We start from the raw sequence: 115,343 nt of genomic DNA on the forward strand, positions 1-115,343 counted from the left end.
CATCCACAAATTTCACGGTGGCTTGGGCTGGACGTGGTTCTGTCATAGGTAAATTCTGGCTTTGAACCCGTTTTAGCCTATTATCCTCTCCCTAAAGTGACAAAAGAGCGATATTTTCCACAGAGCGCGATCGCTGCTATCTAACTATTTTTTTGTTTTTTGGAAAATTTATCTTAAATCATCCTATTGAATCTTCCCCGCTGTTTAGTTCGAGCTAAAGAAAAAGTTGTAGATTTTAGAGCGGACAAGACCCACAAAATGCGATTAGAGCTGGCATTGCTCCCCCTGCTACTACAGAAACATCATCATCTAGTTCATGTATTAAAAATCGAGCCGCTATTTCTATAGTCAGATATTTAGCACTTAGAAGCTCTAACTATAGAACTATGCTCAGACTCGACATCCCCTATAAGCTAACGAAGACATACAAAAGCTAGAAATCATTCAAAGCAAGAAGCTTCGGATGAATCACAAATAGGAGGCTTTCTAAGCCACAAACGGTGCATTTATTAGCATCTTGTGTTTTTGAAAGAGGAACTGACGCTGATGACAGCAAAATTTTTTAAGTCAAGTATCAAATCCCTGAGCATTCTTTCTGCGGTTGCCTCGCTCCCGCTACTCTTGAACGGGATGAGTGCAAACGCTGCCGGGATTAGTGCTTCTCAGATCAACCCTGAGATCGAAGAAATGCCCATTGATATGCACGGTGGCATCTATGAGCAGCCAACAAGACAAGCGCAGCTGATTCCCGATCCCACCGGGCGTAATGAAGGGCCAACTGTGCCCGCTGAAAACATAGCACCTGCAAAATTTAATCCCCTTGCCCGCTATTCTCCCTCACCCGCGCCGATGCTAAAAAGCGGTAGTCAGGGAGCAGTGGTGACAGAAGTTCAGACAGTATTAAAAGATCGAGGACTCTATAAAGGCGGAATTGACGGCGTGTATGGGTCGCAAACGCGCTCAGCCGTTATCGCCTTCCAGCAGTCGAGAAACTTAAGCCCGGATGGGATCGTTGGCCCTCGGACTTGGGAAGCGATGATTGCAGCTTAAAGCAGATACAGAACGATGGGCACGCTCCTGCTGGAGAGTGCCAATAAAAGAGAAAATGCTGAAAAAGTCAAGCAGCGAAACAAACAAAGGCTGCATAGGCAGCCTTTGTTGATTTCGCCCCAGGATGAGAGGCTGGGGGGAATTATCCAAGCCTTGGGAAACTTTACTGTCCCTTCTCGGTGAGGGAGATCGACAGCGTCAATAATTCCCCTCCAGCTCACTATTCGTTTGAGATTCAGAGGAACTGTCTTCGATAGACTGCTGAAGTTCATCTGCCTTTTGTCTTTCTATTAAAATGGCTTCTCGTTCAGATGCCCAGCGAGCGATCGCTCCTTGCGCTTCTCGATAAAGTGCCCGACCGTAGCGAATCCTAGAAGCCTTATTAATTGCCGCAGTGAGCCGCCCATCAGCCGCTAAAGCGTTCGCCTCGTTAAGAATCGGCGTATCTTCAGCGATTTGAATTTGCGTTACCCAATCGCTCAGCGATGCCTGTGCCTCAGAGTACAAAGCACGTCCAGGAGCGATTTTGGAGGCAGCTGCAACCGCCGCCTGGAGATTTCCCTGCTGAGCCAAACCTTTCGCTAAATCTAGGATCGGTCGGTCTTCCATCGTTTGGATAGCTTTAGTCCATTGGGCGATATAGGTTTGTGCCTCTATCCGCAAAGGCTGACCCAGCTTAATCCGGCTTCCCTCCTCAACCGCCGCCCTCAAACTTTCTAGAGTTCCCGGTGTTGCCAGCTGTTTGGATCGGGCAAGGGCGATTCGGTCTTGAATTTGTTGAATTTGCTTCCGCCAGTGGGCAATTTGAGTTTGGGCTTCGATGCGTCCAGGTCGTTTGGGCGCGATCGCTTGGGCTTGGCTAATCGCAAATTCAAATGCCAACGGTTGATCGAAGCTGGCTATTGTTTCGGCAAATTGCATTTGCAGCCGATCTTGTAAATTAGATTGCCAAAGCGCCTCGGTCACTCGTGCTTGCTGGCGAAGCGGACTTTTTGGGGAAATCTGACGCAGCGCCGCTTGCGCCTCTAGGAAGCTGAGGATTTTATTTTCCTGAGCAACTGCATAAGAACGACTCAGTTGAATCCAATCTTGAGCTTCCTTATAAACTGAAGTCTTCGGAGGAATCAGCTGGGCGGCGGTAATAGCACGGTCAAACTCTTCCTTCTCGAAATGCTCGGCAGTTATTTTTAGCAACTCCTGGCTCCAGAGATTGATTTCGGCTTTTGCCTTTGATTTGACATAGGTGTTGGGGTTCACCTTTCCTGCCAGGGCGATCGCTGGCGCGTATCCCTCAGGTGTCTTGGCTTCGGCAAATGTCTGCGCCTCTTCTAGCTGTTGCCAAGCTTTTTTTTCCTGACTCATCCGATCGATGAGTTTATCGAGTTGTTTTTGATCCCAGTAGCGGTTATCGAGACGAGACAAAGCTTGTATTTGCAATGAAGCTTCAAACCACTTTTGTTCTTTTAAAGTTGCTAAGAATTTTTTGGTAATCTCCTCACCCTTCCGCCAATCCCCTTGCCATTGTTTCATCGCTGCTTGCACCTCTGGATACAAGGGGCTAGAGGAGGGAACTTGGCGGGCAATGGCGATCGCTCCCTTTAAATCTCCTTGGTCAATTTTCTGACGGGCGATCGCCAAGAGCGATCGCGACCAGTCTTCCATCAGCCGAGTCGCTTCTGGATACACCGGGTTATCGGGGGACAAGCTCTTGACGAACTTCATTGCCTCCACCAGCTGCTCTAACTTGCCCGACTGAGCCGCCTGCTGGGCGCAAGTCAACCGATCCATTTCCGGAGCCAAAGGCGACATATTTTTACAGTTAACTTGGGGAGGAATCGTTGCCAGCAAGAAGAAAGCCGCGAGTGCCGTCCCACCCAACCCAAAGATAATACTTAGCCACAACAGCCACCACCGCGAAAATTTGTTTCGCCGTTTAAGCGGTGTCAGAGGCGGCTGCATCGCTGAGGCAGGGGCTTCAGTTTGCTCCGCATCCTCGTCCCGGAGCTTGGTGGCAGATGCGCTGGCATTCGAGACGACTCTAATTACCAGTTTGCGTCCCTGCCGTTGCCGCAATCGGTTTGCCGTGCGTACTTGAAATTCATGTAATTGTCTTTTCACTACCATCTCACTACCACTACCCTTGAGTCCTCGTTTTGCTGCTCCTGCTTGATGACATCGATCCGGAGCCGAATCGCCGTCAGCGTAAAGGGTCTAAAACTGATAATAAAAGCTTTAAGTTTGTAGGGGTAAAGCTTTTGTGAGTGAATTTAGAGATCGAGCTGATTTTTTGCACCCGTGCTTCGCTCTTACATAAGTTATCCTGAAATTCAACTCAATTAGGGATGATGAAAAACAGCTTCTACCCCATTCATCACGATTGGTCGGCACACCAGCCGCCTACACTCCCGATAACATGACTAATAAGTGGCATATTGAGTTATTTCCTAGAATTGAGGTGGGATGAGCCTTAGCATTCGGCATTGGCTGGCGGAACGCAACATTGAACTGGCAACCTTGAGGCACCCAGGCACTCAGATTGCCGGGATTGCCTTTCGCATTGTCCGGGATATGGAACTCAAGAGCCTGACACCTTTTGATATTAGTGTCTTAGCGGAAGTCTTAGAACTACCTTTGAGAGCAGCTTGGGAAGTGGCAGGCGTAGCTTCCCAACTTTGTGTGGGGTTGCTGCGTATCCTGAGTCAAAAAAAGCCCCTGAAGCGCAACGAAGGAACCTGGCTAACTTTCCAAATTGCTTACCTAAACGCCTTACAAGGAATTTTAGAACAAGAATCTCAACTGAGAAGACCGTGGTTGTCTCGTGCAGGCGTCCCAGGCGAGTCAGAAGACTTGTACGGGCAGGTCTGGGATGCGCCCCTTTCCGATCCCCAGTTGCAAGCCTTACTGAAAACTTTGCGTCCCGGACGCCTCACCGATAGTCAGGCAGAACAAGCGCTGAGTATGGTGGGCGACTCCTTTCTCGTGCAGCAGATGAACAGTACCGGCATTGCCTGGTTGATCGCCAATGGTGCCGAGGAAACAGAAGCCAAGTTAATCGCCCAACGCCTGGTTCATGGACTCCCAGGATATTTACTTGCCGCGATCGCTGAAAATGCCCTGCCGCTGGCACAACTACAGAAATTTGTCCAGCTAGGGAATTTATCAACTTGGCAGGATACTCCAGGCGCGGGAAACCCGGAGCGGAAGCGTTCTGGGTTCTCCACCACTTTGAATTTTGAGCCAAATCAAAACTCACACTTAAACACGCCACAATTTTCGCTGAACCTCGAACGAGAACGCTATCGAGCCAGCCTTCTACAATCTTTGAGCGAACCGTTACTGGCAGAACCTTTTGCCCTAAAGGATTTATACGTCCCCTTGAAGGGAGTGCTGCTCGAAGAAAGCTCCACCCGGTTAGAGACGAAAAATCCCAAGTCAGATCCGACCACGACACCGCTTGCCGCTAACGCCGTACCTGCGAAACCCGTGGATTTAATGGAGTGGGTCACGGCTCAGCTAAATGATACGACCAGCATTGCGGCGATCGAGAGTCTTCCGGGCACGGGCAAGACCAGTTTTTGCCAGATATTGGCATCAACCGTTGCTCAGGAGCTTTACCCTAGATGGATGCCAGCGTTTATCCGACTCAAGGACGCTACCTTGGGGCAAACTTTGGAGCAAACCCTGAACTCTGCCTTCCCTTGGGGCAGATTTACAGATGCAGATGGTTGGCTTTCACCAATGCATCCTCCTTGCTTGTTGATTCTGGATGGCTTGGATGAATTGCCCCGCTCAAGCCACGCAGGGCGTCATTACCATGCCTTCCTGAACCAGCTGATGCAGTTTCAAGGGGAAGCAATGGCGTCTTTTGAGGGCACGCCCCGCCACAAGATTATTCTGACCAGCCGGACAACTGGAAGAGAAGGAGAATATTTCGATCTTGCCTCTACTCTGATCCCTTTGCCTCACGATTTGCGGCGGCGGATTGCAATTCAGCCAATGGAACACGAGGAGTTCCGGGAGTGGTTCAAGCAGTGGTCGAAACTGCAATCGAAAGCGATCGCTCAAGGATATTTCGCCTTTGTCAAAGAAAGAGGCGGCTTTTCGACTCGTCCCGTCGGCACCCCAGGCGCTGCTAACGTACTCGCTGCCCTCGTCCGCAAGCCTTTGATGCTTTATCTACTGGGCATCTTGCATCGAGATGGACTGCTCAACGACACGATTTTTCACCTGACATTACCCCAAGCGAAGTTTGAAATTTACGACCGGATTTGCCGCTGGCTTTTGGCATACCCCGAAGCTGGCAGCGGTTCCATGCCTTTTGTGATTCGGGAAGGTCTGGCTCATGCTTACCGCAGCAATGATGCGATCGCTCATCTCCTGCAAAACCGACGCCCCCAAGACCTACGCCACCAGATGCAAGTGGCGGCACTGACCATTCTGCAAACAGGTCGCCATCAAGCCCCCCAATCCGCTGTAGAGGCGACCTTTACCAGAATGGTGACGGAGTCACAGAAACCGATAAACCCCCGCTTACAGCCGTCAGATGACACCCTGCCAGCCTTTTTCTTCCACACTCATCACTCAGCGATCGAGTTTTCTCACCGCAACCTGGGAGAATATCTCTGCGCTGAAGAAATTGCCGCTCAGATGCAAGCCCTCACCTTACCAGTCCAAGATACCTACGGTGAATTCACCTTTGCGATCCACTCGCCGATCAATGTAGCCCAGTATCTTTATCAATTACTGGGTTATGGCGTATTGTCAGTTGAAATCGAAGACATGGTAATTGAGCGACTGCGGCGGATTTTTGAGCGCAACCCGGCTCAGTTTAGCTTCAATGTTTTGTTTGAACGCCTCTATCGGTTTTACCGCACCTACTGTCGAGGTCGCTGGCTAGATGAAGGAATCGCCCACCAGTGTCATACCCAGTTGCAGGCGTTGCACAACCCCTTAAAAATCTTGCAAATCGATGCCGCCGTTGGGCTGAATGTCTTCTTGTTGCTCAGCGCGATCGCAAAGCAGATGCGCGAAGCACATCTCGGTCATCGGGCAACGCAGATTTCTTTCTGGCCTTGCGGCAACCCCGACCTGCCATCTGAATTTGACGCCGAAGCACTGCTGACTTTAATCGGTCGCACTGTTGTCCTATCTCCCACCGCCTTTTGGCAGAGGGCGCGGCACAGCCTCAGTCAATTACAGCTACGCTCTGCCTGTTTGAATCATGCTCTGTTAGCAGAGGCTAACCTCTGGCAAACCAATCTGTTAGCGGCTGAGTTAGCAGGAGCCAATTTAGCAGGTGCCAACCTCCAGCAAGCCAATTTGTCCTGGGCGAATCTCTCCGGTGCTGACTTATCAGGAGCCAATCTTGCTGGAGCAAGGCTTGAAGGGGCAAACTTGACAGGCGCTAACCTGCAAAGAACCAATCTTACGTTAGCGAACATCACTCATGCTTGTCTGTTTCAAGCCCAGTTAGATGATCAGAACCACTACTTTGCCCGGAAAAATGGTGCCCTATTTTCCTTGGAAGAGTTCCAGGCATACATTCAAAGATTACCCCGTCTCAAACAGGCTGGAAGCGCTCAGGACAAAGGCAGTGCAGATTCTGAACCTACAGTGTTTCTGATAGAAAGTGCCGAAGGAGAACCGATGTTGCCGGAAGAACCTATGGAGGATGAAGACGATGAAACGGTGATTGCAGAAACTTCTTCTACCCTAGGGGAACCCTTAGCATTCCAAGAAGCTCCGAAGGTAGATTCCCAATACGATGATGAGACGGCGCTAGTAGAAAACCCTCAACGAAGCAACTAGCTGTTGAGGGTGTTAAAAACTCTAGAACCGTATGAAGTATTCGTTAGGTTTCGCTAACGCCCAATCCCACTTACTAGCGCTAGTGGGTCTATTTGTAAATGTTAGGTAAAGGAAATTTGGAGCAGCGATTTAATCTCCAGTTTTCCCACCCTCAGTTAGCCCACTTAATCAAACTAGACAGCCTGCTACAAGCGTTTTTCACTAAACTTTAATCAGCCTGTAGTTACGCAAAATTTTCCGTCCCTACAAACGGTTTAAAAAATTATTGATATAGCAGCAATCGGTGTTAAAAAGTGGATTCTACCGTCTACTGATTACCCGTTCTCCGCTTGAGACCCAGATTCCGGTAATTTGTACCCGTAGAAGTTAATGCAATATTCACTAATCCGAACCCCTGTTTGTTGTTCAATTTCTTTAAGCAGGGTTTCAGGCAGTTCTACATAAACATCTAAAATCTGATTGGTATCCAGACAGTTTACGTGGCTGTGAGCGTCGCTGATATTGCCGTACAAACGGCCATCCGCACGCTCAATACACTCAATAATGCCTTGAACCGATAGCGCTTCTAAATTTTGATACACGGATGTATGACCGATGTCCTTACCTTGGTGGTTCAAGCGGTCATAAATTTCTCGCGCCGACAGGTGTTCTTTCGCTTGCCACAGCAATTCCAGAATGAAGCGGCGTTGACGGCTCACGCGCATACCCAGCGCTTGACAACGATTTAAGGCATCCTCTAACGAGCGAATAGGTTTAACCGCTGCCGCTTCTTTTTGCATACTTTAGACTTTGACACGCTTGCCTGCTAATCCAAACTCATTTCCACTTTAACCTAGCTATTCTCGGAATGTCCACCGTCCCAATATTCTAGGACAGCACTATCGAGTGCACCCGGTTAATTGATTCTATTGTTGCAGTAAATTTTCTTCTAGAAGGCGGGCGATCATGGCGGTTCTAGAAGTGACACCTAACTTGCCAAAAATCCGGCGTAAATAGGTAGCAACTGTCCAATGAGTGATGCCTAATTGATTTCCAATGCACTTGTTGGGAAGACCCTGTGCGACCAATCGGGCAATCCGCTGTTCTTGGGGGCTGAGGCTAATCCCGCGTTCTGACTTGGGGCGACAACGCACCAGATAATAGTGGGTTCCGTCAACATCAGATTCAAAGATTACTTCATCCACCGTCTGCTCAGATTTTTGAATCCCTTTGGATGGACTAACAGAATCAACTTGTTCTACAAGGTGCTTGAGCATTTCTTGGGGGATCATTGCCTCTCCTTGTTCTTTGGTTTTCATTTAACGATCAAAACTCGTAATTTCACGCAAAGTATCAGGAGTAGATGCCCGATCTTTATCAAATCTTCACAAAGCCTTGTGGAAAATACTTACTTCCTGACATAGTGTTGCTACAGGAAAATTGAGATGGATTTCGGAGATGGATGAATCCCCCAGATTTTTTGCTGAATGCATCGTATCCGCTCTATGCTGAAAAACCTGGAAGCGAAGCCTCAAGTTGCCTGTATTGTAAAGATTGCAAACCTGTACGCCGTATGGTTGCTGAAAGAATATAAGACTAAAGTGCGATTAAGTGAGATTAAGTGCGATCGCGCTGAGAGAATATCGCCAAACAAAATGTCTGTTAACGCAGTTATAACAGCGGGGATAACAAAAAGCTAACGACATCTTACAGCTAAAGCTCCTTTCTACCCTGGTCAGAAAGGGAAATGACGGTGGAAAAGCTATCAAGGGACATCAGGCGAATTGCCGCTAGCCCGACACAAAGCGTGGGACAACTAATTTAGAGCTGGGACTGACGTGACGGAGCAAGGCTGCAACAATGTAGAGAGAAGCCAGCGCTAGCCAGCGCTATTGTCGGCATTCAAAGTGTGTCACCTTAACAATGGTTCAATGACGACAGCAATCGCGCTCAATTCTGACTTAATTCAAACTCTGGATCTGTCGCCGGTGCAGTCGGCGATCGAAAAGTTGCTCCAAGAGGGAGCGATCGCATCCTCGGAACAGCAACTGCGTTTTGAGATTGACTATCCCCGCGAACCGGAAGATCCACGAGAACTCTCCGAAATCCCAGAAGTCCGTCTATGGTTTATTCGCTTAGATGCCCAATATCCCTGGATGCCCTTTCTGCTGGATTGGAAATCCGGTGAACTCGCCCGCTACACTGCTATGCTCGTGCCACACCAGTTCAATCGGACAGAAGGGATTGAGTACAATCCCGAAGCCCTAGAGATTTTTGTGATGCAAAAAATCTTTGTCTTGACACAATGGATGAAGCAGATGGGAATCCCCAGCACCTCTCGTGTAAAGTCAATGGCTAAAATGCTGGGCTATGAGCTGGATGATGCCTTCTTTGAGTTAATCGGCTGATATAGCCGTCCTAAATGCTTTGTAAAGGCGAGATACCCGACTTCTCCAAAAAGTCGGGTATCTAAACCACTGGTATCTCACAACTAACATGGGATTACTATTGCTATAGATACATAGATAGCAGATCAGCCTAGCTCCTAACTCCTCAGCCGTCTTTCACTCACTCCTCAGCCCTCAGTCCTAAACTCCTAACTCCTCAGCCGTCTTTCACTCACTCCTCAGCCCTCAGTCCTCAGTCCTAACTCCTAACTCCTAACTCCTAACTCCTCAGCCCTCAGTCCTCAGTCCTAACTCCTTTTTAAAGATAGCCTTCCAGCGTTTCAGGTTAAAATCAATTGCGGAAGACTCTAAAACATTGGGAGAGGTTCCGTTGCCTACACTTGGCGTCAATATCGATCACATTGCCACCATTCGGCAGGCACGACGGACAGTAGAACCAGATCCGGTGGCAGCAGCGGTGCTGGCAGAACTTGCCGGTGCCGATGGGATCACGGTGCATCTGCGGGAAGACCGGCGGCATATTCAAGACCGGGATGTGCGATTACTGCGGCAGACAGTGCGGACTCATTTAAATTTGGAGATGGCACCCACCGAAGAAATGGTCGCGATCGCTCTCGACATCAGACCCGATTACGTCACTCTCGTGCCCGAAAAACGCGAAGAAGTGACGACAGAAGGCGGATTGGATGTTTCCAGTCAAATCGACCGAATTGGGGAAATGGTGACAAAGTTGCAAGACGCCGGAATCCCCGTCAGCTTGTTCATCGACGCCGATCCCGGTCAGATTATGGCAGCTGCGATTATTAAGGCGAAGTTCATTGAACTGCACACGGGTTGCTATGCCGAAGCAGCAGATGAAACCAGTCGAGAGAAGGAATTAGCCGTGTTAGCCAAAGGATGCGAGCAAGCGCGTGCTGCTGGCATCCGGATCAACGCCGGTCACGGTCTTACCTACTGGAACGTTTACCCTGTTGCTTGCCTTGAAGGGATGGAAGAACTCAATATTGGTCATACCATTATTAGTCGGGCAGCTCTTGTCGGAATAGAACGAGCCGTTCGAGAGATGAAACAAGCAATGTTCGGTCATTGGTAACAACTGAAGTGTCATGAGTCATGAGTCCTTAGTCACTCGCTAATGACTCATCATCGATTGCTAACAACCCATTACCCATTAACAACCTATTAAGATGCAAAATTACTACTACGTTCTGGCTAGCCAACGCTTTTTACTTGAAGAAGAACCCTTGGATGAAGTCCTCAAAGAGCGTACCCGTAACTACCACGAACAAGAAAAAGAAATTGATTTTTGGCTAGTCAAGCAACCGGCATTTTTAGAGGCACCGGAAATGGCAGCAATTAAGTCTCAGTGCCCTCAACCTTCTGTGGCAGTCATTTCTACGAATTCCCAATTTATTACCTGGTTAAAGCTGCGGTTAGAGTTTGTGCTGAGCGGGGAATTTCAGGCACCTTCCCAAAGTATCCCTAATCCAGTTGCTTCCCTCGCATCCGTTTCCTGAGAAGGCAAAAGTAAACAGTTAAAAATTAAGAAGAAAAGCAAAAAGGAAAAACTGAAAACATGAAAAAAATCTTTCTTTTGCCTTTTGCCTTTTTTCTTTTGCCGAGTGCAGTTGCCTCTGCTCAATCGTCGCCTCCCACTTGTCAGCCGCCTCCCCAAGGCGAGTATTTGGTATTAGTGGGAAGCCAAACGAGGGAAAGTCAAGAGCAAATTCAACGAACGTTGCCTAACAACACAAGTACGTCAACTTGTAAATATCTTGAAGATACGATGACGCGGATTGGTGGCTTCAGGAGCGTGGAAGATGCCAACGGTTGGGCACGTTATCTGAATGAGATTGTTGGGCTATCGGCTTTCGTTCTCCGACCTCCAGAGGCACCGGCAAATCCAAATGCACCCACCTATAAACCGCAGGCACTCGGTGCTGGTTATGCGGTGTTGGTGGATTATTCAAGCAAACCGGAAGTAGCGGCTCAAGTACGGCAGATGTTGGGTCGCGATGTTGGCTTGGTTTCCTATGTCCAACGTCCTTATTTACTGGCGGTTCACACAACCAATTCAAATGAGGCAAATTCGGCTTTGAGAAGATTGAGCGATCGCGGTTTTTTGGTAATGCTAGTCGATAGCCGCCGAGTGACACTGCTCAGGTCATCAGTGGTGAGTAAATAGCCAATCGTTGCGAGCGGTCATTAGTCCTGGTCACTCGCTAATCACTAATGACCAATCGCTAATACGCTGGCCCTGCTAAGCAGGAGACAGCGATGCCGAGTGCTGAACCGACAATCACCTGAAACGGCGTATGTCCCAGTAACTCCTTGAGACGGTCTTCGTTAAACTTGTGATGTTCTTGAAATAGCTCATCGATAATTTGGTTCAGGATGCGAGCTTGCTTACCCGCAGCCTGACGGACGCCAGCGGCATCGTACATGACGATAACGGCAAAAATGGTGGCTAGCGCAAATTCAATACTGTCCCATCCCACCGTTTGTCCAATGCCGGTTGCCAGCGCTGTTACCAATGCTGAATGAGCGCTTGGCATCCCGCCAGTGGTGACTAAGACGCGCACATTCACCTTGCCATGTTGGGCTAAGTCGATGATCAGCTTGGATGCTTGAGCAATTAAACAAGCTACGGTCGCAACCAGTAGCACATGGTTTTCTAGGATGTGGGCAAAGTCCTGCATTTTGTTTTGCGTTGGGTAAAAGCGAGCAGCATGGTTCGTATGAGCGTTAAGGAGTGAGGGGTCGAGAACTCAGGATGGAATAAACGGATCATCCTGCTTATTTTCTAGTGAGTGCGAGTAGTAATGAAATCTGCGATCGCAATCAGGGGATTAGCTTTTTCTCCAAAGGTTGCCAGTTCTCCTTTGGCGGCGTCAATCAGTTGCTGAGCCTTAACTTTTGATTCCTCAAGTCCCCAAAGTCGCGGGTAAGTTGCCTTTTGGGCTTGAATGTCCTTCCCAGCAGTTTTCCCCAACTCCTCCTGAGTCGCCGTGATATCCAAAATGTCATCCACAATCTGAAACGCCAACCCAATATTTTGGGCGTAGCGAGACATCCGTTGCAAGGTTTCCATTTCTGCTCCCGCTAAAATCGCGCCGCAGACCACACAAGCTTCTAGTAGCGCCCCTGTTTTGTGGGTATGAATGAAAGTGAGCGTTTCTTCCTGAATATCCGGCTTTCCTTCAGATTCCAAGTCAACGACTTGACCGCCCACCAAGCCCGCAGCACCAACTGCTTTGGCTAACTGAGCAATTACCTGCAACACTCGCGCTGCCGGTACATTCTGGGTATTTGAAGCAATGAACTCAAAGGCGTATGTCAGTAGACCATCCCCCGCCAGAATGGCAATATCTTCACCATAAACCTTATGGTTGGTCAATTTGCCCCGCCGGTAGTCGTCGTTATCCATCGCCGGTAAGTCATCGTGAATCAAGGACATGGTATGAACCATCTCCAAGGCGCAAGCAGTGGGCATCGCCATTTCTAGGGTGCCTCCAGCCAGTTCGCAGCTGGCAAGGCAAAGAATCGGACGCAGGCGCTTACCTCCAGCCAAAAGCGAGTAGCGCATCGCCTCATAAATTTTCTCTGGATACGTGACTGGGAGGGAACTATCCAAAGCTGCTTCTACCAGAGCTTGTTGTTGAGTCAGGTAGGTTGAAAGGTCAAAGGTCGCTGATTCACCTTTGGGAGCATGAAGGTCATCTGTCGCTAACATCCCGTGATTCCTTGTAGCACAGTCGTTTCCGTAACAATTTTACGGGGCTTTGGGTCACAAAAAGTTACGAATTATGAGCGATCGGTGTTGAGTGATGGAATTCGTCCAGAATCCTTACGCCTCAAACCGTCTTCATTCAATCAAAACTAGAGATAGCGCTGGCTGTAGCTCCAGACTGTATTTTGCAGCAGCATGGCGACGGTCATCGCGCCAACCCCGCCGGGAACTGGGGTGATAAACTTTGCGACCTTTTTGACGGAATCGAAGTGGACATCTCCCACTAAACGAGAATTACCGGCGTCGTCGGTGACGCGATTGATGCCAACATCAATGACGACCGCGCCAGGTTTGACCATCTCGGCGGTAATCAGCGCTGGACGCCCCACGGCTGCCAACAGAATATCAGCGCTGCGGGTAATGGCTGGGAGATCGTGCGATCGCGAATGGGCGATGGTAACGGTGGCATCTGCGTCTAAGAGCATCAAAGCCAACGGCTTGCCCACGAGGATACTTCGCCCTACGACTACTGCCTGTTTTCCCTTCACATCAATCTGGTATTCCTGCAACAGGCGCATGACTCCGGCTGGCGTGCAGCTGCGTAAACCAGCTTCAGAGCGCACCAGCCGCCCCAAGTTCAGGGGGTGTAGTCCATCGGCATCTTTATGTGGATCGATTTGATGCAGCAGGGAAACAGCATCCAAGTGGTTAGGTAGGGGCAGTTGAACGAGAATTCCATCAACTCGCTCATCCTGATTCAGGTTTTGAATGACTTGCTCTAGTTCTGAAGCGGTCGTTTCCGTCGGGAAATGGGAACCATAGGAGGCAATCCCAACTTTGGCACAGGCGCGTTCTTTATTCCGCACGTAGGCAGCGCTGGCTGGATTATCGCCAACCATCAGCACTGCGAGTCCCGGCGGGCGTCCCGCCGTGGCTTGTATTTGCTGAATTTGCTCTTGTAGCTGTCCGTAAATTCGTTCAGCGAGGGCTTTACCGTCTAATAGTTGGGCGATTGATTCGTCCATTGTGGTGTCAGGAATGTGGGCAGGAATTCGTTCTTTGGGGATGAAACAGAGCGCATCTGTCATAGGATAGTTTCGCAGATTTCCCACCCTTACTGCCAAAGGATAATGAGAGAAAAGGAACGCGATCGCGTTTTTCCGTTTGCCTTGTAGCTGCATCGCAGGGCGATTTCCTTCGACTTGTTTGCATTTAATCTTATTTGAGGCAATCCTGCCCGACTGTAAATCTTTGGAAGATTCACTATATTTGTACCAGTCAGAGCCATCTGGATAGGGATAAGTATTAATACCGAAATAGTGAGAAACTTGAGATTTCCCCGATGCAAGATATGAGGTCAGTCAAAATCCGGGTATTGCAATTCAGCACCACCACGCTACTTTTGGGTGGGTTGTTCGGCTGCGGTCATGTGGCTCAGTCTGGATTGGGTCTGTTTAACAACCGCAGTGTCCCGATCACCAGTATTAGCGATCTTCAACAGAGTTATGAGGGCAACCCAACGGTTTATCTGGAAGGCAAGGTAGCATCTCAAGCGCCTTTTGTGGGAAGCGGCGCTTATGAATTGCGAGATGCGACGGGAAAAATATGGGTTTTCACCAGCCAGAGTCTCCCCGATAGAGGAGATGAAGTTCTAATCAAGGGGAAAGTACAGTATCAAAGCATTCCCTTCGCAGGGAAAGATTTAGGAGAAGTTTTTCTTCAGCAGCAGGAACAGCTAGAGCGGAAGCCAGCGAAAAAGGGAGTACCTTTACTACCGGAAGGAAGCTATGAACAATAAACCAATTGTTGAGGTAGCGATCGCCATCCTCTATCGCCACGGCAAATTTCTCCTCCAGCTGCGCGACAACATCCCCGGTATTCTCTACCCCGGACACTGGGCATTTTTTGGCGGGCACCTCGAACCAGGAGAAACCCCAGAAGAAGCCATCAAGCGGGAACTGCTGGAGGAAATCGGCTATACACCGCCCGCGTTATCATTATTTGGCTATTATCCCGATACCTACGTTCTTCGCCATGTCTATCAGGCACCCCTTCCCGTGGAACTTAACCAGCTAGTGCTAGGAGAAGGTTGGGATATGGATTTATTAACGCCTGAAGAAATTCAACGCGGCGAGGGTTACTCTGAAAAAGCTAGGCAAGTACGACCGTTAGGCACTCCTCACCAAAAAATTTTACTGGATTTTATGGACAAGTTTCCTCAATTGACTGTGTAGCCAGAAGCATAACTTTTTAGTTGTTATGAATCCCGATTTCAAAACCTCAACATGATGCAATCAGCAAACAAATTACCGCGATGGGTCGTTTTAGGATTGGCATTTCCCCTCGCCGTTCTCAATGGTTGGCTATTGCTGCTCGTGTTGCAATATTTTCAACCTCTAGTTAGCGTTTTTGTTGCCGCACTCCTGCTGGCTTTTGTATTAGATTACCCTATCCGTTTTTTACAGCAACAAGGAGTTAAACGGAACAATGCGGTCGTCGCTGTTTCCCTAGTGGCGTTGCTAATTTTGGTAGGTTTGGGACTTACCTTAGTTCCGATCATTTGGCAACAGCTCAACGAACTAGCTAATATATTGCCTAGTTGGATTGATTCGGGGAGGCAACAACTCCAAGCTTTTCAAATTTGGGCTGAAACTCAGCAACTTCCGATTAATTTAGGCGGAATCGTTACTCAACTAACAGACCGATTATCCAGTCAGCTTCAAAACGTAACGGGTAGAATTCTTAATTTTGCCTTTGATACGATTGGCACTGCTGTCAATGTTCTGCTAACAGTGGTTCTAACTTTCTATCTAATATTAAATGGAGATCGTCTCTGGGACGGAATTTTTAAGTGGTTTCCGGCTAGCTTTAGTTCCCAAGTAAGGCAAGCTCTCCGCGAAGATTTCCATAATTATTTTATCGGTCAGGCGACGTTCGCTGCTTGGAGCGGATGTGTGATCACGCTGGCATTTCTGGCTTTGCGAGTGCCGTTAGGATTATTGTTTGGAATTGCAATTGGTTTTTTGGCTCTTTTTCCCTTTGGTGCCGGAATCGGTATCAGCATTGTTAGTCTGCTAGTAGCATTACAAAATTTTTGGCTAGGGGTGGAAGTGTTCGCTGTAGCTGCCGCTATCGATCAAATCAATGCTAATTTCATCGCGCCTCGCATTTTAGGTGGTTTTACTGGCTTAAATCCTGTTTGGATTTTGCTTTCGCTGTTGATAGGCGCGAAGCTGGGAGGGCTATTGGGGTTATTAATTGCCGTACCTTTAGCAAGCTTCATCAAAAGTACCGCAGATAGCTTGCGCGATGGCAAATGGAACGAGATAGAGGAGATTGAATCTGACTCTACACCCTTAAATGTTTCGCCCGTCATAGCGTCTAAGAACTTAGCGAGCGATGCCGGGAGTTGATGACTGTTTTAATTGGTACAAATGCCCCTTGAGAAGGCAAGACTAATAAATGTTTCTTGAAGCAACGCCGATAGTTTGGCACAACGGAAAGTTAGTTGAACGGGAAAATGCTGCGCCTTCTATTGCTAGCCATTCTCTGCATTTAGGGATCGGCGTTTTTGATGGGATCATGGCTTATTGGAATCGCGATCGCTATTACATTCATCGCTTAGATGCACATCTAGATCGCCTTCGCAATGGTTCTACACATATTGGTTTGGGTTTTTCTTGGTCGAACGAAGACCTGAAAGCAGGTATTTCGGCACTTTTAGAGGCAGTTCCGGCAACAAATTACTATATCCGACCGATTGTTTATCGCTCGGTGCCTCAACTGAACTTTAACGATACAATGCCGGTCGATGTGACCATCTTGGCAGTGACGATTCCTCGCGATGTTGATAAATCTTTGACTTGCCACATCTCCCCTTATGAACGGGTTTCTGGTAACGCAATTCCAGTGGCGTGGAAACTCTGTGGAACTTATGTAAACAGTTATTTAGCTCGTCGTGCTGCTGAAGTAGCTGGATTTAATGATGCGATTTTGCTTGACCAACAAGGCAGAATTACTGAAGCGGCGGTAGCTAACCTTTTTTTCCTGCAAAAGCATACAGTGATTACGCCTGCGCTGACTGCGAATATTTTCCCTGGTATCACCCGCGCCACACTGCTTGATATTGCAGGGGAATTAGGAATTGAAGTGGTTGAACGGGATGTGCGACCAGAGGAATTAGGGAATTTTGACGGAGCTTTTCTGGCTGCGACGATGATGGAGTTGAAGCCATTAGCAAGTATTCATCCTTATGAATATGATTCGGCAAATCATCCTCTATTTCGACGCTTCTTGAAGGAATTTCGCGAAATTACGCACCAGTAGGAACGATTTTTAGCATCTCGCAAACTTCCTTTTGTGGAGACACGATTAATTACGCCGCTACATCCCCTGGCGGGTGAAGACGTTCAGTACAAGATTTCAGGTTAACAAACTGCAAACAACGGCAAGAGATACCTGCGGTAAAGTCATTAAAGACCTTGGCGTAGCACTGACTTTCCATGAACGTTCCTGACTCGGCATCTACCCCGACCGAACCCAAAATCCGTAACGCTGACTCTCGACTGGTGGATCGCAGCAAGCTGAGTAAGATGTACCACCATTATGTAGAAGTGAAGGATAAGTATCCTCATGCACTGCTGCTGTACCGGGTGGGAGACTTCTTTGAAACCTTTTTTCAGGATGCGATCGCTGTATCGAGAGAACTCGAACTCGTCCTCACCAGCAAGCAAGCGGGAGAAATTGGTCGGGTGCCGATGACGGGAGTGCCGCACCATGCTTGGGAACGCTACACGACTCAGCTGGTGGAGAAGGGGTATGCGGTGGTGATCTGCGATCAGGTAGAAGACTCTGCCGATACTGACCCTGGAAAGCTCGTGAAGCGGGAAGTGACGCGGATTCTCACCCCCGGTACATTGCTGGAAGAAGGGATGCTGAATGCGCGTCGCAATAATTACTTGGCGGCGGTGGTTCTTGCCGGGAATCATTGGGGTTTAGCTTATGCAGATATTTCTACTGGGGAATTTCTCACGACCCAATCGAGCGAATTAGAGCATTTGACGCAAGAATTGATGCGTTTGCAGCCTTCTGAGGTTTTGGTGCCGACGAATGCGCCAGATTTGGGCAGTTTGCTGCGACCGGGGGAGACTTCCGAGCATTTGCCGAGTTGTTTACCGCCATCTTTTTGTTATGCGTTGCGATCGCAAACTCCTTTTACGGCGGGTGAATCGAGACATCGACTATTGCAGCGGTTTAAAGTGCGAAGTCTAGAAGGACTCGGTTGCGAACACCTCCCCCTTGCCGTCCGCGCGGCGGGTGGTTTGCTGGAATATCTGGAAGACACCCAGAAAGAAAACCCCGTCCCTCTCCAGTTCCTCCGCACCTACACCCTCAGCGATTATCTAATTCTCGACCACCAAACCCGCCGCAATCTAGAAATTACGCAAACGGTGCGGGATGGCACCTTTCACGGTTCCCTGCTTTGGGCATTGGATAGAACTAGCACGGCAATGGGGGGACGTGCCTTGCGGCGGTGGTTGCTGCAACCGCTACTGGATCTCAAAGGCATTGCAGCGCGGCAAGATACGATTCAAGAATTAGTCGAAAATAGTTTTCTGCGGCAAGATTTGCGCCAATTGTTGCGGCAAATTTACGATTTAGAACGGCTAACGGGTCGCGCTGGTTCCGGCACGGCAAATGCGAAGGATTTAGTTGCTTTAGCGGATTCTCTGGCAAAATTGCCGGAATTAGCAGAACTGGTGGCGGATGCTTGCTCTCCGTTTATGAGAGCTTTGCAGAAGGTGCCGCCGGAATTGGAACAGCTGGCAAAGAAACTCAGCGCCCATTTGGTAGACGCGCCTCCCATCCATATCAAGGAAGGCGGTTTGATTCGCCCCAATGTGAATGTTCAGTTGGATGAAATGCGAAGTCTTGCCCAAGAGGATCAGCAATGGGTGGCGAATCTGGAGGTGACGGAGAAGGCGCGAACCGGAATTTCCACGCTGAAGGTGGGCTTTAATAAGACATTCGGCTACTACATCAGCATCTCTCGCACGAAAGCCGACCAAGTTCCCGATAACTACATCCGCAAGCAAACGCTGACGAATGAGGAACGCTACATTACTCCGGAGTTGAAGGAGAGAGAAGCGCGGATTTTGACGGCACGGGATGACTTAAATCGCCTGGAATATGAGATTTTTACTTCTTTAAGAGAAGAAGTGGGGCAATACGCAGAACAAATTCGCACGATTTCTCGTGCGGTGGCGGCGGCTGATGTGTTGTGTGGTTTGGCTGAGGTGGCGGTTTATCAGGGTTATTGCTGCCCTCAGATGGTGGAAGGTCGGGAAATTCGGATTAGTGATGGGCGTCATCCGGTGGTTGAGCAGTCTTTGCCACCTGGGTTTTTTGTGCCGAATTCGACTGGGTTGGGGAGGGGGGAGTTAACCCCACCCCAGCCCTCCCCGCAAGCGGAGAGGGAGAACCTCACCCCGCTTGCGGGGGGAATCAGGGGGGTAGAAGAAAGACCGGATTTAATTATTTTGACGGGTCCGAATGCGAGTGGGAAGAGTTGTTATTTGCGGCAGGTGGGGTTAATTCAGTTGATGGCACAAATTGGTAGTTTTGTGCCAGCTAGGGCGGCGACTTTGGGAATATGCGATCGCGTTTTTACCCGTGTTGGTGCTGTAGATGATTTGGCGACGGGTCAATCTACTTTTATGGTGGAGATGAACGAGACGGCGAATATTCTCAATCACGCAACGGCGAAGTCTCTGGTTCTGTTAGATGAGATTGGTCGGGGGACGGCTACGTTTGATGGTCTTTCGATTGCTTGGGCGGTGGCGGAGTATCTTGCCAGTGAAATTCGCTCGCGGACGATTTTTGCCACTCATTACCACGAATTGAACGAACTTGCTTCAATTTTGCCGAATGTGGCAAATTACCAGGTGACGGTGAAGGAGTTACCCGACCAAATTATCTTTTTGCATCAGGTGCAACCGGGAGGCGCTGACCGTTCCTATGGCATCGAAGCAGGGCGGCTAGCAGGTTTACCCGCACCCGTGATTCAACGCGCCAAGCAGGTGATGAGCCAAATTGAAAAGCATAGCAAAATTGCTATCGGGCTGCGCCAAGGTGGGCAGGTAGAGGAATCATCTACCTTCTAGAGAGGAAAATGCATACTTCTGTCTTTTTGGCAAGATTATTTTCCTCATACTCAGTCCACTTGATAAATAATCAAGCGGGACTAAAATCAGTAAATCTTTATACAAAATTGCTAACAATTCAGTAGTTTCTGGGTTTCATTTAGGCACCTAGAGGGCGCACATTAGTATTAGGGATCGGGCACCGTAGTTCTACTAAAAAAAGATTAATTAGGGAACTTATTTGCAGGGTGTTAGTGTCTGAATTCCTATCAACCAGTACGCATTAGCACTTTTCGTAGCAACTATAAACGAGTTAGCGTTCCGAAAGGTGGCATCTCCAAAAGGAGATTCGCAGCATTAACGAGAAGGCTCGCTTCAGGAATTAGGGAAAAGCAATCTGCAAGTCAATTCATACTTAATTTGCCGGAACCTTTAATTTTTTCCGGAAATTGTAAGCATCTGGGTGCATATTCTACCAATACAATTAATGCCCTTTGTAATAACAGCACCCCTGTCAATGTTTGCTATGGAAGAAGTTACTACCCCTGCCTCTCCCACAGAAACTATCGCTCAAAAGGCTAGCCAGCTAAGCCTAATTGTTCAGGCTTTGGTGTTGACGGGCATTTTATCTTTGACCGCTACACTAACGCTCCCCAATCGCAAAGTTACGATTTCAAATCCTCGTTCTGGGGTTAGTTTATTAACATCGGTTCAGAATGCGGTTTTGCAGGACGTGTCTCAACATTCAGGGTTGCCAAAGGCGGCGCTAAATATTGTCCAAACTCAACCGCAAACTTGGTCTGATGACTGCTTAGATATTAATAACTTGGAGGTGCTTTGCACCGAGATGCAAGTTCCTGGCTGGCAAGTCACGGTAGGGAATGGGCAACGCCGCTGGATTTATCGCACAAATGCATCTGGCTCGATGGTGAAGCTGGCTCAAGGCGTCACACCCAATCAATAGAGCGGAAAGTAGGGAAGGTTACTGGCGATCGCTATCGAACGTATATAATTCGTGCATCTAGTTTCAGCGATCGCAATGCGTAATAGATACTTTTCGCACTGGATTGGTCGGGAAATGACCCCGCTAAAATGTAATTTCCTAAATTTGACTTGGCGATCAATGCATCGGGTACGCACTGACGCACTTGTTCCAGCGTGGCTTCACTTCCGGAGGGAACCACGACCACATAGTGATATTTAGGCAGGCGTCCCAGAACGATTAAATTCCCTTCCTGACGAGTATTAAAACCGGGTCTTTGCGATATATTCAGCAGCTCGGAACAGGGCGATGCTTTCACGCTTGACGCTTGCAAATTCCAAATAATCCAACTAACCGCAGCTAATATAATCAACTTACTGATTCTAGGAAAAGTTTGAAAATTAGCTGTTAGTTTGTTGTCAGCGATTGGTTGTGTAAAAGTGGGTTTAATCAAGATATCTGCTAATCGCGAGTAGATGCACAAATCCTCTTCAAACGGTGAAGTTAAAAGAAATTTCACGCTGGGTGTGCCGCTTTAGGCTGAAATATTCAGTGGAGGTGCGATCGCTTCCGCTGGATCTGCCAAGTTGACCTTCTCTCCCTGGATGCAGTAAATAATTGTTGCCTGTTCTCGTCCCCGCAGTTGAATGGCGCGGACAGCAGGCCCGTGATAGCGATCGCTTGCATAAGCAAATGTACTGCCACTGACAATCATTTGGTAGGGGTTGTGAATTTTTACTTCTTTATTCATCGGTTCCAGTCTGGCGGCAACATTGACGGTATCCCCCAAGACTGAATAATTCAGGCGTCGGGAACCTCCCACACTTCCGGCAACCACTGGACCTGTGTGAATGCCAATCCCTATCTCAATCGTAGGCTTGTTAGCGTTGTGGAAGCGCTGGTTGAGCTTTTTGAGTCGTTCCTGCATCGCAATTCCTGCCGCGATCGCATTTAGGGCGTCCTGTTGAATTTCTTCCGGCGTGGTGTGCGAAAACGGAATCCCGAAAACCGCCATAATTGCATCCCCAATATATTTGTCGATCACACCACCACGATCCATGATGCAATCTGTCATGGCGTCTAGGAACAGGTTCAGCCACTCGATTAATTCCCCCGGCGGTAGTTTCTCGGAAATACTGGTAAAACCCCGGATATCGGCAAATAAAACCGTGACCATCATTTCTTGGGCTTGCAGCTTCCCTTTGTGGAAGATTTCGTCTTTCCGGTGCCAAATGAGGTCAGCCATTTCTGGCGCAACGTGCTTGGCAAACAAACTCATCAGTTGTTGCTTTTCATATTGTTCTCGCAGCTGAACGCCGATCCCAGCAGCGATCGCGGTTCCCACAGGTGCGACGATGGGCAACCACCAGCCATCGTCGATGAAGGCACTCAGGGCAAAGATTACCCAACCACTCGGTAACAAAATAGCGATCGCCATTCGCGCCCACACTCCCTGTTTTAACAACAGCCAGCTAGTAATCGGGGCAATCCCCAACAACAAGAGCATTACTGTTGTTTTAGGCAGCGTGTGCAGCAGCTTGTCGTTCAGCAAGTTATCAATTAACGCCGCATGGAGATAAACTCCAGCCGTAGGAGGATTTTGATTGTAAGGCGATCGCAAGCGATCGATAGCGGTTGCCGTGACACCGACTAAAACAAACTTGTTGGCGAAGGCTTTCGCGTCAACTTTGCCTTCCATGATTGAGGCATAAGAATAGGTGGAGACATTTTGGGTTGGCCCAGGCCAGTTAATCCAGACATCTTTACGCCTCTGAACCTCAGCCAGATGAGGCAGGGATACCGCCTCTGGTGCCTCTAGCAGCATTGCTAAACCGAGAGCGGGTTTGGTGCCAAAAAAGAGGGCTGCCTGTCGGCTAATGCCGTCTGCGTCGGGATTGTGCCAAATTTGACCTTCCCCAAGTGCCGCTTTTTTTAATTCGGGTAATATTTCCAGAGGTTGCCCTCGATTGTCCCAAGCCGTTGCCAAGATGACATTGCCAGATTTAGCGATCGCTTTGGCAAATTTCTCATCCCCTTGGCCTGGATCGACGAACAACACATCGAAACCAATGACTGCTGGAGAGGCTGGTTCTAGCTTCTGCAACAATTGGGCATAGCGATCGCGCGACCAAGGAAATTTCCCGTATTTCTTTAAACTCGCATCGTCAATCGCAATCACCGCGACCCGACGATCCCAATTCGTCTGCGGTAAGATACTGGCGCTACGAGCTTGAAACAGCGCACTGTATACAAGCCGTTCCAGGGGTTGCCATGCCCCTATCTGCCATAACCCGACAGACAATAAACCGACCATTGCGCCCGGAACGATTGATTGACTGCTAGAAATAAAACGCTGATTTTTTTTAAACCAATTTTTGATTAACACGTTGATTCCATCAAAAACATCAACCATCGCGATCGCTTGCCTGGAAACATACGGACTTTTCCCAAGCGTTCCGCACGCTCACCGGATGGTAAATGCCCCTGATGGAATACTGAATTTATCGCGATTCTCTATTCTTGGATGCAGTCCAGTTGAACCCCGCCCCTGTCCTTACCCTTGAACGAGGCTACCGTGTATACACAAGTCTTCTTGAACTTGCAAGTCCCGTTTTGATCCCCCCAACCCCCCTTGAAAAGGGGGGCGAATTAAGTCAAAGTCCCCCTTTTTAAGGGGGATTTAGGGGGATCAATCAACGTTTTGCCAATTAATCAAAGATGTGTATACACCGTAGGGGTTGGGGGTGAGGTTACGAGTGTGTATATATGCACTAAGAGTGAGAACTGCTACAAGCTTGATTCAGACAAAACGCGATCGCATCACGAGATACGCGATCGCGTCACAGTATTGGCGCTTTCAAGTTCTTTGACGACTTCTCCAGTAACTCATGCCCTTGAGAATTTTTACCTCACTCGTGCGGAGGATTTTGCCAATTGATTCGCGTTCCCAAGCTCAGATTGAGAACGCGAATTCGTGGGTTGCTGCCTCGTCTTTTCCGACTAAAAAGGAGAGGAAAAGGCTATCCGATAAAAATTATTGATTCACAGGATTCTCCGATGTCCCCGCACTATTCGGAATTTCCAATTCATAAACTTGTTGATTGCCCAAGGGATTCCGCACGACTAATCTCAGCTGCCGATTAGACGGGATTGGCACCACCGTATCGAGTTGTCCCTCGCCTCCCGTATCCACAATCTGATTATTCACTAACACTAAATTGATTGGGTCTACCGTTCCAGTGACTCTAACTTGACCATCACCTGTCACCGAGAGAACCTGTAATTTCAGTCTCGTGTCACCTGTTGTCACCTTGGGAATCGTTGGAGCCTGTCCCGGAACAATTAAAGCAGAATACCCCGGCTCTACCAACACAGTTTTCCCTCGCGCACTAAAGGCTACTTTGCCTCGGATAGTTGAAAGCCCAGTTTTCCCATTGGAACCGACGGTGACGCCAAATTCTGTGCCTCTCGTCCCAGCAACGCCCCCAGGCGTCTCCACTTCAAAGCTAGAGTTAGGGTTAGTAAAAGGTCGTACTTTGGCGCTGACCTGTCCCTTATCCATATAAAGGCGCGTTTGTTTGCTACCATCCTTACTTGTCTTTAAAGTCTTGACTTGCACGTTGGTGTTTTCGGAAACCTGAACCGTACCGATGCCATCTTCCATCGCTAAAACAGCACTGGCGTCGAAGTTGGTGCTGAGACTACCGGATGCCTGCAAGCGATCGCCAACTTTCACTGGCTTTCCTTGAGTTGTTACCGTACCGTTCGTTTCTTTGACTTCTATCGAGCGTGGACTAACCGCAGCTCGAACACTTTCGGAGATAAACGATAAGGAAGTAAGGACTAAGCTACCGGCTAACAGGGATAATCCTAGTAGGGTGACTGGAAAAACAGGGAACTTCATAGAGAATCGGGAGCCATAACGGGTGAACGCAAAGACGATTTAAGGACTACTGAAAGAAAAAAAGGTTTCTACAGCAACTTTGGTATGATTCTTCGCTTGCAACAATTTCAAATCAGGATTCTGACAGCTTCTCGCCGTTCCTGGCGGCAGTTTTTTTTGAGTTGCCTCTTGACACTGGTTGTTTCTTTCAGCTGCCTGCTGGGGACGCCATCAGCTTTAGCGGGTATCAACGACGACAACTTTGACGGGAATGTTTTTCTCCTCTATGGCGGCAATGCCTCGCTGGTTCCCCCGCGAGTGGCATTGGCAGATTCTCTTAAAGGAGGTAAACCGGCATTGTTGGTGTTCTACGTGGACGACAGTAGCGATTGCAAGCAACACGCAATCGTCGTTTCGCAGCTTCAAGCTTTTTATGGTCGAGCCGCTGATTTCATCCCCATCGACGTAGATTCGATTCCAGTACAATCCAACTTTACACCTACGGAACCGGGCTACTACTACGAAGGCCTCGTCCCCCAAACAGTCTTGCTAAACCAGAAGGGCGAAGTTGTCCTCAACCAAAAGGGTACGGTGGCGTTTGAGAAAGTAGACGATGTTTTCCGTGAAGTGTTTAACTTGTTACCTCGCTCAGAATCGGTGGAGCTGAAGCGGCGACTCGTGAATGAGTTTAATACGGAGTTAGCGAAGTAAGTGGAGTTTTGTGGGTGGAGAATCTTGACTGTTTCAATTTCCGACAGGCGCGATCGCTCAACTCACAAGACAAAATCCTTGACAAATTTAGCAAAGTGTTCGTTTGCTCTCACTTCTTCAGTTTCTTCAGTAGCAAAAAACTCGATTCCTGCTCAAAAGGGGTGATTCAAAGTTTTGTGCAAATACTAAACTTCTATCTTGAGCTGTAATCTAAATCATATTAAATCTCTAGCTATAGATTGAGTTAGGTGCTGTTTTGAACCAATAACCTGAGTATCAAATAGCAGCAATCTTAACCATGAATTCTTCGATTTTTTCTCAAGCCTGTCTTTTACCGTCTGCAATCATTGACTTATCTGCCAAAGTTGCTGAATCAGGTCAGATAACAATTACAGACCGTTGCGTACTCAGAACAGCACTGCTTGAAAATTCTCTCAGCGAAGATGAACAACTTTTGCTGAACCGAATGCTTTATGCGGTTCGTCGGGGACGTCTGGCGCTGGTTAATGAATTTTAGCTTCTGAATGTAAATCTTGATTATTCGGTACCTTTTTTAATCGTAATTACTGCGACTCTCTCTGAAATTATTGACTTTTGAAAAAGAAAATTATTCCTTATCTCCATTGGTCTATTCGCTACCAAGTAGTAGGAATTAAAAATCGACGATTGCACTAATGATTAGGGTCATCTACTACCATAAGCCGGTCTTTGGTAGCACCTGTTAGCGAGTTGTTCGCGACTTTGGCGACCAATTTGACCATTCACTAGAGGCAAAGACTTTTGCGGGTAGTTCATTCAGTACCTCGGCTGGAGCATCTACCTGATACAGGTCAATACAGCAGCCGCACCCTTCGTTATTGGACAAATATCGGATCTTGCCTTTCCACTTCTTAATCCATTCCTTAACTAACTCTTGTTCGGGTGTTTTGGCATTAACACAAATGCTGGCTTTCGGCATTGAGATTTTCTCCAGTCAGAGGAATAGATAATACTGAACTGATAAAGTTTTGAGAAGTAAAAGTTCTACACAAAATCGGTCGTTATTTTTTGCTGTTTCATTGGGTCTGCCTTTATCTAGCAATCCTAAATGATTTCTGAATGAGAGATCCCCGACTTCGAGAGAGAAATCGGGGATCTAAACCGTTGGAATTTAACAGAAGGATTACTATCTGCTAACCGGATGCGATCGCTCTCATCTGGCTGTCGTTCCTTGTCCAGTTGAAAAGCTCGCCTTTTCCCAATTTTAGGGTTAGTAGCGGGAACAAAATTAGACGATTTGCGATCGTATTTATTTATCTAGCTTAATCCGGTATCCGCGCGATCGCTATGCTAGAGATTTTCCAGTTGTCTTAAGGCGGTTCTCTGAACTCGACCTTGGCTTGTTTCGAGGAAAATTTCTCTGGCGAAATTTAACCGATCTCACCCAATTGGGTTATTCCATCGTAGGAAGTTGAGACCCGGAAAATAGAGCGAATATATGCCACAAAGAAAAATATTCTCTGACTTTTAAATTTCCTTGAGGGGAAAATTATGAAAATTGGAATGCACACCACAGCACGCTCTCTCAGATCTGCTGCTACGGTTACTGTATTATCTGCACTGATAATTGCTCCAGTCGTCCTATCAGCAAATCCTGCGGCTGCTGAGCCTGACAGAGGACGGAGGGAGCAAACCTGTTTTTTGGGGATTTGTTGGGATCGAGGAGAGTCGTCAAGGCAAGACGATTATGACCGAGATGATGACTATCGACGCGATCGCCGTAACGACGATTATGACTATCGACGCGATCGCCGGAATGACGATTATGACTATCGACGCGATCGCCGTAACGACGATTATGACTATCGACGCGATCGCCGGGATGGCAGTTACGACTATCGCCGCAATCGGTCAAACGTTTCCAATAACATTAATAGAATTTATCGAAATGTGTTAGGTCGAAATGCCGATAGTCCTGGACTGAGGATGTATCGACAACGGGTAGAATCCGGTTGGTCACTGGAGAAAGTCCGTCGTGACATTGCTGACAGTTCAGAAGCAGAACAAGCGATTAACCGACTTTATCAAAATGAGCTAGGTCGTAATGCCGATCGTGAAGGACTGAGAACGTATAAAAGACGTTTAGCAGATGGTTGGTCGATCGATCGAGTCCGTCAGGATATTTCTAGGAGTAGAGAAGCCAGATCGAGAAGAGGTCAATAAACTTTTCTCTTTGCTGTAAGTTTCCATTTAAAGGCGCACCCACAGGTGCGCCTTTAGACAAGCGAGAAATTATGCTGATGATTACCTACATGGGTTGCAGTTGACAAAGTAATAAGCCAAACCACTGATTCGGATCGCTCCAAATTTGGAGTGTTTTTAAGCCTCTTGTCTGAAGTTCCTGTTGCAGGGCGTCGAGGTTAAATTTGCGGGAAATTTCCGTCAGGATAGTCTCGCCGCTTTCAAATTCAATCGTTAAATTGAGGTCGTTAAGTGTGACAGTTTGCGATCGCATACTCCGCAGATGCATCTCAATCTGATGTTCGGATTCGTTATAAAACGCCCAATGTTCAAACTGAGAAGGGTCAAAATTGCCATCAAAGCGGCGATTCAGGTGGTGCAGAATATTCAGATTAAACGCCGCAGTCACGCCTTGGCTATCGTTATAGGCTGCATTCAACAAATGTTTTGGTTTTTGCCGATCTATCCCTAGTAAGAAATACTCACCCACTTCCAGAGCCTCGGCAATTTGGGTGAAGAAGCGATCGCATTCTTGGGGATTTAAATTACCCAAGGTGCTACCCAAAAAACAGATCGTTCGACTAGGCAATTGCGTCGGTGCTAGTCGTGTCAATGCTAATTCATAAGTACTGGCTAAAGCGTGAACCTGGAGGGAGGGATAATCAACTAGCAATTCCCTGGCACTACTTTCTAAAATGCCAGCACTCACGTCAATAGGCAGATAGCGCAGTGGGTAGCCCATTTCTTGGTAGGCATCTAGCAGAATCCGGGTTTTTGTTGAGCTGCCACTTCCCAGTTCTACCAGTTCGCTTTCCCCCGTCAACTGAGCAATTTCACCCGCGCACTTTTGTAAAATGGCTGTTTCTGTGCGCGTTAGATAATATTCTGGTAATTCACAAATTTGCTCAAATAGTTGGGAGCCTTTGTCATCGTAGAAATAGCGCGGCGTCAGAGATTTGGGAGTCTCACTTAAACCCTTAACAACATCAGTTCCGTCAATTTCTTGATTTTGTAACTGTGCCGTGGCGCTGAGTAGATGCTCTATCTGCAAGCGTTTTTCTATCGTAGATTGGGAAGCAGTTTTACCGCTTGCAGTTTTAGAAATTGTCATTTATCCTCCGTTTGTGTGGGCGCGAACAGCCGAATCATTGCGGCATCCGCTTTTACGCGATCGCGAGGGTCAAAATAGTTGGCTATAACCGTCAGCTAGTGAAACACAAAGCTATATTGAATAAAATCATGCCTGAGCTAGATGTATTTAGACTCAGGCTACTTGTTATACATTTTCCTGATAAATCGGCAGCTTATTTCAGTAAATAAAAAATCGGGCTGTGTTGATACATGATTGAAACGCCATGTACCACTATTTCTTAGCTCCTAATTTATCGGGGGTTGGGGGAATCGAGTCAAGCAAATTCGGTCAGATTCCCCTAGCTCCCATCAATTAGAGGGAGAAATACCGATTGGATGCAGTACGGTTTAACCCCACCCAGCTCTTCCCCATTTACCCAGAGAAGTTCAATATTCTCCCCTCTCCGTTCACTGAGAGGGGCTGGGGGTGAGGTTCCGAGTGTGTCTATTGCACTTGAATGAAAACCGCTATAGATATAGCTACTTCGCACAGCGAAATCCAGACAAAATCTGACGGACGCTCGGATAATACCAGTTGCGGAAGCTAGAGCGCAAAGCGGCGGGACGAGTCGCCCAGCTACCACCTCTCAATACCTGATGCTCTCCATCAAAATAAGTCTTGGAATAACCAACGTAAGGGTAACTGACAAAACCGTCATAGCCATCAAAGCAGGTAGAAGTCCACTCCCAAACATTGCCGAGCATATCGTAGCAACCATAGGCACTCTGCCCAGAGGGATAAGCATCTACGGGTGTTGTTTGCCCTGCCAAGTTATCGTGGTTACATCGCTCTAGATATGGCTCCGCCTCGCCCCAGGGATATGTGCGGCGACACAGTGCGATCGCATCCCAACTGGCTGCTTTTTCCCACTCTGCCTCGGTTGGCAGTCGCTTCCCCACAAATCGGGCATACGCTTGTGCCTCGTACCCGGAAACGCCGCAGACTGGATGATTATCCCAAGCTGTGTCAGGTGCCCAGTATAGCGGCTGATTCACGGGATTTTCTTGCAGCCATTTCCACCCAGCTTCTGTCCACCATCGGGCATTTTGATATCCTCCCGCTTCCATAAACGCCCGGTACTGTCCGCAAGTGACGGGATAACGGTCAATCCAGTAGGTATCCAAGTAAACTCGGTGAACTGGACGCTCGTTGTCTAAAGCTTCGATGGACTCGTTGCCCATCTCGAACTCACCCGCCGCAATTTCAACCATCTCCTCTAAGATGGGGTGATTGCACGTTTCCGGTAGGTTAGCACGACTTCCTACGTGAAATTGGGCGTCTCGACGCTGTAATTGCAGCACGAAGGAGATAGTTTCACTATGCTGGCTCTCATGCTGAATTAACCAGCGCCAAAGGCGTTCTTGCTCATCTAAAGGTGCAACTTCCAGGTAATCGAATACCTGTTCTCTAACTGTGTGCAGATAGCAGCGAATTTCAGTGAGCAGGGGTAAATAAACCCGTTGCATTTTGGGTAAGCCATCCGCCGCAAATAAGCGTTGATAACCAGCGATCGCATTTTGTCCCCCCTTAGAAACGGGAAGTTCTAGCGTTTTACCCGCAGTACGAACCAGCAGCCACAAAGCCTCGGTGTAAGCAATGTGCCCTAAATGCCAGCCAATCGGGCTAAAGTCGGGATGCACTTGACGACAGAAGGTGTCATAGTTAATGCCTTCAAACAGTGCTAAAGTACCGGCACGGCAGCGCTGCATCGATTGTTTGATTTGTTGCCGCCGCTCATCAAGGGTACTCGCTCTGGCTACTTCAGAGTTGATGGATTTGAACTTCAAGGTCTTCTCCCACACTAATCATGCTTTGTTCGGGGAACCCGATCCAGTTGCCAGTAAACAATGGTTCAGATGCGATCGCTACTGCTTCTGGAAAGATAGGATCGTCCCGCAGCCAATACAGTGAGGGAACATTTGTTCCCTGAGCAAAGCGCGAGGCAACCATCCGATGTCCATCTGTGACAATTATGTTGGCAGAGATTGGTGTGTGGTAAGCATCCGCTAACTCGGTTAAAGTCATCAACGTTTTGTACAGTGCTTTTTCCAAGCTCATCCCAGGGTTAGATGCCAATTCATTCAGGAATAAGGCAAACATATGCTCGGAGTCTGTCGTGCCGTCAATAGATTGGTAAATTTCATCGCTCAGTCGGCTCCGAATCGGTTTATACAGTGTCTTGCGAAAGTTTTTGATCGCACCATTGTGTGTGAACAAGAGACGCTCGGAACGAAACGGCTGGCAGTTACTCAAATCTACTGACTGACCAGTAGTAGCGCTGCGAACATTGGCAAGGACGCATCCCGACTCAATATAACGGCTGAGGTTGGAGACATTCGTATCACCCCAAATGGGCAGCAAATTTTTGTAGATAAAGGGGTCGGTCTCTTTTTGGGCGTGATACCAGCCAATTCCAAAACCATCGGCACTAACGACACCAGAGGTCATCTCGCGGGGTTCATAGCTTTGGACAATCAGCGAGTGTTCCGGTTTGGACAAAAGGCAGTCCAGTAGAATAGGCGAACCGAGGTAGCCAAGTATACGGCACATTTTCTAGGGTTTGCTCCTACATTAATGGTTGAGATTAAGCTCCAAACCTTAAAAAAGGCTGAGATTTGGGGTGAATTGGCGATAGGAAATTGCTGAGAAACCGATGAGTTTGACGTTCGTTAGATGAACGTCGTTCCACATGAAAAGCTTATTTTTGTTGAACCATCAGTCGTCCAAGAGAATCCGCAGCCAAAAGTAGCAACTTATACTGCAAATGCAAGAGCGATCGCTTTCATATTTTTGACAATACTTCATATTGTAGACACGCCATCTTTGGCTATGGCAGCGTAGAGGAGAATACCAGTCCAAAGGGGGAGCAATAATTGTCAGAGAGTTTAGCCTTTAACCCCAATCTGATTTTGCCCGTTGGAACCCAGATAGTGACTCGTGTTGAGATTCAAGATGCTGCGGGTGAAATTGCGCGATCGCGCGGCACCGTCGGCGTTATTATCAAATCACCCATTGACAACTCCCACGCCTATCGCGTCCAGTTTCCAGACGGGGGAGAGGCGTCTCTACGGCGCTCAGAACTCACCATCCACTCATCTTGGCAACAAGAAGGTCTGCAACTACCAGGAGCCGTTCTTGCCGATTTTGACCTTTACGAGTGTGTCATTTACCGCTGTATCGTCGGTTCAAGAGCCTACGGTTTAGATAATGCCAACTCTGATATTGACCGACGCGGCATTTACTTACCACCCGCCAATATTCAGTGGTCGCTCTACGGGATTCCGGAGCAGTTGGAAAATAAAGAAAACGAGGAGTGCTACTGGGAACTCCAGAAATTTTTGACCTTGGCACTCAAAGCAAATCCGAATGTCTTAGAGTGCCTCTACACACCAGGTGTAGAAACGGTGATGCCCCTGGCTGAAGAATTATTAGGAATTCGGTCTATTTTTCTCTCTCAGTTAGTTTACCAGACATATAACGGATATGTGATGTCACAGTTCAAAAAACTTGAACAAGATATCCGTACAAAGGGGGAATTTAAATGGAAGCACGCGATGCATTTAATCCGCCTGTTGTTGTCGGGCATCACCGTGCTGCAAGAGGGTTTTGTCCCAGTTCGCGTCGAAGAACACCGACAACAACTGCTGGCTATCCGCAACGGGGAGATGCCTTGGGAGGAAGTTAACGCTTGGCGGCTAAGCTTGCATCGCCAGTTTGATGACGCTTTCGCCACAACATCGCTGCCAGAACGTCCGGATTATGAAAAGGCAAATGCTTTTTTGATTAAAGCACGTCGAAGTATGGTTTAGAAATTGAATTTCAAAGATGTTAAAGACGTCAAAAAAAAAGAGGAAATTCAGATGATACCTAATGCAGTGATGGTAATTTTTCCCTATCGTCATGAAGACTATTGGGTATTTGACTATGAACCAGCCGGACTTATCCGCGAACCCTTTGTCAGCGGGATGCCTGCAATCATTGACAGTCTGGTTCAAGATATTCCCAATGCTGCTCAAGGTTTTAAACTCTTGTTTTCTCCAATCGCTTTTTCAGAGTATCAGGCAGAACTGGTTTGGGTGAGAGAACAGTACGGCGGTAACTGGTATCGCTGGGAAGCCAAAAATTTAGAAGGCTGGCTAAGTCCAGCATTGTTTAAATATTTCCCTGTAACGCTACATAAAATCTATTGCAAGGCTGAACCAATGTCTAACGCAATGATGGTGATTTTCCCCTATCGCTACGAACACACTTGGGTGTTTGATGATGAGCGAGTCGGACTTGTCCGAGAGCCATTTGTCAGCGGGATTCCTGAGATGATCGATCTTCTGGTTAAAGAGATTCCCAATGCTGAGAAAGGTTTTAAGCTTTTGTTTTCAGGAAACCCATTTCCCGGATATCAGGCGGAACTAACTTTGGTAAGAGAAGAGTATGGTGGCAATTGGTATCGCTGGGAGTTAAATAACAAGGAAGGATGGTTATGTCCCGCCTTGTTTAAATACTTCAATGAAGCACCGAGGAAACTCTACTGCAAAGCAGAAAAGCTACGCGATTAAGCGAATGGGTAATCGAAAAGAGGTTCCTGGGAAGATAGCAACGAAGAATGAATCATTAGTAGGTTGGATTGAACGACAGTGAAGTCCAACTAATGCTTAGGAGTGTTGGGTTTCGTTCCGCAATCCAGCCTAAACTAACTTTTTACAACCTTCCTCCTTGTAAAAGACTTTACTTGATGACACATTGCACATCCTTTCTCAATGCGATCGCTCTTTCTTCTGTCAATCCTGAAACCTTAACTCAGCTAAAAAACACCCTTAAACCACGATTTGAGTAGTTTAAGGGTGTATTTACCCGGATTTTGTAGCAGTTGATTCATACTATAAGCTTACTTCTTAACTATCGGCAATACCCATTAATAAATTATGGTAATAGCACAGCCGCTACTCCCAGTCATTTCTGAGCAACCCTATCCGCTTTTGTTCGCAACAATCAGCGGCGCACATCTGTATGGCTTTCCATCTCCCGATTCTGATTATGACTTGCGCGGGTCACACATTCTGCCAGTGTCGGAGGTGGTTGGATTAGAGATTGGGCGTGAAACGATTGAAATTTCAGAAGTACGGGACAAGCTGGAAATTGACCTTGTAACTCACGATGTCAAAAAGTTCTTTTCGCTACTTCTTAAAAAGAACGGTTATGTATTAGAGCAGCTATATTCACCGCTAATTCTCCACACGACGCCAGAACATGAAGAATTAAAAGAGATTGCCAAAGGTTGCATCACCCGCCACCATTCTCACCATTATCTCGGCTTTGCAAATACGCAATGGCGGCTTTTTGAGAAAGAAAATCCGCATCGTGTTAAGCCGTTACTTTATGTTTATCGAGTGCTATTAACTGGCATTCATTTAATGCGAACGGGTGTTATAGAAGCTAATTTGGTTCATTTAAATGATATTTTTAAATTGCCTTATATTCCCGACTTGATTGAGCGAAAGTTAGCAGGAGCAGAAAAATCTGTTTTGGAAGATGCTGATATAGCATTTTATCGCGGAGAATTTAATCGGTTGCTCGCCAAATTAGAGGAAGCAAGCGAAAGCAGTCATTTACCGGAATCTCCCTCTAGTAAAGATGCGCTGAATAATCTGTTAATACTGTTGAGGATGGCATTTATTGTAAACAAACGATGAAGTATAGCTTTATATTTTTTCTGAGTGGTATTTACCTAATTTTATTTGGCTCGAAATTTGGAAATGCTAAATGGCTAATTCTATGGATTGGTGTTAGTTTTATTGCCGTAGGAGCAGCATACGGATGGCTGGGAGCTAAAGTATTTGGAAAACGGTCAGATGGAACGATGGGATGGCTGAATATATGCTTATTGATGCCCTACTTATTATTAACTTGGATAAGCTGGCATCTTCAAAGACTGATTGGGAAAGAAGAATGTTGTAACGAGATAGTACCTGGCATCTGGCTAGGTCGTAGAGTATTTCTTAATGAATTTCCCGATAATATCAGCTTAATAGTTGATTTAACAGCCGAATTCCCAGAACCTAAAAACGTTATTTCAGGAAGAGCTTATATCTGCGTTCCTACATTAGATGCGTCCGTGCCAGATTATCAAGTATTCCAAAAATTGATTGATAAAATCTGTGCATGGCAGGGAAATATTTATATTCACTGTGCGCTTGGGCATGGGCGTTCTGCAACAGTTGTTGCTGCTACACTTGTTGCCAAGGGGCTTGTGAATAATGCGAACCAAGCAGAAGCACTGATCAAGAATAAACGTTCTGGAATTGAGTTTAGTAAAGCTCAGCGGGACTTGCTGAAAAGGCTAACTATTTAAAATCTTAATGCAGCAACTGCTAAACAACCCCATCCCACAATAAAGGCTACGCCTCCTAGTGGAGTAATTGGTCCCAACCACTTTACACCCGTCAGACTCAAGGCATAAAGACTGCCTGAGAAAAGGATGACGCCAACGATGAAGGCATATCCAGCTGCCACAAGGGTTGACTGTGCTGCCTCGGCGCGACTTAATAATAATGCCACCAGTAGCAAAGCTAATGCGTGATACATCTGATAACGGGCACCCGTCTCAAAGATTTCTGCTGCCCGTTCGCTGAGTTTTTCTTTCAAAGCGTGGGAGGCAAAAGCACCAGCAGCGACGGACAATCCGCCTAAAATAGATGCGATGCATAAAAAAATCTGCGTCATCATAATTTCAACTACTCTTATCTCAACAGGAAGTAATAAGAAATTCCTCCTTCCTCACTTACTTTAAAGTTAGCATCGTATTCTTTAGCTCTATCATCTAAATACTGCTTTGCCTCCGCAGCTGTTAGCTTCGCCTCCATCGCAAACTGTAAAGTGGTGATATTTCCATCGCCTTCTTTCAGTAGCTGATAAAAGGTAGACTGGAGGCGATCGCTTGTTTCTTTCGAGTGTTGTTTCCGCAATCCCCACACCAGCCAACCTCCAAGGGCTACCGCTGGGAGTCCTAAAACTAGACCCCCGATGGCAGCGTCTCCATCTTCCTGTTTATCCTCCGGGCTGGCATTCGGATTCGGCAGGGTAAAAACAATGAGCGGAATCAATAGTAAAATACCGCCGAATGTTAGTAGCAAGCCCGCAGACAGTTTTTTGATGAGCTTCATGGTGCCCAGCCGATGTTGTCAATACAGCCGCGATCTTAACCTTACTTTCGCGTGGCTTCCAGTATGCGAGAAAAGTAAAAGCGAGTCTTCGTCATTCCTTGCCGCTGAATCGAAAAACCGTTACTTTCTAGAATTTTGACGATATCAGCCTCTCGGTGCAAATAAGCGCGAGTGGCTTTGCTGGGACCAGGGAAAAAACTGCCAATTTTTTTGAGCAAACTAAGGGCTAAAGTTTTCGGCGCAAAGCTGAGAATTATCCGAGATTCTGCCATAGAAGTGAGATGAGAAATCATCTCGGCGGCTTTGTCTTGAGGATAGTGAATGAGGACATCTAAGCAAATAACGGTGTGATATTTGCCACTTAATGTTTCTAAATCTTGTACGGTGAAAGTAGGATTGCTGGCGTTGCCTAGAACTGCCTCGGCTCTTTCCTTAGCCTCTCCGACCATTTTTTCGGAGATATCGCTGGCATAGACTTTGGCACCCGCTTCGGCGAGGGGGATGCTGAGGCTACCGACGCCACAACCAGCATCGCAGATGGATAGAGTGGCGAGATTGTCATCGGCTTTCAGCCAGCTAAGTACGGTATCGACTGTCTGCTGATGTCCTTCGCGGATGTCTAGTTGGACTTTATTAACTTCACCATCGCCGTAAATGCGTCTCCAGCGATCGAAGCCGGTGGAGTTGAAATAGTCTTTGACAATTGTTTTATCGTCTGCTGCGTTCATGAAATTGGATTTTATCGAAGTGTTCCCAACGGTTAAACTTACCATTTATACGAACCGCAGAGGACGCGGAGAACGCAGAGGAAGAGAGGAAGAGGAGAGGCATTGCTTATTTTAGGCATTGGGTAATAAGCGCTGCCAGGTGAGTCCATTCGTTGATTCGTCTAGATGCCAGCGCAGCAGTTGATGAGCGGGTTGATTAGGATAGGGACTGGTTTTGTTGTTTTTTTGGCGATCGCGTTTTGACGGTTCTTTGAGCAACCCGATAGCGCGACGGGGGGATTCTGTGGCAAGCGCGATCGCAGTCTCGACTTCACAAATCCCCCAACGGACTAGATTCTGCACTCCGACTAACAGCGGTAATGTTGTTCCCGATAAGGTTCCATCTGGGAGTCGTGCGGTGCCGTTTTTCACTTCTATCTGCCGCGTATCCCAGGGATAGATGCCATCGGGGAGTCCCAAGGGTGCTAAGGCGTCGCTAACCAGGAAAATGCCTTGCTCGGATAGCTCCCCCTGCTGCCCCTGGTTTAAGGGGGTAGAACTGGCGCGTAGCAGCAGCTGAATCATCGTCTGAGAGACGTGCTGACCATCGGCAATTAAACCACACTGTACGGCTGGATGAACCAGGGCGGCTCCTAATAAGCCGGGTTCGCGGTGATGTAATCCGGGCATGGCATTGAAGGCATGAGTCACCATCGATGCTCCCAGTTTAAAAGCTTGCTGCGCTTGGGCTTCAGTAGCTTGGGAGTGTCCCAAACTGACGGTGATCCCAAGACTTCGCAAATACGCGATCGCTTCCCCAGTTGGATCTAATTCTGGTGCCAAAGTAATCACTTTCACAATCTCTGCATCATCCCCCAAAACCCGTTTCACGTTGTCAATCGTTAGCGGCAATAGGTACTCGGCGGGGTGTGCGCCTCGCTTCTGGGGATTGAGAAATGGTCCTTCCAAATGCACCCCCAAAATCTCGGCAGTGGTTCGATCTTGGTGCTGGGAAGCGGCAAAATTAGAGAAAATGGAGAGCGATCGCTGAATGTTCTCAACCGATGTTGTAACGATGGTTGGTAAAAATCCATCAACGCCCTGATGCCATAGAAATTTACAAATTTCCGGTAGCTTATCGCAATTTTCCAGATTCAATTCTGGAAATGCCAACCCCAACGCCCCATTAATCTGCAAATCGACACCACCCAGCGACACCCAATCTCCCTCCACATCCAGCACTTGCAAATCCTCAGGTGGAACCATTTTGAATACAGTGTCCATTGACAGAATTTGCTCAATCCTGCCCTGATGAATCCAAATCTGCTGTAAGCTTTCGTAGCCTCGGAATCGAGCATTGCGAATCACGATTGGGGCAGTCATGGATAGCGTTGTTGCGTCTGTCATCACTTTTGCGACAAGATACCTAAATTCGAGCAGACACCAGTTTATCTAACAACCAACTGAATAACTCCCGAAAAAATGACTCAACCGTTAATTGGCATCATCATGGGTAGCGATTCCGATTTGCCCACTATGCAAGGCGCGATCGCAATATGTGAAGAATTTGGCGTCGGCTGCGAAGTCGCTATCGTCTCTGCCCACCGTACCCCGGAACGGATGGTGGAATACGCCCAACAAGCCCACCAGCGCGGCATCAAAGTGATTATCGCGGGTGCCGGTGGCGCTGCCCATCTCCCCGGTATGGTAGCGTCTCTGACACCTTTGCCAGTAATTGGGGTGCCAGTCGCCAGCCGTCACCTACAGGGCGTTGATTCTCTCTATTCCATCGTGCAAATGCCAGCGGGAATTCCCGTTGCGACTGTCGCGATTGGTAATGCGAAAAATGCCGGTTTGTTGGCTGTGCAAATCTTGGCATCCCACCAGCCAGAATTACTCGAACGAGTGCAGCAATATCGCCGCAGTTTAAGCGATTCCGTGATGGAGAAGCAGCAGCTTCTGGATGAAATCGGCTATAAGCAGTATTTGGAGAAGATGCCCTAATTTTAAGGGCGAGTCAGTTATTTTTTTAGGCTTGGCAGAGAGGAGAAACGATTGAAATCTCAAGAATAATTTTTTGATGCCAATCGCTTTGTTTACCGATAGCGAGGTGCGTCAAGAAAACTGCTGATTTCATTTTTAGCGGAACTGGAGGGGCGACAGGGGCGGTTTCTTTGAGATTTAGACCCAATCTATTCGTTGAATGTTTCGCGATCAAAGTCAAATTTAATCTTGTCCTAAAAAAAATTGATAACCTTGTTTTTGCTATTTTAGTAACAGTTTTTATCTGTTCATCAAATATAAAATAAAAAAACTTGCATTTAATTTATAGGAAAGTTTCTATAAAAGCATTTATTTAATAAAGTAATTGCTTAATTTAAGTTTCTATAATATGGGATTTCCGGAGAAATTTAAGCTTCTGAAGTCTTAATGGATTCGCTTAATAAATTTAGGCTTTTCTTTGGGGCATCCCCCCATAGATGGATATAAACTAATTTAGCTCCAAGTTCGCTCAAACTCCCGCGATTTATACTTCCAGGAGAGTTCTGCGGGTTGAGATGCCAGAGCCAGAATCTAAAAATGTAACTTTCGATACAGAATATCCCGCCTCGGAAAATACAAAATCTTAAAATTTCCCGGACAAATTAGACATCCCGTCTAGATGTTGATAAAGGAAAAAATCCCTAACGAGTTGCCTGTAAGGTTTTGTCATATACTCACTTCAAATGACTGGATTTACTGATTTTTGACTAAACCGATGGATGTGTTGGACTGATTGAGGAAAGTGCAGTGATGATGCCTAAATTAACGCTCAAAAAGAAGAAATCGAAAGCCAAAAAGAAGCGATTGTCTTCTAATTGGCAAGTCCAATCTCCCCGGACTGCCACGATGTTTAAGCAGTTGCAAATTGCCATTAAGCGGCTGACTCCAAGTTGGCAAGCTTGCATTCCTATCGCCATTTTGATTGTGATGGTGTGGGGTTATGCAGCAGTCGCCCAGGATGCTCCGGCAGCTGAGGGGCCGACAACAGCCGAGTTGAAGGTAGCGCTAGACACCCTATGGGTAGCGATCGCTGCTTTCCTGGTGTTCTTCATGAACGCTGGCTTTTGTATGTTAGAAACTGGCTTCTGCCGCCAGAAAAACGCGGTCAACGTTCTTGCCAAAAACTTGATTGTGTTTGCTCTAGCGACCGTCGCGTTTTGGGCGATTGGTTTTGGCTTGATGTTCGGGGACGGCAATCCTTTCATTGGTTTGAGCGGGTGGTTTTTGAGCGGAGCCGATAACAGCCCTGCCACCAACGATGCCTATCAAGGTGTTTTTGGCTCTCTGAAATGGGCTGGCGTTCCCTTAGCTGCTAAGTTTTTGTTTCAGCTAGTATTTGCCGGAACAGCCGCCACGATTGTTTCTGGAGCGGTTGCAGAAAGAATTAAGTTTGTTGACTTCTTAATCTTCAGCCTCTTACTCGTCGGGATTGCCTACCCGCTCACCGGACACTGGATCTGGGGCGGTGGCTGGCTGCAAACCAGAGGCTTCTGGGATTTCGCGGGTTGCACGGTCGTTCACTCAGTGGGTGGCTGGGCAGCTTTGATGGGAGCCGCATTCTTAGGGCCACGGCTTGGTAAATATCAAGACGGGCAAAGCGTTGCTTTCCCTGGTCATAACCTGAGCATTGCCACCTTGGGCACTTTGATTCTCTGGTTGGGCTGGTTTGGTTTCAACCCTGGCTCCACAATGGCTGCCGATCCAAACGCCATTACTCACATTGCCCTGACAACCAACATGGGGGGTGCTGCGGGTGGAATTGCCGCTACCATTACAGCTTGGTTGTACCTGGGTAAGCCGGATCTGTCGATGATTATCAACGGCATTTTGGCTGGCTTAGTTTCGGTGACAGCTTCCTGTGCTTTTATCAGCATTGGCAGTTCTTTGATCATCGGTTTGGTTGGCGGAGTATTAGTTGTTTTCGCTGTCACTCTCTTTGACAAAATCAAAATTGATGACCCGGTGGGCGCGACCTCAGTTCACCTGGTTTGTGGTATCTGGGGGACTCTGGCAGTGGGTTTATTTGCTGCTGGTCCTGGTGTCTATTCCTGGTACGGTGAGGGTCTTGGCCCAACCAAGGGGTTATTGCTCGGTGGTGGTCTCGGACAGTTGATCACTCAACTGATTGGTATTGTCACAGTGGGAGGCATAACCGTTCTACTCAGTACAATCTTCTGGCTGGCGTTGAAAGCGACCCTCGGTATCCGAGTCACTCCAGAAGAGGAGTTTGAAGGTTTGGATATCGGAGAACATGGCATGGAAGCTTACAGTGGATTCCTTAAGGAAGGAAGCTCTGCTGGGTTTTCTGATACTGGTAAGCATGGTGGAATGCCGACTCCGCCCGGTGAATATGTCAAGTAACGACAGATAAACCAAAAGAAAGCATTTTGTTCTTTTGAGTTTTCTCCTTTCCCCATAGAGTCCGCCCTATTCCCAACTCTATAGAGTTGCGAGTAGGGCGGATTTCATTTTTGTCGTCTATCTGTGGGTGAAATATTTATAGGCAACTCCGCTAATTTGTATACTTTGATACAGAATTGACCTGATTGAAATTGGTGCAATCAGATTCATTTGCTTAACAAAGCGATCGCGTTGATGGAACCAAATCAGTGATCAAGAAAGTTCTCATTACTTGGATACTGGCGCTGTGTCTTCTGGGTGGCCCAATGGTAGGAAATGCGCTTGCCCAAGACGCATCGCCTTCGGTGAGTCCTTCCCCGGAATTGTCCGCTCCCGCAACGGTTCCTGGGGAACCAGCCGATGCTTCGCGTCAGGAAGCGTCGCCAGCGGTTGCTGAGGCTCCGAAAATCGACACAGGCGATACCGCATTTATGCTAATTTCATCAGCCCTAGTGCTGCTGATGACGCCTGGGTTAGCTTTTTTCTATGGCGGATTAGTGCGATCGCGCAACGTCCTCAACACCATTATGATGAGCTTCATCCTCATGGGAGTTGTCGGCGTTACCTGGACTCTGTGGGGCTATAGCCTCGCCTTTGCACCCACTTCCTTGACCCCTGGAGCCGATCCTCCTTTCAGTGCCAATCCCTTCATTGGCAGCCTGAACTGGCTATTTTTGAATAACGTCGCCTTCGACCAACCCGATCCGGTCGGTTACGCTGGCACGATTCCCCATCAAGTGTTCATGGTTTACCAGATGATGTTTGCCATCATCACTCCAGCCCTAATTTCTGGGGCTATCGTGGAGCGGATGAGTTTCAAGGCATACTTCTGGTTCATCCTGCTTTGGTCTACCTTTATCTACTCTCCTTTAGCTCACTGGGTTTGGGGCAAAGGCTGGATCGGTACATTTGGAGCCTTAGATTTTGCTGGAGGAACCGTCGTACACATCAGCTCTGGCGTCTCTGCTGTCGTCGCCGCTTGGGTGATTGGGCCGCGAAAAAGCTTCATGGTGACACCACACGCACCCCATAACGTGCCTTACGTGCTACTCGGAATCGGTATGCTCTGGTTTGGCTGGTTTGGCTTTAATGCCGGGAGTGCTTTAACAGCAGGTTCCCTAGCAGCGGTAGCTTTCGTCGCCACAATGGTCGCTGCGGCAGCCGGCGGTCTCACTTGGGTCATCCTGGAATGGCTACTCAGAGGCAAACCGACAGCAATTGGCATTGCCAGCGGTTTCCTCGGCGGACTGGTTGGCGTGACCCCGGCAGCCGGATACGTGAATCCGCTCGGAGCCATCTTCATCGGTTCCGTTACCTCTGTTTGCTGTTTCTTTGCCGTCAGTCTCCGAGCCAAGTTGCAGTTTGACGATTCTTTGGATACCTTTCCTATCCACGGCGTTGGCGGGACGATAGGGGCGCTTCTGACGGGTCTGGTTGCGACGACAACCGTTAACTCAGCAGGAGACAACGGTTTATTTTTCGGCAATCCCGTCCAATTATGGGAACAGATTGTCGGTGTCTTAGCAACTTATGTGTTTGCCGGGGTGGGCACTTTTGCTATCCTCAAACTTTTAAGTTTGGCGATGGATTTGCGAGTCAAACCTAACGCTGAAGACCAAGGTTTAGACATCAACGAGCATGGTGAAGAAGGTTATGGAGAGGATTTTGCCACTGGACTGAGCTTCAAAGGCGAATAATTGGCAATTTCCATTGGCAGCTAGGCGATCGCTCGATTTGTGGATGCTAGCAATTTAAGATTAAATTCAACCTGTGCTGAATCTGATTTAGTGTGTCCACTCGCTCGAAAACCTTTCTTCCGGCTTGGGCGCTCTTGTCCCTAGCTACTAACGGGTTGCTGATGCTAACAGTAATTTTGTTGCTGAATCGGGATCGGTGGCTATCAGCTAGGTTACAAGCTAGCGATGCTACCTCTGTAGAGCCGATCCCAGAAGACGTCTCTACCAGCCTGCTGACGAAAACACTACCTTCCACACCCGCGTTAGGGCCGCGCCACCAGCTGAATTACGCTCAGTGGGTGACGCTGCTCAGGCAAGAAGCGGAGGTAGCCGCAACCAAAAATCCCAAACATTTAACCGTACTGGCTGGGGATTCGCTCAGTCTGTGGTTTCCTTCGGAGCTATTGCCCACAGAGCGCACTTGGCTCAATCAAGGAATTTCTGGAGATACTTCAGGGGGTTTGCTCAACCGATTGGATGTGTTGGACGAAACTCAGCCGGAAACGATCTTGGTGATGATTGGCATTAACGACCTGATCCGAGGGGTGGGCGATCGGAGAATTCTGGCGAACCAGCGACAGATTATCCGCTATCTGCGACGGGTTCATCCCCAAGCACAGATTGTTGTGCAGTCGATTTTGCCCCACGGCGGTAAAAAGTCAACCTGGGTGGGACGCGATCGCCTGATTGCTATCCCTAGCAGTCGCATCCGCGAACTAAACCGACAACTGGGCGCGATCGCTCGTTCGGAATCTGTCAGCTATCTCGATCTCTATCCCCTGTTTGCCGATAGTAACGGCAATATACAGCCCGAACTGACGACGGATGGCTTGCACCTAAGTCCCCAAGGCTATGTTATTTGGCGCTATGCCCTTCAATTCTTCATGCAGGTGGAAACAGAACCCAGCAAAGCCAATTAAAAATTCCTGGCTTTGACTTTGCTGGGTAACGCCAGCTGAGCGTCCAGGCATTTTATGATCGACGAGGAGAACCACCAGAATGAGAGAGGAAACGGCTGCATGGATACAAAAGCCTTCAAACGGTCATTAAACAGTTCTGAGAACTACCATCGCAAGGGCTTTGGTCATCAAGAGGAAGTCGCTGGTGTCCTCAAATCCGAGTATCAGAGCCATCTCATTCAGGAAATTCGGGAAAACAACTACACCCTGAAACGCGGTGATGTCACCATCCGGTTAGCCGAATCGTTTGGTTTTTGCTGGGGTGTGGAACGCGCCGTCGCAATGGCTTATGAAACCCGCCAGCACTTCCCGACCGAGCAGATTTGGATTACTAATGAAATTATTCACAACCCTTCTGTGAATCAGCGCTTGCGCGACATGAAAGTAGGGTTTATCTCTGTAGAGAAAGGCGAAAAAGACTTCTCCGTTGTCGATGCGGGTGACGTGGTGATTTTACCGGCATTTGGTGCCAGCGTTCAGGAAATGCAGCTGCTCAACGACAAGGGTTGCAAGATTGTGGATACGACTTGTCCTTGGGTTTCTAAAGTTTGGAATACGGTCGAAAAGCACAAGAAAAAAGCTTACACCTCGATCATTCACGGCAAATACAATCACGAAGAAACCGTCGCCACCAGTTCTTTTGCTGACAAGTATTTGATCGTGCTGAATCTGGCACAAGCGGAGTATGTCTCTAACTACATTCTCAATGGCGGGAGTCGCGACGAATTTATGACAAAATTCAGCCGCGCTTGCTCAGAGGGATTCGATCCCGACACCGATTTAGAGCGGATTGGCATTGCCAATCAAACCACCATGCTCAAGAGCGAAACCGAGCTAATCGGCAAGCTATTTGAGCGCACGATGATGAGAAAGTATGGGCCAAGCGAGTTGAACGAGCATTTCCAAAGCTTCAACACCATCTGCGACGCCACTCAAGAGCGGCAAGATGCCATGTTTCAGCTAGTAGATGAAAAACTAGATCTCATGGTGGTGATTGGGGGGTTCAATTCTTCCAATACGACGCACTTACAAGAAATTGCCATTGAGCGGAAAATTCCTTCCTATCACATCGATAGCGCCGAGCGAATTGGCCCTGGCAATCGTGTGGAGCATAAGCCGCTGGGTGGCGATTTGGAAGTTCAGGAAAATTGGCTCCCCGCTGGTCCCATTGTGGTAGGAGTTACTTCTGGAGCTTCAACTCCTGATAAGGTGGTAGAGGATACGATCGAGAGGATTTTTGAGCTGAAAGTGGCTGCGGTGGTTTAACAAAATTAGGGGATGAATTCGTTTTGAGTTTTGAGTTTTTCTTCAATTCAAAACTCAAAACTTTCAGCTTTTTTGGGCACCATCTGCAACTGGGGAAGCATCGTTAAACTGCTGCTGATTGTAGTTGTAAAGCGTGCGGATGGGGTAAGGAATGTTAATGTCAGCGCGATCGCAAGCTTGTTTGATCGCGATCATCACCTTGGTTCTAGTGCGGCGCACATCTACCTTGTGCGGCGATGTCCAATAGCGGACGACCAAGTTCATCGAGCTATCACCAAAGCCCAATCCATCTACTTCCGGTGCTGGCTTCGATAAAACGCCCTCGACTTTTAACACGGCTTCGAGCAGAGTTTCGACGGCGTAGGGTAAAGGGGTATTGTAATCAACGCCAATTTCTAAATCAGTCCGGCGGTGGGGCATCGCCGTCAGCACTTGCACCGGACTGGTAAAGACAATTGCATTTGGCACGACGATGCGCTCTCCCTGATAGGTGATAATTTGGGTGGCGCGCAGGGAAATTTCTTCAATCGTTCCCTCGAAACCGTTTACTATCACTTGATCCCCCAACCGAAACGGTTCCTGCAACAGCAGCAGCACTCCTGCCAGAAAATTTTTGAAAATATCTTGAAAGGCGAAGCCAATCGCTACCGAGCTGAGTCCCAGCAAACCAATGATGTCGCCCAGCCGCAAGTCTGGGAAGGCAACAACACAGGCGAAGAGAATCCCTACCACCCAGGTTCCTACAAAACTGGTCTGCACGAGCAGCAGGCGCAGTGATGGGTTTTTCAGGGCACGCCTGCCAACGCCACGGACGAGCCGCCGAACTAGATTCGCTCCATACCGGGTTAAACAGAGGATTGCGATCCCCATCAAAATTCCTGGTAGCGCCTCAATAGTTTGACCCATCAGGTTTAATAAGCTCTGTTGGATTTCTTTAATCAAAGCAGCCATAGGCGAAAGGGATCATCTTAAACTTTTGCCAGAATATCAAATATCTCAAAACCGAGCGGTTTCTTCGCTTGGGTTTTGGCGTGAGCGATCGCTTTTTGGTTGGCTCTCTTCGGACGCCCAGTGTGTTCCACAACACCAGTAAATAGGAAGTCGCCCGCTCCTGCGCTCACGGCATCCCTTGACTTCCCCAAAGGAACACCTCGCCCAATTTAGCTCCAGCAAAGCATTTGGCAATTTTGTAACGGAATGTTAAGCAGAATTTATTAAAATTTATTGCGATTCGTTGATGCAGTTGCTAAGGTGTGCTTAAGAGTTGCTTCTGGTCAATGCCCGTATTTTAGGAGACGTGCCATCCATGCTCTACATCAAACTTGGCTGTACACCCATTCACTGATTGCAGGATTGCCTGAAACTTTATTTCTCTGACGGTACACCAACCTTGCTAGACGGCGGAGGAATTTCTTTGTTTCACGATTCAAAATGCATTTCTTCAATTTCATCTGGTTCCTAACTCGTGTTCCCCTTACGTACTGCCAGTCCAACTCTTATTTGACTGAAGTTTTCCGGAAAGACATTTCTCAGGTTTGTCTACAAAAATAGGGTTCCCTGCAAGAATTTTGAGAAATGTCTTGCTCCCAACAGTTCAGTTCAACTCATCTGTAATTACGAGTTACTGTTTTCCTCACTGCGAGCTTAGAAGATGCTACCTCTACTTCTTGCATCTTGAACTCGGCACTATCAGCGCGGTGAGACCTCAAATGGAGAAGGTTTAAGTTATGAATATTCAAGGAAAGACAGCTCTGATTACCGGAGCTTCCCGTGGAATTGGGCGAGCGATCGCGCTTGAACTCGCGCAACAAGGAGCCAAACGCCTGTTGTTGGTGGCACGCGACGCCGATCGCTTAGCAGAAGTCGCCGCCGAAGTTGAAGCACTTGGCGTAGAAGCCGCGATTCTACCTTTGGATCTGGCTCAGATAGTAGAAGTGAATATTGCGATCGCCCAAGCTTGGCGAGATTATGGGCAGATTCATCTGCTCGTCAACTGTGCGGGAGTTGCACACCAAGCGCCCTTTTTGAAATCTCAACTCCCGGATGTGCAGCAAGAGATCGCGATTAATTTAATGGGAATGTACACGATGACTCGTCTGGTTGCTCGACGCATGGCAACCCAACGGGAAGGAACCATCGTGAACGTTTCTAGCTTGATGGGCAAAATTGCTGCGCCGACAATGGCGACTTATTCAGCCACCAAGTTTGCGATTTTGGGATTTACCCAAGCCTTGCGCGGCGAACTTGCCGACTACAATATCCGGGTGATAGCTTTGCTGCCATCTTTGACCGATACTGACATGGTGCGAGATTTAAAGTGGTTTCGCTGGGTAGTCCCCACAACTTCTCAGAAAGTCGCTCAAGCACTCGTCACCGGACTGCAAAAGGAATCGCCGGAAATTTTGGTGGGATTGCAAAGTCATTTAGCTGTGTGGTGCAATCGCATTGCACCTTGGCTGCTAGAGAAAGTTTTACTGCTGGCAGCACCCCTGTCAAAGTATAAGCAAAAGAGCTATCACAGGCTCCGTGAGGCTGGAGTAATTTCACGTTAAAGTCTGTTATCAACAGGGGAATCTAATTCCAGAGTAGAGACGCGATTAATCGTGTCTCTACTTTAGCTGTGAAATTTATTTCCCGGCTCCGAGCGTTAGTGCCATTTAACCTAACTGTATTTGGATAGACTGATTGCAGATAAACAGATGTTAACGATGAGTCAAAATCGCCAGATATTAGATGACATTGCCGAACGCATCCAAGCAATTGTCAATGCTGAAACAGCCTCCGTGGTGCTAGCTGAGTCCGAAGGGGAAACCGTCTACTATGCGGCAGCAATAGGCAAGCACGCTGAGTGGGTGTTGGACAAAAGGGTTGCCGCAGCGACTTCCGGATTGTGTGGTACGGCATTTCAGAGCGACAAACCCGTGTTAGTTTGTCGTACTGAGGGCGATCTCCGAGTCCGGCAAGATCATGCTAAAGCGTTGGAGATAGAGACAGCTTTAGCCGTGCCTCTCTACTACAAAGGCAAGCTTTTGGGAGCGCTACAAGCTTGGAATCGTACTGACGGCAGCTTATTTGACGAAGAGGCAGAAAGTGTTTTGGCGGCTTACGCCTCTGAAGTTGCTCCACTGGTTTATCAATACCAGACAACTATGAAGTAGAGGATAATTTGCAGGAAAAAGCGATCGCGCTGGCTTGAAATAAGCAACGAATCAAAGATGAGCAAATGACCCAAGATGAACCCATAGAACCAAACCTTCTACGCTACTCCAATCCCCTCTCTTCCTCCAATTCCCTCTCCTCGCTTGCGGGGAGGGGGTTAGGGGGTGGGGTTCCGGGACAATCTTGGCATACTCCGCCCCAACTTTGGGAAAAACTCAAGCCACTGGGTCGCCAAATGCGTCATCAACCAACTCCAGCAGAAGAGAAACTTTGGCAGAGATTAAGAAACAAGCAACTGTTGGGATTTAAGTTTCGCCGTCAGCATTCAATTGACCGTTTTATTGTTGATTTTTACTGTAATGAAGCGCAGTTAGTTGTGGAGGTGGATGGAGAAATTCACCAATACACTCAAGAGGAAGATGCGGTGCGGCAGGAGTTTTTGGAGAGACTAGGGCTGCGGGTTGTGCGGTTTAGCAATGAGGCGATTTTGAGTTCAATTGATGCGGTGCTGGAAGGGATTGCGGGTTGGTTGCAGAGATAGAACCCCACCCCCAACCCCCTCCCCGCAAGCGAGGAGGGGGCTAAGAGAGAGATGGGTGAGATCGCGTGAATGTGTGGGGATGCGAGCGCTTGTTTGGTGATGGGAATACGATTGCGCTTGTAGTGATAGGAATGAGATCGCGCTTTTGGTGATGGAGGTGCGATCACTTCTGGCAGCTAAGCTGAGGAGTATGGGGAAGCGTTCGGGTTTTACTCTAGTAGGGTTAAGAGCCTTCTGATATTGGCTTTGATGAAAGCAGATAAAAAATTTGCAGTGTCGCAGTTAGCGGTCGAGACTTAATGCAAGTAAATGAATACTATATCAGATATGTTTATACGAGGATGCAACCCCAACCAATGGTTGAGTTTACTTTAGAAGAACTATTAAAAGTAGCTCGTAATATTTTGGCTACAGTTAATAAAGAATTGCAAGGTAAAAACAGGGATGTTGAGGCTGCTTGGAAAAAAGTTAATACTTTGACAAATCATCAAGATCCTAGCTTACAAGAGCGTATTCAATACGAAGAAACCCTTAAAGCAGTGCTAAAGGAGTACATAGATTTTAATACAGTTGGCTATCTTCCCAACCCTATAAATCAAGTTCAAAATCCTCAAGCACCTTCTTCCACTCAAGACTAATCTACTTGTTTAATAAATTCATTTATGTAAAATTTTACTATTTTTCTACATTCCTCATTTGGTAGAATTTCAGCTACCCTTGGATCATCCAACATCTTGTCTTTAATATATTCCAGGGCAACTATCTCATATTTACTATTTTTTATAATTTTTCGGAGCGACTGGGCGGGCATAACAGCATCGAACTTTATGCTACAGAGTAGCCAAGCTTGCAAAATTCTATATACATTTAAATATATTGCGTTTTCTTCTTTCGAGATTGTATCCTTACTATTCTTAAGTAGTGCAACATCGACTGCTTCTCTTACTATGGATAGCAATATTTTTTTTCCATTATCGTCCTTGCCAAGCTTATCTAAAATCTCTTGGCACGCAGTAAATCTGTTTCTAAAATTTTCAAGTACTACCTCTTTAAATTCATCTCTATCTCTCATCAAAGCTTCGCGCAATGTTGGAGACATTTCATTAAAATCAACTTGATTAAGGGTTTCTTCATCTGTCCAAATAGCTAAGAACTCTAGCTCTTGTTTTTCTTTGATAGCCTCAGGTGATTTCTTTTCATATTCTTCTTTAATTTCTTTTGTTGTTGTTTTAACATCTGATTCAATTGCGTCTTCAATCGTTTCCTTAACGTAATTCCATGAGAAAAAAGTTACAATCAAGCCAACTGCTTGCGGAAGAAAAGGAGGAATAGCAAGGTTTAAACGATTCTTCAGCAAAGGTTCAATAACAGATACAGAATAACCTATACAAAATGCACCGACAATAAAGAACAGAGCAATAGACGATGCACTACGCTTAGTTCTCTCGTACTGTCTTTGTAAACTCATTTAGCCGCCTCACCTAGCATAGCTTCAACAGTCAATAGTTTGTCATCTTAAGTAATTCTCTGCTACCACCACTAGAAACATGGTCAAAGCGTAACTTACTTATCGTTGAGTTGAGATGGTTTCCATAACTTAGAAGTTTGGGGGCATTTAGCCCCCTTAAACTCACTCTGTTACTCCAAAGAGTTTACCAGTTATTTAAAACTCATCAATTTCCATAAGGCTCCATAGCAATTCCGGCTCTTCTGTCATGGCTTTTTGGATACGCTCAATGATGTAAGCTGCGGTGTTTTTCTGGACCCCAACTTCTTTGGCAAGCTGACGTACACTGATGCCTGCTGGCGACTTTAGAACAAGGGGAATCGCTAAAAACCATTTGTCCAAGTCTACATGAGTTTTATGGAATAGTGTGTCAACTGTAACGCTATATGAAGTAAAGCACTCATTACACTGGTATCTGTGTTCATTCTTCAATTTCCGGGAATTGGTCAATTCGCAGTACGGACACTTTGGCTTTCCACCCCAACGAATTTGTTCAAGAAGGGCAATGCAATCTTCGTGATTTCGTGTCATCTTAAAACTCAGAACTCTGAGCTTTAAGATGGATTACAAACTCAAGCGTTCAACTGTCTATTGGCGTCTGTAAGCCTTTTGGGATATGCGATCGCCTGTAATTGCTAAAGAAAAACCCTAAGGCAGTCAACCTTGGGGCTTTGTGGGTCCATTCTCAATAAAATTTACTTAAGCGATGGAAAAGACACAGCAGGCGATCGCGATCGCCTCAGACTTCCTCCTACGCGCCTCTTCAAGCTTGAACTACCGTAAAGCTTGCGTATCGAACAATTTATCAGCCCAAGTTGCATCTGCGTCTGATAGCGATCGCACTAGCTCATAAACCTAATCTATTGAACCCCGCAAAACAATTAAGAACAGGTTGTACCTACACCACATTGATCGTCACTTTTCAGCCAACCCTTAACACCTCGATATTCAATTTGTGCCCATTCTCCCTGACAGCCTATTAATTTAACATCGGTTCTACGTGGAACTCGTGCAATTTTTCGGCTTTGCTGACTGGGACTGGCATAAAGATTAACCCCATTCGTTTCATAGCCCCTCGTTGAAGTGCCTAACATGGGCAAAAACACCCAGCCAGTTCCCTGAAAGCCGCCAATTTCTCTATCAGCATTCGTAATTTTTACCCAATTTCCAGAGGAAGCGATGATTTCAACTGACTCGTATGTGGGGATTTTTCCTAAGATTCGACTATTACTACTTGGGCCACTACGCACATTTAAACCTTGCGGATCTTTGTCTATGACAACCGCAGAAATATCACATTTTTTTTCATTAATTGGTTGTGCTAATACGCTAAGATTAGCCGTGCCAGTATTGATAACCCAGCTCATGCTAGCTAGCGCTAATCCTACGGTTAGCTTTGATGCTGTCTTGTTCGCCTTTTTAGCCATAATTTTCCCAATTATTTAACACCAGCGTTAGTGCTGGTGCCAAACAATTACTTCATATCGTAGCCAAACAATTTCGGATCAACTTCTCCTAGTTGCAAGTCGGCTAAACCATACTCTGCCCAGCGTCGTTCCACCATCGCCGCCACATCTGGATCGGATTCCAAAGGTTCGCCCCATTCATGTTCGGTTTCAGGAGGAATTTTCGTGGTCGCATCAATTCCCATACGTCCGCCTAAACCAATTTTTTCGCTAGCGAAATCCAAAGTATCAAAAGGCGTATTCGGCAAAATGAAAACATCACGCACGGGGTCAACTTTAGAACTAATTGCCCACACCACTTGACGCGGATCGCGGATGTTAATGTCTTTATCTACCACAATCACAAACTTGGTGTAAGTAAACTGAGGTAAAGCACTCCAAAAAGCTAAGGCTGCACGTCGCGCCTGACCCGGATATGCCTTATCAATGGAAATAATCGCCGCTTTGTAACTCAGCGCTTCCATTGGTAGGAAGAAATCAACAATTTCTGAAACTTGTTGTCGCAAAATCGGCGTGTAGATGCGGTTCAGCGCGATCGCCATCATCGCTTCTTCTTTCGGCGGACGACCGCTAAAAGTTGTCATATATATTGGATCTTTGCGGTGCGTCATGCACTGGAAGCGAATTAACGGCGAATCCTCGACACCGCCGTAATAACCCATGTGATCGCCAAAAGGGCCATCTGACAGCACTTCCCCCGGTGTAATCGTGCCCTCTAGGACAAATTCCGAGTCGGCTGGCACTTCTAAATCTACCGTCTTACACTTCGCCAACTGCACCCCAGAACCGCCGTAGAGTCCGGCAAACAGCCATTCTGATAAATCGACTGGAATCGGCGTTGCAGCTGCCATGATGATCAGAGGGTCAACTCCGAGTGCGATCGCAACCTCCAACTTTTTCCCCTGTTCCGCCGCCTTCCGTAGATGTCTCGCACCACCCCGCACCGATAGCCAATGCACCGTCATCGTGTTGCGAGATTGCAGTTGCAGCCGGTAAACGCCCACATTCGGCGTACCCGTCTCACAATCCTTGGTAATTACCAAGCCCAACGTGATAATCTTGCCAGCATCCCCCGAATAAGGGCGAATGAGCGGCAATTGGTTCAGATCCAGATCATCGCCTTGGATAACCACTTGCTGACAGGCTGGGAAAAAATCGCGCCCTGGTTTCGCCTTCAGCACATCAAATAGCACCTTGCCAAACTCCACCGCCTGAGAAATCTTCTTCGGTGGCTTCGGCTGTTGCAACATACTCAGCTTTTTGCCCAGTTCCTCCAACTCCAACGGATGCTGCATATTCATCGCCCAGCAAATCCGTTCAACTGTACCCATCAGGTTCACCGCCACCGGATAAGCTGATCCTTTTACATTTTCAAATAGCAGCCCAGGACCACCGCGTTGTAACATCCGGTTGGAAATCTCAGCAATTTCCATATCTGGGTCAACGAGGGCATCGATTCTCCGTAACTGCCCTCGTTCTTCCAGTAGTTTGATGAATCCCCGCAAGTCTCTTGCCATAGTAAAGATTAAGAAGTATAAAGCACTTTCTTTTATTATGAGGGGAATCCTAAACCTAAGAGCGCTCCCTAGAGACTTCAGGGATACGCCGCCTGAATATAAGCCCAAAAAACTATGCCAGATAACGTTCGCGTGACCTCGGTAAATGATTCTACTGTCATTAAGGAAATTAGCTTCTGTATCTATCAAACCATTATTTTTATTCAGCAACAGCAGCCAAAATTATTAACTGAAAAATACCGGAATGTTCCTTGGAATGATGCTCCTTATCAATCATCTTTCCTATTGAAATTGCAAACAGAACTCAGCAAAGCACCTGATAGAGATGCACTAATTAAAATAGTACGAAAATTACTGCAATTAATCTTAACTCCTCAATGTTTAGAATTGCCGATATCTAGTAAATTAATAGAAAAACTTCGTATCTTAATTGATTCAGCATCTGAAATAGCTCCCAGAAATGGCTCAGCCTTTTCACATCCACCAGAAGCGCCGCGAGTGCTGATTCCAGAGCAACATATCGCGATTTTGCTTTTGGATGCCGAAAACTTACAACTCGATACCGCAACAGAAAAGTTCCTGGCGGCAGTCTGTACTTATCCCATCCAAATCAAAATTGCTTTTGCAAATTGGCGCACAATGGGAAAGCAAGATGCGGAACTACACGGGCGCGGCTACGAACTCATTCACGTTCCTGCTGGTAAAGACAGCGCTGATGTAAAAATGGCAACAGTTGGCTCTTCTATTTTTGTACATTATCCTACTGCTAAAGAGGTTTTTGTCTGCTCATCCGACAAAGTAATGACTCATCTATGTACTACGCTTCAAACTCACGGATTAACAGGATATTTAGTTTGCAAACAAGGAGAGAATATAACTGTCCTCAATAGTAAGACGGGTCATTCTCAGACTCGTTCTCTCAAACCTAATTCAGAAATTCCCTCTCTCGATCAATGTATTATCCAGCTCAAACAGTTAATTAAAGCTGAAAAAGAAGGGGCTGCTAACTCATGGATAAAGCTTTCTAGACTTTCACAGCTTTTTCATACAACATATAACATCACTATCAGTCAGGTAGTATCTGCTCATACTCCGGGCAAGAGAGCTAGAGACATTTTTCTAGAACGTCCCTCCGAGTTTGTCGTGCATCAACCCCAAGATCAAGCTGAATTATATGTAACTATCTTTGATATGAACCAGGAAAATAATTTGATGGTTAAAACTTTTGCCAAAGAAATTGAGTCAAAAACTCAAAAGCCAAGCTCTTTCAGTAAAATCACGTCAAAAGTAGAGCTAGAAAAGGCATTAGTTATTATAATAAATGATTTAACAGCTCATTCTTCAGGAAGCTATATTGGGATTCCCAGTGTAGGTAGTGAATTTCATAAACGCTATAAGCAACCCATTACCAAAGTTCTCAAGGACTTACAATTAGGTAGTAAATTTCCTGTTTTTTTGAAATCAAATAATACTTTTAAACTGAAGAAGGCAGCAAATACATATCAAGTAGCGATCGCTCAAAAATCCTAAATCAAATCGCGATCCATTGCTTAACTTAAATAAATTCATTCTTAGATGCCAAAAAGGCTTTGAATTCGTTGGCGTATTCGGATTAAAGGAGTCTGTTCGGAAACTTCTTCTGTCAGTAACCCCAAATCTCGTAATGCCTGTTGCCGTTCTGATAATTTTTGGGCAATCTGATCCGCTAACTCCTGATGAGTGACTAAAAGCTTTTGTAAATCGTTGCGGTCTACGACAAACAAAATCGCATCTTCCACAGTCCGAACGGTTGCAGAACGCGGAGTTCCCAATAACAAAGAAATTTCCCCAAAAAATTCGCCTTTGTGAAGCGTTGCAATATATTTCTCTGCCTTTTGAGAAAAGACTTCTACTGAGCCAGTCAGAATAATATAAAATGAATCGCCGGGGTCATTTTCTTGACAAACAGCCTGTCCCTTTGGATACAGTTGTCGATATCCGTACTCAATCAATTGACGCAGTTCTAAATCAGTACACCCCTCAAAGAAAGTGACTCTTCGCAACAAATCGCGCAGGGTCCAGTTATCGGGGGATTTGGCAAGAACTTTGGTGCCGGGTGTGATGGTGTTATTAGGCGAATTGACTTTGCCATTAGAAACATCTGTAGCACTGGTTTTATGAAACCGATGCGTTATTTCTTCTAAATTGCGAATGTGTATATCCCGCTGGGGAAAAGGAATTTCGATTCCTCGGTTGCGGAATTCATGCTCAATCGAAAAATTTAAAGAGCTTTTAATGGGATCGCTACCCTGCGGTCGATCGATCCAAACTAATAGCTCAAAATCTAAAGAACTTTCCCCAAAACCTTTAAACCAAACTTTAGGAGCCGGAGAAGATAAAACGCCTGGTTCCATTCGAGCCGCCGCTAAAAGTGCCTCTGTCACTAATATGGGTTCGCTCCCATAGGCAACTCCTATCGGGATGTGGATGCGACATTTTGGGTCTTTATAAGTCCAGTTAATAATATGATTTTCAACAAATCGAACATTGGGAACGATGACAAAAACGCCATCCAGTGTACGAACAATCGTAGAACGAATAGAAATATTTTCTACAGTTCCTAAAAGACCATCAACTTCAATAAAGTCTCCGGCTCTAATCGGTTGTTCAAAAAGTAGCGTCAATCCACTGATAAAGTTGCTGGATAGATTTTGTAACCCGAATCCCAACCCAATCCCAATCACTCCAGCAAATACTGTTAGAGAACTCAGGTTGATGCCTGCTGTTTGCAGGACAATCATAAATCCGAAACCGGCTAAAAGGTAGCCGATGACCGCTGCGATCGCTTCTCGCGTTCCTCGATCCAATTTCACTCGCACCAGAATTTTTCGCTTAATCCACTCGCTGGTAGCGCGAGAAGCAATAAAGACAGCGATCGCTAACATAATCAGTTGGACAATCGAACCGAGGGAAAGACGGGTGTTACCGATTTCAAAAACCGGAGTTGTAAATAGCTGGGACAAGCCAGTAAATATTTCCCCTGTCGCTTTGACTATCCAATCCATGATTTATTCAACCTGAAGCAGGAACTCTCACACACTTTGTCCATCACAGCCTTGATTTTTACGAAATGTCAAGGTTTTTTCTGGATAGTCTGCCCATTTTCTCGGTTTCTGCTTTGAGAGGCTCTACCAGGAAATGCCTACTGGATGGGCTTGCTACCGTGCTTAGGTGCTGCTATGGGGTTCCACCCTCTTCCTAGGCTTTCTCGGTGATTGCTGGAAGCAAGAGCGTCCTGAGAGCGTTCTTAGGCGTCTCCTCGCTCTGCAAACGAGAAATCACTGGTTTGAGCAGAATCAATCGCGGTCAGTATGATGGGAGAAGATGTAAAGAAATGTAAAGGAATATGCAAGATAAAGTCGTTGTCATCGTTGGTGCCACTGGCGGCATTGGTTCCGTCTTAACTCGCAAGCTGGCACCGATGGGGGCGCGGTTGGTACTGGCAGCAAGAGATAGCAGTCGGTTGGCAAACTTGGCATCTGGACTCCCCCAAGTCTTAACCGTACCGACAGATATTACTAAACCGCAGCAAGTGGAGACGCTAATGGAAAAAGCGATCGCCCACTTTGGTCAAATTGATGTTTTAGTCAATGCGGCGGGCGCTGGCGTCCTGAAGCAATACAACCAGTTAGAACCCGCAGATTTAGACGCCATGCTCGACGTGAACTTAAAAGGCAGCTTCTACACCTGTCAGGCAGCAGCGGAGGCGATGAAGGAGCATAAAAGCGGTCATATCTGCAATGTAGTAGGGATTCTAGGCAAGCACTCAATGGCGATGGCAGCGGCTTACTGTGCCTCAAAATTTGGCGTCGTGGGTTTCAGCAAGTGTATGGCAGATGAACTGAAGCGCTTCGGCATCAAGTTCACCCTGTTCTATTTTGGCGGCGTTGATTCTCCTTTTTGGGATAATGTCAGCCTAAAAGTCGATCGCAAAAAGATGCTCAGCCCTGAAACTGCTGCTGATGCAATTCTGTTCGCGCTCAGCGCCGATCCGCAAGCGGTGCCGATGGAAATTAATATTCAGCCAGAAAGCCACCTGTTTTTCTAAATCGTCATCGCGAACTGAGTACACCACGTATAAAATCTGCTGTTTTTTACTGACTCTGTGCCACTCTTTCCATCTCCACTCACTACTCAACAGGGGCAGGGAAACCCAGCGCCTACCGCACTCAGCGCTTTATCAAAGGAGGGATTCTTTCTCAAGAATGACCTGTAAATGCCAGGAAGAGGGCAAAATTTACACTCAGGTAGAGCTGCTCAGACTGGATAAACCATGAAAATTGACCATGTTCACTTCTATGTTGAAGATGCCAAAGCGTCGCGCGACTGGTTTGTGCTACTGCTGGGCTTTCAAGCAGTAGCCGCTGGGGTAAGCGACCACACTCGCACAGAAGTGGTCAAAAGCGGCTCAGTCTATTTTTTGCTATCTTCACCCCTGACATCGGCGAGTCCCGTTGCCCAGTTTCTGCACCAACATCCTCCCGGTGTTGCTGACATCGCTTTTAGCGTTCCTGATGTGGAAGCGGTGATGACGAAGGCGGTCAATGGAGGAGCTAAGGTGTTGCAACCCATCCAAGAACAACCGGGTAAGGTCTTTCTGAAGTGGGGCAAGATTGCCGCTTGGGGTTCTTTGAGCCATACCTTGATAGAAAGGCAGCCTAAGTTTGTTGAGCGCCAAGATAGAGGTTTTATTTGCACTTTTCCCCAGCTTGACTGGGATGGCGGAAAAGCCTTATGGGATGATGATTCCGAGCGGTTAGATGGCAGGAGCAACACCGGCTTCGCGTTTGGCGGCATCGATCATGTGGTGCTGAATGTGGCGGCTGGGGACTTGGATCGGGCAGTTGCTTGGTATGAAAAGACGCTAGCGTTTATACCGCAGCAGTCGTTTGCGATTCAAACCGAGCGTTCGGGACTGCACAGTAAGGTGATGCATCATCCGGATGGTTGGGTCAAGTTACCGATTAATCAACCCGCATCTGCGAATTCCCAAATTCAGGAATTTTTGGAGGTGAATCAGGGGCCAGGAGTTCAGCATATTGCTTTGCAAACGCCCAATATTGTGAATGCGATCGCCTATCTCCGTCAACGCGGTCTACCCTTTCTGCAAGTCCCCCGCACCTACTACACGCAACTGCTTCACCGGCAAGGACTTCAGCTATCGGAGGCTGAAATTCAGGAAATTGCGGTGCAACAAATTTTGGTGGATTGGGAGGAAAACTCTCCCGAAGCGTTGCTACTGCAAATCTTCACTCAACCGATTTTTGAACAACCTACTTTCTTCTTTGAGTTAATTGAGCGCCGCTTACAGGCACGGGGTTTTGGGGAAGGCAACTTTCGCGCTCTTTTTGAAGCGATTGAACGAGAGCAGATGAAGCGAGGTAGCCTGTATTGAGGAACCTATCGGCAGGCAGGTAAAAAAGGGGTAATTTGTGATTAATCTTAATCATATAGATTAACCCCTGCGTCTAAAAATGTTAAGAATTATCAGTGACTTCGACGGCCCAATTATGGACGTTTCGGAGCGATATTACCAAGTTTACCAGTTTTGTTTGGAACAGACGCGGCGGGAAGACCAGTCAGTGCGTCAGATGTCTAAGGAGGAGTTTTGGGGTTTGAAGCGATCGCGCGTCCCAGAACGACAAATCGGCATCCTTTCCGGTCTCGATGAAGAGCAAGCCCAAGCATTTGCGGCACTGCGGCGTCAAACCGTGCATACCATGCCCTATCTAGTTTATGACGCCCTGGCACCCGGAGCCGTTGACGCCCTGGAAAAAGTACAGGAAGCAGGCGTCGATTTGGTCGTACTAACCATGCGCCGTCAACGAGAGTTAGATTACGCTTTCGGTCGTTACGACTTAGCGCGATTTTTCCCAGAGAATCGGTGCTACCACCTGGCAAACGACTACGTGAAGACTCGTGACATCGACGACAAACCGCTGCTGATGGAACGCGCGATCGCGGAACTTCCTCCCGCCTCTGAGGTGTGGATGATCGGGGATACCGAGGCTGATATAATTGCCGCAAAAAACCACGGCGTTAAGGTCATCGGGGTTTTGTGCGGGATACGCGATCGCGCTCAGCTTGAGCAATACCAGCCAGACTTGATCGTAAACAACCTTGGTGAAGCCGTAGATTTCGTGTTGAGTCAGCCGCTGCCTGAAGAATTAAACATAAAAAATGAAAAATTAAAAATTCTCTAATTAACTCTTAATTTTTCATGTTTAATTCTTAGCTTTAGCGCAGAAAGCTACTAACCAGCCAGAGAATAATAAACGTCACCACCGTGACGAATTTATCTGGCGTCAATCCGATATTGGAAATTTGCGTCATCAGCACATTATCGAGCAGCGTTCCCAATCCAATTCCTACGAACAACCCCAGCAGCGTCAGCAGGAAAGCGCGACCAAATTTCCGCTCTTTGCGATTGACCAAAAATAAAGTTAATCCAGCCCCTAACGCCATATTCAATGGCAGCATCGAATCATTGGTGCCTGGATAGGCTGTAATGGCGCTCAATGCCAAGAACAAACCGCTAGGCCACGCCACCTCCTGTAAGCTGGGCGTATCAATCAGATTTTGCAACCAAGCTGGGGAACGGTTGACCGGCACAGGAGTAAAAGTGGGAGGAGGCGCGATCGCCCGCTCTGGGAACCGAATCCGTTCCGGAACCTTAATTTTTCCCTCTTGGCGCATCCTCAGACGTTCCATTAAAATCGCATCGTAGGCCGTCTCCATCGCTTCCAGAAGCTCCTTCTCGCCATGATGCTCTTGAAGAAGGCGCTTGCGGGTCTCCTGAATTTCCTCAAAAGTTGCGTCTTCTGACAGTCCAAGCTTTTCGTAGGGATTTTGCTCGCTCATCCAAAACCTCCCAGAGATCTATTATTTTTAGCAGTCTTCATCGACTCAATCGTTTCTGGCAATCTAGCTCCCTATCTACACTGCCAGTTCCTCAGGCTAGAAGAAAGTATCGTTAGCCAGCCGTTCTAACCTATGTAACCTAAAACCCCCTAATTCCCGTTGCGAAAAGAGGATCTCCGACCCCATGAGAGCGCGATTGGAATACTTTCACGCTGATTGGAGAAGGTGCTACGGCTCTTGAAGGATGGAATGGTCATAAATTACTACATTTGGCAAAGTATCTATACATTTCCCGTGAAGTTTTGTCATACTGGTTCTTTGTTCAAAGCCGTTCAAGCCCTTGAAATCACTGCCTAATCGCAGTTGACCCTTAGCCTTGAGTGCCTACATTCATCCTATCCTCCAAGTTAGTTTAGCTTGATCCTTGAACACAAGCGCTTCTCTCGAAAGACACTTTTATTCGTTTACCAGCTAACCGTCAGATGATTTATCCGGATTCGCTCGGCAAATTTAATTTTTTTAGACAAAAAATACTTAAAACAAACCGCCAGACTCCCCATCGTGGAGACTTGACGATTACGAGATATTTTCACTAACTGGGGAGAGCGACGATAATTGTCTAAAATGCTCATTACGTCATTAAGCTTGGGAATATTAATAAGGTAAGGAAGCGATTTTTCGCCTTCCAAAGCGCTTATTTCCCCGACTCGACCTGTTTGCTTAAAATACCGCTGTCCGTTAATCATAATCCAGTTCTTAGTGGAAAGTTATGGTCCTGGCTTCCGCAACTCACAAGATTCTTGTCGTGGATGACGATCCGGCCATCCGGAATCTCATCTATCGCTTCTTAAGTCAGCAAAATTATCAAATGGAGTCTGCTGAAGACGGCAAGACCGCCCGCGCCGTGTTTGATCAATTCAACCCAAACCTGGTGATTCTGGACGTGAATTTGCCTGACGCGAATGGCTATCAACTCTGCAAAGAATTGCAAAGCCGCACCGACGTATTAGTACTGCTGCTAACGAGTCGCGCTGACGAAAACGATAAAATCCACGGCTTCTCCCAGGGTGCGGATGACTACATTACCAAGCCTTTTAGCTTGGGAGAGTTAGGCGTCCGCGTCGGGGCGCTTTTAAAGCGCCATCGACCCCTGAAAGTCGCCGAACAGCAACGCCTCATCTTTGACAAACTAGTGATCGATCCAGTGCGTCGAGAGGTGAATCTAAGCGACCAACCAGTACCTCTGACCGCCTTAGAATTTAATTTGTTGCATTTCTTGGCGAGTCATCCCGGTCGAGTTTGGCGTCGAGCCGAGTTAATCAAAGAAGTTTGGGCTTCTGACTACATTGGAGACCCACGGGTTGTTGACGTTCATATCGGGCAGATTCGCAAGAAGATAGAAATCGATTCTACTCAGCCTGAGTTAATTCAAACGGTTCGGGGCGTCGGTTACAAATTTGAAGTTCCGGGTAAACCCGAACTCAATGGCAAAGCGGAGCGCTGAAACGAATGGTTCAAGAACATCAAAGCCTCAAATCATAGTTTTTGCTAGGGAAAAAACGCTTGAGTTCTTTTTTGATGCCACGCAAGTGTCCGGAGAATGCCAATCGGTTCGCTATCCTACCCCCTCTCATCCTGCTAAGTCTGGTTATGAGTCTTCTGCTGGGGGCTTGCAGTGCCCCAGCTATTTCCCCAAAGGCATCTGAATCTACATCTACCACGCTGACTGTTGCTGCTGCTGCTTCGTTGAGCGAAGCTTTTACAGAGATTGCCACATCCTTTCAAGCTCAGCTTCCTACCTTTACCGTTCACTTTAATTTTGCCGCTTCTGGTTTCTTGCAAAAGCAAATCGAACGGGGTGCCCCCATTGATGTATTCGCAAGTGCAGCAGCTCGACCGATGGATGCTTTAGAAACGCAGAATTTGTTGCTTCCCCAAACTCGCAAGACGTTTGCTCGTAATCAATTAGTCCTGGTGGCAACTACTGCTCAAACCCCTTGGCTGAAGAAACTATCTGACTTAAGGGATAGTCGTCTGAAACGTTTAGCAATCGGTAATCCAGCTACCGTGCCAGCGGGAGAGTACGCAAAAATAGCTCTGGAAAAAGAAAATCTTTATACCAAACTGGAAAAAGAAAAAAAGTTAGTCTTTGGTGACAATGTGCGTCAAGTTTTGACTTATGTGGAGCAGGGAAATGTTGACGCCGCCCTTGTCTATGCAACGGATGCGGCGATATCGAAGAAAGTGAAGGCGATCGCCCGAATTCCCCCTGAATCAACTCGACCTATCAGCTATTGGATAGCGGTTGTCAAGCAAAGTCAAAATTCCCAGCAGGCAAAAGAATTCATCAACTTTGTTACTAGTAACAGAGGGCAGCAGATATTGCAGAAATATGGCTTTCTACCAGTCGCTGACAATTAGCGTCTACCCCCTTTCCTGTTCTATAGCAATTCTCTATTGGATCCACTACGGTTTAACCCCACTCCTGCACTCTCCCAGCGAACGGGGAGGGGTTCGATATCCCCTCTCGGTTCATAAAAGGGGGTCGGGGGTGAGGTTCCTGTATATTCCACTAAGAGTGAGAATCGCTAGCGTGGCAACGAGAATTGCCAGTTTTAGCTGTGTTGCGATGAGCTAGTTGCGGGATTCTCTGACTTTCCGTTTGCTACTTTCTCTGAGTCAGCCTGGGGAAGTGTCTTGACAGCTTGTTCTATCTGCTCTGCTTCCTGCTTGAACTCAGTTTCAAATTCTCTGGATGCTTCCTGGAAGCCGCGAATTGCCTTGCCCATACTGCGACCAATTTCTGGCAACTTTTTAGGACCAAAAATCAAAAGAGCCACAACCATAATCAGCGCCATTTCCGGCAGACCGATGCCAAAGATATTCATAGGATTTTTCGTGCAAAAGGTTAACTTTAGTATAGAACCGACAAAAAAACCCGGTCTAGCCGGGAAAGCATCAGTGTTTTTTAATCGTGGCGTTATGTAAAGCCCAAGGACTTCGCGCCAGATTACAGTCGATTAACGCCCTAGGCTTTTCCAATCGACATCAACACCCTCAACGAGGAGTGAGGAATTGTAAAGTTGCAGAATAATCAGTAAAAAGACCAAAAATAGCACCATAAAGACGCCCATCAATGGCGTAGTGCCCCACCCCGGAGATACTTTCCCATATTCAGAGTTAAGGGGTTTGAGGACATCTCCTAACCAAGTCCGTTGTGCCATAGCTTTCCTAGGATCAATCTCGACAGAAGTTTTTAACGTTTTGTAATATTGTATAGGAACTGCTCTCATAAATTATCTCACCTATGGAACCCGCAACAGTTCTTAGCATTTCTATCGCTACCTTTCTCGTCGCTATCACTGGTTTCACCATCTACACTGCGTTCGGGCCTCCTTCTAAGGAATTGAGCGATCCGTTTGAAGATCACGAAGACTAAAGCTTTCCGACGACTGACCCGTGTAGGGCGATCGCTCTCCTAAGGGGTAGGCGCAACTACACAAGATTGTCCTAATTGGGCGCTGATGATGCGCCAAGCCTGGAGTCGTTTGCATCCAGGTTTGGCTGCGGTGTCCGGTACGATTTGAGCCTTCTCGGTAGCAAAATCCTGCTTGTAGGCTGTGATGCGAGCGTTCATCTAGGTAGCGATCGCTTGACTCTGGATTCCCCCCTGGGGGGAATCCGCCCAATTGTAACTTTGATTACATTCTCCCTTAAAATTTATTGATATCTATACATTTAAGCTTTCAAAGTTCATCCAACAAATATTGATAGCTATCGGGTAAAAAAAATTAATAGCTTCTAGGGTTCCGGTTTAAGTCTCAAGATTTAAACGGCTGGTCCGAGAGAAGCGAATCAGTCATAGAGTGTTTTTAGAAATTGAAACACGGACTGGTTACACGGCGGGAGAAAAGCCCGGGAGGTACATAGCAGAAGCTTATCTGTTATGGCTTACCCGGGCTATTGTTTTTGCAAGTCTTCTTTGACTTGGGAGAAAAAATAGAGCTTTTAGACTGACGAAACATCCCATTTTTCCAAACATGACTGACATAAATTCTCAAAACTCGAATTCGGATTTTCAGCCGCCGTCTACTGAAGCGAGTCGCGCCTTAGAGAAAGAAACCCATCTGCCAATGACAGGCTGGCAACAGGAGGTTGCAAAAGGGTTAGAGTTTGGATTAGAGGCAGCAGAAAGTATACGCGATCGCTCTATTTCTACCTTCTCTCGCGGCGAACTTCCCCACTACGCAGGTATTAACACCTTCCTGAAAGCACCTTATATAGAAGATGTGCGAAAAGTGGGTGAATACGATGTTGCAATTGTAGGCGTACCGCATGATTCTGGCACCACCTACCGACCTGGAACCCGGTTTGGTCCTCAAGGAATTCGGCGGATTTCGGCTTTGTATACGCCCTATAACTTTGAATTAGGCGTTGATTTGCGAGAGCAAATTACCCTGTGTGATGTTGGAGATATTTTCACAATTCCCGGAAATAACGAAAAGTCATTTGACCAAATTTCTAAAGGAATTGCTCATATCTTTAGTTCTGGTGCTTTCCCAATTATTTTGGGAGGCGATCATTCAATTGGCTATCCCACAGTGCGGGGAGTTTGTCGCCATTTAGGCGATAAAAAACTGGGGATTATTCACTTCGATCGCCACGTCGATACCCAGGAAACAGACCTCGATGAGCGCATGCACACCTGCCCTTGGTTCCATGCCACAAACATCAAAAATGCCAATCCAAAAAACCTCGTGCAATTAGGAATCGGCGGCTGGCAAGTGCCGCGTCAAGGTGTAAAAGTCTGTCGAGAACGAGCCACAAATATTCTGACAGTTACAGACATCACAGAAATGGGTTTGGATGCAGCGGTAAACTTCGCTCTAGAAAGAGCTTTAGACGGAACCGACTGCGTTTATATCAGCTTTGATATTGACTGCATTGATGCCGGTTTTGTCCCAGGAACGGGTTGGCCTGAACCAGGTGGATTATTACCCCGCGAGGCTCTTTATATGCTGGGCAAAATTGTTCAGAAAGCACCCGTTTGCGGGCTTGAGGTGGTGGAAGTATCGCCCCCTTACGACATCAGCGACATGACATCTTTGATGGCAACGCGAGTGATTTGCGACACGATGGCGCATCTAGTGCTGTCAGGACAGTTACCTCGAAAAGAAAAAGCCGCATACATTCACCCCTACGCCCAACCAGAATTAGTTGCAGAGTGGAGTTGAGCCTTGCACGAAACTGACATGACAAAGGCGCTCATTTTCACAGTAAAAGACTGGTGGGAATCCCAGACTGAGCGCCCCCAGATTACCCAGATTCACTTAATTGTTGGTAAGTTCACTTGTGTCGAACCTGTCAGTCTAAAATTTGCTTTTGAAGTACAGACTGGCAACACCTTTTTAGAAGGGGTAGAACTGGTAATTCAGGAAACACCGCTGATTGCCTTTTGTCACCGCTGCCAACAAGAATATGCACCCCAAGTTGGATTGCAATACGGCTGCCCTGAGTGTGACTCACCGATGGAGGATATTCGCTCAGGTAGAGAACTAAAAATTGACCGAATTGAGTATAGTTTTGACGAGGTACAGAAAAACGCTTATGCATCAAACATTTGACGCTGCATTGGGAATTAACTTGCTCCATGCTAATCAGAAAGGAGCCGATCATAACCGAGCGCATTTCGATGAGTGGGGGATTACTTGTTTCAATATTATGAGTAGTCCTGGGGCAGGTAAAACAGCACTGTTAGAGCGATCGCTTGCGGTTTTGACGGATGATTTAAAAATCGCCGTAATTGAAGGGGATATGACGACGGAGTTGGATGCCGACCGTTTGCGTCAATCTGGAGTCCCTGTAATTGCAATTAATACGGGGCGTTCCTGCCACTTGGATTCCAAGATGGTAGCTGGGGGAATTCATCAACTAGAACACCAGTACAATCCTGCTGATTTTGATTTAGTGCTGGTTGAAAATGTCGGTAATTTAGTTTGTCCTGCTGAGTTTGAAGTGGGAGAACACATTAAAGTTGCTTTGTTGAGCGTGACTGAAGGAGAAGATAAGCCGCTCAAATATCCGGTGATGTTTCAAGAAGCGGATTGTTTATTAATTACCAAGATCGATTTAGCTCCTTATCTTGATATTGATATTAATCGGATTGCCGCTAACGTCCGTCAGATGAACCCTCATGTCACAATTATTGCGGTTTCTGCCAAGACAGGTGAGGGATTAGAAAATTGGTTTGATTGGGTAAAATCGCAAGTTTTAAATCAACGTTCATCTGCTGCGGCAACAGAAATGCTACCCGCCTAATGAGCCTGCTAGTAAAGAGTGAGACTCAATGAAGACCCGCCAGTTACTTTCTCTATTCTCGGTCTTTTTGCTCAGCCTCGTCATTACGGTTAGTTGTGCTAACCCCCAGCAAACCGCTACATCCTCAAAAACTGAAACAATTCAAATGGGTTTCAGTGTTTGGCCTGGGTGGTTGCCCTGGCAGGTGGCTCAGGAAGAAAAGCTGTTTGACGCGAACAAAGTTAATGTGAATTTGAAGTGGTTCGATGGCTATTTAGATTCCATTAACGCCCTCAATGCTGGTCAGCTCAGCGCGAATACCCAAACCTTGAATGACACGATCAGCTCAGTGGCTGCTGGTTCCGATCAAGTGATTGTATTAGTTAATGACAATTCAACAGGCAACGATAAAATTATTGTTCGGGAAGGTATCAATAGTATTGCCGACCTCAAAGGGAAAAAAATCGCTGCTGAAGAAGGAACCGTCGATCATTTCTTGCTACTTCTCGGACTGAAAAAAGCGGGTTTAACCCAGGCTGATATTACTTTTCAGCCTTTAGAAACCGGCGCAGCCTCAGCTGCTTTTGTTGCGGGTCAAGTGGATGCAGTTGGAGTTTTTGCACCGTTTACCAGCAAGGCATTAGAACGTGCTGGAAGTAAAGAGTTATTCAGTTCTAAGGACTTTCCAGGAGCAATTCCCGATCATTTAACAGTCAGTCGAAAACTGATTACCGAACGTCCTCAAGACGTGCAAGCTTTGGTCAATACATGGTTCGATACCTTGGCGTTTATCCGCACCAATCCTGACAAAGCTTACGCCGCGATGGCAAAACGGGCTGGGGTCACGGTTGATGAATACAAGAAATACGAAGCCGGGACGAAAATCTTCAGCATTGAAGACAACTTGAAAGCATTTAGTCCCGGTAATGACATGACCTCTTTGAGTTACGCCGCTCAAGAAATTAGCAAATTTTTAGTTGAGGCTAAGTTAGCTAAACAGGCTCCGAATCTCACCCAAATATTTGACGATCAGTTTATCAAAGCCTACGCGGCAAAGCAAAACTCATGAACCGCTACGCTGAAGATTTGCCGGAAAATAATTCCGCTCGTCCTCGTAAAATGTTATCGCCTAGCGTCTTCTGGCGCATTGGTGAGGAGATTCCTAAAAAATTGGCATGGACTTTAATGGTTCTGTCAATTTGCATCCCGGTTGCTCTTTGGTGGATAGTCTCCAATGCTGGGATAGTCGCACCTTTATTTTTGCCGACTCCCGCTCAAGTTTGGGGCGCTTTTCAGAGGCTTTTAGCAACTGGCGATTTGCAAAAAGATATTGCCTATAGCCTGTTTCGCGTTCTGAGTGGCTTTTCTCTGGCGGCGCTGATTGCAATTCCCTTAGGGATACTGATGGGAACTTTTTCCAGCATTCGAGCGCTGATGGAACCGATTATTGGCATTGTGCGTTATATGCCAGCACCGGCTTTTATTCCCTTACTAATTTTGTATTTTGGTCTGGGAGAAGAACCAAAAATTCTGCTGATTTTTATCGGAACGCTATTTTTTAACACGCTCATGGTGATGGATGCGGTGAAGTTTGTACCGAAAGAGCTATTGGAAACTTCCTACACCTTGGGCGGTCAGCGAAAGCAAGTTTTATTGCAAGTAATTTTTCCCTTTATTCTTCCGAGTATTATCGATGCGGGTCGCGTCAATATGGCAGCTTCTTGGAACTTAGTCATCGTGTCCGAGTTGGTGGCAGCGACAGAAGGCTTGGGTCGCCGTATTAGTGTCGCCCAAAGATTTCTCAAGACCGATGAAATTTTTGCGGGACTGATTGTAATTGGCTTGATTGGTTTGACGATCGACCTTTTGTTTCGATTGTTACTGCGCGTGTCTTGTAAGTGGGCTAATGATTAAGAAAAGAAGTAAGCAGTCATTGGTTTTGAAGGATTCGTTCGGTGCTAGTGACCAATGACGATTAGAGTGGGCAACTCAATCTAAAAACTTAAAATTATCACTCATTATGCATTTGCAAGTTTCTCAACTCCATAAACAATTTCCAATTCGACGCGGTTCGCTCGTTGCTCTCAAAGATATCAATTTGCAGATTGAAGAGGGAGAATGTATCTGTGCGGTAGGTGCTTCGGGTTCTGGTAAGTCAACATTGCTACGGTTGATTGCTGGATTGGATACTCCCACGGCGGGGGAAGTTTTGGTCGATGGGGTGCGCGTGACGGGACCTGGCCCTGACCGGGGAATGGTGTTCCAAAGCTATACGCTATATCCGTGGATGACGGTTGCAGAGAACGTGGGATTTGGTTTAAAGCTGCAAGGTGTCTCCTCGGTAGAACGACGGCGACGGGTGGCTTATTATCTGGACGTGGTTGGGTTGTCTGGGTTTGCCAAGTCACTTCCAAAGGAACTTTCAGGTGGGATGAAGCAACGGGTCGCGATCGCGCGTGCTTTAGCCTCGCAACCGAAAATTTTACTGATGGATGAACCGTTTGGGGCGTTGGATGTGCAGACGAAAGAAGCGATGCAGCAATTTTTACTAGAAGTCTGGCAACGCACGCGGACAACAATATTTATGATTACTCACGATGTTGAGGAAGCAGTGTTTCTATCTCAACGCATCTATGTGCTGAGTTCGCGTCCAGGTACGGTTAAAGAAGAATTAAGTATAAAACTCCCAAGCGATCGCACTTATGACATTAAGTGCAATCCTCTGTTTCAGGATTATAAGGATCGGGTAATGGAACTCCTCCGCGCCGAGGAAGACAAAACTTTACTAAAAAGTAGCTTTCAAGAGTTACCGATGGTGGTTTAAGCAACAAGATCGTTTCATTCTAGTTCCGGAACCCCACCCCAACCCTCCTGAATAAAATTTATTCCTTATCTTCCCTCTGCTGGCGGGGAGATAGAGGGGGGTACGGAGAAGGGGAATTTTGCCTTTTGGGATTAAAAATTATTTCCGATCTTACTCTTGCTGGTGGGGAAGTGAGGAGGTTGTGCAAGTAAGCAGGAACAGGTCAATCGGGTATGCCCAAACCTTCTGTAAGTTTATAACTCGCGCATTTTCCCTTGAAGTTAAGAAATAGAAAAATTTAAGAGTCCTGGGCAGAAAAAGTAGTATTCCTCAAGATTGCCCCCTTGCACTCTCCCTATGAATCGACCCCTCCGTACCTTGGGTGTGCCGCCGAATGCTTGGGCAGTTGATGCGGAAATTGCTGATATCACGCGCCCGCCTTTAAAACCGCAAGTTGTCACCCTAGCCACAGAAACCAAGACGCTACGCCTAGATTTGGCAAAAGCCGCAATTTTGGTGATTGATATGCAGAATGATTTCTGTCATCCCGATGGCTGGCTAGCCCACATTGGCGTAGACGTGACACCCGCCCGAACTCCCATCAATCCGCTTAAAACGCTGTTGCCAGAATTGCGAACGGCAAACGTTCCGGTGATTTGGGTTAACTGGGGGAACCGTCCCGACTTACTGAATATCAGCGCCAGTGTACGCCATGTTTATAATCCCACTGGCGATGGCGTGGGTTTAGGAGATCCGTTGCCCGCGAATGGTTCGCCAGTGCTGATGGTGGGCAGTTGGGCGGCGGCGGTGGTGGATGAATTGGAACCAAACCCGGAAGATATCCGCGTCGATAAGTACCGGATGAGCGGTTTTTGGGATACACCTCTCGACAGCATCTTGCGGAACCTGGGAAAAACGACTTTGTTCTTTGCCGGAGTCAATGCAGATCAGTGCGTGATGGCAACGCTGCAAGATGCTAACTTTCTCGGCTATGACTGCATTTTGGTGAAAGATGGTACTGCTACCACATCCCCAGAGTATTGCTGGCAAGCCACCCTTTATAACGTAAAACAGTGTTTTGGTTTCGTGGCAGATTCTCAAGCTATCGTAGAAGCAATTAAGTTGGCTAACCGCTAATGCTAATCGCCAATGGTAACGAACAATTAGCCATTAGCCAAATCGCTCTCTTTTAGAGGAGAAATGCCCGATGGACTCGTCCCGTTGCATGATTCCGATCGTCAAGTCTCCCAGAGACTATCAAGCCTTTCGCATCAGTCCTGAGGATAGCAATCGGTTAGCGATTGTCTTCGATCCGGCAAGCGCTAACGTTTCATTAACTTTTTGTGTAGAAATTTTTGATATTGGTGGGAAAACTCCTCCCAATCGTCACCAAATGGCTGTGGAGATGTTTTTTGTCCTCAAGGGGCAAGGGCTAGCGACTTGCGACGGCAAAACCGTCCCGATTTGCCCTGGAGACAGCTTATTAGTACCGCCGACGGGGATTCATAAAATTGAAAATACAGGTTGCGATCGCTTGTATACGCTGTGCTTTATGGTTCCCAACGAGGACTTTGTGGAACTGATTCGCAGCGGCGTCCCCGTCGAGTTGGATGAGGAGGATTTAAGAGTTCTGAATCGTTCAGATGCGCTTGTCGCTTGCTAAAGGTTTAAGAGAAAGAAACGGTTTGTCTGCTTAGTTATTAGTTACGAGTTATTAGTGAAGGCGAGATCCCCGACTTCTCCCAGAAGTCGGGGGTCTGAACCGCTCGTATCTGATAACTAAACCAGGCTCGTTATCAATACAAATAAATTCAATAAATAACCTGAGTTCGGGATAAGGAGGGGACAAGCGAGTAAGCTAAAAGTCATCACACAACAGCTTTACAGGCTCGTCCCATGCTTAGTCTAGAAGAACTTTTTTGCTCTGTCGATGATTTCTGCCTTCTTTTTGAACCTTTGTGGCATAAACAACTGATGAGGGATGCACTCAAACATCGCCACCGCCATCGTCAACTGTGCCTGAGCGAAATTATGACCATCGAGATTGCATTTCATCAATCTCATTACCGGAATTTTAAAGCGTTTTACCAAGAGAAGGTACATGGACAGTGGAGTGCAGCCTTTCCCAAGTTGGTGAGTTATCAACGCTTTGTAGAATGGATGCCTTCCACCCTGATTCCTTTAAGTACCTATCTACACAGTTGTTTTGGTCAGTGTACAGGTGTGTCTGTAATGGACTCGACCAAGATTGCGGTCTGTCATAACCGACGAATCAAAAGCCACAAGGTGTTCAAGGATATCGGCAGGCGAGGTAAGACTTGTGTAGATTGGTTCTTCGGCTTTAAACTACATCTGGTTTGTAATGACCAAGGGGAACTGCTGAATATCGCTGTCACTGCTGGCAATATAGATGACCGTAAGCCTGTGCTGACTCTACTCAAAGGGTTGTCTGGTAAGGTGGTGGCTGACCGAGGCTATATATCGCAAAAGTTGTTTGAGCAGCTATTAACCCAGATGGGGATTCAACTGATTACTAAGCCGAAGCGCAATATGAAGAATAAGCTGATGCCACTGATAGATAAGCTGCTTATCCGCAAACGCTCCATAATTGAGACAATTATCGACCAATTGAAAAACATCTCTCACATTGAGCATTCTAGGCATCGCAGTCCGGTCAATTTCTTGGTGAATTTGGTCTGTGGATTAATTGCCTATTGCCATCAGCCTAAGAAGCCCTCTCTCAATATCAATGCGTTTTTCCTCCCTTCGGCTTAACCCGAACTCAGGTTAAATAGAGAAAGGTAATTATTGTAATTTAAAGTTTCAACTTATCTAAAAACAGTTTTTATATAAGCTTAAATTTTAAAATTGTTATAGTTTTGCCATGCTTGCCAAAAGACATAAATAGATAAAATCCCTAGCAAGGTGCGAAAGGCTAAACTGACGACTTCATCGGGCAATTTGGGTAGAAAGCGCGTGCTTATTTGCGCCCCCAAGAAACCACCACATCCTAAAAGAAGTCCTTCAACTAACAAAACATTGCCTCTGAAAGCGTGTCCGATAGTCGCTGATATAGCTGTAATAACGATGACACCTAAACTGGTTTGAATGGCGACTTTGATGGTTTCTCCTAAAAGTAAAATTTGCAGCGGCACCATAATTACACCGCCACCAACCCCAAATAAACCTGCGAGTATCCCAGCAGCGCTGCCAGTGGCAATTCTGGCAAAATTTGGATTGAAGAAGATGTTTGAATTTTTAGGGATGGTATCGTGGCTACCTGGAGTTTTTAGTTCCTGTTCTTCTTCCTGCTTCTTCTTGATTGTTAGCTGCTTGCGTAGTTCAACTAAGTAAATATTTAAAAGTAGCAATAATCCAAAAGCTGCTAGCAGTAAATAAGGACGGAATTGGGTAGCTAAATAAGCACCAATTTGTGCAGTGACTACAGCAGGAAATCCAATGGCAATCACTCTTTTGAAGCTGAATAACCCCATCCGCCAGTTTTGGACACTGCCAGAAATTGCCGTAATTAAAATTGCTAGGCTACTGGTGCCAACCGCTTGCACGGGTGTGTATTTCAAAGCGACTAATAAGGGGACAAGAACCGTACCACCGCCAATGCCTAAAAATCCCGCAAGAATTCCGGCAAAGAGTCCAGCGATCGCAAAAATCAATAAACTCGTGGTTGTCATAGTAAAAACCCCTGACGATTGAAGTCGCGGCTATACAAACAAAGCCTGCCTACGCAGACTAATAGGGATTGTATCGCTACAACTGTAGCGGCGATAATTGGGTGAGAACCTCGTCTTCTTGACCTGCTGCCCAACTAGCAAAATGCTTGGCTAAGGATGGCACGAATACCAAGGGATTTGAGAATCCGGAGAAGAGATAAGCGCCGTCTACGTTATTGAGTGCCCCAACTAAGGGAAGGCGATCGCTACTAAACGCAACCAAGCAGTGATGCCACTTTCCGGGTAGATTTTCTAGTGCAGGTAAGATTTTCCCCACCGCAGCACGAAGGTTCGCTTCACTTTGAGCCGCATCAATTTTAGCGTCGGGGTTCGCGATCGCGCGGCTAATTTGACCGATGCGTAAACTGCCATCTTTGAACTGAATCGCACCCGCATCTAGAATCGGTGGAACAGGCTCATAATCGGGTTCATCCCATAAGCGATCGTATTCAGGGATAGTTGCTTGGGCTTCTAGTTGAAAGCGTTTGATCTCTGCTGGCATCACCGTTGTCTGCAACTGTACATCAACGGGTGGCGTTTCGATGAGTTCGGTATGGGTGAAATACAAGCGGATGGGAATACCCGCAGCTTTGAGTAGCGTCCGACTCATTGCACCGGCACAAATAACCGTTTTGGCAGCGTGGTAGGTTGCCGTTGGGGTTTTGACTCCCTGAATCTTTGAGCCTGTGCCGAGTAGTTCCACCACCCGATCGATTTGCACCTCACCCCCAGCGCGGCGAAAAGCTTGAGTGTAGCCTTGAGTTAGTTTTTCGGGTTCAATGTGACCGTGACGAACCGTTAAAGCAGCAGCGATCGCATCTGGATTGAGTAGCGGTTCTATCTCGCAAGCTTCTGCAACGCTGAGTAACCGAGGCGGAATTGCAAACTCAGCGTAGTTGGCAGCAACTTTCTCCGGATCGTCATCAGTACCAATCGTCAAAATTAAATCCAATTCGCGGAACTGGGTATCGGTGTCTAATTCCTCAGATAAAATGCGGTGACGCTCAATCCCCTCAGCACATAACTGTCGCGTCAACTCAGTCGTCCCTGACCAGTAGGCAATTCCACCATAACTATAGCGAGTGGCACCTTGCAGTGAGGCGTGTTGCTCTAACAAAAGAACCGAAAAGCCTTTGATTGCCAGTTCGTAAGCCAGCGCCGCGCCTGTAATGCCGCCGCCGACAACAATCCAGTCGTAAGTTTTCATCATTGCCATTGGTCATTCCTGCGTCTAATGACGATTTTCCTTCCCCGCGCACACACGCTCTGTAAAGCTCTGTAACCCTAACAAGCCTTGGTTTTGCCCGATTTCTGGAAATGCTTTTCGTCGATTTGAAGAACCAAAAAGCAGGCAGTTGAAGGGTGCTAAGTGCAGATGCCGACAACTCGTCTTCAGTTCAAAGGAAGGTTAACACATGGCATTCGGTCTTCGTAAATTTAATTACAAATATGTTTCAACGCTGGCGCTACTCGGTGCAGGCGCATTTCTATTGTTGAACTCCCAAGCATGGGCGACAGCACTCACTAACAACGCTTCCGGTATTCATGTTTCTAAGACTAACGTAGGCAATACTACCCTCCAAATTGCCGCCCAACCCCAAACCGGCGTCAATCGGCGCGTACAGTTTGCACGGGGGAGAAGCTCTACTACGATTAAGGGAGCGGTGCCCCTAGGCAAAAAAGACATCTATACTTTCAGGGCACGGAAAGGTCAAACAATTATTACAGAAGTAACCTGGGAAGGCGATCGCGTAGGTGCCGATAACAACGACGAAGGACTGTCTGGCTTCACCTTCGTTTGGCCTAACGGAAAAGTGATGGAACACCCACAAAATATTTATTTCGAGGCAACATCAACAGGCGATTACCGGGTTGTGGTTGCACAGCCTTATAAGCTGACCAATTCCAGATACACATTTAAGTTGACGATTGAATAAGGAATCGGGCTTAAATAACGTATAAAGTTCGTGTTCCCTAGGGATATGGTATTGCCATGCCCCTAGGGTATTTTTATAGCCGCCCAGCACAGCCACTCAGCACTCGGTCAGCAGCTAGTAGATAATAAGAAATTTCTATGGAGTTACAAATGCAAAGCTGTCCCTGTTGCTGGAATAAGCGCTTATTTGCCTGGTTGCTATCCAAAGGCAACGCTGGATATGAAAAACTGGTAAGCGATCGCAAGCGCGATCTATTTTCTGACTTGCACGGCGATGTGTTGGAAATTGGCCCAGGAACGGGTGCTAACTTCCCTTATTATCCCAAAGACATTCGCTGGATTGGCATCGAGCCGAACCCGTATATGCATCCTTATCTGCGAAAAGAAGCCGAACGAAATGGCTTAAACAATCCCGATATCCGCAGTATTAGCGCCCAACGACTGGAAGCTGAAGATAACAGTATCGATGCGGTTGTTAGTACCCTTGTCTTGTGTTCGGTGCCGGATTTAACAGCAACTTTCCATGAAATCTTGCGCGTCCTCAAACCCGGCGGACGCTTCTTGTTTATCGAACACGTCGCCGCCCCCCAAGACACTTTCTTGCGACGGGTACAAGAGGGTGTGCGTCCAGTGTGGAAATTTCTTGCTGATGGTTGCAACCCAGATCGAGAAACTTGGGTAGCATTGGAAAACGCTGGTTTTGACCGCCTCAATTACGAAAAGTTTGAGATCGATTTCCCCATTGTTAGCCCTCAAATCGCCGGTGTCGCGACCAAGTAGCAGGATTGTTTGGGAAAGTAATTGAAGTTCTTGGAGTGCGCTCTTTGTGTAGCCCCAAGTCCGCCTTAAACTCAAGTTCAAGGCTCATCGCTCAAGTCCATTGAAATAAACTAAAATTCTTAGGCAGTCTTCTCTTAGAAGACTTGATTCTGTTAGCCAGGAATTAAGCTCCGGGCGGGTAATGCGACTGGTGAAAGATGTGACAACCAACTTATCGTTAGCGTCGAGCTTAAAGTCGCCTGTAACAAGGTTGAAAGTTTATCCTAGATTGCGTCTGCATATTAGCTTTTCCGACCTTATAGCAAGTCTTTTTTCCTTTCTTTACTTCCCAAACAGAGAGCAAATCATCCGAGACATTCAACTTGATTGGCTGGGGCGAGAACTTTTAGAAACACAATACGATCGCGTCAAAATTCTCCCTAAGCCTGGATTTAAGCGTAGATGGGACGAAGAAATTGATGAGTGTAGCAAGGTTCTAGTTACGCTTTCAGTTAGAACAGCTCTCGATCTGCTGCTACACTCATTAAACCTTCCTGCTGGGTCGGAAGTGTTGATGAGTGCTGTTAATATTCGGGATATGGTTGATGTGGTGAAACGGCATGGGTTAGTGCCGATACCCGTTGATATTTCCTTAGATACGCTTGCACCCGATCTCAATTTACTGGAATCTCTGATTTCGGAAAAAAGTAAAATTTTGATTGTGGCACATTTATTCGGCTCGATTATGGATCTAAAGCCTTATGGCGAACTGTGCAAGAAACACCAGATTTTCTTAGTAGAGGATTGTGCCCAAGCTTTTGCCGGTGACAAATATCACGGTTATCAGGACGCAGATGTAAGTTTATTTAGTTTTGGCCCGATCAAGTCCTGTACGGCGCTTGGAGGAGCGATCGCTATCATTCGAGAGCGATCGCTTGCTCAACAAATGAGAGAGATCGAGCAACAATATCCCTCCAAGAGCGAGCCTTGGTTTTTTAAACGTATTCTTAAGTATTTTTGCTTAAAGCTTTTTTCGATTCCTTGGATATATTACCCTCTACTGGTTTTTCTTAAATATTTGGGAAAGAATCTCGACTCCGCGATCAACTCAATGACACGGGGGTTTTCTCAAGGAGATATTCTGACAAAACTTAGGTATCGTCCTCCGACTCGGATGCTGGTTCTTTTGAGGCGGAGATTAAGAACCTGCGATACCCAATGGTTTGAAAGGCGGTCAAAAAATGCCCGCAAATTTCTGTCTCTTCTCAAACCCGAAATTACTTGCCCTGGAAGCAAAACTGAGTACAACTCGTTTTGGGTTGTTCCCATACTGGTTTCAAATCCCCCATCAGTGATGGCAAAGCTTAGAGAGCATGGTTTTGACGCCACTCAAGGAAATACCAGTTTGACCTTTATAGATATAGATAACGCTTCGTCAGGTGACAAACCAGCGACTGAAGCAGCTGGGCATGCACAACGGCTGATCCAGCATGTGCTTTACCTGCCGGTGTCTGAATCTTTACCGGAAAATGACCTATTGTGTCTTGCACAATTAATCAATTCGATGAAGTGTGCCCCATGACAGCAAAAATGTCAGGGCGACTAGGCGGACTGAATACGCACATATCCCCAAGCTTGAGGCGGTGGGACTAAATTCGCATGCATCAGGATGCTCCTCCCAAAGCATGATTTTTATTATGAAATTGAAATTCTGTCAAGATAATGAAATAAAGATGTTATATTAGTTTACATAGGTTCACACGAGGTTACACATTCATGCGATACACCAATAAAGAAGGGAATACCCTAACCCTCGATGAGTGTATGACTGCCGACAGCTTCTTTATGGAGGCTGATGTGTATGTCGGCGAACCACTAGAGATGCATTTCGACGAAAAACAAGAGCTAAAAGCAGGCAAGAAACCGAAGAAAGCAGTAGCAGCCAATCCAAGCGATCGCACATAAACCGCTCCCTACGAAGGTGTAATGGCTTTACTGTTGCAGAAACTTCAAAAATTAAAGAATTCTGGAAGTGTTACAGAGTGGTTGTTAGAGCGATTGACACCCATAGCAAGATCGGGGGTTTGAAAAAGCTCAACACGGCTAAAACACTTTCCTAAACCGGATATCTCTTCTCTAGACATTAACCTCGGCATACACAACCGAGGTTTTTTCTTGGGATACCCTTTAACTTTTGGGCAACGATAGATCAGAAACCCCCGTACCCCGACGTTATCAGGGATGGGATTTCTAAAAACTGAATCTCGATAACGAGATGTATCGGGTTAAGCGCGATCGCTATTAGCAATCGGCGCTGAAATAATACCCTGTGCCTCCAGTACCGCCGCCACCCGGAGAATCAGCGTCTCGTTGTAAGGTGCGGCGATGATTTGCACTCCTAAAGGCATGGCATCGGGGCGATGAATGGGGACAGAGAGAACCGGCAAACCAATAAAAGATAGGGGTTGCGTGAAGAGTCCTAGGTGGGGACGGACTAGCACCTCCTCGCCAGCAATCGCCATTTTTTCTTGTCCAATCGGAGGGGCAATGCAGGGAGTGGTTGGGGCGAGAATGATATCAACCTCGCTGAAGATTTCCCGAACGCGATCGCGGTACCATTGCCGAAATCTTTGCGCCTGAATGTACCAGCTTGCTGGAATGAGGGCACCCGCTAGAAAGCGATCGCGGGTTGCCGGATCGAAATCTTGAGGACGCGATCGCAAGGAAGCTAAATGCAGATTCGACCCTTCACTCGCCGTAATCACATACGCCGCCGCCCTTGCCCGATGGGGTTCCGGGATGGTGACAGTTTCTTGCACGCCTAACGCCCGCGCGACATTAGCAACCGCTTCCAACGCTTCTGGTTCTGCACCTTGGGCAAAATAAACATCCGCCACGGCAATTCGCAACCCCTCAATGCTCCGTTTGAGGTACGGCAAGCACGGTTCTGGGGGGCGAGTTGTACAAACCGGATCTCTGGCATCTGCCCCTTGCAAGACATCAAAAACGGCAGCTAGGTCGCGCACGGAACGGGCAAACGGCCCAATATGATCGAAGCTACTCGAAAACAATCCCGCGCCTGCTCTTGACAAACGCCCATAAGTCGGCTTAAAGCCGAAAACTCCGCAAAATGCCGCAGGAACGCGGATCGAGCCGTTCGTATCCGAACCCAGCGTCAGCGGCACTAACCCAGATGCCACAGCAGCCGCAGAACCTCCAGAAGAACCTCCGGTAACGCGAGTCAGATCGTGGGGGTTTGCTGATGTACCGTAGTGGCTGTTTTCAGTGACAAAGCCGTAAGCGTACTCATCCATATTCAGCGCCCCGACTAGGACGGCACCTGCTTGTTTGAGTTTGGCAACGGCGGTGGCGTCTTGGATCGCTGGAGGATTTTCGGCGTTAATTTTTGCGCCTGCGAGGGTGGTTAAACCCGCGATATCGAAGAGATTTTTAACGGCGAAAGGTACCCCTGCTAAAACACCCGGATCGTCGCCTTGAGCGATCGCGCGATCGATGGTTTCGGCGTCTGCAATTGCCGTCTCAGCCGTAACAGCCGTAAAACAGTTCAGCGTCTGATTCTGGTCGGCAATTCTCGCCAAGGTAGCAGCAACGACGGCTTTTGCTGAAACTTCAGAATTCCGCACGGCATAGGCAATTTGAGTAGCGTCAGGATAGGCTTGGCTCATGGTTGAAACACGGGTGCGGCTTCGATTTCATCGGGCAGAGGAAACTCGTTGACGAGTTGCGCGATCGCAGCAATTTTACTCAGATTCTCCACCACACCTGGATGGTGTTCTGGAGCCAGCGGCAAATCAATTAATTTTGCCATCAAATTGACATATTCTTCAGCGATGTCGTCAGTGGTCATTGCGGAAAAGAGAATGGCTAATGGTGCGGATTACTTGGGCAGATCCCAGATTAGTTCGATGAAAGCAGACTAACTTTCGCGGAGGGTTTGCATAAGTTTATTCAGATGCGAACTCTATGCGCCAAGTATTTTTTTGTTTTCATGTCGTTTTTATCAACTGAGTTTAATTTAAATTTTATGAATAAATTTCCAGAGCGATCGCATTGAATGAACGAGATTCGCGTGAATTTAGACACTAAAACCTAAAGATACCGGGAAAAAGTGGCGAGTTGCGATTTTGAGCGCGATCGCTGCTAATCATTACGAATCCTAACAACTCAATAAATAATCCATAAGGTGAATGCCAAAAAATTGTCATCTACCTTAGGGTTAAAAAAGCCTTGATGAAGGTGCGCTCTGGATTTCAATCTTGAAAGGTTCATGCTGAAAGTAACACGCTCCCAACTCCTGAGCTATGGCGTGGCTGTCTTAACCGTGGTCGTAGCACTGCTGCTGACACGCCTGTTACAGCCGCTGATGGGACCGCTCATTTTCCCCTTTTTTTATGCAGCAGTGTCGATTAGTGCCTGGTATGGTGGCATGGTTCCGGGGCTGCTAGCTGCAATTTTATCGGCTTTCGTTACCAATTTCCTCTTGTTAGACCCGCTCTATTCTTTAGGCGTCGCCAGCCCGAGCCTCGTGGTGCGATTGGGTGTATTCCTTCTCGTGACGTTCCTCATCAGCTCGCTGAACTCGGAACTACACACTGCCAAACAGCGGCTAGAGGCGAGTCTGCTGAAGCTACAGGCAAGTGAGATGCGCTATCGTCGCCTCATCGATACTGCCAACGAAGGCATTTGGACAATCGATACCCAAGGACAGACAGACTACGTCAACCAGCGGATGGCGCAAATGCTGGGATATAGCGTGGAGGAAATGCGCGATCTCTCAATTTTCGACTTTGTGGATGAAGCATCGCGCGGAGAGGCACTGCAAAAAATACCACAACCCAACCCAGGCGTCACCGCTCAATATGACTGGCAATTTCGCCGTAAAGACGGCTCGAATCTCTGGGCAATTGTATGCACCAGTCCAATTTTCAGCGACATAGGAGAATTCCTCGGCACCCTTGCCATGATTACCGATGTCAGCGATCGCAAGCAAGCAGAGTTTGTCCTACAGGAGTCCACCCGTCGCGTTACGAACATCCTAGAGAGCATCACTGATGCGTTTGTCGCCTTGGATCGTCAGTGGCGGATCGCTTATGTAAACCATGAAACGGCGAGGCTCAACGGGCAAAAGCCGGAGGAAATCATTGGCAAAACTCACTGGGAGCAATGGCCTTGGTCAGTAGGGACGAAAGTTGAGCGAGAATATCGACGAGCAATTGCCGAGCAGGTGGCTGTCCATTTCGAGGTGTTATACGAGCCATTAAGCATCTGGTTAGAGATCCATGCGTATCCTTCCAAAGACGGACTGAGTATTTATTTCCGGGACATCACCGAGCCTAAGCAAGCGCAGGAGGCGCTGCAAAAAAGAGAAGATGAACTCCGCCTGATTACGAATGCCTTGCCCGTCCTGATTGCCTATATCGATTCAGAACAGCGCTATCGCTTTCACAACAAAGCCTATGAAGAATGGTTCGGGGATTATGGCACGCAAGTGAATGGAAAGCACGTTCGGGAGGTTCTTGGCGAAGCCGCTTATGAAGCGACTCGTCCGTATATTGAGACAGTCTTGTCAGGAAAACAAGTTACTTACGAAACCAAACTCCCCTATAAAGATGGTGATACCCGCTACATCAGTGCCACTTACATTCCCCAGTTTGACAGTCTTGGGCAAGTTGAAGGATTTGTCGGCTTAGTCAGCGATATTAGCGATCGCAAAGCGGCTGAGGAAGCGCTGCGTCGCTCGGAAGAACGCTTCCGTAGACTGTTCGACTCTAACCTGAGCGGCATTGCCTTCTGGAATTTGGATGGTTTCATCACCGAAGCCAATGACGCTTACCTCCGCTTGGTTGGCTACACCCGCGAAGAATTTACCGAATTGGGAAAAATCAGTTGGAAAAACCTAACGCCCCCAGAGTACCAACACGTAGATGAGCGAGCGATCGCAGAGGTTTTAGCAACGGGAGTTTCCAATATTTACGAGAAAGAGTACGTCCAACGGGACGGCAAGCGAGTGCCGATCGTTCTGGGGATTGCCTTGCTCAACGACTCCCAACAAGAGGGTGTAGCTTTCGTACTGGATATTAGCGATCGCAAACAAGTGGAGGCAGAACGCGCCCTGCTGTTTTCCTTGGAGCAAATTGCCCGTGCGGAAGCAGAAGCCGCTAGAGAGGAAATCTCCAATATTCTCGAAAGTGTCACCGACGGCTTTCTCGCCTTCGACAGCGAGTGGCGTTTCACCTACCTCAACCAAGAGGGAGCCAAAACTTTGGGTCATTCGCCTGAAGAACTGTTAGGGCTTAACTTGTGGGAAGAGTTTCCGGATCTAGAAGCCACCAACTTCGGTCAGCTTTATCGGCGGACAGTTGCCGAGCAAGTCCCGATGGAACTAGAAGATTATTATCCACCGTTCCACGCTTGGTTTGCCGCCCGCGCCTACCCGACACAAACCGGAGGACTATCGCTATACTTCCGCAACATTAGCGATCGCAAGTACGCTGAAGCCGCATTACGCGAAAGTGAGGAACGCTTTCGCGTAATGGCAGATACGGCTCCCGTCTTGATTTGGATGTCTGGTTTAGACAAGCTCTGTTATTACTTCAATAAACCCTGGCTGAACTTTACCGGACGGACAACGGAACAAGAGCTGGGCAATGGTTGGATGGAAGGAGTTCATCCCGATGATTCCCAGTTTTGTTCAGACACTTATGTAAATGCCTTTGATGCCCGTCAAGATTTAAAAATGGAATATCGCCTCAGACGCTTTGATGGGGAGTACCGATGGCTTCTAAATATTGGGATTCCCCGATTTACGCCAGAGGGCATTTTTCTGGGTTATATCGGCTCGTGTATCGATATTAGCGATCGCAAAGAAGCTGAAGCATCGATTCGACAACTCAATGAAAAGTTAGAAAAACGGGTCCAAGAACGGACTGCTCAACTAGAAGCTGCTAATAAAGAACTTGAATCTTTCTCCTACTCGGTTTCCCATGACTTGCGGGCACCACTTCGCCATATTAGCGGTTTCGTGGACTTGCTCCTAAAACGGCTAGGGTCAACAACCCTCGATGAAACCAGTCTGCGTTATCTCAAAACGATTGCCCAGACCACTAAACAAGCCGGAGTTCTCGTCGATGAACTGCTCGCCTTTTCCCGCATGGGGCGCACTGAGATGCGCTATGCATCGATTAATATGGATCGGCTGGTTCGAGAAGTCCAACGCGATCTAGAGCCGGAAATCAATAACCGGGCGGTAACTTGGCAACTTGAAAACTTACCTGAAGTCCAAGGCGACCCTTCCATGTTACGGCTGGTACTCCAGAATCTGATAGCGAATGCTATTAAGTACACGCAGACACGCACCCATGCCGAAATAGAAATTGGCAGCACTGACAATGAGTCTGAGGTTGTCTTTTTTATTCGTGATAATGGCGTAGGATTCGATATGCAGTACGTACACAAACTTTTTGGCGTATTTCAGCGCCTGCACAGCCAACAAGAGTTCGAGGGGACTGGCATTGGATTGGCGAACGTCCAGCGAATTATCCATCGTCATGGCGGTCGAACCTGGGCAGAGGGTGCGGTAGAGGGTGGAGCAACTTTCTACTTCTCATTGCCAAAATTGGCAGGAAAAACATGAAAATTAAAAATGCAAAATTAAAAATTAAGAAGAATAAATTTTTTAATTTTTAATTGATACAGGGGGATGAATGAAAGAATTGAAACGAATTTTGCTAGTTGAAGATAGTCCCAACGATGTTGAGTTAACACTCGCAGCGCTAGAGGAAAACCATCTAGCGAATGAAGTGGTGGTCGTGCGCGACGGGGAAGAAGCGCTAGATTATCTCTATCGACGGGGGATTTTTAAGCTGCGGATTGAAGGGAATCCGGTCGTGGTACTGCTAGATCTAAAATTACCCAAAGTGGATGGGCTGGAAGTGCTAGCACAGTTGAAGTCTGACCCTACGATGAAAGTAATCCCAATCGTCATGCTGACTTCTTCACGGGAAGAGCAAGATCTGATTAGGAGTTACGATTTAGGGGTGAATGCTTATGTTGTGAAGCCAGTTGATTTTCATGAATTTGTGAACGCCATCAAGGAAATCGGGCTTTTTTGGGCAATCGTCAATCAGCCACCACCTGGTTCTTTACCCATTGCCTGTACTGTCTAAGCAGGTAGAAGAAATTAAGCATTCATGATGGAGTTTATTCATGAAAACAAGGGATTATAAACGAAAAATTTTTAAGTTATGAGTTTTAAATTTGGAATCAAAAAAAAATCTAATCACTCAAAATCAAAACTTTCGTTTTCAGCTTTAAGCAGTAATGTTGATTTCCACGGTTGCGCTGAATAATCAAAAAAAGGTTTGAGTCCTGTGAAAGTACTGCGTATCCTCCTACTCGAAGACAGTCTGCTAGATACAGAACTCATCTATGCGAATTTAAGCAATGGTGGGATTGACTGCGAGTTGGTGCAAGTAGAGACGCGCACTGACTTTGTTACAGCACTAGAAACAGACTCTTTTGACTTGATTCTCTCAGATTACTCACTGCCGTCGTTTGATGGCATCTCAGCGCTGAAAATCGCTCGCTCCCTTTGCTGCGATGTGCCATTTATTTTTGTCTCGGCGACGATTGGCGAGGAATTGGCGATTGAGACTCTGAAAAACGGTGCGACAGACTACGTGGTGAAGCAACGGCTAGAGCGACTGGTGCCATCAGTCATGCGAGCTTTGCGAGAAAGCCAGGAACGCAGCGATCGCAAAGCTGCCGAACAAGACCTGCACAAAAGCCACGAGCGGCTCAAGCTTCTCTCTGAAACGGCAAGCAAGTTACTGTTGAACGATCGACCGCAAGAACTGATCGACAACCTATTTCAAGAACTTTCTTCTCATCTAGGACTTGAAGTTTATTTCAACTACTTGGTCGATCGGGAAAAACAACTTCTGCATTTAAACTGTTGTGGTGGAGTTTCCGAGCAAGTTTCCCAAGAAAGAGAGTGGTTGGATTTGGGTGAAACTGTGTGTGGACGTGTCGCTTTAGAGCGTCACCACATCGTCGCAGAGAACATTCAGCAATCGACAGACCCGAAAATAGAAATGGCGCGATCGCTAGGGATGACAGCTTATGCTTGTCACCCGTTACTTGCCCACGGTCAGCTCATGGGAATCCTTTCTTTTGGCACCCGCAACCGCATCCGTTTCGAGCCGGATGAAATTGAATTGATGAAGGTTGTTTGCGATCAGATAGCGATCGCTCTAGAACGCGCCCAAATGTTGACCCGTCAACGGCAATATACCAGCCGTTTGCAACGCCTCGCAGAGGCATCCGTTTCCATCAACTCAACCCTATCTCTCGACGAAATGCTATCGCTGATTACCGCACAGTCCCGCGAAATCATCGGGACACATCAGTCAGTCACTAGCATCACGGTAGGCGAGAACTGGGAACAGGCGATTAACTCAGTTTCTCTGTCAGATAAGTACGCGCAGTGGCGAGATTACAGTGAAACAACCGATGGTTCTGGCATCTATGCACTGGTCTGTAGCATGAAGCGCCCGATGCGGATGACGCAAGCCGAACTAGAAGCACATCCAGCTTGGCGAGGTTTTGGGAAGGCGGCTGACAAGCACCCACCGATGCGGGGTTGGCTGGCTGTACCCCTGATCGGTCGGAATGGACAAAATATCGGTTTAATTCAGCTTTCCGACAAATACGAGGGGGAATTTACCGAAGAGGACGAAGCCATCCTGGTACAAATGGCTCAGATGGCATCGGCGGCGATTGATAATGCACAGCTTTACCAAGAATCTCAGCAAGCGAATCGCATGAAAGATGAGTTCTTGGCGATACTTTCTCACGAGTTGCGATCGCCGCTCAACCCAATCCTCGGTTGGACGCAACTACTCCGCACCCGAAAGTTTGACCAAGCTACCACTGCTCGTGCGATTGAAACCATCGAGCGCAATGCTAAATTGCAGACACAGCTCATTGATGATTTGCTGGATGTCTCGCGGATCATCCGCGGAAAAGTCGGTCTAAATATCTCCCCAATCAACCTAGTCTCTACCCTTGAGGCAGCTATCGACACGGTGCGTCTGGCGGCTGACGCGAAATCGATTCAGCTTCAGTCTTTCCTCGATCCATCTGTAGGGCTGGTTTCGGGCGATTCCAGCCGCATACAACAAGTTGTTTGGAATTTGCTCTCAAACGCGATTAAGTTTACGCCGGAAGGCGGTCGTGTTGAGATAAGACTGTCAATGGTCAGCGGTCAAAAGTCATTCGCCAACGAACGCGAACTCATGACAAATGAAGGACTCAGGACTTATCGCAACTATGCCCAAATTCAAGTCCTCGACACCGGGAAGGGCATCCGTGCTGACTTTTTGCCCCATGTCTTTGATTACTTCCGACAAGCGGATGGCTCAACGACTCGGAAGCACGGTGGACTGGGACTCGGTTTGGCAATCGTGCATCATTTAGTAGAACTGCACGGTGGGACTGTCTACGCAGAAAGTCCGGGCGAAGGACAGGGAGCAACTTTCACAGTAATATTGCCACTTATCAAGAGTGAGGCGAAAAAACTAACAATGGAAGAAGATGTTTTATTGGGTTCTGAATCCTCCGTCGGCAGCGCTTTACTCGATGGCGTGCGAGTACTGGTTGTGGACGATGATACTGACACGCGGGAATTTCTGACCTTCATGCTGGAACAATATGGCGCTGAAGCGATCGCAGCGGCATCGGCACAAGAAGCATTTGAGCGAATCCCTCAAGTCAGACCGGATGTTCTGGTGAGTGACATTGGGATGCCCAACGAGGATGGCTATTCTTTGCTTGGGAAAGTGCGGAAACTGGATGCCAGCCAAGGAGGAGAGACTCCGGCGATCGCGCTGACTGCCTATGCGAGGGAAGAAGACCGCACGCAGGCTCTCTCGGCAGGCTTTCAGATGCATTTGGCGAAGCCAGTTGAGCCAGATGAATTGGCGAATGTGGTTGCAAAGCTGGCGGCAAGCACTTCAAATCGATAACTGCTAATTCTAATAGATGAATATCAATAGAAATTGTGGTTTGTACAATTGGGTAGTTTTTCGCAGCGATCGCTAGTGTTAACCTTAGAGTTTTTCGTAGCGATCGCTAGTCTTAACCCTTCCAAGGTTAATCAAACTTTTTTTAAATTTAATAAAACTTAATCTTATATTAACGAGGATTTTACCACTTTTAGGTCTGCAACTCAAACCCCCCAGGAAAGTTTTTTGTTTATAGCTTGCTATTTCTTTGGAAGGTTGATCTCTCATTAATAAGAAATTAATTTACTGATATCAAAGCATTTTTATCTATCGGAAATAAACAGTTTGTACTCCTAGCAGAACCAGAGACGATCTCAGTTCAGCCTAGGATACGTTTCTGCAAACTTTGCCTTTTTCAAAGGAATCATCTGCATTGATGACAAGCTGAAATGTCTGTAGCACGAGCTATTTTTTTCGGGCTTCTTATCAGAGTATTAAGCAATTTTAAGCAAAGTGAGTAAGCTAGCCATCAAATAAGCCGGTTGAGAAAATTTAATTGTCTTTATTTGTTTCCCAATCAACTATTAAACCTTTGCTTGATAAAGCAACAATGTTATATCGCCAATCGGTAAACAAACTGCGAAAATTCCTACCAAACCTCCGCTCTTTGCGTCGCTTTGGGATATCTATTCTTCTTTTCTTGGGCATCGTATTGTTTAGCTGGTTCGTGATGGCTCAGCAGCCAGTCACGCTCAACCTGTTGCTGCCTGCCCCAGATGCCCCACCCTTGCAGCGGATGATCAAAGACTTCGAGGCAGAGAATCCAGGCATTCGCATCAACATCGTTGAAGGTCCTAACGCTACAAACTTGGTTGAAGACCTCTATACCTCTGCTTTCATCTTGGGAGAATCTCCTTATGACCTGGTGGTCATGGATATCATCTGGACGCCAAAATTTGCGGCGGCGGGTTGGCTGCTAGACCTCAGCAACCGGATTTCCCAAGACGAATTGGCAGCATTTTCACCCAATGATGTCGAAGGGGGACGTTACGAAGGCAAGCTGTACCGACTGCCAATTCGTTCTGATGCGGGGATGCTCTACTACCGGAAAGACTTGCTAGCAGAAGCCGGATTGCAGCCGCCAGAAACTTTTCAAGATTTAATGGCAGCTTCCAAAACCTTGCAGAAGACAGGAAAGGTAACATGGGGCTACCTCTGGCAAGGTCGCCAATACGAAGGAGCGGTGGCAATGTTTATGGAGGTTCTCGAAGGCGCTGGTGGCTTCTGGGTGAATCCCGACACGTTAGAAGTTGGGTTAGATCGACCGGAAGCCTTAAGAGCCATCGAGTTTTTGCGCGGCACCGTTCAGGAGGGTGTTGCTCCGCCTGGGGTGACAACCTATCACGAAGAAGATACCCGACGGTTCTTCCAAAACGGTCAGGCAGCGTTTTTAAGAAGTTGGCCTTATGTCTGGCCCTTAGCGAATGAAGAGACTTCGCCAATCAAGGGAAAAATCGGGATTAAACCGATGGTTCACGTCCCCGGTCAAAAAGGGGCGGCTTGCCTAGGCGGGTGGGGTTTTGGAATTTCTAAATCCTCTCGACATCCAGAGGAAGCCTGGAAAGCGATTCAATACTTTACCAGTGAAGAAACACAGCGGCGATTCATTTTGCAAGAAGGCTATCTGCCCAGCCGCCGGGAATTATTTACAGACCCACAGATTGTCGCTAAATACCCCCACTTCCCGCAGATTTTAGAGGTAGTGCAAAGAGCCGTCTTACGTCCGCCGATTGCACAATATGCCCAAGCCTCTGATATTTTGCAACGCTACCTCAGTGCCGCACTAACCAACCGGACGAGTCCGGAAAAAGCAATGCAATCTGCCGCCAATGAAACGCGCCGACTCCTCAACGCGGGTCAAGCGAAACCGTCGGCATAACCAGGCAACCCTGTAAAAGGCAAAAGTCAATCAAAACAATTGCATCATTTGCGGTTTCTTTTGCCTTTGCACCTTGGACTTTTGACTTTTTTAAGAGTTAGCCTTTTGAATTTTTACCTTTGACTTCATGATGAACCTGAATACAATCCGAGGTCGGGAACAACGCACGGGCTGGATCTTACTAATGCCTGCCTTGCTTGTCCTGTTATTGGTCTATGGCTACCCGATTGTCCGGGCATTCTGGTTGAGTTTGTTTACGAAGAACCTAGGAACCGAGTTGCAACCTGTCTTCGTGGGTCTGGATAATTACGGGCGGATGGCGGGGGATGGTCGTTTCTGGCAGAGTTTCTGGACAACAACAGTCTTCACTACCTCAGCCGTCATTATCGAGCTATTACTAGGGCTGGGAATCGCTCTGGTTCTGACTCAGAAATTTCGGGGAAGAAGCTTGGTGCGAACGACAGCTATCTTACCGTGGGCATTACCGACTGCTCTGATCGGTCTTGCCTGGGGTTGGATTTTTAACGACCAGTTTGGCGTTGTCAACGACATTCTCAGACGAGTGGGTCTAATTGAAGGTGGGATTAACTGGCTGGGAGATCCAACCCTGGCATTGATGGCGGTGATCTTTGCCGATGTTTGGAAAACCACGCCGTTTATCAGCATTCTGCTCTTGGCTGGGTTGCAGTCGATTTCGCCTGACCTTTACGAAGCCCATTCGATTGATGGAGCAACCCCTTGGCAAAACTTCACTAGAATTACGCTACCGTTGCTGATGCCGCAAATCTTAATTGCACTGCTATTTCGATTTGCCCAATCTTTCGGGATTTTCGACTTGATTGCGGTGATGACGGGGGGCGGGCCTGGAGGTTCGACGGAAGTGGTCTCGCTGTACATCTACTCCACCGTGATGCGCTACTTAGACTTTGGTTATGGTGCGGCGCTGGTGGTAGTGACCTTTACGTTGCTGATTGTAGCGGTAGCGATCGCTAGTTTCTTGCTCAGTCGCTCTCGTGCCAAAACTTCAGGAGCCGCTTAAGTTATGACTGTCATTCCCCAAGAACGCCCAACCGCTCCAACCCCAACCAAGGGGAAAAAGTTTTCCTGGAAAAAAATCTTAATGCCCCTGGCAGTTGCCCTGGTAGTAATCTTCTGCCTAGCGCCAGTTTTATGGCAACTGCTGACTTCATTCAAAGTCAATGAGGATATTGCCGCCGTTCCCACGGTCTATTTTCCCACTCGATACACCCTTGCTCACTACATTGAGTTATTCGTTCGTCGTCCATTTTGGCGCTACATCTTAAATAGTGCCTTCGTCTCGATTACTTCCACTGCTCTGGCTTTAGCGATTGGGGCACCCGCTGCTTACGCTCTGGCACGATTGCATCTTCGGGGCGGCAAAGTTATCCTCGCCGGTGTCCTCATCATTACTTTATTCCCTGGAATTTTGTTGTTCTTGGGACTGTTAGAAATTGTCCAGGCATTTCGCTTGGGTAACAACTATTTGGCGCTGATAATTCCTTATACTGCCATCAATTTACCGTTGACGATTTTAGTGCTGCGAAGCTTTTTCGAGCAATTGCCAAAAGATTTGGAAGATGCCGCTAAAGTCGATGGCTATAATACGTTCCAAATGCTGACGCAAATCTTACTGCCGATGACGGTTCCAGCTTTGGTCACGACTGGAATTCTCACCTTTATTTTTGCTTGGAACGAGTTTATCTTCGCCCTCACCTTTATTACTCGTGAAGATATGAAGACGATTCCGGTTGGGGCTGCTCAATTAGGCGGTGCGTCCCTATTTGAAATTCCATACGGGCCAATTGCTGCGGCAACGGTCTTGGGAACTTTGCCCCTAGTTTTACTGGTGTTGTTCTTCCAGCGCAAGATTGTCCAAGGTTTAACAGCGGGTGCTGTTAAAGGATAAAGGGATGAATTTTGAGTTTTGAGTGATGAATGAATCACTCAACCTTAAAAATCATCCCTTTTCTCAGACTGAGCCAGAAACCGAGGTAAAAAACTTTCAACCTTCAACTTTCTGCAACTTTCAACCTTCAACCTGTTTAAAATCATGGCTAGACTCGAACTCCGAAACTTAAATAAAACCTATAATCCCAAAGTCATCCCGGTCAAAGACGTTAGCTTGAGCGTAGAAGATGGTGAGTTTCTCACGTTACTTGGACCTTCTGGATGCGGTAAATCTACCATTCTGCGGTTGATTGCAGGTCTAGAGGAACCCACACGCGGTCGGGTCTCCATCGGGGATAAAGATGTCACAAACTTGCGACCGGGCGATCGCGACATTGCAATGGTATTTCAAAGCTATGCCCTTTATCCTCACATGACGGTTTACGAGAATATCGGTTCTGGTCTCAAACTGCAAAAAACACCCCCGGAAGAAATTAAACAACGGGTGGCAGAAGCTTCAAGAGTATTGGGATTAGACGAATTAATGAGCCGCAAACCGGGTCAAATGTCTGGCGGACAACGGCAGCGGGTCGCCCTAGCACGGGCTTTGGTACGCCGTCCTCATGTCTTTTTATTAGATGAACCCCTAAGTAACTTGGATGCGCTGTTGCGGGAAAACGTTAGGGCTGAAATTAAGCAACTATTTGAATCTCAACACGTTCCGGTTGTTTACGTCACCCACGACCAGACAGAAGCGATGACGCTTTCTAGTAAAGTGGCGGTTCTCAACAAGGGCGATGTGCAGCAACTTGACCCCCCCGAACGTATTTATAATAATCCGGCAAATCTATTTGTGGCTGGGTTTGTGGGCAGTCCCCAAATGAATTTGTTAACGCTGCCTTGCCAGGGAAATTCCGCCATGCTAGGTAATTTTAGAATCCCGCTGCCGGAAGTTCCAACCGTGCCGCCCCAGATTGTGTTGGGGATTCGTCCGGAAAATGTTCGCATTGCCCAACCTGAAGATAGAAACACCGTTCGGGGTCGGGTGTTTTTGGTAGAAAACTTGGGGATGAACAACTTAGTAAGCGTACGGGTTGAGGGTTCTGCTGGCGAACCCACGACAATTCGTACCTTGTTACCGACGGATCGGCGCTGGAGTGGCGAAGATATAACACTGGCATTGCCACTTCAGAATATCCACTGGTTTGATGTGCAGACGGGGGATGCTGTTTTTAGACGGCAACCGCTTGCGGTTGGGCGTTAGGCAACACTAAAGGTTCATTTTGCAATCAGAAAAAATTTTTGTTTGACTCGGTCAAAGAGCCAGGGGATTGTTTCCCTGACTCTTTGCTATGCCCCTACATCTGCGAAGACTCTACAGAGCTTGCCTGTGCTATGCACCGCTACGCTAACAAGTGATCGCGCTTCGGTAATGCTCAGAATGATAACCGGATTAAAATACTTTCTTAAAACACAAAACTGGTGCGGACGGTGCCGACATAAATTAGATCGTTGTTAGCATTGTGTTCGGGATTTGTGACTACAAAAAATCCTGGGGTAATCGCAATATTATCAGTGATTTGATAGCGGTAAAAGGCTTCTAAATGTAAGGAGGTATCGGGATCTTCGCGCCCAACAACATCATTTTCAATCGCTTTAGGCGGTTGACCAATCACGAATCCGAGCAGATTACCGAGTCCACCGACATCGGGCAAAGCAAAGCTTAAAGCCCACGTAAAGATTTTGGCATCGCTGCCTTTATGTGGATCGGATTCGGCACGAGCATTAATTAACCCTGTCCAGCCGGAAATGTTGAAGTTAGGAGAGACTTGATAAGAGGCTTGTAATCCATAAGCATTGGTAGAAAGATTCGCACCATTAAAAGGGTCTTCGGCGTTACGACTGCCTTTGCCAGTGACGATGTTATAAGAATGAATATAAGTCAAACCCACACTCAGACTGTCTGTAGGATATAAAGTGACTTGAGCGATCGCGCCGTAACGACCCCCAAATAGACCCGTTTCCGCTTGATTGGTGTTCGATGCGAGATATCCCAAAGACAGCCGCACCGCTCGACTAATGCGATATTCTAAACCAAACCCCGTGCCTCCATTCAGCCCAAATAGCTGCGATTCTCCGGCAAAGTTAGAAACGGCAGCAAGAAGAGAATTGTTGACATAGGGATTGAGGGTAGGCGTAAAATCACCAAAGCCAATCCCGATCAGTCCAAAGTAAACGATCGCTTGCTCTGTCACCGGATACCGATAGAACAGTGCGCCAAGTTGAATGTCATTCTCGTTGTTTCCGGTGAATGAGAGTTTGGCAAAGTTGGTTCCCGTGACTTCTGCAAAGTTAGGCGTATTTTGAGCCGCTAATCGGGTTCTCAACAAGTCTTGACCAGAGAAACTGGTATCTAAATTCAATTCAACTCGGTTGCTGAGGACAACATTCGCATCGACATCCTGGTTGTTGATTTCGCCGCCACCAACTCCACTGACGGCAAACAGGATTTCTCCCCGGAGTCGAGTTGTCGTGGAAAAGCGTTGTTCTTCTAACTGAGTAACAGATGCCTCTAAGTTACCGACACGAGTTAACAAGGTTGCAAGTTCTGGTGCAAATTCGGTTTGTAATCGTTGCAGCGTCGCTAAATCTTCTTGGCTGGCAAGTTCGCCAGTTGAGGTTTGAATGAGTTGATTGATTCGATTGAGACAGGCATTTAACCCGGCGGCAAATTCATAGCGACTGAGTGCGCGGTTGCCTCTAAAGGTGCTATCGGGATAACCTGCAATGCAACCATAGCGCTCGACTAGGGATTCCAGCGCCTGGAATGCCCAGTCTGTCGGCTGCACATCGGAAAGTTGAGTGACGGAAGTGACTTGCTCCATCGAGTCAGCTTCTAGCTCATCTAGGCTGGTTGGCTCCAAGTCGTCGGGGGTTTGCGCTATTGTTGTCGCTTTTTCGCTTAACTCTGTTTCAATAACTGATTCAATAACTGGCGCTTCCGGTAAATTTGTATCGGTAGCGGCACGAGTCGGCTCAGATAGAACGGCAACTGAGCTGACATCTATGCTGACATCTATTGGTGCAAGCTCGGTGCTGTTTGCTTTTGGTGACTCCAGGGTTTCTGGGGTAGATGAGGCAATTGTTTCTAAGGAAGTGGTATTAGGTTCGGTATTGGCAATTTCTGTGGCGATCGCTTCTATAGCAACGGCACGATTGCACAATAGCAAAGCGACACCCCAGATGCCTATACCAAGTCCTAAAGCCCGGAATAGCTTAAACATAGTTCCTCCGCACACCTGTATACACGCTGGTGAAAGCGCTGAGTCGGCAAAGACAACCTGTGAAAAACTCCCTAGTTTTTCAAAATCTTTTGTAGTTAGGTTAAAACTCGGTTGTTCTCAGCTTTGCTCAACCGCGCTTTAAAAATTAATCTGTAGCTTGATTTTATCTATTATTTTCCGATTTTTAGCTGATTTGATGCAGTTATTGACATTCTGTAAACTTAGAAGCGGCGAATGAGAACTGCACAAATCTGAAGGGAATTATTAGGAGCGATCGCTCAAATCTTAAATGAAGGTTTAAAATTATATGTTCAAGGCGGAGCTACTTTTAAAATTCTTTGCTATAAAAAAGGTAAGAAAGATAAAGCATCCTTCTTAGGTAGCATTGTTACTTATCATTTTCATGAATAATTGTTGAAGATGATATACGCGATCGCTTTGCCGTAAATGGCTCTCCCTTTAGAACAGCTTTCCAAGTTCCTGAATCGCATCTACCAGACACTCGCAACCCTAGGAGGTCACAACAATGAAGCGTCTTAAGCAATTGTCTCTGGCATTAATTGCAGGCACTCTTACCTTTGGCGTCGGCGCTTCTGGAGTAAACAATCCATCAGCGCAGGCGATTCAATTCTCAAACGGCAGAAGTTCTTTTGGTGTTCCTTTTCAATTAAGTAATACCAGAACGAGTCAAGCCAGCGTCCGGTTCAGAGGCGCAAGCTATTACTTCACTTTTAACTTACCAAAAACGGCGTCTCAATCTTTAAATCGAGTAACAATTCGTCAAAATGGTGGCAATTTAGTTGAATTCGATTCTGCCAGAACTAAGGCGTTTCTCAATGAGAAACCCAAAGAGAATTGTAAGTTGGGCGAAGTAAAAGTTGACAAAAAAACTCAGGAAGTTGACCTAGTATTCGATCCCCCAATTCAACCCGGTCAAACTGTAACGGTTGCCATTGGACCCTTTGAAAATCCTAGTGTCTCTGGGATTTATAACTTTGGCGTGTCAGCGTTTCCTACAGGCGATAAACCCGAAAAGCAATTTTTAGGTTATGGTCCTTTGCGCTTTTTTGATGCTCGGTAAAGTTTGTATTATCAATAAAGCCAAGCCGCAACCGCTGGGGAGTTTTCTCTAGCGGTTTTTTCGTGAATATTCTTGACAATATAGTGATTCTCGGTTAAGCATAATTTCTCTGTATGGGCGTTGTATTGTAGTGCGGGGATCGTCTGCCGCGATCGCGCCGAGCGAACTTACTCATAAAGCCTAACTAGCGCTGAAAATCCTCTAAAAACCTCAGGAGAAAAGTTAAGCACAAACGTTTGTATGGATGAATTCATAGGAGTATAGCGATAGGATTAGATTTCTATTAAGTTAATTTAAAAATCTGGAAATTGTATAAGTTTGTAGCAAATAATACTAAATGAAAGGGTAGCAACCACAAACAGATTTGGCTGTGCAGGATACTCCGAGAGCCAAAATCCCCTTGCTATGATGAGAGCTTATTTCCAATTCCCTGCGTAGATTGCCCTAGACGACATCTTGAGTGCATCTTGTGAGCTATTTATGGAAAACCCAAAAAAAGTATCTTCGCATAAGCATATTGTTTTAACATCCCATCCCGGTAAATCGGGTAAAAAATCCGTTTCTGTTCATTGGGGAGAAAGCGATCCGATTAAACGAGGACCCATTATTGGGACATTAGCGAACCCAAATCAACGGAATGCAATTGGCACGCATTCGGGATCTTATGCCGTTTATCGGGCACTTGCGATCGCATCTGGCGCTCTCCAGGCAAATCACCGCGCCGATTTAACCAATACTTCTCCGGTTGTCCACATTGGGCCACATCCTAGTTGGGCAGATGCGAACAAAATTGTCTCACTCGATCCATTTGGAGCAATCGTGGGTGAAGTTTACCCTTCATTTTATGAAGAAGGGTACGATATTCGCCCTACCATTGCTGTCACCAAAGCTCACATTAATATGCCGGAATTGCAAGATTCTGTGGCAAAAGGGCGCTTGCAAGTTGATGGTCAAATTATCAAAAGTAACGGTAATTTAGTCGTCACAAAGGTCGCAATCGATCCAGTCTGGTATTTACCAGGGATTGCCAAGCGACTCAACATTGAAGAAAGCGATTTACGTCGCATTCTCTTCCAGCAAACAGGCGGGATGTTCCCAGAATTGGTAACGCGCCCAGATTTACACGTATTCTTACCACCGATTGGCGGCACGACGATTTATCTGATTGGCGATGTCGCCGCAATTACAGATCCCAACCGACTGCTTGCCGTGCGGGTACATGATGAATGTAACGGTTCAGATGTGTTTGGTTCCGATATTTGCACTTGTCGCCCTTATCTGGTGCATGGCATTGAAGTCTGCGTCCAGACAGCACAAGCAGGCGGCGCAGGGGTGATTGTCTATTTCCGCAAAGAAGGTCGTGCCTTGGGCGAAGTAACTAAATTTTTAGTTTACAATGCCCGGAAGCGTCAGGAAGGAGGCGATCGCGCAGATGCCTATTTTGCCCGGACTGAATGCGTGGCGGGACTTCAAGATATGCGGTTTCAAGAACTGATGCCGGATGTGTTGCATTGGCTAGGAATTACGCGAATTGACCGCTTGGTGTCGATGAGTGATATGAAATACAACGCGATTACAAATTCTGGTATCGAGGTAATCCAACGCATCCCGATTCCCGATGATTGGATTCCAGAAGATGCGTGGGTGGAAATTGCTGCCAAGCAAGCCGCTGGTTACTACACGCCGGGAGAGGTGCCCACTGCGACAACTCTGGCAGAAATTAAGGGACGGGGTTTAGGGGATTAGGTTTTTTAACGCAAAGGTACGCAAAGGTTTACGCAAAGGTACGCAAAGTTAATCTTTGCGTTTTTATTGTTTATGAGCAATTCTGAACGGGAAGCGATCGCATATTTGAGGAGTCCGGCGGCAATTCGGGAAAGATGCGATCGCCTCTTTCTTTTAGGCTGTGAAGACAAACTGCGTTACTTTCGAGTTGATTTAACGCAGTTAGAGAAATGCGCTGATTATGTCATCGGGGTGATGCGCGATGATTATCCCGATCTCGATATTCCTTTTCACAGTCGCTGGCGACATTTTGAAGTCGGAAATGTGCCTCGTCTTTTGGAACTTGAACAAGCTTTAACGAGACTGACTGGATTAGAAAAAGCGAAAGTTAAGTTTGATTTAGCGATTGTTAGCGTTTTACTGGATGCAGGTGCAGGCACTCATTGGGAGTATTGCGAACCAGAAACGGGACAAGTGTTTCGGCGTTCGGAAGGCTTAGCCGTGGCTAGCTTCCGAATGTTTTTTCAAGGTGCTTTCTCTAGCCACTCGAAATTACCATTACAGGTAGATGCTAATGGACTCCTACCGTTAACAGAAGACGCTTTAGCGCAGGGTTTCCAAGTTAGTGAAAAAAATCCGCTGGTAGGGGTAGAAGGGCGCGTTCAGATGCTACAGCGTTTGGGACAAATCCTCACTCAAAATCCTAAGTTTTTTGGCACCGAAAGCCCGCGTCTTGGCAATCTAGTCAATTATTTGTGGGATAACAGCAATCACGGACAACTGGCTGCAAGTAAGGTGTTGAGTGCAGTTTTGGAAGGGTTGGGGGAAATTTGGTCGGGAAGACTTGCGATCGCTGGGGTAAACCTAGGCGATGTCTGGATTCATTCCGCTTTACCGGGAGATCGGAAAAGTGACAATTATGTGCCATTTCACAAACTCTCCCAGTGGTTAACGTATTCTCTTTTAGAACCCCTTCAGGAACTCGATTTAAAAATCACTGGACTAGAGGAACTTACAGGTTTGCCCGAATATCGTAATGGCGGTTTATGTCTAGATACTGGATTGTTACAAGTCAAAGATTCAGCAGTTTTGCAGGAACGTCATCCAGTAGGTTCTGAGGTAATTGTAGAATGGAGGGCTTTAACGGTTAGTTTGTTAGATAAAATTGCGGCAACGATTCGACAAAAACTGAATATGACTGCTGATGAATTACCCCTAGTAAAAGTTTTACAAGGAGGAACTTGGAGTGCGGGGAGAAAAATTGCCGCACAATTACGAGAAGGCGGCGTTCCTCCAATTAAAATTGCGAGTGATGGAACCGTGTTTTAATAGAAATTACCTGGTGAATATAGCAATTCTCTATTGGATGCAGTATGGTTTAACCCCACCCCTGCCCCTCCCCGTAAACAGGGAGGGGTTAAATATTCCCTCCTGCTTGTAAACGGAGAGGGGTTAAATATTCCCCCCTCTCCGTTCACGGAGAGGGGTTGGGGGTGAGGTTCTTTTATATATTGCACTCAAGTGAAAAGGAATTTTTGCTTATTTTTTGAGCCTGCGTAGGTAGGCTTTGTCTTTGTGCATCTTTCGAGAGGAATTTATTAATGAATGCTGAAGTCACTGTAATCGAACATCCCTTGATCCAACATAAATTAACCCTGATGCGGAAAACGGAAACTAGCACAGGAAAATTTCGCAATCTCCTCAAAGAAATCGGAATGTTGTTAGCTTACGAGGTGACGCGAGATTTACCGCTAAAATATGAAGAAATTAAGACGCCTATTGCCCCCATGTTGGCACCGATGCTGGCTGCTGAAAAGAAGATGGTGATTGTCTCAATTATGCGGGCAGGGCAGGGAATTTTAGATGGAATTTTGGAACTGATTCCTTCAGCGAGAGTCGGGCATATTGGTTTATATCGCGACCCGACTACTCATGTTGCGATCGAGTATTATTTCAAGGTTCCGAATGATATTGAACAGCGAGATATTTTAGTTGTCGATCCCATGTTGGCAACCGGAAATTCAGCCGTCGCAGCGATTGACAGAATTAAGGAAGTTAGCCCGATGTCAATCAAGTTTTTGTGCTTGCTGGCAGCACCAGAGGGGATTGCACACTTACGCCGCGAACATCCGGACGTGTCTATTTATACGGCTGCAATTGACGAAAAATTAGATGAACACGGTTATATTGTCCCAGGACTTGGGGATGCAGGCGATCGCTTGTACGGGACAAAGTAGCGATTTGCGCTTAGGATTTGATGATTGAAATCAGTTGGGAAATCTCGTTAACGACAAAAGTTGGGTTGAGTGCTAAACATTTTGCGCGATCGCCATAACCATAAGTAGCCCAACAAGCATCTAATCCAGCATTTTTAGCAAACATTAAGTCTACATGACTGTCGCCAAATACTAAAACTTCGTTACTTTGGATGTCTGGATAAATTGGCTGGATGACTGAGTGGAATAATCTTGCATCCGGTTTGGTTGGCGTTTGTCCGTCATCGCCAATAACCAGATCGAAGTCAGTATTAATTTTTAGCTTTTCTACGGCAAGCTTTAAAAATTTAGTGTGTTTGACGCTAACAATTGCTAAGTTCAAACCCTCGGAGGATGCAGCTTGGATCGCTTGCTTCACTCCCGAAAATAAATTGATTTTTAATAAACCTTCTGTTTGGTAAAAGTGTCTGTAAGTTTGAATCCATCTAGGAATTTCTTCGGGCGCGATCGCTGGATGAAAAATCGGGAAAGCCTCGGCAAGCGTAACGCCAATGACTGAACGAATCTGTTCTTCATCTGGCGGATCGATGTTAAATGTTTGGAAGGTTTTAATAACGCAGGATATGATAGCTGGATGCGTAATTGCTAAAGTGCCATCAAAGTCAAAAATAATTAACTGATATCGACTCATTGTTCGCGACTTTCGGGAATGTAAGGAACACCGAGGGCTGCGGGAGGGGTTGATTTTCCAGCTAATCCCACTAGCGCCAACAGGGCAATGACATAAGGCAACATTACTAAAAATTGATAGGGAATATTCAGATTAAAAGCTTGAATTCGCAGTTGCAAAGCTTCTGTAGCACCGAATAATAAGCAAGCTAAAGCCGTACTGACGGGATGCCATCTGCCAAAAATCAAAGCTGCAAGGGCAATAAAACCTCTTCCTGCACTCATATCCTCTACAAAGAATCTGACGTGAACTAATGTTAAATAAGCTCCTCCTAAACCGGCGAGACAGCCGCTGAGAGTGACTGCAACATAGCGCACCTTGGTGACAGAAACGCCAGCAGTATCCGCAGCACGGGGATATTCTCCAACGGCGCGTAAAGATAAGCCTAAACTTGTACGAAATAGTAGGTATGTACTCAGGGGAACTAACAGGAATAATAAGTAAATTAAGGGGTCTTGATGAAAGAGGAGATTCCCAATTATCGGAATATTCTTTAATCCGGGAATGCCGATGATTTGAATGCCTGGTAGTTGCTGCGCCTGACCGCTATTAAATAAGACACGCGACCAGAAAGAAGTTAATCCTGCTGCTGTAAGATTGATGGCAAGTCCAGATACTAATTGATCGACGCGCAAGGTAACGCACAGATAGGCATGAAGCAGTCCGACCAATCCCCCGACGACGATTGCTAAAAGCATTCCCAGCCAAACGTTGCCGGTAAAAAATGCTCCTGCTGCACTCGCAAATGCCCCGGAGAGTAACATTCCTTCTAGTCCAATATTTAGCACTCCCGATCGTTCGGAAAAAAGTCCACCAAGGGCAGCAAAGGCTAATGGTACTGAGAGGCGCAGGCTAGCAATTAGATAGTCGGTGAAAAAGTTGAGAGTGTCCATGCTGAATGAGGAACCTCTCCCCCAACCCCTCCCCTGCAAGGGAAGGGGAGAAAGATCCCTTGCAGATAAAAATTTCTTCTTCCCGCTCCTATTAGGAGCAGGAAGAGAGATGCGAAGGGGGCTGGAGGTTATGTTTTTTGTGGTCTCGTGTAGTAAAAATTAAATCCTTACTTTCTTTACCTCATTGTGAAGGTTTGGGGAAAGCGCGATCGCTTATGAGAGATAAACAGACGCGATCGCACTTAAACTGGCAGTGCCGGAGTCGTCTGAGAAGTCCCCGCCATCGCCCCAGAGTAAACCAGACCCCGTTGCATATCTAGGGTCAAAATCGCCCCATCCCGAATCATTTCCGTCGCCTTCTTGACGCCCACAATGACCGGCACCCCAAGGCGTAAGCCAATCACAGCCGCATGACTGGTTAGACTTTCATCCTCAGTAATAATCCCAGATGCTTTGCGAATTGCTTCCACATAATCGGCATTTGTGCCCGGTACTACCAAAATTTCCCCATGATTGAAATTGCCCACCTCTCTGGCAGTGCGAGCCACTCGCGCTCGACCGCTCACCGATCCCTGACCAATCCCAATTCCCTTGCCAAGAATGGATGTCACCACCTCAACTTTAATCAGGTCGGTTGAACCAGAGATACCTTGGAGCGTCCCGGCAGTCATTACCACCAAATCTCCTTCAGCCAGCAGCTGTTTCTCCAGCGCCACATTGATTGCCGCTTGGAACGTCTGACCCGCAGAAGGCAAATCCAGCACTAGAAGCGGCTTCACGCCCCACACCATCTGCAACTGCCGCGCCACGTCTACATGGGGAGTCACTGCTAGAACGGGCGTTGAAGGTCGAAACTTAGAAACATTTCGGGCAGTGGCACCGCTTTTGGTCAACGACATAATCGCAGCTGCCCCTAGCTGCTCAGAAATTTGACCAACCGCCTGACTAATCGCATTCGTGATCGAGCGAGTGGTGCCCCGGACGTTCCGGGCGATTTGTTCTTGCTCAATCCGCACGGCAATCCGCGCCATCGTCTCCACCGCTTCGACGGCGTATTTACCCACCGCTGTCTCGTTGGAGAGCATCACGGCGTCGGTTCCGTCCAAAATCGCATTGGCGACATCGGAAATTTCAGCACGGGTGGGACGGGGATTGTTCACCATGCTGTCCAACATCTGAGTTGCCGTAATCACCGGAATCCCCAGTTGATTTGCCGTGGCAATCAGCCGCTTTTGCAGAATTGGGACATCCTCCGCAGGCAATTCTACGCCCAAGTCACCACGAGCTACCATGACACCATCGCTGAGCGAGAGAATCGCTTCCATTTGGTCGATGGCTTCGTGCTTTTCAATCTTGACAACCACCGGCACTTGCTTACCAGCACTAGAAATCAGCTCTTTAATTTCCAGCACATCCTGGGGGTTGCGGACAAAGCTCAGCGCTACCCAGTCAACCCCTTGGTCAAGACCAAACATCAAGTCTTTACGGTCTTTGTCAGTTAGCGCCTTAATTGACAGATAGACGCCGGGGAAATTCACTCCTTTGTTGTTAGAAAGTGGGCCGCCGACGACAACGCGACAGTGCAATTCCCGCGCCGTGCGGTCTACCTGCTCGACCCGCATTTCTACTTTGCCATCATCCAAGAGAATCGTTGCCCCGTTTGGAACTTCATCTGCTAGAGGTTCGTAGGTGACAGAGCTAATTTCTTGGGTGCCTGGGACAGGGTGACTGGTTAGGATGAAGCGATCGCCCTTATTCAGGACGATAGACCCCGTTTCAAACCGTCCCAAACGAATTTTCGGGCCTTGCAAATCTTGCAAAATGCCCACTGGCTGATTCAGTTCAAAAGCCATCTGGCGGATCAAGCGAATGCTCCGCTGATGGTCTTCATGAGTTCCATGAGAAAAGTTGAGGCGCAGGGTCGTCGCACCCGCTTCAATTAAAGCGCGTAAGACCTCTGGGCTACTGGTAGCAGGGCCAATCGTTGCGACAATTTTTGTCCGGCGCTGGGGATTTCGCAGTTGCATGGGGCAAAATTCAGGGACAGAAGAGGACTGCGTGTAACAGGAAAGCAAAGGGATACTATCACATTTGTTCCAACTCCTATTAGGGCTTTGGAGCTGGTTCCCCTCTCTACTGTGTGGGTATTATACTAAAAAGCTTATTGATTTTACGGGTTTATCGGGTCGCTTCGGTCTTGGTTGAGGGGTTTCCCGGTCTCAGGTGCCGGTTTCTTTTGACCCTCAGCAAGCGGCTTGTAAACTAGACCGGAAGGCATAATTGTCCCGGTGAGATCGGCACCTGTCACGTCAAATGCTTCCTTCGCTTTGACTCCTTGTAGACTCGCATACTGCAAGTTCGCAAACCGCATCTTCGTACCGCTGAGGTTCGCGCCATTAAGAACCGCATTGTTCAAATTCGCATTTTCCAAGGTGGCTGCTGTAAGATCGGCTCCAGCTAGCACGACACTGGTGAGATTGGCATTGAGTAGATTGGCACCCTTCAAGTTGGCACCGCTGAGGTCATACCCAGTTAAGTTCACATTGCTCAAGTCACAAAATTGGCATTCTTTATAAATTAATAATCTCTGAACGTGTTCTGGATTCTCTGCTTTGACCGGCACTGCAAAGCAGACAGGCATCAACAGGGCAACAGCGAGGATTCCTGGTTTCATGGGAGGCTAGCCAACTGAGGAAATGAGTATCGATTGAACTGCCAAAACACCCTCTTGGTAGCCATGCGCGATCGCGCTATAGAATGCACAAAATCAGAACAAAAGAGTCAATGGGGATAGAATGCGATCGCTCAATATCCATTCAATCCAATGACACCTTTGAGCTTAGCATCCTTCCAGTTGGCACCCGTCAGGTTGGCATTCGCTAAGCTAGCTTGATCCAAATCTGTTTGAGTCAAGTTGGCATAACTCAGATTAGTATTTCCTAAATTGGCACCCCGGAGATCGGCACTGCTGAAATTGGTGTAACTCAAATTGGCTCCTGTCAAAATAGCATTCGTCAGATTGGCACTTTCTAGGTTGGTACCCATCATCGACGCTCCGCTTAAATTGGCAGACCGCAAATTCGCCCCACGCAAGTTTACACCGCTGAGATTAGCACCGTTGAGATTGGTACTATCCAGATAAGCATCCTGGAGGTTAGCACCCGCTAAATTAGCGTTGGTAAGATTGGCAAGCGGCAGTTTGGCATTTGTTAAATCAGCATCGTTAAATTTAGCACCCGTCAAATTGGCACGATTGAAACCAGCACCCGTCAAATTGGCACCCGTCAAATTGGCATTTGTGAGCGTAGCACTTTGGAAATTCGCTGCTGTCAGCGATCCTTTTTGCAGATTGGCACCCGTGAGAATTCCCCCATTCAAGTCAGCATTATTCAAAGAAGCCTGACTCAAATCAGCATTGCTCAAGTTGACACTATCCATATTGGCAGTCTCTAACTGGGCATTATTCAACTTGGCACCTGTCAGATTGGCACCAGCTAAGTTAACAATTTGCATCTGAGCGTCTTTTAGGTTTGCCCCGCCTAAATTGGCACCCGAAAGATTCGCTTCGATCAAATTCGCTTGTCCGAGATTTGCACCAACTAACTGAGCAAAATTCAGTTGAGTTTGGGCTAGCTGGGCACGCTCTAGCTTAGCGCCCGTGAGGTTCGCTGCATATAAGTTTGCCCCCCGCAATTTAGCGTCTGTTAAATCAGCAACAATTTTATTCGCCGCCGCCAATTTTGCCTGTCTCAAGTTCGCTTTTTCCAAATTAGCGGCAGTTAGTTTGGCACCGTTGAGCTGGGCACCCTCTAGCTTAGCGCCCGAAAGGTCAGCCGCCGTTAAATCCGCACCGTCAAGCTGGGCATTCTTCAAGTCGGCGTTTCTGAGATTAATCCCCCTGAGTTGGGCATCTTTTAGGTCACATCCAGGGCAAGTTTTCAGCGTCAGTAACTTCTGCAAGTCTTTGGAGTTTGCCGCTTGGGCTGGGGTTGGTAAGCCAAGCGTTAACACTCCGACGGCTGAAGTCGCAGCTAAACAAACCAAGCCCGCCTTCGCGGGCTTAAGGACAGCAAATTGATTAACGAGTTTTGGGCGCATGGGGCAGTTCTTTGAGCCGCGATTAACAACTACTTAAGAGCCACGATACTGGATGCGGTAAATCCGGTTATTGGCTTCTTCCGTCAGCAGCAAACTCCCATCGGGTAGCACGAGTAACCCCACCGGACGCCCCCAGGTGGTTGGGACAGAGGGGTCTAGCAGGAACCCAGTGAGAAAGTCTTCATAGTAGCCCTGAGGACGCCCGTTAGAGAAGGGGGCAAAGACAATTTTGTAGCCGGTGCCTTGGTTGCGGTTCCAGGAACCGCGAAAGGCAACAAAAGCGCCATTGCGGTATTTTTCTGGAAAGGTATTACCGTCATAAAACTGCAATCCCAAAGCAGCCGAGTGGGCTTGGAACAGAACGTCGGGCGTCTTTGTTTTCGCTACCAGGTCGGGACGTTTGCTCTTTCCGTTGACCAGATGACGCGGGTCAAGGAGATTTGGTGCCAGGTAGGCGTAAGGCCAGCCATAGAATTCTCCCTGTTGGATGCGGGTTAGGTAGTCGGGTACCAGGTCGTCGCCCAGTCCGTCTCGTTCGTTCACGGCGGTATAAAGTTCGCCAGTGGTGGGGTGAAAGTCGAGTCCGACTGGGTTCCGTAAACCGGAAGCAAAAGTTTGCTGGTTGGAACCGTCTAGGTTCATCACCTGTACTGAGGCGCGGGGGATGGGTTCTTCTGAAGCGTTGGATGCCGACCCAACTGAGACATAAAGCTTTTGCCCATCGGGTGAGGCAACGACGTTGCGCGTCCAGTGCTGGTTGTAGCCGCCGGGGGTTAAGTTAGCAATTTTTTCGCCGGTTCCGGTGAGTTGTTGTTGTCCTTGCGTGTAGGGATACCGCCGGACTTCGCCTGTGTTGCCGAGGAAGAAGTATCCGCCCGCAAAGGTCATGCCAAAGGGGATATTTACCCCATTTTGGGAACTGGCAAAGGTTTGGCGGACATCAGCGACGCCATCGCCGTTAGTGTCGCGCAGCAAGCGAATCTGGTTTTGTCGGGTTTCGGTGACTAACACGTCACCGTTCGGGGTGAGTGCCAGCCAGCGGGGTGCATCTAATCCATCGGCAAAAACGTTGACGACGAAGCCTGCCGGGACGCGCAGGGTGGGGTTTTCTGGGATGGGCACCACGTTGGGCGAGTTGGAGGCGCTGTCGCTGGCGTAGGGTTTGGGTAAGTTATCGAGGGTGATGCGAATCGGTTGGGGTGTCAGGGGTTCGGTTCGCACCACGTTATTAGTCTGCGTCGCTTGGGCAAGCTGTTGGTTCGGCTGTGCCGGAGTTTCTGTCGGTTGTTCGGTTGGTTGGGTTGTCTGGGGGTCGAGGGATGCCTGAGTTGAGTCACAGGCGGCTGCTGTAGTCAGGATGAGCAGAAGCAGCAAGAAACGTATCGATTTCATGTCAACAAGGTGGGAACTCTAATTCCAGGGTAATCATTGAAGACAGGAGAGCGATCGCGCTCATGCGAAGCGAGGCGTTAGCCTAGCGCAGAAAAAGTCAGTTCGCACTCTTCGTTTCAGATCAAGTATTTAGTTAGCCGCTGCTCACCCTACACCTGTTCCTAAATATTATTTTTTAAAGTAATTATTTATCAATTTTTTAGATTCCTGCTCCAATTGTTCGATTAAAGTCTGTTGACTTTTCTCAGGTAAGCTTTTAAAAATGCTTTCATAAGATTCGTTAAATGTTTCTATTACATCATTCACAAATAATTGAAAAACTTTGTCTATTGCTTTTGGGTCTTTACCAGAAACCCGGCCTACTTTTGATAGAGTATTCATCAATCTATTTTCTGTAACCAATGCAAGCATCGCCTCATGTAGCCATTTGTTATCACTCAAATAGGGAGGAGATGTTGCTAATTTTTGGCCGCTCCATTTTTCTGCCTGATGGAATCGGCTCTCTTCAGCGAATTTTGGGATTTTTCTCTTCAAAATCGGCCTAATTCTTCCCTTGGGAGTATCTATATAGATCGACTTTACAGGTTTAATGACAATCCCTTCCGCCTGATTGCTAAACGGCAATTTGGGTAAACCTAATAAGGCAGGAATAGTAGAATTAAACTCTATCTTCTGTGCAAGCGCTTGTTCGTATTTTCCAGTAAATAGCGGTTTAGCACCCAGCATTTCTACTTGCTGAAATAATTTCAGCGCTTTCTCATAATCTATGTAATCTCGTTTGGCAGTTCTATTATTTTCTTCAACAGCGATATCAAAAGCACAAAATTCAATTTTAGGTGAATAATAGATTCCTGTTTGGACAGCCTGAACACTAGGAACAGCCGCTACATCAGGATGGGGATATTCTCCACCAAACAATTCCCCATACACAGAAACTCTAAAAGTTTCCGGATGTTCCAACTGGATAATTTTGAATATATCTTTGGCTTGTTGGGCTAATTTATATCTAAGCGTTTGATATCCAAAAAAGTCTTCGTCTGGCTGCAATAATTCTTTTCTCTTGGCAAAGCGAACGTCTGAGCCGTCTGCGATTATACAGAAATTCGCCCCGTGAATTTTTTCAGTTACCACCCAGGCAGTTTTCTTGAAAATGCGATAATCTGATTCTGTTAAATTCCAATTATTCGAGCTTTCCGGTATTTTTTCATAGCTGATATGCGTCCAGCCGGTGAAGTTGCTTTCTTGTTTGTCCATCGGTTTTATTTTTTTGGAAAGAAGCTGAGAGAATGCGATCGCGTAGCTGGTTGAGGGATGCGATCGCGCTTGAGCCGCTTGTGGGTTGAGTGCCTATGTAATTCAGATCACTCGAAAGGCTGAGAATTTTCACACGTTACTCATCTAAGCGATCGCTCGGCGAGACGCAAAGGAGTGAGATATTAAATATCGTAGAGTTGACGCCCAACAACCATGCTTCCCCAAATCCAACTGCTCCCCGGTGCTATCTCTGAAATCCTAGCCTCTGTTAGCGAAACTGGTATTCTGACTCTGGCTGACCGTTATGGACTGATGGCAGCCGCTCTGGATGAGTCCTTGGATGAGGAAGAAAGAGGTTGCGTCAACAGACTGCTGCGTTCTGTACTCAAAGGACGGGTAACAGTAGTGGCTGACCTCTCCGCTGCCGCTTAATCTCGAAGTAAGGAAATGTGCATTGCTGCTGCCAGGACAATGGGCGTTGAACTCAGCAGCGATCGCATTCTAAAATTTTGAGCCAACATTGCAACTAGATGAAGCTTCAAGCTTATCAAGAGCGATCTCGTGGTTGGTTGAAGGGATGCGATCGTGCCTTCTCCTTGTTGTAGAAATGAAGCACAGAGGCGCAGAGGAAGGAGAGGATGGGAGAGATATTGAAGCGATCGCTCCAATATCTGGTTACTTCACCCGCCTGAAGTTGAAATTTCAGGCGAATGAGGGCAAACACTTCTCCTACTTTCCCTGCCGTTGTTGCTGATATAAGTGTTGAGCAAGCTTTTCCGGATTGAGTGGTGTCTTTAGTAACACCCAGTCTAAGCAAAGTACGAGAATCTGAAGTTTCAGGCAGTTTTTTATATTGGCATCTTTCAGTATCTTCTCTATCAGTTTGCTAAGGACTATTTCAGCAGACTTTTTGATTAGCCAGAGTACAAAGGAGTTCATGGATTTGGCTTGTGTATCTGTACTCTTTCAGGTTCGACAATAGGTGTCGGCGTTCAAGCTAGAGCAAGGACTGTGGAATGCCAGATTGAGGCGTGTCTTTGTCAGAGTTAGGACAGACTTTTAACTTGGGTAGTTAAAATTGGCACAGTGACGTAGTGAAGCTATGGCAGTGCGATCGCTCCAAGTATCTCCAGAAGCAATTCAGACAGCACAAGATGCTTTAACTGATAGGTGCTTGACTCAGAAGGAGTTAGCCAAAGAGTTAAGTTTCTCGCGGGAGACAGTCGGAAAATTTTTCCGAGGTCAGCCTGTTGATCGGCAGTATTTTGTAAAAATTTGCGAGGAGTTGCGGTTAGAGTGGGATGAGATTGCGGCTCAACCACGCAGTAAACCTACACCAGAGGAGCAAAAGCAGGACACCAGCGAAATTGATGCATTGGTGCAGAAGGTGCGATCGCTCCGCCGCCAGAAAATCCGAGATCAGTGCGGCACCATGCGGATGCTGGACATTTCCCAGGCGATCGCACTCACAGATATCTACACTGAGGTCAATATCTTGGAAGAGATACTCTGCCAGCAATGGCGAGAGATTTCTGACTTGCTACAAGAGTTCAACCCAGAATCAGATGACTTTGACAGACCTGGACTTGGCAAGCGTCTGAAACGAGTACCAGGGATGAATGCGGTGTCGCGTTACTCTAAGCTGATGATACTCGGCAAACCAGGGGCGGGTAAAACCACCTTTTTGCAGTGGATAGCGATTAAGTGCGACTTAGGCGAGTTTCAGCCGCACCGGATACCAATTTTTATCAGGCTAAAAAATTTTGCTAAAGATACTAGAGGTGAATCTGATTTTAAGCTATTTAACTATATTAAAAAGGAATTCCGTACTTGTGGCATTGCCGATGAATCGGTAACTGAAATCGTACTCACTCAAGGGCGGGCTTTAATTCTGCTAGATGGGTTGGATGAGGTTTCTAAAGCTGATGATGATGAAGTTGTAGACCAGATTCGGAAGTTTTATGAGACGTATTTCCAAAATCAGTTTATTATCACCTGTCGCATTGCTGCCGGAAAGTACAGATTTCAGCAGGAGAATTTTATTGATGTCGAGGTAGCAAATTTTGAGAAAGAGCAAGTAAAAGCGTTTGCGAGAAAGTGGTTTGTCGCAGTTGCCAGGAATAACCGGGAAGAGGGGGAAGCCAGAGCGAGGGAGTTTAATGAGACGCTGAATCTACCAAAAAATAATCGCATCCAGAAACTGGCTGTTACACCAATATTGCTAAATCTCACCTGTTTCGTTTTCTTAGAAAAGCGCGAATTTCCATCTAAGCGTTCTAAGCTGTATGAGCAAGGACTGGATATTCTGCTAGTCAGATGGGATGAATCCCAGAAGATTAAACGGGATGAAGTTTATCGCAATTTGTCTTTATATCATAAGATAGAGCTTGTTAGTCAGGTAGCACTAATCACTTTTTATGATAGCTGTTACTTCTTTGAAAAATGCGATATCGAGCGCCATATTGCTGACTATCTCTGTACTTTACCTAATTCCCAGACTGACCGAGCAACTTTACAACGAGATAGTCAGGCTGTGCTGAAAGCCATTGAAGCGCAACATGGGTTATTGGTGGAAAGGGCGCGGGGAATTTACTCGTTTTCTCATCTAACGTTTCAAGAGTATTTCACCGCAAAAAAAATTGTTGATGGCGGCGATTGGCAAGATCTGGTCAGTCACATCAATGAGTATCGTTGGCGCGAAGTCTTTTTGCTAGTAGCTGAAATGTTACCTAATGCTGATAATTTGTTGCGATTAATGAAGCAACGAACTGATGCGATCGTAGGTGATGAGAAGTTGCAGGATTTTTTAATGTGGGTGAGTAAAAAATCTAGTTCAGTGCAAGCTTCGTATAAACTAGCAGCTATTAGAGACTCTTATCTTTACTCTGCCTGCGCCTTAAATTTTGGACGCTCTTATGTTAATCCTAGCTTGAGGAATACCTTTGGCTACGCCAATATTCTTTCCCTTGCCTATGTTCTTGACCGTAAATCTACTAATGATGTTGGTGATGAGCTTCATCTAGATCGTCAGCTTGATGGTGTTCTTAGCAGCGCTCTAGATATGGTTGAAGATAGCACCTTTGAATATATATTTGATGCGGAGTTTGACTTTACTGATAGGATTGACGATACTATTGACCTCGCTGAGAACTGTAAATTACAACAACCCCTACAACAACTTAAAGCTCAACTCCCTAATTCAAAGGAAGATAGACAAAGATTTAAAGACTGGTGGCAAGCCAACGGTCACGCTTGGACCGATAAATTAAGAGCAGCGATGATTGAATATCGCAACATAGGTCACAATTTGCAATTCAGCAATCAGCAGAAAGAATTGCTTCAGCAGTATTACAATGCTAATAACTTCCTGGTGGCTTGTCTCAATAGCGGTTGTGAAGTAACTATCGCAGTACGGCAGGAAATTGAGGACACATTGTTATTACCCATTGCCCAAATTGAGAAGTATCGACAGAGTATATTGTAGGATGTCTAAACTGTTATTGTTTGGGTTAATAAAGTGTGATTACTACAGATAAGATGTCCGTTACACAGCCGCTGCCAACAAACAGACAACCGGCAAACTTTAACTAGACATTTTTTTATAGAAAAGCAAAAATAACTATGACACTCAAAGAATTAGAGAAACAACTTTTGGCTTTGACTCCAACTGAAAAAGCTCAGGCAATACAACTATTAGCCCAAAGTTTAAGCAACGCTTGGAAAGGAATAGAAAAGACTCCTGGCGTCTGTGGAGGTGATGCTTGTATTGCAAAAACTCGCATTCCAGTTTGGGTACTGGTAAATGCGCGTCGTTTAGGTATCAGTGAAACACAACTCTTAGATGACTATCCGACTATCTCTGCTGCTGACTTAGCAAATGCCTGGGCTTATGCTGAGGCATATCCTGATGAGATTGAAATAGCCATCAGAGAGAATGAGGAAGATTAACTCATGGCGCGTTTATATGCAGATGAACAATTCCCACGACTGGTGGTGGAATTCTTACGCGCTTTGGGTCATGATGTACTGACAGTACAGGAAGCGGGGAATGCTGGGCTAAAGATTCCTGATGAAGAGGTATTGGAATTTGCTGTAAGTAACGATCGCGCAGTTTTGACCTTAAATCGGGTTGATTTCTTCCGTTTGCATCGCTTACAACCAGACCATGCGGGTATTATTGCCTGCAAAGATGACGCAGATAGACAGAGAATGGCTATCCGCATTAATGAGGCGATTTCTAATGAAGAAACCTTGAAGGGTAAATTAATTCGGGTAGTCCGTCCGCAGGGATAAAGAAGCGATCGCTAGCTAAACAAACATCACAAAAAATGGCTAGCAAATTCAGCGACTCGCGCTTGGCTGAACCCATCGAAACTGATAAGGTTCGCCTTTTGACCCCCAAACTTGATTCCCTGCGGCATCAAAAGCCCGATCTAATGTGTCCATTCCAGTAGAATGCAGCACAATTCGATTTGTTACTTTCACTGCGCCTTTGTAGTCGCTGGGACAACCTGCCTTCGGTGTCTCGCCGATATAATTCTCACCGTCAGGTTTTAAAAATACGCTGCATTTAGCAGCACCAATATCGGTTAATTTGATGACACGCTTTGCTTCTGGTTTGCTACATAGACCAATCAAAGCTTCTGGTGTTGGTGGTTTAAATGATTGCGATTCTATGCTTTGGTTATCAGCACTGGGGGCAATTTTTAGGAGTCTCTGCCGATAGGGTTTGGCAAGATTCTGAGACATGGCTTGTTCTTGGTAGAGGAAAACTACCTTGGGATTTTTTTTAGTATTTTCTACGCTGACTTTGCAGGTAGTCATTCTCACATTTGGGGCTTTGGGATTGGCTTGCGCTTGTGCAGACGTGTCCATTACTCCGACTAAATGCGACACTACTTCCCCAACTTGTTGCTGCATTGGTACCAATGTTTGTATATTCGGCGCTGGACGCGAATAAGCGGCAGTGCTAGTTGAGGAAAAAAGAGCGATCGCGATCAAACTCTGAGTTCTTGTATTCTTCACAATAGTCTCCCAGTGCTAATCAAAAACATAACGTTCGGCAACGCGCCAGTAGCGAGAAAAGCGTTTAAGGTCAATATATCCGTCGTATTTTACAAATGGCTCAACAGATAACACTTCGATAGGAAGCGATTCCTCAATTTTGTCGCAAATGTGGTCAAATCGCGGGCTAGGACTCTCTGCTGTAACGACTCCATCAGCATTGTGTTCCTTGGCAAAAGCGATAACTTCAGCAGCGACATCACCGCGTCGAATCGTTACTGGCAGTTCTAGCAAACATTCATAAATAAAAGTAATCCGCTTGAGACTCAGCTGCCACTCTTCAATCAAAGCATCGTCCCAAACCCATATCGCGGGGCTTTCAGGGTATGCTTGCAATGCGGGATTTCCAAGACTTAAACAGTCTCCATGCATCCAAATAATCGGCTGTTTCATTAATTCAAGGCTCACGCACTCAAAACTCACGCACTCAAAACTCGCGCACTCAAAACTCACGCACTACCGACGCTTCTTCCCGCGCTGAAAACTCTTGCTACCGCCACTTCGATCGAAGCTTTGAGCTTTAGGAAACAATCGCTTCTCTAGTTCATCGTAGCTGCCCTCGAAGTCACAATGACCGTACAGGGGGCATTGGCGGCAATAGACGCCATCCGTATAGCGTTCTAAGTTCTCCCGGTTAAAGAAATAAGGCTTTTGGCTAAAGGTGCTGGCAACCCACTGCCAGGAGAGATTATTGCTGGCTGGATCGCCATCCAGTAAGTGTTGCAGAAACCATCTTGCCCCGACTTGCCAACGAATCCGCCGCCAGTGAACTAGGTAAGCGGCTAGCCACATTCGCCCGTGGTTGTGCAGGTAGCCAGAGGAGTGCAAGTCGCGGCTAAAACTGTCAATACAGACCATGCCGGTGCTACTTTTGTCAACATCTTCCGGTAACTTTTCGGCATAGTCTTTGGCTGTGTAGCCTGTCTTGTAAGGCTCTTGATCTTCCCAAATGTCGTTTCCCAGCTTGGCATAGAGACGCTGCCAGTAATCGCGCCAGCCGAGTTCGTTGATGAGTTTTTGTGCGTCATCTCGGTTTTCCACTTTGTCCAGCACAGCATCCCGCACTTCTGCCAAGCTCAAGACGCCGTAGCGGAGATAGGGTGAAAGGCGCGTGACTGCGCCACTAAAAGAATTGCGCGTTTTGGCGTAACGGGCGGGATCTACTTGACTTAAGAAGGCTTCTGCGGCTTTACGTCCTCCTACGGTGGTAGCGATCGCGTCATCGCGTTCGGCGGCGGTAGGAAATTGTTCGCGGAGATAGGTAATTAAATCGTCGCGGCTGGCAAAATCTCGCCGCATATCTCGATTATTTGGCGTGGCGTTCATCGGTTAGCGATCGCTCCAAACTTTTCACTCCAAACTTATCGAGTGTAACAAGCCAGCCGCCTTCTGGCGCTCTTCAAAAGCAAAAAAGCCGTTTTCTCAAAGAAAACGGCTTTTTCGGAACTTATTCGGAACTTATTGGATTGGTAAGCTCGCTGGCGAAGGTAAATCTTCTTCCAACAGCGGTGCGGGTGCTTCTTGTCGTTCCAAAAATTTACTCAAGGCGTAAGCCATATCCCCTCTCGTCATCGGATTTAGGGGATTCAGATTGCCTTGTTCATCGGGATTAGCAAATCCCTCGTAAAGTGCAGTTGCCATTGATTTTTTAGCCCAATCCGGTATATTCCCGGAATCTGGATACTTCGCAAGAATTTTAGCAACGGTGTCATTCGGAAACTGAAATACACCGTGAGCTTGGGCAAAGATGGATAAAGCTTCAGCGCGATTGATTTTTTGGTTGGGGAAGAACATATCTCCCCGATATCCCTTCATAATGCCAGTTTTTAAAACTGTCTGAATATCGTTATATGCCCAGTGGGAAGAAGGTACATCTTGAACTGAAATAACTTCTTGTTTGGTGGCACCCGCTCGTTTGTCCAGTTTAAAAGTTTTGACCAAAATTGAGGCAAGTTCTGCACGACTGATGAATTGTTCTGAACGAAACTGTCCATCAGGATATGCAGTCATTAATTTGGCAGCAATCACCTGTTCGATGGGGTCAGATGGGGCGTCTGAAGCAGGTTGTGTTTGAGCAGAAACAACTGCTGGAAAACATTGTAGAAACCCCAATAGAGAAAGAGTGCCCAGGATCTGACGCATAATTAAAATCACTTTTCAGTTGCTAACTTCACTGTATAAACACTGTAACCAAATCTTCATCGCCCATTCGGGTCAATCCAAGCGGGGATGTTGGCAATAATGGTGACGAATCTGGAGTTTGCAAAGTTGCAAGCAGTGCTAACGTGGATGCTTCCGAGGAGCCGTTGCAAAAGTTGGCATTCGCTGGCGACGCTCCCGGCTAAGAGCGCATAGGAAGAAGGCGATCGCAACAATCAGCCTAGACACTCCCAACCTAAACAATCGGAACCTCTCGAATTATTAACTTCCTTAGAAATCGCCACATTCGCTTCTGATAGCTGTGTCATAATTACGATCCTTAGATATCAAGTTCTTAACTAGGTGTAGCTCACTCACTTTATTTTTATGAACTTTCACAGCGAAAACAGAAATTCCTACTCCTAAGCTGGTGAACTAGGATGAGAAGGGACAACTGGGAAAAGGGGCAAGATCAAGTCTCAAAAAAGGCGTACACCCACTTCCTTTATCTGCCATCCCTGGTTTGTTCGGATTGCGCGATCGCTTTGGCGTCTGCCGCAGTTAGCGGCTACTCGCTCTAGCATATGACCGCAAGTTAGCGGCTACTCGCTCTAGCTGCTCCCGTTAACTGCAACTGCTCGCGTAGCAGTTGCATAAACTCATTCAA

General features: G+C 47.0%; 112 protein-coding genes and 1 riboswitch. Of the genes, 65 read left to right on the forward strand and 47 right to left on the reverse strand.

Annotated features, from left to right (window positions below):
• Positions 1-546: 546 nt before the first annotated feature.
• Positions 547-1,050: a peptidoglycan-binding domain-containing protein gene (locus tag NDI44_RS20035; RefSeq protein ID WP_190411362.1), complete on the forward strand. Its 504-nt coding sequence runs from the start codon at positions 547-549 to the stop codon at positions 1,048-1,050.
• A gap of 198 nt (positions 1,051-1,248) precedes the next feature.
• Here the strand turns inward: NDI44_RS20035 and NDI44_RS20040 are convergent, their stop codons facing one another.
• Positions 1,249-3,168 (reverse strand): hypothetical protein, encoded by a 1,920-nt coding sequence (locus NDI44_RS20040; protein ID WP_339380586.1) that lies wholly within the window; start codon positions 3,166-3,168, stop codon positions 1,249-1,251.
• Between the two features lie 342 nt (positions 3,169-3,510).
• Here NDI44_RS20040 and NDI44_RS20045 point away from each other — a divergent pair, with 342 nt between their 5' ends.
• A complete protein-coding gene (locus tag NDI44_RS20045) occupies positions 3,511-6,858 on the forward strand; it encodes a pentapeptide repeat-containing protein (protein ID WP_190411364.1) in 3,348 nt (1,115 codons plus the stop codon).
• Positions 6,859-7,172: 314 nt separating this feature from the next.
• Here the strand turns inward: NDI44_RS20045 and NDI44_RS20050 are convergent, their stop codons facing one another.
• Together NDI44_RS20050 and NDI44_RS20055 are read right to left on the reverse strand one after the other, a co-directional pair.
• Entirely contained in the window at positions 7,173-7,637 is a 465-nt protein-coding gene (locus NDI44_RS20050) for a Fur family transcriptional regulator (RefSeq protein ID WP_190411365.1), read from the reverse strand.
• 126 nt (positions 7,638-7,763) lie between these two features.
• A complete protein-coding gene (locus tag NDI44_RS20055; RefSeq protein WP_242028996.1) occupies positions 7,764-8,156 on the reverse strand; it encodes a helix-turn-helix transcriptional regulator in 393 nt (130 codons plus the stop codon).
• 612 nt (positions 8,157-8,768) lie between these two features.
• Between NDI44_RS20055 and NDI44_RS20060 the strand changes: the two genes are divergently transcribed.
• From NDI44_RS20060 to NDI44_RS20075, 4 genes are all read left to right on the forward strand, one after another.
• Positions 8,769-9,245 carry a CRR6 family NdhI maturation factor gene (locus NDI44_RS20060; RefSeq protein WP_190411366.1) on the forward strand — a complete coding sequence of 159 codons (477 nt, stop codon included), beginning with the start codon at positions 8,769-8,771 and terminating at the stop codon, positions 9,243-9,245.
• A gap of 370 nt (positions 9,246-9,615) precedes the next feature.
• Positions 9,616-10,338, forward strand: a complete 723-nt coding sequence (locus tag NDI44_RS20065; RefSeq protein WP_190411367.1) for a pyridoxine 5'-phosphate synthase — start codon at positions 9,616-9,618, stop codon at positions 10,336-10,338.
• A gap of 94 nt (positions 10,339-10,432) precedes the next feature.
• Complete coding sequence (locus NDI44_RS20070; protein WP_190411368.1) at positions 10,433-10,762, forward strand: MgPME-cyclase complex family protein; 330 nt, start codon at positions 10,433-10,435, stop codon at positions 10,760-10,762.
• 59 nt (positions 10,763-10,821) lie between these two features.
• Positions 10,822-11,430 (forward strand): hypothetical protein, encoded by a 609-nt coding sequence (locus NDI44_RS20075; RefSeq protein WP_190411369.1) that lies wholly within the window; start codon positions 10,822-10,824, stop codon positions 11,428-11,430.
• A 58-nt stretch (positions 11,431-11,488) separates the two neighbouring features.
• Here the strand turns inward: NDI44_RS20075 and NDI44_RS20080 are convergent, their stop codons facing one another.
• From NDI44_RS20080 to folD, 3 genes are all read right to left on the reverse strand, one after another.
• The gene (locus tag NDI44_RS20080; protein WP_190411370.1) at positions 11,489-11,944 is read right to left on the reverse strand and encodes a divergent PAP2 family protein; all 456 of its coding nucleotides are present in this window, start codon (positions 11,942-11,944) and stop codon (positions 11,489-11,491) included.
• 104 nt (positions 11,945-12,048) lie between these two features.
• A complete protein-coding gene (gene crtE, locus NDI44_RS20085; RefSeq protein ID WP_190411371.1) occupies positions 12,049-12,978 on the reverse strand; it encodes a geranylgeranyl diphosphate synthase CrtE in 930 nt (309 codons plus the stop codon).
• 146 nt (positions 12,979-13,124) lie between these two features.
• Positions 13,125-14,000 (reverse strand): bifunctional methylenetetrahydrofolate dehydrogenase/methenyltetrahydrofolate cyclohydrolase FolD, encoded by an 876-nt coding sequence (folD, locus tag NDI44_RS20090; protein WP_190411473.1) that lies wholly within the window; start codon positions 13,998-14,000, stop codon positions 13,125-13,127.
• Positions 14,001-14,317: 317 nt separating this feature from the next.
• Here folD and NDI44_RS20095 point away from each other — a divergent pair, with 317 nt between their 5' ends.
• From NDI44_RS20095 to NDI44_RS20110, 4 genes are read left to right on the forward strand one after another with little or no spacing between them, the layout of a single operon-like run.
• Positions 14,318-14,773 (forward strand): hypothetical protein, encoded by a 456-nt coding sequence (locus NDI44_RS20095; protein WP_242036994.1) that lies wholly within the window; start codon positions 14,318-14,320, stop codon positions 14,771-14,773.
• Entirely contained in the window at positions 14,763-15,209 is a 447-nt protein-coding gene (locus NDI44_RS20100) for an NUDIX hydrolase (protein ID WP_190411372.1), read from the forward strand. Before NDI44_RS20095 ends, NDI44_RS20100 begins: the two co-directional genes overlap by 11 nt.
• A 54-nt stretch (positions 15,210-15,263) precedes the next feature.
• Complete coding sequence (locus NDI44_RS20105; RefSeq protein ID WP_190411475.1) at positions 15,264-16,388, forward strand: AI-2E family transporter; 1,125 nt, start codon at positions 15,264-15,266, stop codon at positions 16,386-16,388.
• Between the two features lie 49 nt (positions 16,389-16,437).
• The gene (locus tag NDI44_RS20110; RefSeq protein ID WP_190411373.1) at positions 16,438-17,301 is read left to right on the forward strand and encodes an aminotransferase class IV; all 864 of its coding nucleotides are present in this window, start codon (positions 16,438-16,440) and stop codon (positions 17,299-17,301) included.
• A 49-nt stretch (positions 17,302-17,350) separates the two neighbouring features.
• Here NDI44_RS20110 and NDI44_RS20115 read toward each other — a convergent pair whose 3' ends face one another.
• On the reverse strand, positions 17,351-17,479 hold the full coding sequence (locus tag NDI44_RS20115) for a hypothetical protein (protein WP_277877520.1): 129 nt from the start codon (positions 17,477-17,479) through the stop codon (positions 17,351-17,353).
• On the opposite strand from NDI44_RS20115, the gene mutS reads away from it, so the two are divergent.
• Complete coding sequence (mutS, locus tag NDI44_RS20120) at positions 17,478-20,138, forward strand: DNA mismatch repair protein MutS (RefSeq protein ID WP_190411374.1); 2,661 nt, start codon at positions 17,478-17,480, stop codon at positions 20,136-20,138. The two genes, NDI44_RS20115 and mutS, sit on opposite strands and share 2 nt — an antisense overlap.
• A 505-nt stretch (positions 20,139-20,643) precedes the next feature.
• Positions 20,644-21,081 (forward strand): hypothetical protein, encoded by a 438-nt coding sequence (locus NDI44_RS20125; RefSeq protein WP_348235310.1) that lies wholly within the window; start codon positions 20,644-20,646, stop codon positions 21,079-21,081.
• A gap of 31 nt (positions 21,082-21,112) precedes the next feature.
• On the opposite strand, the gene NDI44_RS20130 is transcribed toward NDI44_RS20125, so the two are convergent.
• Both NDI44_RS20130 and NDI44_RS20135 read right to left on the reverse strand, forming a co-directional pair.
• On the reverse strand, positions 21,113-21,619 hold the full coding sequence (locus NDI44_RS20130; RefSeq protein WP_190411376.1) for a hypothetical protein: 507 nt from the start codon (positions 21,617-21,619) through the stop codon (positions 21,113-21,115).
• 15 nt (positions 21,620-21,634) lie between these two features.
• Entirely contained in the window at positions 21,635-23,512 is a 1,878-nt protein-coding gene (locus NDI44_RS20135) for an adenylate/guanylate cyclase domain-containing protein (RefSeq protein ID WP_199304770.1), read from the reverse strand.
• Positions 23,513-23,857: 345 nt separating this feature from the next.
• Between NDI44_RS20135 and NDI44_RS20140 the strand changes: the two genes are divergently transcribed.
• A complete protein-coding gene (locus tag NDI44_RS20140) occupies positions 23,858-24,037 on the forward strand; it encodes a hypothetical protein (RefSeq protein WP_190411377.1) in 180 nt (59 codons plus the stop codon).
• A 96-nt stretch (positions 24,038-24,133) separates the two neighbouring features.
• Here NDI44_RS20140 and NDI44_RS20145 read toward each other — a convergent pair whose 3' ends face one another.
• The gene (locus NDI44_RS20145; protein ID WP_190411378.1) at positions 24,134-25,003 is read right to left on the reverse strand and encodes a FecR family protein; all 870 of its coding nucleotides are present in this window, start codon (positions 25,001-25,003) and stop codon (positions 24,134-24,136) included.
• An 84-nt stretch (positions 25,004-25,087) separates the two neighbouring features.
• On the opposite strand from NDI44_RS20145, the gene NDI44_RS20150 reads away from it, so the two are divergent.
• Entirely contained in the window at positions 25,088-25,693 is a 606-nt protein-coding gene (locus NDI44_RS20150) for a thylakoid membrane photosystem I accumulation factor (RefSeq protein ID WP_190411379.1), read from the forward strand.
• Between the two features lie 298 nt (positions 25,694-25,991).
• Positions 25,992-26,210 (forward strand): hypothetical protein, encoded by a 219-nt coding sequence (locus tag NDI44_RS20155; protein WP_190411380.1) that lies wholly within the window; start codon positions 25,992-25,994, stop codon positions 26,208-26,210.
• 204 nt (positions 26,211-26,414) lie between these two features.
• Here NDI44_RS20155 and NDI44_RS20160 read toward each other — a convergent pair whose 3' ends face one another.
• Positions 26,415-26,651 carry a hypothetical protein gene (locus NDI44_RS20160; RefSeq protein ID WP_190411381.1) on the reverse strand — a complete coding sequence of 79 codons (237 nt, stop codon included), beginning with the start codon at positions 26,649-26,651 and terminating at the stop codon, positions 26,415-26,417.
• 572 nt (positions 26,652-27,223) lie between these two features.
• On the opposite strand from NDI44_RS20160, the gene NDI44_RS20165 reads away from it, so the two are divergent.
• Complete coding sequence (locus tag NDI44_RS20165; RefSeq protein ID WP_190411382.1) at positions 27,224-27,895, forward strand: DUF4214 domain-containing protein; 672 nt, start codon at positions 27,224-27,226, stop codon at positions 27,893-27,895.
• 85 nt (positions 27,896-27,980) lie between these two features.
• On the opposite strand, the gene egtD is transcribed toward NDI44_RS20165, so the two are convergent.
• The 3 genes from egtD to egtC all read right to left on the reverse strand — a co-directional run bounded on the left by egtD (position 27,981) and on the right by egtC (position 31,595).
• The gene (egtD, locus tag NDI44_RS20170) at positions 27,981-29,024 is read right to left on the reverse strand and encodes an L-histidine N(alpha)-methyltransferase (protein WP_190411383.1); all 1,044 of its coding nucleotides are present in this window, start codon (positions 29,022-29,024) and stop codon (positions 27,981-27,983) included.
• 500 nt (positions 29,025-29,524) lie between these two features.
• The gene (locus NDI44_RS20175) at positions 29,525-30,817 is read right to left on the reverse strand and encodes an ergothioneine biosynthesis protein EgtB (RefSeq protein ID WP_347276898.1); all 1,293 of its coding nucleotides are present in this window, start codon (positions 30,815-30,817) and stop codon (positions 29,525-29,527) included.
• Positions 30,807-31,595, reverse strand: a complete 789-nt coding sequence (gene egtC, locus NDI44_RS20180; RefSeq protein ID WP_190411384.1) for an ergothioneine biosynthesis protein EgtC — start codon at positions 31,593-31,595, stop codon at positions 30,807-30,809. Before egtC ends, NDI44_RS20175 begins: the two co-directional genes overlap by 11 nt.
• Positions 31,596-31,918: 323 nt before the next feature.
• Here egtC and NDI44_RS20185 point away from each other — a divergent pair, with 323 nt between their 5' ends.
• The 4 genes from NDI44_RS20185 to NDI44_RS20200 all read left to right on the forward strand — a co-directional run bounded on the left by NDI44_RS20185 (position 31,919) and on the right by NDI44_RS20200 (position 35,391).
• On the forward strand, positions 31,919-32,854 hold the full coding sequence (locus NDI44_RS20185; RefSeq protein ID WP_190411386.1) for a nucleotidyltransferase domain-containing protein: 936 nt from the start codon (positions 31,919-31,921) through the stop codon (positions 32,852-32,854).
• Positions 32,855-33,247: 393 nt separating this feature from the next.
• Complete coding sequence (locus NDI44_RS20190; protein ID WP_190411478.1) at positions 33,248-33,598, forward strand: DUF6717 family protein; 351 nt, start codon at positions 33,248-33,250, stop codon at positions 33,596-33,598.
• Positions 33,599-33,964: 366 nt separating this feature from the next.
• Positions 33,965-34,732, forward strand: a complete 768-nt coding sequence (locus NDI44_RS20195) for a nucleotidyltransferase domain-containing protein (RefSeq protein WP_190411387.1) — start codon at positions 33,965-33,967, stop codon at positions 34,730-34,732.
• Positions 34,729-35,391, forward strand: coding sequence for a dual specificity protein phosphatase family protein (locus NDI44_RS20200; RefSeq protein ID WP_190411388.1), 663 nt, complete (start codon positions 34,729-34,731; stop codon positions 35,389-35,391). The genes NDI44_RS20195 and NDI44_RS20200 overlap by 4 nt, the downstream gene beginning before the upstream one ends.
• Here NDI44_RS20200 and NDI44_RS20205 read toward each other — a convergent pair.
• The 4 genes from NDI44_RS20205 to nagA all read right to left on the reverse strand — a co-directional run bounded on the left by NDI44_RS20205 (position 35,388) and on the right by nagA (position 38,316).
• On the reverse strand, positions 35,388-35,762 hold the full coding sequence (locus NDI44_RS20205) for a DUF423 domain-containing protein (protein WP_190411479.1): 375 nt from the start codon (positions 35,760-35,762) through the stop codon (positions 35,388-35,390). The genes NDI44_RS20200 and NDI44_RS20205 overlap by 4 nt on opposite strands.
• A gap of 17 nt (positions 35,763-35,779) precedes the next feature.
• Complete coding sequence (locus tag NDI44_RS20210; RefSeq protein ID WP_190411389.1) at positions 35,780-36,202, reverse strand: hypothetical protein; 423 nt, start codon at positions 36,200-36,202, stop codon at positions 35,780-35,782.
• 41 nt (positions 36,203-36,243) lie between these two features.
• Positions 36,244-36,930 carry a magnesium protoporphyrin IX methyltransferase gene (gene bchM, locus NDI44_RS20215; protein WP_190411390.1) on the reverse strand — a complete coding sequence of 229 codons (687 nt, stop codon included), beginning with the start codon at positions 36,928-36,930 and terminating at the stop codon, positions 36,244-36,246.
• A 111-nt stretch (positions 36,931-37,041) separates the two neighbouring features.
• Entirely contained in the window at positions 37,042-38,316 is a 1,275-nt protein-coding gene (gene nagA, locus NDI44_RS20220; protein WP_190411391.1) for an N-acetylglucosamine-6-phosphate deacetylase, read from the reverse strand.
• A gap of 75 nt (positions 38,317-38,391) precedes the next feature.
• Between nagA and purE the strand changes: the two genes are divergently transcribed.
• The 5 genes from purE (at position 38,392) to NDI44_RS20245 (ending at position 45,313) form a co-directional block, all read left to right on the forward strand.
• A complete protein-coding gene (purE, locus tag NDI44_RS20225) occupies positions 38,392-38,913 on the forward strand; it encodes a 5-(carboxyamino)imidazole ribonucleotide mutase (RefSeq protein WP_190411392.1) in 522 nt (173 codons plus the stop codon).
• Between the two features lie 789 nt (positions 38,914-39,702).
• A complete protein-coding gene (amt, locus tag NDI44_RS20230; protein ID WP_190411393.1) occupies positions 39,703-41,313 on the forward strand; it encodes an ammonium transporter in 1,611 nt (536 codons plus the stop codon).
• A 248-nt stretch (positions 41,314-41,561) separates the two neighbouring features.
• Entirely contained in the window at positions 41,562-43,049 is a 1,488-nt protein-coding gene (locus tag NDI44_RS20235) for an ammonium transporter (RefSeq protein WP_339380590.1), read from the forward strand.
• Between the two features lie 92 nt (positions 43,050-43,141).
• Complete coding sequence (locus tag NDI44_RS20240) at positions 43,142-44,008, forward strand: SGNH/GDSL hydrolase family protein (protein ID WP_339380495.1); 867 nt, start codon at positions 43,142-43,144, stop codon at positions 44,006-44,008.
• 99 nt (positions 44,009-44,107) lie between these two features.
• Positions 44,108-45,313 carry a 4-hydroxy-3-methylbut-2-enyl diphosphate reductase gene (locus NDI44_RS20245; RefSeq protein ID WP_190411395.1) on the forward strand — a complete coding sequence of 402 codons (1,206 nt, stop codon included), beginning with the start codon at positions 44,108-44,110 and terminating at the stop codon, positions 45,311-45,313.
• Between the two features lie 63 nt (positions 45,314-45,376).
• Here the strand turns inward: NDI44_RS20245 and NDI44_RS20250 are convergent, their stop codons facing one another.
• Positions 45,377-46,264, reverse strand: a complete 888-nt coding sequence (locus NDI44_RS20250; protein WP_190411396.1) for a mechanosensitive ion channel family protein — start codon at positions 46,262-46,264, stop codon at positions 45,377-45,379.
• Between the two features lie 17 nt (positions 46,265-46,281).
• Entirely contained in the window at positions 46,282-46,434 is a 153-nt protein-coding gene (locus NDI44_RS20255; RefSeq protein WP_190411397.1) for a hypothetical protein, read from the reverse strand.
• Positions 46,435-47,040: 606 nt separating this feature from the next.
• Between NDI44_RS20255 and NDI44_RS20260 the strand changes: the two genes are divergently transcribed.
• The 4 genes from NDI44_RS20260 to NDI44_RS20275 all read left to right on the forward strand — a co-directional run bounded on the left by NDI44_RS20260 (position 47,041) and on the right by NDI44_RS20275 (position 49,651).
• Positions 47,041-47,865, forward strand: coding sequence for an SDR family NAD(P)-dependent oxidoreductase (locus tag NDI44_RS20260; protein ID WP_190411398.1), 825 nt, complete (start codon positions 47,041-47,043; stop codon positions 47,863-47,865).
• Between the two features lie 156 nt (positions 47,866-48,021).
• Complete coding sequence (locus NDI44_RS20265; RefSeq protein ID WP_190411399.1) at positions 48,022-48,471, forward strand: GAF domain-containing protein; 450 nt, start codon at positions 48,022-48,024, stop codon at positions 48,469-48,471.
• A 65-nt stretch (positions 48,472-48,536) separates the two neighbouring features.
• Entirely contained in the window at positions 48,537-49,013 is a 477-nt protein-coding gene (locus tag NDI44_RS20270) for an endonuclease domain-containing protein (protein ID WP_190411400.1), read from the forward strand.
• A 341-nt stretch (positions 49,014-49,354) separates the two neighbouring features.
• Complete coding sequence (locus tag NDI44_RS20275; RefSeq protein WP_190411401.1) at positions 49,355-49,651, forward strand: hypothetical protein; 297 nt, start codon at positions 49,355-49,357, stop codon at positions 49,649-49,651.
• Here NDI44_RS20275 and NDI44_RS20280 read toward each other — a convergent pair.
• Positions 49,648-50,481 carry a hypothetical protein gene (locus tag NDI44_RS20280; protein WP_190411402.1) on the reverse strand — a complete coding sequence of 278 codons (834 nt, stop codon included), beginning with the start codon at positions 50,479-50,481 and terminating at the stop codon, positions 49,648-49,650. The genes NDI44_RS20275 and NDI44_RS20280 overlap by 4 nt on opposite strands.
• Before the next feature lie 195 nt (positions 50,482-50,676).
• On the reverse strand, positions 50,677-51,051 hold the full coding sequence (locus NDI44_RS20285) for a transposase (RefSeq protein ID WP_190411403.1): 375 nt from the start codon (positions 51,049-51,051) through the stop codon (positions 50,677-50,679).
• 175 nt (positions 51,052-51,226) lie between these two features.
• On the opposite strand from NDI44_RS20285, the gene NDI44_RS20290 reads away from it, so the two are divergent.
• Positions 51,227-51,373, forward strand: coding sequence for a hypothetical protein (locus tag NDI44_RS20290; protein ID WP_190411404.1), 147 nt, complete (start codon positions 51,227-51,229; stop codon positions 51,371-51,373).
• Positions 51,374-51,401: 28 nt separating this feature from the next.
• On the opposite strand, the gene NDI44_RS20295 is transcribed toward NDI44_RS20290, so the two are convergent.
• On the reverse strand, positions 51,402-51,947 hold the full coding sequence (locus NDI44_RS20295; protein WP_190411405.1) for an SH3 domain-containing protein: 546 nt from the start codon (positions 51,945-51,947) through the stop codon (positions 51,402-51,404).
• 47 nt (positions 51,948-51,994) lie between these two features.
• Positions 51,995-53,503 carry a UbiD family decarboxylase gene (locus tag NDI44_RS20300; protein ID WP_190411406.1) on the reverse strand — a complete coding sequence of 503 codons (1,509 nt, stop codon included), beginning with the start codon at positions 53,501-53,503 and terminating at the stop codon, positions 51,995-51,997.
• A 114-nt stretch (positions 53,504-53,617) separates the two neighbouring features.
• Between NDI44_RS20300 and NDI44_RS20305 the strand changes: the two genes are divergently transcribed.
• Positions 53,618-55,033 (forward strand): NYN domain-containing protein, encoded by a 1,416-nt coding sequence (locus NDI44_RS20305; protein WP_190411407.1) that lies wholly within the window; start codon positions 53,618-53,620, stop codon positions 55,031-55,033.
• 41 nt (positions 55,034-55,074) lie between these two features.
• Here NDI44_RS20305 and NDI44_RS20310 read toward each other — a convergent pair whose 3' ends face one another.
• Positions 55,075-56,547, reverse strand: a complete 1,473-nt coding sequence (locus tag NDI44_RS20310) for a cyclic nucleotide-binding domain-containing protein (RefSeq protein ID WP_190411408.1) — start codon at positions 56,545-56,547, stop codon at positions 55,075-55,077.
• 341 nt (positions 56,548-56,888) lie between these two features.
• Here NDI44_RS20310 and NDI44_RS20315 point away from each other — a divergent pair, with 341 nt between their 5' ends.
• The 3 genes from NDI44_RS20315 to NDI44_RS20325 all read left to right on the forward strand — a co-directional run bounded on the left by NDI44_RS20315 (position 56,889) and on the right by NDI44_RS20325 (position 59,745).
• Positions 56,889-57,590 (forward strand): SDR family oxidoreductase, encoded by a 702-nt coding sequence (locus tag NDI44_RS20315; RefSeq protein ID WP_190411409.1) that lies wholly within the window; start codon positions 56,889-56,891, stop codon positions 57,588-57,590.
• A 225-nt stretch (positions 57,591-57,815) separates the two neighbouring features.
• Complete coding sequence (hppD, locus tag NDI44_RS20320; RefSeq protein ID WP_190411410.1) at positions 57,816-58,937, forward strand: 4-hydroxyphenylpyruvate dioxygenase; 1,122 nt, start codon at positions 57,816-57,818, stop codon at positions 58,935-58,937.
• 79 nt (positions 58,938-59,016) lie between these two features.
• Positions 59,017-59,745, forward strand: a complete 729-nt coding sequence (locus NDI44_RS20325) for an HAD family hydrolase (RefSeq protein ID WP_190411411.1) — start codon at positions 59,017-59,019, stop codon at positions 59,743-59,745.
• A gap of 34 nt (positions 59,746-59,779) precedes the next feature.
• Here NDI44_RS20325 and NDI44_RS20330 read toward each other — a convergent pair whose 3' ends face one another.
• Complete coding sequence (locus tag NDI44_RS20330) at positions 59,780-60,403, reverse strand: CPP1-like family protein (protein WP_190411412.1); 624 nt, start codon at positions 60,401-60,403, stop codon at positions 59,780-59,782.
• A 464-nt stretch (positions 60,404-60,867) separates the two neighbouring features.
• Entirely contained in the window at positions 60,868-61,149 is a 282-nt protein-coding gene (locus tag NDI44_RS20335; protein WP_190411413.1) for a hypothetical protein, read from the reverse strand.
• A gap of 23 nt (positions 61,150-61,172) precedes the next feature.
• On the opposite strand from NDI44_RS20335, the gene NDI44_RS20340 reads away from it, so the two are divergent.
• Positions 61,173-61,907 carry a response regulator transcription factor gene (locus NDI44_RS20340; RefSeq protein WP_190411414.1) on the forward strand — a complete coding sequence of 245 codons (735 nt, stop codon included), beginning with the start codon at positions 61,173-61,175 and terminating at the stop codon, positions 61,905-61,907.
• A gap of 74 nt (positions 61,908-61,981) precedes the next feature.
• Positions 61,982-62,824, forward strand: a complete 843-nt coding sequence (modA, locus tag NDI44_RS20345; protein ID WP_190411415.1) for a molybdate ABC transporter substrate-binding protein — start codon at positions 61,982-61,984, stop codon at positions 62,822-62,824.
• A gap of 194 nt (positions 62,825-63,018) precedes the next feature.
• Here modA and NDI44_RS20350 read toward each other — a convergent pair whose 3' ends face one another.
• Both NDI44_RS20350 and psbH read right to left on the reverse strand, forming a co-directional pair.
• Positions 63,019-63,291 carry a TatA/E family twin arginine-targeting protein translocase gene (locus NDI44_RS20350; protein WP_190411416.1) on the reverse strand — a complete coding sequence of 91 codons (273 nt, stop codon included), beginning with the start codon at positions 63,289-63,291 and terminating at the stop codon, positions 63,019-63,021.
• Between the two features lie 132 nt (positions 63,292-63,423).
• A complete protein-coding gene (gene psbH, locus NDI44_RS20355; RefSeq protein WP_190411417.1) occupies positions 63,424-63,627 on the reverse strand; it encodes a photosystem II reaction center protein PsbH in 204 nt (67 codons plus the stop codon).
• 83 nt (positions 63,628-63,710) lie between these two features.
• Between psbH and psbN the strand changes: the two genes are divergently transcribed.
• Complete coding sequence (psbN, locus tag NDI44_RS20360; RefSeq protein WP_190411418.1) at positions 63,711-63,842, forward strand: photosystem II reaction center protein PsbN; 132 nt, start codon at positions 63,711-63,713, stop codon at positions 63,840-63,842.
• Here the strand turns inward: psbN and NDI44_RS20365 are convergent.
• Positions 63,802-64,092, reverse strand: coding sequence for a hypothetical protein (locus NDI44_RS20365; protein WP_190411486.1), 291 nt, complete (start codon positions 64,090-64,092; stop codon positions 63,802-63,804). The genes psbN and NDI44_RS20365 overlap by 41 nt on opposite strands.
• A gap of 101 nt (positions 64,093-64,193) precedes the next feature.
• Positions 64,194-64,327: riboswitch (guanidine-I (ykkC/yxkD leader) on the forward strand.
• A gap of 116 nt (positions 64,328-64,443) precedes the next feature.
• On the opposite strand from NDI44_RS20365, the gene speB reads away from it, so the two are divergent.
• The 9 genes from speB to NDI44_RS20410 all read left to right on the forward strand — a co-directional run bounded on the left by speB (position 64,444) and on the right by NDI44_RS20410 (position 72,278).
• The gene (speB, locus tag NDI44_RS20370) at positions 64,444-65,637 is read left to right on the forward strand and encodes an agmatinase (RefSeq protein ID WP_190411419.1); all 1,194 of its coding nucleotides are present in this window, start codon (positions 64,444-64,446) and stop codon (positions 65,635-65,637) included.
• Positions 65,638-65,640: 3 nt separating this feature from the next.
• Positions 65,641-66,027 (forward strand): hydrogenase maturation nickel metallochaperone HypA, encoded by a 387-nt coding sequence (hypA, locus tag NDI44_RS20375; RefSeq protein ID WP_199299643.1) that lies wholly within the window; start codon positions 65,641-65,643, stop codon positions 66,025-66,027.
• On the forward strand, positions 66,011-66,721 hold the full coding sequence (gene hypB / locus NDI44_RS20380) for a hydrogenase nickel incorporation protein HypB (protein ID WP_190411420.1): 711 nt from the start codon (positions 66,011-66,013) through the stop codon (positions 66,719-66,721). Before hypA ends, hypB begins: the two co-directional genes overlap by 17 nt.
• A 28-nt stretch (positions 66,722-66,749) precedes the next feature.
• Positions 66,750-67,769 carry an ABC transporter substrate-binding protein gene (locus NDI44_RS20385; RefSeq protein ID WP_190411421.1) on the forward strand — a complete coding sequence of 340 codons (1,020 nt, stop codon included), beginning with the start codon at positions 66,750-66,752 and terminating at the stop codon, positions 67,767-67,769.
• Positions 67,766-68,614, forward strand: coding sequence for an ABC transporter permease (locus NDI44_RS20390; RefSeq protein ID WP_190411422.1), 849 nt, complete (start codon positions 67,766-67,768; stop codon positions 68,612-68,614). Before NDI44_RS20385 ends, NDI44_RS20390 begins: the two co-directional genes overlap by 4 nt.
• A gap of 106 nt (positions 68,615-68,720) precedes the next feature.
• The gene (locus NDI44_RS20395) at positions 68,721-69,524 is read left to right on the forward strand and encodes an ABC transporter ATP-binding protein (RefSeq protein WP_190411423.1); all 804 of its coding nucleotides are present in this window, start codon (positions 68,721-68,723) and stop codon (positions 69,522-69,524) included.
• A gap of 336 nt (positions 69,525-69,860) precedes the next feature.
• Positions 69,861-70,640 carry a cysteine hydrolase family protein gene (locus tag NDI44_RS20400; RefSeq protein WP_190411424.1) on the forward strand — a complete coding sequence of 260 codons (780 nt, stop codon included), beginning with the start codon at positions 69,861-69,863 and terminating at the stop codon, positions 70,638-70,640.
• 70 nt (positions 70,641-70,710) lie between these two features.
• Positions 70,711-71,166 (forward strand): cupin domain-containing protein, encoded by a 456-nt coding sequence (locus NDI44_RS20405; RefSeq protein WP_190411425.1) that lies wholly within the window; start codon positions 70,711-70,713, stop codon positions 71,164-71,166.
• Positions 71,167-71,399: 233 nt separating this feature from the next.
• A complete protein-coding gene (locus NDI44_RS20410) occupies positions 71,400-72,278 on the forward strand; it encodes an IS982 family transposase (protein ID WP_190411426.1) in 879 nt (292 codons plus the stop codon).
• Positions 72,279-72,358: 80 nt separating this feature from the next.
• On the opposite strand, the gene NDI44_RS20415 is transcribed toward NDI44_RS20410, so the two are convergent.
• Positions 72,359-73,195: a sulfite exporter TauE/SafE family protein gene (locus tag NDI44_RS20415; protein WP_190411427.1), complete on the reverse strand. Its 837-nt coding sequence runs from the start codon at positions 73,193-73,195 to the stop codon at positions 72,359-72,361.
• A 76-nt stretch (positions 73,196-73,271) separates the two neighbouring features.
• On the reverse strand, positions 73,272-74,441 hold the full coding sequence (locus NDI44_RS20420; RefSeq protein ID WP_190411482.1) for an FAD-binding oxidoreductase: 1,170 nt from the start codon (positions 74,439-74,441) through the stop codon (positions 73,272-73,274).
• Positions 74,442-74,649: 208 nt separating this feature from the next.
• On the opposite strand from NDI44_RS20420, the gene NDI44_RS20425 reads away from it, so the two are divergent.
• From NDI44_RS20425 to NDI44_RS20440, 4 genes are all read left to right on the forward strand, one after another.
• Entirely contained in the window at positions 74,650-75,171 is a 522-nt protein-coding gene (locus tag NDI44_RS20425) for a hypothetical protein (protein WP_190411428.1), read from the forward strand.
• Positions 75,172-75,320: 149 nt separating this feature from the next.
• Positions 75,321-75,950: a methyltransferase domain-containing protein gene (locus tag NDI44_RS20430; protein ID WP_190411483.1), complete on the forward strand. Its 630-nt coding sequence runs from the start codon at positions 75,321-75,323 to the stop codon at positions 75,948-75,950.
• Between the two features lie 199 nt (positions 75,951-76,149).
• Entirely contained in the window at positions 76,150-77,511 is a 1,362-nt protein-coding gene (locus NDI44_RS20435) for an aminotransferase class V-fold PLP-dependent enzyme (protein ID WP_348235311.1), read from the forward strand.
• A 194-nt stretch (positions 77,512-77,705) separates the two neighbouring features.
• The gene (locus NDI44_RS20440) at positions 77,706-77,894 is read left to right on the forward strand and encodes a hypothetical protein (RefSeq protein ID WP_190411487.1); all 189 of its coding nucleotides are present in this window, start codon (positions 77,706-77,708) and stop codon (positions 77,892-77,894) included.
• A gap of 320 nt (positions 77,895-78,214) precedes the next feature.
• On the opposite strand, the gene NDI44_RS20445 is transcribed toward NDI44_RS20440, so the two are convergent.
• Together NDI44_RS20445 and NDI44_RS20450 are read right to left on the reverse strand one after the other, a co-directional pair.
• Entirely contained in the window at positions 78,215-79,615 is a 1,401-nt protein-coding gene (locus NDI44_RS20445) for an AtzE family amidohydrolase (RefSeq protein WP_190411430.1), read from the reverse strand.
• Entirely contained in the window at positions 79,612-79,797 is a 186-nt protein-coding gene (locus NDI44_RS20450) for a DUF4089 domain-containing protein (RefSeq protein ID WP_190411431.1), read from the reverse strand. The genes NDI44_RS20445 and NDI44_RS20450 overlap by 4 nt, the downstream gene beginning before the upstream one ends.
• Positions 79,798-80,217: 420 nt before the next feature.
• On the opposite strand from NDI44_RS20450, the gene NDI44_RS20455 reads away from it, so the two are divergent.
• The 7 genes from NDI44_RS20455 (at position 80,218) to NDI44_RS20485 (ending at position 92,064) form a co-directional block, all read left to right on the forward strand.
• Positions 80,218-83,583, forward strand: coding sequence for a PAS domain S-box protein (locus tag NDI44_RS20455; protein WP_190411432.1), 3,366 nt, complete (start codon positions 80,218-80,220; stop codon positions 83,581-83,583).
• 70 nt (positions 83,584-83,653) lie between these two features.
• Positions 83,654-84,115: a response regulator gene (locus NDI44_RS20460; RefSeq protein WP_190411433.1), complete on the forward strand. Its 462-nt coding sequence runs from the start codon at positions 83,654-83,656 to the stop codon at positions 84,113-84,115.
• 204 nt (positions 84,116-84,319) lie between these two features.
• The gene (locus NDI44_RS20465) at positions 84,320-86,974 is read left to right on the forward strand and encodes a response regulator (protein ID WP_190411434.1); all 2,655 of its coding nucleotides are present in this window, start codon (positions 84,320-84,322) and stop codon (positions 86,972-86,974) included.
• 589 nt (positions 86,975-87,563) lie between these two features.
• The gene (locus NDI44_RS20470; RefSeq protein WP_190411435.1) at positions 87,564-88,892 is read left to right on the forward strand and encodes an ABC transporter substrate-binding protein; all 1,329 of its coding nucleotides are present in this window, start codon (positions 87,564-87,566) and stop codon (positions 88,890-88,892) included.
• 127 nt (positions 88,893-89,019) lie between these two features.
• Entirely contained in the window at positions 89,020-89,931 is a 912-nt protein-coding gene (locus tag NDI44_RS20475) for an ABC transporter permease subunit (protein ID WP_190411436.1), read from the forward strand.
• Between the two features lie 81 nt (positions 89,932-90,012).
• Complete coding sequence (locus NDI44_RS20480; protein ID WP_242028893.1) at positions 90,013-90,819, forward strand: carbohydrate ABC transporter permease; 807 nt, start codon at positions 90,013-90,015, stop codon at positions 90,817-90,819.
• A gap of 144 nt (positions 90,820-90,963) precedes the next feature.
• Positions 90,964-92,064: an ABC transporter ATP-binding protein gene (locus NDI44_RS20485; protein ID WP_190411438.1), complete on the forward strand. Its 1,101-nt coding sequence runs from the start codon at positions 90,964-90,966 to the stop codon at positions 92,062-92,064.
• Positions 92,065-92,266: 202 nt separating this feature from the next.
• Here the strand turns inward: NDI44_RS20485 and NDI44_RS20490 are convergent, their stop codons facing one another.
• Positions 92,267-94,084: an iron uptake porin gene (locus NDI44_RS20490; RefSeq protein ID WP_190411439.1), complete on the reverse strand. Its 1,818-nt coding sequence runs from the start codon at positions 94,082-94,084 to the stop codon at positions 92,267-92,269.
• A 526-nt stretch (positions 94,085-94,610) separates the two neighbouring features.
• Here NDI44_RS20490 and NDI44_RS20495 point away from each other — a divergent pair.
• The 4 genes from NDI44_RS20495 to upp all read left to right on the forward strand — a co-directional run bounded on the left by NDI44_RS20495 (position 94,611) and on the right by upp (position 99,127).
• Positions 94,611-95,165, forward strand: a complete 555-nt coding sequence (locus NDI44_RS20495; RefSeq protein ID WP_190411440.1) for a DUF2808 domain-containing protein — start codon at positions 94,611-94,613, stop codon at positions 95,163-95,165.
• 480 nt (positions 95,166-95,645) lie between these two features.
• Positions 95,646-96,911: a GTP cyclohydrolase II gene (locus NDI44_RS20500; RefSeq protein WP_190411441.1), complete on the forward strand. Its 1,266-nt coding sequence runs from the start codon at positions 95,646-95,648 to the stop codon at positions 96,909-96,911.
• 72 nt (positions 96,912-96,983) lie between these two features.
• Positions 96,984-98,219, forward strand: a complete 1,236-nt coding sequence (locus NDI44_RS20505) for a URC4/urg3 family protein (RefSeq protein ID WP_190411442.1) — start codon at positions 96,984-96,986, stop codon at positions 98,217-98,219.
• Positions 98,220-98,491: 272 nt separating this feature from the next.
• Positions 98,492-99,127: a uracil phosphoribosyltransferase gene (gene upp, locus NDI44_RS20510; protein ID WP_190411443.1), complete on the forward strand. Its 636-nt coding sequence runs from the start codon at positions 98,492-98,494 to the stop codon at positions 99,125-99,127.
• A 10-nt stretch (positions 99,128-99,137) separates the two neighbouring features.
• Here upp and NDI44_RS20515 read toward each other — a convergent pair whose 3' ends face one another.
• The 7 genes from NDI44_RS20515 to NDI44_RS20545 form a co-directional block, all read right to left on the reverse strand.
• Positions 99,138-99,797, reverse strand: coding sequence for an HAD family hydrolase (locus NDI44_RS20515; RefSeq protein WP_190411444.1), 660 nt, complete (start codon positions 99,795-99,797; stop codon positions 99,138-99,140).
• Complete coding sequence (locus tag NDI44_RS20520; protein ID WP_190411445.1) at positions 99,794-100,729, reverse strand: ABC transporter permease; 936 nt, start codon at positions 100,727-100,729, stop codon at positions 99,794-99,796. Before NDI44_RS20520 ends, NDI44_RS20515 begins: the two co-directional genes overlap by 4 nt.
• A 242-nt stretch (positions 100,730-100,971) precedes the next feature.
• On the reverse strand, positions 100,972-102,756 hold the full coding sequence (gene pyk / locus NDI44_RS20525; protein ID WP_190411446.1) for a pyruvate kinase: 1,785 nt from the start codon (positions 102,754-102,756) through the stop codon (positions 100,972-100,974).
• 143 nt (positions 102,757-102,899) lie between these two features.
• Positions 102,900-103,403, reverse strand: coding sequence for a pentapeptide repeat-containing protein (locus tag NDI44_RS20530; protein WP_190411447.1), 504 nt, complete (start codon positions 103,401-103,403; stop codon positions 102,900-102,902).
• Positions 103,404-103,534: 131 nt separating this feature from the next.
• Complete coding sequence (locus NDI44_RS20535) at positions 103,535-104,827, reverse strand: pentapeptide repeat-containing protein (protein WP_190411448.1); 1,293 nt, start codon at positions 104,825-104,827, stop codon at positions 103,535-103,537.
• 33 nt (positions 104,828-104,860) lie between these two features.
• Positions 104,861-106,219 (reverse strand): sorbosone dehydrogenase family protein, encoded by a 1,359-nt coding sequence (locus NDI44_RS20540; protein ID WP_190411449.1) that lies wholly within the window; start codon positions 106,217-106,219, stop codon positions 104,861-104,863.
• Positions 106,220-106,387: 168 nt separating this feature from the next.
• Complete coding sequence (locus NDI44_RS20545; protein WP_190411450.1) at positions 106,388-107,473, reverse strand: RNA ligase family protein; 1,086 nt, start codon at positions 107,471-107,473, stop codon at positions 106,388-106,390.
• Between the two features lie 213 nt (positions 107,474-107,686).
• On the opposite strand from NDI44_RS20545, the gene NDI44_RS20550 reads away from it, so the two are divergent.
• Positions 107,687-107,905: a hypothetical protein gene (locus NDI44_RS20550; RefSeq protein ID WP_190411451.1), complete on the forward strand. Its 219-nt coding sequence runs from the start codon at positions 107,687-107,689 to the stop codon at positions 107,903-107,905.
• A gap of 115 nt (positions 107,906-108,020) precedes the next feature.
• Here NDI44_RS20550 and NDI44_RS20555 read toward each other — a convergent pair whose 3' ends face one another.
• Positions 108,021-108,290: a hypothetical protein gene (locus NDI44_RS20555; protein ID WP_190411452.1), complete on the reverse strand. Its 270-nt coding sequence runs from the start codon at positions 108,288-108,290 to the stop codon at positions 108,021-108,023.
• Positions 108,291-108,575: 285 nt separating this feature from the next.
• Between NDI44_RS20555 and NDI44_RS20560 the strand changes: the two genes are divergently transcribed.
• The 3 genes from NDI44_RS20560 to NDI44_RS20570 all read left to right on the forward strand — a co-directional run bounded on the left by NDI44_RS20560 (position 108,576) and on the right by NDI44_RS20570 (position 111,766).
• Positions 108,576-110,957, forward strand: a complete 2,382-nt coding sequence (locus tag NDI44_RS20560) for an NACHT domain-containing NTPase (protein WP_190411453.1) — start codon at positions 108,576-108,578, stop codon at positions 110,955-110,957.
• A 137-nt stretch (positions 110,958-111,094) separates the two neighbouring features.
• Positions 111,095-111,421 (forward strand): DUF433 domain-containing protein, encoded by a 327-nt coding sequence (locus tag NDI44_RS20565; RefSeq protein WP_190411454.1) that lies wholly within the window; start codon positions 111,095-111,097, stop codon positions 111,419-111,421.
• A gap of 3 nt (positions 111,422-111,424) precedes the next feature.
• Positions 111,425-111,766, forward strand: coding sequence for a DUF5615 family PIN-like protein (locus NDI44_RS20570; RefSeq protein WP_190411455.1), 342 nt, complete (start codon positions 111,425-111,427; stop codon positions 111,764-111,766).
• A 48-nt stretch (positions 111,767-111,814) separates the two neighbouring features.
• Here the strand turns inward: NDI44_RS20570 and NDI44_RS20575 are convergent, their stop codons facing one another.
• The 4 genes from NDI44_RS20575 to NDI44_RS20590 all read right to left on the reverse strand — a co-directional run bounded on the left by NDI44_RS20575 (position 111,815) and on the right by NDI44_RS20590 (position 114,679).
• Positions 111,815-112,498, reverse strand: a complete 684-nt coding sequence (locus NDI44_RS20575; protein WP_199304773.1) for a chromophore lyase CpcT/CpeT — start codon at positions 112,496-112,498, stop codon at positions 111,815-111,817.
• A 15-nt stretch (positions 112,499-112,513) separates the two neighbouring features.
• Positions 112,514-112,930, reverse strand: coding sequence for a hypothetical protein (locus NDI44_RS20580; RefSeq protein WP_190411456.1), 417 nt, complete (start codon positions 112,928-112,930; stop codon positions 112,514-112,516).
• Between the two features lie 63 nt (positions 112,931-112,993).
• The gene (locus tag NDI44_RS20585; RefSeq protein ID WP_190411485.1) at positions 112,994-113,836 is read right to left on the reverse strand and encodes an FAD-binding domain-containing protein; all 843 of its coding nucleotides are present in this window, start codon (positions 113,834-113,836) and stop codon (positions 112,994-112,996) included.
• 159 nt (positions 113,837-113,995) lie between these two features.
• Positions 113,996-114,679, reverse strand: coding sequence for an S-layer homology domain-containing protein (locus NDI44_RS20590; RefSeq protein WP_190411457.1), 684 nt, complete (start codon positions 114,677-114,679; stop codon positions 113,996-113,998).
• Positions 114,680-115,343: the final 664 nt, after the last annotated feature.

The organism is Trichocoleus sp. DQ-A3, from assembly GCF_039961975.1.
Classification (GTDB): domain Bacteria; phylum Cyanobacteriota; class Cyanobacteriia; order Cyanobacteriales; family FACHB-T130; genus FACHB-T130.

Coding starts and splice junctions, on each gene's coding strand:
- NDI44_RS20565 (WP_190411454.1), top strand. CDS start 111,095: ATGACACTCAAAGAATTAGAGAAACAACTTTTGGCTTTGACTCCAACT.
- NDI44_RS20305 (WP_190411407.1), top strand. CDS start 53,618: ATGCCAGATAACGTTCGCGTGACCTCGGTAAATGATTCTACTGTCATT.
- psbN (WP_190411418.1), top strand. CDS start 63,711: ATGGAACCCGCAACAGTTCTTAGCATTTCTATCGCTACCTTTCTCGTC.
- NDI44_RS20200 (WP_190411388.1), top strand. CDS start 34,729: ATGAAGTATAGCTTTATATTTTTTCTGAGTGGTATTTACCTAATTTTA.
- NDI44_RS20420 (WP_190411482.1), bottom strand. CDS start 74,441: ATGAAAACTTACGACTGGATTGTTGTCGGCGGCGGCATTACAGGCGCG.
- NDI44_RS20270 (WP_190411400.1), top strand. CDS start 48,537: ATGACCCAAGATGAACCCATAGAACCAAACCTTCTACGCTACTCCAAT.
- NDI44_RS20430 (WP_190411483.1), top strand. CDS start 75,321: ATGCAAAGCTGTCCCTGTTGCTGGAATAAGCGCTTATTTGCCTGGTTG.
- NDI44_RS20070 (WP_190411368.1), top strand. CDS start 10,433: ATGCAAAATTACTACTACGTTCTGGCTAGCCAACGCTTTTTACTTGAA.
- NDI44_RS20275 (WP_190411401.1), top strand. CDS start 49,355: ATGCAACCCCAACCAATGGTTGAGTTTACTTTAGAAGAACTATTAAAA.
- NDI44_RS20155 (WP_190411380.1), top strand. CDS start 25,992: ATGAATTCTTCGATTTTTTCTCAAGCCTGTCTTTTACCGTCTGCAATC.
- NDI44_RS20195 (WP_190411387.1), top strand. CDS start 33,965: ATGGTAATAGCACAGCCGCTACTCCCAGTCATTTCTGAGCAACCCTAT.
- purE (WP_190411392.1), top strand. CDS start 38,392: ATGACTCAACCGTTAATTGGCATCATCATGGGTAGCGATTCCGATTTG.
- NDI44_RS20260 (WP_190411398.1), top strand. CDS start 47,041: ATGAATATTCAAGGAAAGACAGCTCTGATTACCGGAGCTTCCCGTGGA.
- NDI44_RS20100 (WP_190411372.1), top strand. CDS start 14,763: ATGAACAATAAACCAATTGTTGAGGTAGCGATCGCCATCCTCTATCGC.
- NDI44_RS20160 (WP_190411381.1), bottom strand. CDS start 26,651: ATGCCGAAAGCCAGCATTTGTGTTAATGCCAAAACACCCGAACAAGAG.
- NDI44_RS20580 (WP_190411456.1), bottom strand. CDS start 112,930: ATGAAACAGCCGATTATTTGGATGCATGGAGACTGTTTAAGTCTTGGA.
- NDI44_RS20205 (WP_190411479.1), bottom strand. CDS start 35,762: ATGACGCAGATTTTTTTATGCATCGCATCTATTTTAGGCGGATTGTCC.
- NDI44_RS20395 (WP_190411423.1), top strand. CDS start 68,721: ATGCATTTGCAAGTTTCTCAACTCCATAAACAATTTCCAATTCGACGC.
- NDI44_RS20245 (WP_190411395.1), top strand. CDS start 44,108: ATGGATACAAAAGCCTTCAAACGGTCATTAAACAGTTCTGAGAACTAC.
- NDI44_RS20265 (WP_190411399.1), top strand. CDS start 48,022: ATGAGTCAAAATCGCCAGATATTAGATGACATTGCCGAACGCATCCAA.
- NDI44_RS20280 (WP_190411402.1), bottom strand. CDS start 50,481: ATGAGTTTACAAAGACAGTACGAGAGAACTAAGCGTAGTGCATCGTCT.
- NDI44_RS20165 (WP_190411382.1), top strand. CDS start 27,224: ATGAAAATTGGAATGCACACCACAGCACGCTCTCTCAGATCTGCTGCT.
- NDI44_RS20055 (WP_242028996.1), bottom strand. CDS start 8,156: ATGAAAACCAAAGAACAAGGAGAGGCAATGATCCCCCAAGAAATGCTC.
- NDI44_RS20410 (WP_190411426.1), top strand. CDS start 71,400: ATGCTTAGTCTAGAAGAACTTTTTTGCTCTGTCGATGATTTCTGCCTT.
- NDI44_RS20125 (WP_348235310.1), top strand. CDS start 20,644: ATGGAAGAAGTTACTACCCCTGCCTCTCCCACAGAAACTATCGCTCAA.
- NDI44_RS20570 (WP_190411455.1), top strand. CDS start 111,425: ATGGCGCGTTTATATGCAGATGAACAATTCCCACGACTGGTGGTGGAA.
- NDI44_RS20095 (WP_242036994.1), top strand. CDS start 14,318: ATGCAAGATATGAGGTCAGTCAAAATCCGGGTATTGCAATTCAGCACC.
- NDI44_RS20500 (WP_190411441.1), top strand. CDS start 95,646: ATGGAAAACCCAAAAAAAGTATCTTCGCATAAGCATATTGTTTTAACA.
- NDI44_RS20445 (WP_190411430.1), bottom strand. CDS start 79,615: ATGAGCCAAGCCTATCCTGACGCTACTCAAATTGCCTATGCCGTGCGG.
- NDI44_RS20480 (WP_242028893.1), top strand. CDS start 90,013: ATGCCCCTGGCAGTTGCCCTGGTAGTAATCTTCTGCCTAGCGCCAGTT.
- NDI44_RS20300 (WP_190411406.1), bottom strand. CDS start 53,503: ATGGCAAGAGACTTGCGGGGATTCATCAAACTACTGGAAGAACGAGGG.
- NDI44_RS20545 (WP_190411450.1), bottom strand. CDS start 107,473: ATGGACAAACAAGAAAGCAACTTCACCGGCTGGACGCATATCAGCTAT.
- NDI44_RS20115 (WP_277877520.1), bottom strand. CDS start 17,479: ATGGAAAGTCAGTGCTACGCCAAGGTCTTTAATGACTTTACCGCAGGT.
- NDI44_RS20310 (WP_190411408.1), bottom strand. CDS start 56,547: ATGGATTGGATAGTCAAAGCGACAGGGGAAATATTTACTGGCTTGTCC.
- NDI44_RS20350 (WP_190411416.1), bottom strand. CDS start 63,291: ATGAATATCTTTGGCATCGGTCTGCCGGAAATGGCGCTGATTATGGTT.
- NDI44_RS20295 (WP_190411405.1), bottom strand. CDS start 51,947: ATGGCTAAAAAGGCGAACAAGACAGCATCAAAGCTAACCGTAGGATTA.
- NDI44_RS20385 (WP_190411421.1), top strand. CDS start 66,750: ATGAAGACCCGCCAGTTACTTTCTCTATTCTCGGTCTTTTTGCTCAGC.
- NDI44_RS20340 (WP_190411414.1), top strand. CDS start 61,173: ATGGTCCTGGCTTCCGCAACTCACAAGATTCTTGTCGTGGATGACGAT.
- NDI44_RS20315 (WP_190411409.1), top strand. CDS start 56,889: ATGCAAGATAAAGTCGTTGTCATCGTTGGTGCCACTGGCGGCATTGGT.
- NDI44_RS20535 (WP_190411448.1), bottom strand. CDS start 104,827: ATGCGCCCAAAACTCGTTAATCAATTTGCTGTCCTTAAGCCCGCGAAG.
- NDI44_RS20460 (WP_190411433.1), top strand. CDS start 83,654: ATGAAAGAATTGAAACGAATTTTGCTAGTTGAAGATAGTCCCAACGAT.
- NDI44_RS20470 (WP_190411435.1), top strand. CDS start 87,564: ATGTTATATCGCCAATCGGTAAACAAACTGCGAAAATTCCTACCAAAC.
- NDI44_RS20050 (WP_190411365.1), bottom strand. CDS start 7,637: ATGCAAAAAGAAGCGGCAGCGGTTAAACCTATTCGCTCGTTAGAGGAT.
- NDI44_RS20530 (WP_190411447.1), bottom strand. CDS start 103,403: ATGAAACCAGGAATCCTCGCTGTTGCCCTGTTGATGCCTGTCTGCTTT.
- NDI44_RS20515 (WP_190411444.1), bottom strand. CDS start 99,797: ATGAGTCGATATCAGTTAATTATTTTTGACTTTGATGGCACTTTAGCA.
- NDI44_RS20105 (WP_190411475.1), top strand. CDS start 15,264: ATGCAATCAGCAAACAAATTACCGCGATGGGTCGTTTTAGGATTGGCA.
- NDI44_RS20540 (WP_190411449.1), bottom strand. CDS start 106,219: ATGAAATCGATACGTTTCTTGCTGCTTCTGCTCATCCTGACTACAGCA.
- NDI44_RS20080 (WP_190411370.1), bottom strand. CDS start 11,944: ATGCAGGACTTTGCCCACATCCTAGAAAACCATGTGCTACTGGTTGCG.
- NDI44_RS20390 (WP_190411422.1), top strand. CDS start 67,766: ATGAACCGCTACGCTGAAGATTTGCCGGAAAATAATTCCGCTCGTCCT.
- NDI44_RS20035 (WP_190411362.1), top strand. CDS start 547: ATGACAGCAAAATTTTTTAAGTCAAGTATCAAATCCCTGAGCATTCTT.
- NDI44_RS20450 (WP_190411431.1), bottom strand. CDS start 79,797: ATGACCACTGACGACATCGCTGAAGAATATGTCAATTTGATGGCAAAA.
- NDI44_RS20550 (WP_190411451.1), top strand. CDS start 107,687: ATGCTTCCCCAAATCCAACTGCTCCCCGGTGCTATCTCTGAAATCCTA.
- NDI44_RS20505 (WP_190411442.1), top strand. CDS start 96,984: ATGAGCAATTCTGAACGGGAAGCGATCGCATATTTGAGGAGTCCGGCG.
- pyk (WP_190411446.1), bottom strand. CDS start 102,756: ATGCAACTGCGAAATCCCCAGCGCCGGACAAAAATTGTCGCAACGATT.
- NDI44_RS20520 (WP_190411445.1), bottom strand. CDS start 100,729: ATGGACACTCTCAACTTTTTCACCGACTATCTAATTGCTAGCCTGCGC.
- NDI44_RS20060 (WP_190411366.1), top strand. CDS start 8,769: ATGACGACAGCAATCGCGCTCAATTCTGACTTAATTCAAACTCTGGAT.
- upp (WP_190411443.1), top strand. CDS start 98,492: ATGAATGCTGAAGTCACTGTAATCGAACATCCCTTGATCCAACATAAA.
- hppD (WP_190411410.1), top strand. CDS start 57,816: ATGAAAATTGACCATGTTCACTTCTATGTTGAAGATGCCAAAGCGTCG.
- NDI44_RS20585 (WP_190411485.1), bottom strand. CDS start 113,836: ATGCGGCGAGATTTTGCCAGCCGCGACGATTTAATTACCTATCTCCGC.
- NDI44_RS20325 (WP_190411411.1), top strand. CDS start 59,017: ATGTTAAGAATTATCAGTGACTTCGACGGCCCAATTATGGACGTTTCG.
- NDI44_RS20135 (WP_199304770.1), bottom strand. CDS start 23,512: ATGGTTGATGTTTTTGATGGAATCAACGTGTTAATCAAAAATTGGTTT.
- NDI44_RS20330 (WP_190411412.1), bottom strand. CDS start 60,403: ATGAGCGAGCAAAATCCCTACGAAAAGCTTGGACTGTCAGAAGACGCA.
- crtE (WP_190411371.1), bottom strand. CDS start 12,978: ATGTTAGCGACAGATGACCTTCATGCTCCCAAAGGTGAATCAGCGACC.
- NDI44_RS20425 (WP_190411428.1), top strand. CDS start 74,650: ATGGCATTCGGTCTTCGTAAATTTAATTACAAATATGTTTCAACGCTG.
- NDI44_RS20405 (WP_190411425.1), top strand. CDS start 70,711: ATGGACTCGTCCCGTTGCATGATTCCGATCGTCAAGTCTCCCAGAGAC.
- NDI44_RS20145 (WP_190411378.1), bottom strand. CDS start 25,003: ATGAAGTTCCCTGTTTTTCCAGTCACCCTACTAGGATTATCCCTGTTA.
- egtD (WP_190411383.1), bottom strand. CDS start 29,024: ATGACAATTTCTAAAACTGCAAGCGGTAAAACTGCTTCCCAATCTACG.
- hypB (WP_190411420.1), top strand. CDS start 66,011: ATGCATCAAACATTTGACGCTGCATTGGGAATTAACTTGCTCCATGCT.
- NDI44_RS20400 (WP_190411424.1), top strand. CDS start 69,861: ATGAATCGACCCCTCCGTACCTTGGGTGTGCCGCCGAATGCTTGGGCA.
- NDI44_RS20150 (WP_190411379.1), top strand. CDS start 25,088: ATGATTCTTCGCTTGCAACAATTTCAAATCAGGATTCTGACAGCTTCT.
- NDI44_RS20290 (WP_190411404.1), top strand. CDS start 51,227: ATGGAAAAGACACAGCAGGCGATCGCGATCGCCTCAGACTTCCTCCTA.
- NDI44_RS20475 (WP_190411436.1), top strand. CDS start 89,020: ATGATGAACCTGAATACAATCCGAGGTCGGGAACAACGCACGGGCTGG.
- NDI44_RS20560 (WP_190411453.1), top strand. CDS start 108,576: ATGGCAGTGCGATCGCTCCAAGTATCTCCAGAAGCAATTCAGACAGCA.
- amt (WP_190411393.1), top strand. CDS start 39,703: ATGATGCCTAAATTAACGCTCAAAAAGAAGAAATCGAAAGCCAAAAAG.
- NDI44_RS20495 (WP_190411440.1), top strand. CDS start 94,611: ATGAAGCGTCTTAAGCAATTGTCTCTGGCATTAATTGCAGGCACTCTT.
- folD (WP_190411473.1), bottom strand. CDS start 14,000: ATGGACGAATCAATCGCCCAACTATTAGACGGTAAAGCCCTCGCTGAA.
- bchM (WP_190411390.1), bottom strand. CDS start 36,930: ATGAACGCAGCAGACGATAAAACAATTGTCAAAGACTATTTCAACTCC.
- egtC (WP_190411384.1), bottom strand. CDS start 31,595: ATGTGCCGTATACTTGGCTACCTCGGTTCGCCTATTCTACTGGACTGC.
- NDI44_RS20210 (WP_190411389.1), bottom strand. CDS start 36,202: ATGAAGCTCATCAAAAAACTGTCTGCGGGCTTGCTACTAACATTCGGC.
- psbH (WP_190411417.1), bottom strand. CDS start 63,627: ATGGCACAACGGACTTGGTTAGGAGATGTCCTCAAACCCCTTAACTCT.
- modA (WP_190411415.1), top strand. CDS start 61,982: ATGCCACGCAAGTGTCCGGAGAATGCCAATCGGTTCGCTATCCTACCC.
- mutS (WP_190411374.1), top strand. CDS start 17,478: ATGAACGTTCCTGACTCGGCATCTACCCCGACCGAACCCAAAATCCGT.
- NDI44_RS20590 (WP_190411457.1), bottom strand. CDS start 114,679: ATGCGTCAGATCCTGGGCACTCTTTCTCTATTGGGGTTTCTACAATGT.
- NDI44_RS20485 (WP_190411438.1), top strand. CDS start 90,964: ATGGCTAGACTCGAACTCCGAAACTTAAATAAAACCTATAATCCCAAA.
- NDI44_RS20335 (WP_190411413.1), bottom strand. CDS start 61,149: ATGATTAACGGACAGCGGTATTTTAAGCAAACAGGTCGAGTCGGGGAA.
- NDI44_RS20075 (WP_190411369.1), top strand. CDS start 10,822: ATGAAAAAAATCTTTCTTTTGCCTTTTGCCTTTTTTCTTTTGCCGAGT.
- NDI44_RS20110 (WP_190411373.1), top strand. CDS start 16,438: ATGTTTCTTGAAGCAACGCCGATAGTTTGGCACAACGGAAAGTTAGTT.
- NDI44_RS20455 (WP_190411432.1), top strand. CDS start 80,218: ATGCTGAAAGTAACACGCTCCCAACTCCTGAGCTATGGCGTGGCTGTC.
- NDI44_RS20415 (WP_190411427.1), bottom strand. CDS start 73,195: ATGACAACCACGAGTTTATTGATTTTTGCGATCGCTGGACTCTTTGCC.
- speB (WP_190411419.1), top strand. CDS start 64,444: ATGACTGACATAAATTCTCAAAACTCGAATTCGGATTTTCAGCCGCCG.
- NDI44_RS20440 (WP_190411487.1), top strand. CDS start 77,706: ATGCGATACACCAATAAAGAAGGGAATACCCTAACCCTCGATGAGTGT.
- NDI44_RS20250 (WP_190411396.1), bottom strand. CDS start 46,264: ATGGCTGCTTTGATTAAAGAAATCCAACAGAGCTTATTAAACCTGATG.
- NDI44_RS20285 (WP_190411403.1), bottom strand. CDS start 51,051: ATGACACGAAATCACGAAGATTGCATTGCCCTTCTTGAACAAATTCGT.
- nagA (WP_190411391.1), bottom strand. CDS start 38,316: ATGACAGACGCAACAACGCTATCCATGACTGCCCCAATCGTGATTCGC.
- NDI44_RS20190 (WP_190411478.1), top strand. CDS start 33,248: ATGTCTAACGCAATGATGGTGATTTTCCCCTATCGCTACGAACACACT.
- NDI44_RS20490 (WP_190411439.1), bottom strand. CDS start 94,084: ATGTTTAAGCTATTCCGGGCTTTAGGACTTGGTATAGGCATCTGGGGT.
- NDI44_RS20045 (WP_190411364.1), top strand. CDS start 3,511: ATGAGCCTTAGCATTCGGCATTGGCTGGCGGAACGCAACATTGAACTG.